Origin of the sequence: Streptoalloteichus tenebrarius, assembly GCF_024171885.1 — a bacterium.
GTDB classification, from domain to species: domain Bacteria; phylum Actinomycetota; class Actinomycetes; order Mycobacteriales; family Pseudonocardiaceae; genus Streptoalloteichus; species Streptoalloteichus tenebrarius.
Genome location: NZ_JAMTCP010000004.1, coordinates 1 through 114747, shown reverse-complemented (window position 1 = coordinate 114747; position 114747 = coordinate 1). Strand labels below are relative to the sequence as shown.

The 114747-nt window shown below is 70.2% G+C and carries 102 protein-coding genes, 1 tRNA gene and 3 pseudogenes (1 of these 106 only partly in view); 39 read left to right on the top strand and 67 right to left on the bottom strand.

What is annotated here, in order from left to right; translation table 11 throughout:
* Together LX15_RS05785 and LX15_RS05780 are read right to left on the bottom strand one after the other, a co-directional pair.
* Window positions 1-430 carry the 5' portion of an undecaprenyl-diphosphate phosphatase gene (locus LX15_RS05785; protein WP_253668630.1) on the bottom strand. The gene continues 404 nt to the left of window position 1, outside the view, so 430 of the gene's 834 nt are visible here — the first part of the coding sequence; its start codon is at window positions 428-430; the stop codon falls past the left edge of the window.
* Between the two features lie 147 nt (window positions 431-577).
* The gene (locus LX15_RS05780; RefSeq protein WP_253668438.1) at window positions 578-1627 is read right to left on the bottom strand and encodes an LLM class F420-dependent oxidoreductase; all 1050 of its coding nucleotides are present in this window, start codon (window positions 1625-1627) and stop codon (window positions 578-580) included.
* Window positions 1628-1753: 126 nt separating this feature from the next.
* On the opposite strand from LX15_RS05780, the gene LX15_RS05775 reads away from it, so the two are divergent.
* The 7 genes from LX15_RS05775 to LX15_RS32230 all read left to right on the top strand — a co-directional run bounded on the left by LX15_RS05775 (window position 1754) and on the right by LX15_RS32230 (window position 6305).
* Complete coding sequence (locus LX15_RS05775) at window positions 1754-2731, top strand: aldo/keto reductase (protein ID WP_253668437.1); 978 nt, start codon at window positions 1754-1756, stop codon at window positions 2729-2731.
* A gap of 175 nt (window positions 2732-2906) precedes the next feature.
* Complete coding sequence (locus LX15_RS05770; protein WP_253668436.1) at window positions 2907-3773, top strand: LLM class flavin-dependent oxidoreductase; 867 nt, start codon at window positions 2907-2909, stop codon at window positions 3771-3773.
* 178 nt (window positions 3774-3951) lie between these two features.
* Window positions 3952-4959 carry a YncE family protein gene (locus tag LX15_RS05765; RefSeq protein ID WP_253668629.1) on the top strand — a complete coding sequence of 336 codons (1008 nt, stop codon included), beginning with the start codon at window positions 3952-3954 and terminating at the stop codon, window positions 4957-4959.
* The gene (locus LX15_RS05760) at window positions 4956-5171 is read left to right on the top strand and encodes a DUF5703 family protein (RefSeq protein ID WP_253668435.1); all 216 of its coding nucleotides are present in this window, start codon (window positions 4956-4958) and stop codon (window positions 5169-5171) included. Before LX15_RS05765 ends, LX15_RS05760 begins: the two co-directional genes overlap by 4 nt.
* 167 nt (window positions 5172-5338) lie before the next feature.
* Complete coding sequence (locus LX15_RS05755) at window positions 5339-5803, top strand: hypothetical protein (protein ID WP_253668434.1); 465 nt, start codon at window positions 5339-5341, stop codon at window positions 5801-5803.
* Between the two features lie 218 nt (window positions 5804-6021).
* Entirely contained in the window at window positions 6022-6186 is a 165-nt protein-coding gene (locus tag LX15_RS05750; protein ID WP_253668433.1) for a hypothetical protein, read from the top strand.
* Window positions 6183-6305 (top strand): hypothetical protein, encoded by a 123-nt coding sequence (locus LX15_RS32230; RefSeq protein WP_301304080.1) that lies wholly within the window; start codon window positions 6183-6185, stop codon window positions 6303-6305. Before LX15_RS05750 ends, LX15_RS32230 begins: the two co-directional genes overlap by 4 nt.
* 325 nt (window positions 6306-6630) lie before the next feature.
* Here LX15_RS32230 and LX15_RS05745 read toward each other — a convergent pair whose 3' ends face one another.
* Both LX15_RS05745 and LX15_RS05740 read right to left on the bottom strand, forming a co-directional pair.
* Window positions 6631-7407: an SDR family oxidoreductase gene (locus LX15_RS05745; RefSeq protein ID WP_253668432.1), complete on the bottom strand. Its 777-nt coding sequence runs from the start codon at window positions 7405-7407 to the stop codon at window positions 6631-6633.
* Between the two features lie 19 nt (window positions 7408-7426).
* A complete protein-coding gene (locus LX15_RS05740) occupies window positions 7427-8734 on the bottom strand; it encodes a M20/M25/M40 family metallo-hydrolase (RefSeq protein WP_253668628.1) in 1308 nt (435 codons plus the stop codon).
* Between the two features lie 150 nt (window positions 8735-8884).
* Between LX15_RS05740 and LX15_RS05735 the strand changes: the two genes are divergently transcribed.
* The 12 genes from LX15_RS05735 (at window position 8885) to LX15_RS05680 (ending at window position 18505) form a co-directional block, all read left to right on the top strand.
* Window positions 8885-8971, top strand: a tRNA-Leu gene (locus LX15_RS05735).
* 1260 nt (window positions 8972-10231) lie between these two features.
* Entirely contained in the window at window positions 10232-10759 is a 528-nt protein-coding gene (locus LX15_RS05730) for an ATP phosphoribosyltransferase regulatory subunit (protein ID WP_253668431.1), read from the top strand.
* Window positions 10760-10762: 3 nt separating this feature from the next.
* Window positions 10763-12052, top strand: coding sequence for a histidine--tRNA ligase (hisS, locus tag LX15_RS05725; protein WP_253668430.1), 1290 nt, complete (start codon window positions 10763-10765; stop codon window positions 12050-12052).
* 124 nt (window positions 12053-12176) lie between these two features.
* Window positions 12177-12563 (top strand): hypothetical protein, encoded by a 387-nt coding sequence (locus LX15_RS05720; protein ID WP_253668429.1) that lies wholly within the window; start codon window positions 12177-12179, stop codon window positions 12561-12563.
* A 56-nt stretch (window positions 12564-12619) separates the two neighbouring features.
* On the top strand, window positions 12620-13822 hold the full coding sequence (locus LX15_RS05715) for a helix-turn-helix domain-containing protein (protein ID WP_253668428.1): 1203 nt from the start codon (window positions 12620-12622) through the stop codon (window positions 13820-13822).
* Between the two features lie 346 nt (window positions 13823-14168).
* A complete protein-coding gene (locus LX15_RS05710) occupies window positions 14169-14726 on the top strand; it encodes a bifunctional DNA primase/polymerase (RefSeq protein ID WP_253668427.1) in 558 nt (185 codons plus the stop codon).
* Window positions 14727-15295: 569 nt separating this feature from the next.
* Window positions 15296-15559 (top strand): hypothetical protein, encoded by a 264-nt coding sequence (locus tag LX15_RS05705; protein WP_253668426.1) that lies wholly within the window; start codon window positions 15296-15298, stop codon window positions 15557-15559.
* A gap of 82 nt (window positions 15560-15641) precedes the next feature.
* A complete protein-coding gene (locus tag LX15_RS05700) occupies window positions 15642-16001 on the top strand; it encodes a hypothetical protein (protein WP_253668425.1) in 360 nt (119 codons plus the stop codon).
* A 666-nt stretch (window positions 16002-16667) separates the two neighbouring features.
* Window positions 16668-16955, top strand: coding sequence for an RNA polymerase-binding protein RbpA (locus tag LX15_RS32990; protein WP_253668424.1), 288 nt, complete (start codon window positions 16668-16670; stop codon window positions 16953-16955).
* Window positions 16936-17682: a hypothetical protein gene (locus LX15_RS05690; protein ID WP_253668423.1), complete on the top strand. Its 747-nt coding sequence runs from the start codon at window positions 16936-16938 to the stop codon at window positions 17680-17682. Before LX15_RS32990 ends, LX15_RS05690 begins: the two co-directional genes overlap by 20 nt.
* Entirely contained in the window at window positions 17669-17959 is a 291-nt protein-coding gene (locus LX15_RS05685) for a hypothetical protein (RefSeq protein WP_253668422.1), read from the top strand. The genes LX15_RS05690 and LX15_RS05685 overlap by 14 nt, the downstream gene beginning before the upstream one ends.
* A 348-nt stretch (window positions 17960-18307) precedes the next feature.
* Window positions 18308-18505 (top strand): hypothetical protein, encoded by a 198-nt coding sequence (locus LX15_RS05680; RefSeq protein WP_253668421.1) that lies wholly within the window; start codon window positions 18308-18310, stop codon window positions 18503-18505.
* Between the two features lie 647 nt (window positions 18506-19152).
* On the opposite strand, the gene LX15_RS05670 is transcribed toward LX15_RS05680, so the two are convergent.
* Window positions 19153-19884, bottom strand: coding sequence for an alpha/beta hydrolase (locus tag LX15_RS05670; RefSeq protein WP_253668420.1), 732 nt, complete (start codon window positions 19882-19884; stop codon window positions 19153-19155).
* Between the two features lie 213 nt (window positions 19885-20097).
* On the opposite strand from LX15_RS05670, the gene LX15_RS33470 reads away from it, so the two are divergent.
* Window positions 20098-20697 (top strand): relaxase domain-containing protein, encoded by a 600-nt coding sequence (locus tag LX15_RS33470; RefSeq protein WP_372502411.1) that lies wholly within the window; start codon window positions 20098-20100, stop codon window positions 20695-20697.
* On the opposite strand, the pseudogene LX15_RS33465 reads toward LX15_RS33470, so the two are convergent.
* Window positions 20676-21200: pseudogene (locus LX15_RS33465) on the bottom strand (FAD-dependent oxidoreductase); the annotation flags it as partial. The gene LX15_RS33470 and the pseudogene LX15_RS33465 overlap by 22 nt on opposite strands.
* Window positions 21201-22564: 1364 nt before the next feature.
* Here LX15_RS33465 and LX15_RS05660 point away from each other — a divergent pair.
* Complete coding sequence (locus LX15_RS05660) at window positions 22565-23434, top strand: class I SAM-dependent methyltransferase (RefSeq protein WP_253668418.1); 870 nt, start codon at window positions 22565-22567, stop codon at window positions 23432-23434.
* Here the strand turns inward: LX15_RS05660 and LX15_RS05655 are convergent.
* The 6 genes from LX15_RS05655 to LX15_RS05630 form a co-directional block, all read right to left on the bottom strand.
* Window positions 23418-24707, bottom strand: coding sequence for an MFS transporter (locus LX15_RS05655; protein ID WP_253668417.1), 1290 nt, complete (start codon window positions 24705-24707; stop codon window positions 23418-23420). The two genes, LX15_RS05660 and LX15_RS05655, sit on opposite strands and share 17 nt — an antisense overlap.
* A complete protein-coding gene (locus LX15_RS05650) occupies window positions 24707-25552 on the bottom strand; it encodes a M24 family metallopeptidase (protein ID WP_253668416.1) in 846 nt (281 codons plus the stop codon). The genes LX15_RS05655 and LX15_RS05650 overlap by 1 nt, the downstream gene beginning before the upstream one ends.
* A gap of 49 nt (window positions 25553-25601) precedes the next feature.
* On the bottom strand, window positions 25602-26294 hold the full coding sequence (locus tag LX15_RS05645; RefSeq protein WP_301304078.1) for an HAD family hydrolase: 693 nt from the start codon (window positions 26292-26294) through the stop codon (window positions 25602-25604).
* Window positions 26295-27013: 719 nt separating this feature from the next.
* Entirely contained in the window at window positions 27014-28165 is a 1152-nt protein-coding gene (locus tag LX15_RS05640) for a serine hydrolase domain-containing protein (protein WP_253668414.1), read from the bottom strand.
* Between the two features lie 101 nt (window positions 28166-28266).
* Window positions 28267-29496: a serine hydrolase domain-containing protein gene (locus tag LX15_RS05635; RefSeq protein ID WP_253668413.1), complete on the bottom strand. Its 1230-nt coding sequence runs from the start codon at window positions 29494-29496 to the stop codon at window positions 28267-28269.
* Window positions 29497-29607: 111 nt separating this feature from the next.
* On the bottom strand, window positions 29608-30270 hold the full coding sequence (locus tag LX15_RS05630; protein ID WP_253668412.1) for a DUF4097 family beta strand repeat-containing protein: 663 nt from the start codon (window positions 30268-30270) through the stop codon (window positions 29608-29610).
* Between the two features lie 226 nt (window positions 30271-30496).
* Here LX15_RS05630 and LX15_RS05625 point away from each other — a divergent pair, with 226 nt between their 5' ends.
* The 5 genes from LX15_RS05625 (at window position 30497) to htpG (ending at window position 35355) form a co-directional block, all read left to right on the top strand.
* The gene (locus tag LX15_RS05625) at window positions 30497-31264 is read left to right on the top strand and encodes a helix-turn-helix domain-containing protein (RefSeq protein WP_253668411.1); all 768 of its coding nucleotides are present in this window, start codon (window positions 30497-30499) and stop codon (window positions 31262-31264) included.
* A 152-nt stretch (window positions 31265-31416) separates the two neighbouring features.
* Complete coding sequence (locus LX15_RS05620) at window positions 31417-31872, top strand: hypothetical protein (protein ID WP_253668410.1); 456 nt, start codon at window positions 31417-31419, stop codon at window positions 31870-31872.
* A gap of 68 nt (window positions 31873-31940) precedes the next feature.
* Window positions 31941-32429, top strand: coding sequence for a glutathione peroxidase (locus LX15_RS05615; protein ID WP_253668409.1), 489 nt, complete (start codon window positions 31941-31943; stop codon window positions 32427-32429).
* 427 nt (window positions 32430-32856) lie between these two features.
* Complete coding sequence (locus LX15_RS05610; protein ID WP_253668408.1) at window positions 32857-33300, top strand: hypothetical protein; 444 nt, start codon at window positions 32857-32859, stop codon at window positions 33298-33300.
* A 177-nt stretch (window positions 33301-33477) separates the two neighbouring features.
* Window positions 33478-35355 (top strand): molecular chaperone HtpG, encoded by a 1878-nt coding sequence (gene htpG / locus LX15_RS05605; protein ID WP_308213412.1) that lies wholly within the window; start codon window positions 33478-33480, stop codon window positions 35353-35355.
* Window positions 35356-35460: 105 nt separating this feature from the next.
* On the opposite strand, the gene rdmE is transcribed toward htpG, so the two are convergent.
* The 10 genes from rdmE to LX15_RS05560 form a co-directional block, all read right to left on the bottom strand.
* The gene (gene rdmE / locus LX15_RS05600) at window positions 35461-37029 is read right to left on the bottom strand and encodes an aklavinone 12-hydroxylase RdmE (protein ID WP_253668407.1); all 1569 of its coding nucleotides are present in this window, start codon (window positions 37027-37029) and stop codon (window positions 35461-35463) included.
* A gap of 267 nt (window positions 37030-37296) precedes the next feature.
* Window positions 37297-38061, bottom strand: a complete 765-nt coding sequence (locus LX15_RS05595) for a sulfite exporter TauE/SafE family protein (protein ID WP_253668406.1) — start codon at window positions 38059-38061, stop codon at window positions 37297-37299.
* A gap of 499 nt (window positions 38062-38560) precedes the next feature.
* A complete protein-coding gene (locus LX15_RS05590; RefSeq protein ID WP_253668405.1) occupies window positions 38561-39193 on the bottom strand; it encodes a hypothetical protein in 633 nt (210 codons plus the stop codon).
* Between the two features lie 194 nt (window positions 39194-39387).
* Window positions 39388-39891: a hypothetical protein gene (locus LX15_RS05585; protein ID WP_253668404.1), complete on the bottom strand. Its 504-nt coding sequence runs from the start codon at window positions 39889-39891 to the stop codon at window positions 39388-39390.
* A gap of 7 nt (window positions 39892-39898) precedes the next feature.
* On the bottom strand, window positions 39899-41281 hold the full coding sequence (locus LX15_RS05580) for a hypothetical protein (RefSeq protein ID WP_253668403.1): 1383 nt from the start codon (window positions 41279-41281) through the stop codon (window positions 39899-39901).
* 775 nt (window positions 41282-42056) lie between these two features.
* The gene (locus tag LX15_RS33460; protein WP_372502340.1) at window positions 42057-42452 is read right to left on the bottom strand and encodes a DUF6928 family protein; all 396 of its coding nucleotides are present in this window, start codon (window positions 42450-42452) and stop codon (window positions 42057-42059) included.
* A gap of 151 nt (window positions 42453-42603) precedes the next feature.
* Entirely contained in the window at window positions 42604-43065 is a 462-nt protein-coding gene (locus LX15_RS05575) for a hypothetical protein (RefSeq protein WP_253668402.1), read from the bottom strand.
* Between the two features lie 410 nt (window positions 43066-43475).
* A complete protein-coding gene (locus LX15_RS05570; RefSeq protein WP_253668401.1) occupies window positions 43476-44162 on the bottom strand; it encodes an RHS repeat-associated core domain-containing protein in 687 nt (228 codons plus the stop codon).
* Complete coding sequence (locus LX15_RS05565; RefSeq protein ID WP_253668400.1) at window positions 44096-45199, bottom strand: alcohol dehydrogenase catalytic domain-containing protein; 1104 nt, start codon at window positions 45197-45199, stop codon at window positions 44096-44098. Before LX15_RS05565 ends, LX15_RS05570 begins: the two co-directional genes overlap by 67 nt.
* Before the next feature lie 364 nt (window positions 45200-45563).
* Complete coding sequence (locus tag LX15_RS05560) at window positions 45564-45758, bottom strand: hypothetical protein (protein WP_253668399.1); 195 nt, start codon at window positions 45756-45758, stop codon at window positions 45564-45566.
* Window positions 45759-46906: 1148 nt separating this feature from the next.
* Between LX15_RS05560 and LX15_RS05555 the strand changes: the two genes are divergently transcribed.
* Window positions 46907-47158, top strand: a complete 252-nt coding sequence (locus LX15_RS05555) for a hypothetical protein (protein ID WP_253668398.1) — start codon at window positions 46907-46909, stop codon at window positions 47156-47158.
* A gap of 7 nt (window positions 47159-47165) precedes the next feature.
* A complete protein-coding gene (locus LX15_RS05550) occupies window positions 47166-47609 on the top strand; it encodes an acyl-CoA-like ligand-binding transcription factor (protein ID WP_253668397.1) in 444 nt (147 codons plus the stop codon).
* 27 nt (window positions 47610-47636) lie between these two features.
* On the opposite strand, the gene LX15_RS05545 is transcribed toward LX15_RS05550, so the two are convergent.
* Together LX15_RS05545 and LX15_RS05540 are read right to left on the bottom strand one after the other, a co-directional pair.
* A complete protein-coding gene (locus LX15_RS05545; RefSeq protein ID WP_253668396.1) occupies window positions 47637-48161 on the bottom strand; it encodes a DnaJ family domain-containing protein in 525 nt (174 codons plus the stop codon).
* A gap of 158 nt (window positions 48162-48319) precedes the next feature.
* Window positions 48320-49219, bottom strand: a complete 900-nt coding sequence (locus LX15_RS05540) for a LysR family transcriptional regulator (RefSeq protein WP_253668395.1) — start codon at window positions 49217-49219, stop codon at window positions 48320-48322.
* A gap of 123 nt (window positions 49220-49342) precedes the next feature.
* On the opposite strand from LX15_RS05540, the gene LX15_RS05535 reads away from it, so the two are divergent.
* The 3 genes from LX15_RS05535 (at window position 49343) to LX15_RS05525 (ending at window position 53137) form a co-directional block, all read left to right on the top strand.
* On the top strand, window positions 49343-50296 hold the full coding sequence (locus LX15_RS05535) for a quinone oxidoreductase family protein (protein WP_253668394.1): 954 nt from the start codon (window positions 49343-49345) through the stop codon (window positions 50294-50296).
* 401 nt (window positions 50297-50697) lie between these two features.
* Window positions 50698-52383: a chitinase gene (locus LX15_RS05530; protein ID WP_253668393.1), complete on the top strand. Its 1686-nt coding sequence runs from the start codon at window positions 50698-50700 to the stop codon at window positions 52381-52383.
* A gap of 166 nt (window positions 52384-52549) precedes the next feature.
* On the top strand, window positions 52550-53137 hold the full coding sequence (locus LX15_RS05525) for an O-methyltransferase (RefSeq protein ID WP_253668392.1): 588 nt from the start codon (window positions 52550-52552) through the stop codon (window positions 53135-53137).
* 198 nt (window positions 53138-53335) lie between these two features.
* On the opposite strand, the gene LX15_RS05520 is transcribed toward LX15_RS05525, so the two are convergent.
* The 4 genes from LX15_RS05520 to LX15_RS05505 form a co-directional block, all read right to left on the bottom strand.
* Complete coding sequence (locus tag LX15_RS05520; RefSeq protein ID WP_253668391.1) at window positions 53336-55018, bottom strand: radical SAM/SPASM domain-containing protein; 1683 nt, start codon at window positions 55016-55018, stop codon at window positions 53336-53338.
* The gene (gene amrS, locus LX15_RS05515) at window positions 55015-56478 is read right to left on the bottom strand and encodes an AmmeMemoRadiSam system radical SAM enzyme (RefSeq protein WP_253668390.1); all 1464 of its coding nucleotides are present in this window, start codon (window positions 56476-56478) and stop codon (window positions 55015-55017) included. The genes LX15_RS05520 and amrS overlap by 4 nt, the downstream gene beginning before the upstream one ends.
* Window positions 56479-56774: 296 nt before the next feature.
* A complete protein-coding gene (locus LX15_RS05510; protein WP_253668389.1) occupies window positions 56775-57005 on the bottom strand; it encodes a hypothetical protein in 231 nt (76 codons plus the stop codon).
* 561 nt (window positions 57006-57566) lie between these two features.
* Window positions 57567-58325: an NYN domain-containing protein gene (locus LX15_RS05505; RefSeq protein ID WP_253668388.1), complete on the bottom strand. Its 759-nt coding sequence runs from the start codon at window positions 58323-58325 to the stop codon at window positions 57567-57569.
* A gap of 221 nt (window positions 58326-58546) precedes the next feature.
* Here LX15_RS05505 and LX15_RS05500 point away from each other — a divergent pair, with 221 nt between their 5' ends.
* Together LX15_RS05500 and LX15_RS32985 are read left to right on the top strand one after the other, a co-directional pair.
* Window positions 58547-60187, top strand: a complete 1641-nt coding sequence (locus LX15_RS05500) for an ABC-F family ATP-binding cassette domain-containing protein (RefSeq protein ID WP_253668387.1) — start codon at window positions 58547-58549, stop codon at window positions 60185-60187.
* 221 nt (window positions 60188-60408) lie between these two features.
* Entirely contained in the window at window positions 60409-60759 is a 351-nt protein-coding gene (locus LX15_RS32985) for an acyl carrier protein (protein WP_253668386.1), read from the top strand.
* A gap of 174 nt (window positions 60760-60933) precedes the next feature.
* Here the strand turns inward: LX15_RS32985 and LX15_RS05490 are convergent.
* The 7 genes and pseudogenes from LX15_RS05490 to LX15_RS32980 all read right to left on the bottom strand — a co-directional run.
* A pseudogene (locus tag LX15_RS05490) lies at window positions 60934-61125 on the bottom strand (transposase); the annotation flags it as partial.
* Window positions 61091-61318, bottom strand: coding sequence for a helix-turn-helix domain-containing protein (locus LX15_RS33455; RefSeq protein WP_372502335.1), 228 nt, complete (start codon window positions 61316-61318; stop codon window positions 61091-61093). The pseudogene LX15_RS05490 and the gene LX15_RS33455, both read right to left, overlap by 35 nt.
* Before the next feature lie 370 nt (window positions 61319-61688).
* Window positions 61689-61937, bottom strand: a pseudogene (locus LX15_RS05485) (MFS transporter); the annotation flags it as partial.
* 199 nt (window positions 61938-62136) lie between these two features.
* Window positions 62137-62805 carry a response regulator transcription factor gene (locus tag LX15_RS05480; RefSeq protein WP_253668385.1) on the bottom strand — a complete coding sequence of 223 codons (669 nt, stop codon included), beginning with the start codon at window positions 62803-62805 and terminating at the stop codon, window positions 62137-62139.
* Window positions 62806-62862: 57 nt separating this feature from the next.
* On the bottom strand, window positions 62863-63450 hold the full coding sequence (locus LX15_RS05475; protein ID WP_253668384.1) for a TIR domain-containing protein: 588 nt from the start codon (window positions 63448-63450) through the stop codon (window positions 62863-62865).
* A 48-nt stretch (window positions 63451-63498) separates the two neighbouring features.
* Complete coding sequence (locus LX15_RS05470) at window positions 63499-63909, bottom strand: nucleotide pyrophosphohydrolase (protein WP_253668383.1); 411 nt, start codon at window positions 63907-63909, stop codon at window positions 63499-63501.
* Window positions 63906-65231, bottom strand: a complete 1326-nt coding sequence (locus LX15_RS32980) for a GNAT family N-acetyltransferase (protein ID WP_253668382.1) — start codon at window positions 65229-65231, stop codon at window positions 63906-63908. Before LX15_RS32980 ends, LX15_RS05470 begins: the two co-directional genes overlap by 4 nt.
* 698 nt (window positions 65232-65929) lie before the next feature.
* Here LX15_RS32980 and LX15_RS05460 point away from each other — a divergent pair.
* On the top strand, window positions 65930-66373 hold the full coding sequence (locus LX15_RS05460) for a response regulator transcription factor (protein ID WP_253668381.1): 444 nt from the start codon (window positions 65930-65932) through the stop codon (window positions 66371-66373).
* Here the strand turns inward: LX15_RS05460 and LX15_RS05455 are convergent.
* From LX15_RS05455 to LX15_RS05360, 21 genes are all read right to left on the bottom strand, one after another.
* Window positions 66333-67841, bottom strand: a complete 1509-nt coding sequence (locus tag LX15_RS05455; RefSeq protein WP_253668380.1) for an AMP-binding protein — start codon at window positions 67839-67841, stop codon at window positions 66333-66335. The genes LX15_RS05460 and LX15_RS05455 overlap by 41 nt on opposite strands.
* Complete coding sequence (locus tag LX15_RS05450; RefSeq protein ID WP_253668379.1) at window positions 67841-68983, bottom strand: acyl-CoA dehydrogenase family protein; 1143 nt, start codon at window positions 68981-68983, stop codon at window positions 67841-67843. Before LX15_RS05450 ends, LX15_RS05455 begins: the two co-directional genes overlap by 1 nt.
* Window positions 68984-69042: 59 nt before the next feature.
* The gene (locus LX15_RS05445) at window positions 69043-70407 is read right to left on the bottom strand and encodes a UDP-glucose dehydrogenase family protein (protein WP_253668378.1); all 1365 of its coding nucleotides are present in this window, start codon (window positions 70405-70407) and stop codon (window positions 69043-69045) included.
* A gap of 16 nt (window positions 70408-70423) precedes the next feature.
* Entirely contained in the window at window positions 70424-71038 is a 615-nt protein-coding gene (locus tag LX15_RS05440; protein WP_253668377.1) for a class I SAM-dependent methyltransferase, read from the bottom strand.
* 37 nt (window positions 71039-71075) lie between these two features.
* Window positions 71076-72956 (bottom strand): hypothetical protein, encoded by a 1881-nt coding sequence (locus LX15_RS05435; protein WP_253668376.1) that lies wholly within the window; start codon window positions 72954-72956, stop codon window positions 71076-71078.
* A 39-nt stretch (window positions 72957-72995) separates the two neighbouring features.
* Window positions 72996-74204 (bottom strand): MFS transporter, encoded by a 1209-nt coding sequence (locus LX15_RS05430; RefSeq protein ID WP_253668375.1) that lies wholly within the window; start codon window positions 74202-74204, stop codon window positions 72996-72998.
* Between the two features lie 39 nt (window positions 74205-74243).
* Window positions 74244-75488, bottom strand: coding sequence for an ATP-grasp domain-containing protein (locus tag LX15_RS32975; protein WP_253668374.1), 1245 nt, complete (start codon window positions 75486-75488; stop codon window positions 74244-74246).
* Window positions 75485-76669, bottom strand: coding sequence for a DegT/DnrJ/EryC1/StrS family aminotransferase (locus tag LX15_RS05420; protein ID WP_253668373.1), 1185 nt, complete (start codon window positions 76667-76669; stop codon window positions 75485-75487). The genes LX15_RS32975 and LX15_RS05420 overlap by 4 nt, the downstream gene beginning before the upstream one ends.
* Window positions 76666-77820 carry an arginine 2,3-aminomutase gene (gene blsG, locus LX15_RS05415; protein ID WP_253668372.1) on the bottom strand — a complete coding sequence of 385 codons (1155 nt, stop codon included), beginning with the start codon at window positions 77818-77820 and terminating at the stop codon, window positions 76666-76668. The genes LX15_RS05420 and blsG overlap by 4 nt, the downstream gene beginning before the upstream one ends.
* Window positions 77821-77858: 38 nt before the next feature.
* Complete coding sequence (gene blsF, locus LX15_RS05410; protein ID WP_253668371.1) at window positions 77859-78827, bottom strand: CGA synthase-related protein; 969 nt, start codon at window positions 78825-78827, stop codon at window positions 77859-77861.
* A gap of 87 nt (window positions 78828-78914) precedes the next feature.
* Window positions 78915-79910: a cytosylglucuronate decarboxylase gene (gene blsE / locus LX15_RS05405; RefSeq protein ID WP_253668370.1), complete on the bottom strand. Its 996-nt coding sequence runs from the start codon at window positions 79908-79910 to the stop codon at window positions 78915-78917.
* Between the two features lie 17 nt (window positions 79911-79927).
* Window positions 79928-81274, bottom strand: a complete 1347-nt coding sequence (locus LX15_RS05400) for a hydroxymethylcytosylglucuronate/cytosylglucuronate synthase (RefSeq protein WP_253668369.1) — start codon at window positions 81272-81274, stop codon at window positions 79928-79930.
* A 382-nt stretch (window positions 81275-81656) separates the two neighbouring features.
* A complete protein-coding gene (locus tag LX15_RS05395) occupies window positions 81657-82727 on the bottom strand; it encodes a methyltransferase (RefSeq protein ID WP_253668368.1) in 1071 nt (356 codons plus the stop codon).
* A complete protein-coding gene (locus LX15_RS05390) occupies window positions 82724-83827 on the bottom strand; it encodes a SagB/ThcOx family dehydrogenase (RefSeq protein WP_253668367.1) in 1104 nt (367 codons plus the stop codon). Before LX15_RS05390 ends, LX15_RS05395 begins: the two co-directional genes overlap by 4 nt.
* The gene (locus LX15_RS05385) at window positions 83824-84906 is read right to left on the bottom strand and encodes an amidohydrolase family protein (protein WP_253668366.1); all 1083 of its coding nucleotides are present in this window, start codon (window positions 84904-84906) and stop codon (window positions 83824-83826) included. Before LX15_RS05385 ends, LX15_RS05390 begins: the two co-directional genes overlap by 4 nt.
* A gap of 234 nt (window positions 84907-85140) precedes the next feature.
* Window positions 85141-87264 (bottom strand): TOMM precursor leader peptide-binding protein, encoded by a 2124-nt coding sequence (locus LX15_RS05380; RefSeq protein ID WP_253668365.1) that lies wholly within the window; start codon window positions 87262-87264, stop codon window positions 85141-85143.
* 164 nt (window positions 87265-87428) lie between these two features.
* Window positions 87429-87551, bottom strand: coding sequence for a hypothetical protein (locus tag LX15_RS32205; protein WP_301304076.1), 123 nt, complete (start codon window positions 87549-87551; stop codon window positions 87429-87431).
* 528 nt (window positions 87552-88079) lie between these two features.
* Entirely contained in the window at window positions 88080-89129 is a 1050-nt protein-coding gene (locus LX15_RS05375) for a cytochrome P450 (RefSeq protein WP_253668364.1), read from the bottom strand.
* A 599-nt stretch (window positions 89130-89728) separates the two neighbouring features.
* Complete coding sequence (locus tag LX15_RS05370; RefSeq protein WP_253668363.1) at window positions 89729-90013, bottom strand: hypothetical protein; 285 nt, start codon at window positions 90011-90013, stop codon at window positions 89729-89731.
* Between the two features lie 197 nt (window positions 90014-90210).
* Window positions 90211-91263 carry a hypothetical protein gene (locus tag LX15_RS05365; RefSeq protein ID WP_253668362.1) on the bottom strand — a complete coding sequence of 351 codons (1053 nt, stop codon included), beginning with the start codon at window positions 91261-91263 and terminating at the stop codon, window positions 90211-90213.
* 48 nt (window positions 91264-91311) lie between these two features.
* Entirely contained in the window at window positions 91312-93645 is a 2334-nt protein-coding gene (locus LX15_RS05360; RefSeq protein ID WP_253668361.1) for an Orn/Lys/Arg family decarboxylase, read from the bottom strand.
* A gap of 682 nt (window positions 93646-94327) precedes the next feature.
* On the opposite strand from LX15_RS05360, the gene LX15_RS05355 reads away from it, so the two are divergent.
* A complete protein-coding gene (locus tag LX15_RS05355) occupies window positions 94328-95149 on the top strand; it encodes a pyridoxamine 5'-phosphate oxidase family protein (protein ID WP_253668360.1) in 822 nt (273 codons plus the stop codon).
* A gap of 85 nt (window positions 95150-95234) precedes the next feature.
* On the opposite strand, the gene LX15_RS05350 is transcribed toward LX15_RS05355, so the two are convergent.
* From LX15_RS05350 to mgtA, 8 genes are all read right to left on the bottom strand, one after another.
* Entirely contained in the window at window positions 95235-97061 is a 1827-nt protein-coding gene (locus tag LX15_RS05350; RefSeq protein WP_253668359.1) for a hypothetical protein, read from the bottom strand.
* Window positions 97062-97067: 6 nt separating this feature from the next.
* On the bottom strand, window positions 97068-99041 hold the full coding sequence (locus LX15_RS05345; RefSeq protein WP_253668358.1) for a hypothetical protein: 1974 nt from the start codon (window positions 99039-99041) through the stop codon (window positions 97068-97070).
* A gap of 87 nt (window positions 99042-99128) precedes the next feature.
* Window positions 99129-99914 carry a hypothetical protein gene (locus LX15_RS05340; protein WP_253668357.1) on the bottom strand — a complete coding sequence of 262 codons (786 nt, stop codon included), beginning with the start codon at window positions 99912-99914 and terminating at the stop codon, window positions 99129-99131.
* 80 nt (window positions 99915-99994) lie between these two features.
* On the bottom strand, window positions 99995-100777 hold the full coding sequence (locus LX15_RS05335) for a hypothetical protein (protein ID WP_253668356.1): 783 nt from the start codon (window positions 100775-100777) through the stop codon (window positions 99995-99997).
* A 677-nt stretch (window positions 100778-101454) separates the two neighbouring features.
* Window positions 101455-102768: an ABC transporter ATP-binding protein gene (locus LX15_RS05330; protein ID WP_253668355.1), complete on the bottom strand. Its 1314-nt coding sequence runs from the start codon at window positions 102766-102768 to the stop codon at window positions 101455-101457.
* Window positions 102769-102794: 26 nt separating this feature from the next.
* The gene (locus LX15_RS05325; protein ID WP_253668354.1) at window positions 102795-104537 is read right to left on the bottom strand and encodes an ABC transporter permease; all 1743 of its coding nucleotides are present in this window, start codon (window positions 104535-104537) and stop codon (window positions 102795-102797) included.
* 4 nt (window positions 104538-104541) lie between these two features.
* On the bottom strand, window positions 104542-105264 hold the full coding sequence (locus LX15_RS05320; protein WP_253668353.1) for an MgtC/SapB family protein: 723 nt from the start codon (window positions 105262-105264) through the stop codon (window positions 104542-104544).
* A gap of 48 nt (window positions 105265-105312) precedes the next feature.
* Entirely contained in the window at window positions 105313-107964 is a 2652-nt protein-coding gene (gene mgtA / locus LX15_RS05315; protein WP_253668352.1) for a magnesium-translocating P-type ATPase, read from the bottom strand.
* A gap of 302 nt (window positions 107965-108266) precedes the next feature.
* Between mgtA and LX15_RS05310 the strand changes: the two genes are divergently transcribed.
* The 3 genes from LX15_RS05310 (at window position 108267) to LX15_RS05300 (ending at window position 110118) form a co-directional block, all read left to right on the top strand.
* Entirely contained in the window at window positions 108267-108626 is a 360-nt protein-coding gene (locus LX15_RS05310; protein ID WP_253668351.1) for an ArsR/SmtB family transcription factor, read from the top strand.
* A gap of 65 nt (window positions 108627-108691) precedes the next feature.
* Window positions 108692-109660, top strand: a complete 969-nt coding sequence (locus LX15_RS05305; protein WP_253668350.1) for a VWA domain-containing protein — start codon at window positions 108692-108694, stop codon at window positions 109658-109660.
* A 128-nt stretch (window positions 109661-109788) separates the two neighbouring features.
* The gene (locus tag LX15_RS05300) at window positions 109789-110118 is read left to right on the top strand and encodes a putative quinol monooxygenase (RefSeq protein ID WP_253668349.1); all 330 of its coding nucleotides are present in this window, start codon (window positions 109789-109791) and stop codon (window positions 110116-110118) included.
* Between the two features lie 168 nt (window positions 110119-110286).
* On the opposite strand, the gene LX15_RS05295 is transcribed toward LX15_RS05300, so the two are convergent.
* Window positions 110287-110583 carry a hypothetical protein gene (locus tag LX15_RS05295; protein ID WP_253668348.1) on the bottom strand — a complete coding sequence of 99 codons (297 nt, stop codon included), beginning with the start codon at window positions 110581-110583 and terminating at the stop codon, window positions 110287-110289.
* Window positions 110584-110867: 284 nt separating this feature from the next.
* Entirely contained in the window at window positions 110868-111596 is a 729-nt protein-coding gene (locus LX15_RS05290) for a GbsR/MarR family transcriptional regulator (protein ID WP_253668347.1), read from the bottom strand.
* Between the two features lie 308 nt (window positions 111597-111904).
* On the opposite strand from LX15_RS05290, the gene LX15_RS05285 reads away from it, so the two are divergent.
* Complete coding sequence (locus LX15_RS05285) at window positions 111905-113047, top strand: serine hydrolase domain-containing protein (protein ID WP_253668346.1); 1143 nt, start codon at window positions 111905-111907, stop codon at window positions 113045-113047.
* A gap of 471 nt (window positions 113048-113518) precedes the next feature.
* Here the strand turns inward: LX15_RS05285 and LX15_RS05280 are convergent, their stop codons facing one another.
* Complete coding sequence (locus LX15_RS05280; protein ID WP_253668345.1) at window positions 113519-114415, bottom strand: SDR family oxidoreductase; 897 nt, start codon at window positions 114413-114415, stop codon at window positions 113519-113521.
* Window positions 114416-114747 lie beyond the last annotated feature (332 nt).

Here is a 114747-nt window from a genome sequence, read left to right as displayed (position 1 = left end):
CCACGGCGCGCCGCTGCGGCCCGAACCGCTCGGCCGCGGCCAGGAACAGGGCGAAGACGACCAGCGTGGTGGAGACCAGCCACAGGTTGCGCGCGCCGCTGCGGATCTCGTCCTTGAAGACCAGGCCGAGCAGGCCGATCGGCAGCGTGCCGATGATCACGTACCAGGCGACGCGGTAGTCGGCGCTCCGCCGCGCCTCGGCGTCGACGAAGCCGCGGAACCAGGTGGTCAGCAGCCGCCAGATGTCCCTGGCGAAGTAGATGAGCACGGCCAGCTCGGTGCCGAGCTGGGTCACGGCGGTGAACGACGCGCCGGCGTCGGAGTCGAAGAACAGCTCGGAGACGATGCGCAGGTGTCCGGAGGAGGAGATGGGGAGGAACTCGGTCAATCCCTGGACGAGTCCGAGGACCAGGGCCTGCAACCAGCTCACGCGTGAGCTCCTGAGGTTCGCGGGGAAGCGGCGCAGCGGGTGCGCCGCGGTGCCGCTGCGCATCTTGCAGCACCCCGGTTCACCCGAATGCGGCGACCCCGGCCGGGACACCCGGACGAGGGCCGCCGCGACGGTCCGTGAGGCGCCCTACTCGGCCAGGCCGGCCAGCTCCAGCGCCTCCCGCGCGGTGCGCAGGGCCGTGCGGCCCTGCTCCAGGTCCTGGAGCATCGGCGAGACGGTCAGGGTGGTCACGCCGGTGTCGGCGTAGGCGCGCATCCGCTCGGCGATGCGCTCCTTCGGGCCGAGCAGCGACGTGGCGTCGAGGAACTCCAGCGGCACGGCCGCCGCCGCGCCCTGGTAGTCCTTGGCCAGGAACCGGTCCTGCACCTCCTGGGCCTGCTCCCCGAAGCCCATGCGGGTGGCCAGCTCCTTGTAGAAGTTCTTGTCCCTGCTGCCCATGCCGCCGATGTAGAGCGCCGCGTACGGGCGGACGGTGTCGGCGCAGGTCCGCCAGTCCTCGCCGACCACGATCGGCACGGTGGGCACGATGTCGAACCCGGCCATGTCCCTGCCGGCCTTCTGGCGGCCGGCCCGGATGTGGGCCACCGACTCCTCGGCGTGCTCCGGCGAGTAGAAGATCGCCAGCCATCCGTCGGCGATCTCGCCGGTCAGCTCCAGGTTCTTCGGGCCGATCGCGGCGATGTAGACCGGGATGTGCTCGCGCACCGGGTGCACGGTCAGCTTGAGGGCCTTGCCGGGGCCGCCGGGCAGCGGCAGCGTCCAGTTGGCGCCCTCGTGCACCACCCGCTCCCGGGACAGCGCCTTGCGGATGATCTCGACGTACTCGCGGGTGCGGGCCAGGGGCTTGTCGAACTTCACCCCGTACCAGCCCTCGGAGACCTGCGGACCGGACACGCCGAGGCCCAGCCGGAACCGGCCGCCGGACAGGGTGTCCAGGGTCGCGGCGGTCATGGCGGTCATCGTCGGCGTGCGCGCCGGGATCTGGAAGATCGCCGAGCCCACGTCGATCCGCTCGGTGTGCGCCGCGATCCAGGACAGCACGGTGGGGCCGTCGGAGCCGTAGGCCTCCGCCACCCAGACCACGGAGTAGCCGAGCGCGTCGGCCTCCTTGGCCAGTTCGAGGTTCTCGGCGTCGTTGCCGGCGCCCCAGTAGCCCAGGTTCAACCCAAGTCGCACGAGCCAGACCCTACCGGCAGGTAACATGACGTGCCGCACCGGTGTCGCCCCGGTCACACTCCGGACCAGGCGTGTCGCCGTGCCACAGCACCCCCGCCCGCCGATCACCTTCTAGGCTCGCCGACCGTGGAACAGCGACAGCTCGGCCGCAGCGGCCTGCGCGTCTCCCGGCTCGCCCTGGGCACGATGACCTGGGGCAGGGACACCGACGCCGACGAGGCGGCGAACCAGCTCGTCGCGTTCGTCGAGGCCGGCGGCACCCTCGTGGACACCGCCGACGTCTACTGCGACGGCGACAGCGAGCGGATCCTCGGCGGACTGCTGGGCGAGGTCGTGCCCCGCGACGAGATCGTGGTGGCCACCAAGGCCGTGGCCCGCCGGCACGACGGCCCGTTCGGCGGTGGCGCCTCCCGGGGCGCCCTGCTCACCGCCCTGGACCACTCCCTGCGCCGCCTGGGCGTCGACCACGTCGACCTGTGGCAGCTCCACGCCTGGGACCCCAGCACCCCGCTGGAGGAGACCCTCGGCGCCGTCGACGCCGCCGTCACCAGCGGCAAGGTCCGCTACGTCGGCGTCTCCAACTACTCCGGCTGGCAGCTCGGCACCGCCGCCGCGCTGCAACGCGCCGTCCCCGGCCGCGCCCTCCTCATCTCCACCCAGGTCGAGTACTCGCTGCTGGAACGCGGCGTGGAACGGGAGATCGTGCCCGCGGCCGCCCACCACGGCATCGGCCTGCTGCCGTGGGCCCCGCTGGGCAGGGGCGTGCTCACCGGCAAGTACCGCTCCGGCACCCCCGCCGACTCGCGCGGCGCCTCCCCCCACTTCGCCGCCTACGTCGAACACCACCGCACCGACCGCGCCGCCCGCATCGTGCAGGCCGTGGCCACCGCCGCCGACGGGCTGGGCACCTCGCCGCTGGCCGTCGCGCTGGCCTGGGTCCGCGACCGCCCCGGCGTCGTCGCCCCTGTCGTCGGCGCCCGCGACACCGCGCAGCTCACCGGGTCGCTGGCCGCCGAGGACCTCACCCTGCCCTCGGAGATCAGAGCCGCGCTCGACGACGTCAGCGCCGTGGAGTTCGGCTATCCCGAGCGGCCCCTGCGGTAGCCGTCCGGCGGGCCCTCCACCGATCGGAGCCCATCCGCGCCGCCAAGTGGCAGCTCCGCGTCCCGGCTGTTACGAACGGGGTGCTCTCGATCACCACGCGGCGGCCGTGCCAGCCGTGCCCCGGGTCACCCGTGCCAGCGCCGTGCCACGCCGCTCCACCGCCGCCGGAGGCGAGATGGACATCGGAATCGGACTGCCCGCCACCATCCCCGGCGCCGACCCCACCCAGGTGCTGGAGGCCGCCCGCCGCGCCGAGCGGCTCGGCTTCGCCTCGGTCGGCGTCATCGACCGCGTCGCCTACGACAACCACGAACCACTGATCACCCTCGCCGCGGTCGCCGCCGTCACCGAACGCGTCCGCCTGGTCACCTCGATCCTGCTCGCGCCGCTCCGCGTCAACACGGTCCTGCTGGCCAAGCAGGCGGCCACCCTCGACCGGTTCGCCAAGGGCCGGCTGGTCCTGGGCATGGCCGTCGGTCTGCGCCAGGACGACTACCAGGTCTGCGGCATCCCCATGGGCGGCAGGGGCCGCCGCTTCGAGGCGATGCTCACCGAGATGAGGCGGGTCTGGTCCGGTGAGGTCAGGGGCGAGGCCGGCCCGGTCGGCCCCCGTCCGCCCCGCGGCGAGGTGACGATCATCATCGGGGGCGGGTCCGACACCGCCCACGCCCGCGCCGCCCGGTTCGGCGCCGGCTGGATCGCCTCCGGCAGCGCTCCCCCCGACCGGTTCGGCGAGTCGATCGCGCACCTCCGGCGGCTGTGGGCCGACGAGGGCCGCCAGGGCGAACCCCGGGTCCTCGCCCTGACCTACTTCGCCCTCGGACCCGACGCCAGCCAGGCGGCGGGCCGGTACCTGTCCCACTACTACGGCCACGCCGGCGTCACGCCCGAGACCGCGCAGCAGATGGCGTTGACCGGCGAGAGCGCCGTGCGGGAGGCCGTGGCCGCCTACCGCGACGCCGGCTGCGACGAGCTGCTGCTGTTCCCCTGCTCGGCGGACCCGGTCCAGGTCGATCTCCTCGCCCCGGTCACGCTGCGCTGACCCGACGTCGGTCGGCGCCGGCCCGGCCGCCTCTCCTTCCGACGGGGGTCGGCGCTGCACCAGCCGGGTCCCCGTGCGTGACCTCGCCACCCGCGTCGGGGATGCTGGAGGGACGTCCCTCGCCCGTGGGCGGCGGACGCGAGGTCAGCGGTGAGCACAGGAGGTCGTGTTGCGTCGAGTGGTCGCGGTCCTGGTCGCGGGGGCCGCCGTCCTGGCGGGGTGTTCCTCGGGCGACGGGCAGGCTGGTGAGGCACTCCAGGTCGCGCGGTCCCTGGTCGCCCCCACTCCGGCCGCCGCGCCCCCGGCGAAGGCCACGCCCGCCGGCACCGTGCACCCGCTGGCCCGGCAGGTCACCGCCATGACCGTCGACCAGGCCAGCCGCACGCTGGCCGTCGCGGTCCGCCAGCCCGACGAGCTGCTCCTGTTCGGGCTCGACGACCTCGCCGGCACGCCCCGCGCCGTCGCCCTGCCCGGCGCCGTCGACCAGCTCACCCCCACCGGGGCCGGGAGCGAGCTGTTCGCCCCCGTCCCGTCCGCCGACCAGCTCCTGCGGATCAAGCTGCCCGGCGGCGAGGTCGACCGCGTCCCGGTCAGCGGCCAGCCCACCGGCGCGGTCACCGTCGGCGACCGCACGGTGGTCACCACCCCGGGCACCAGGGGCGTCACGATCCTCAGGGGCGGCCACGAGGAGCGCCGCGTCGAGGGCCTCCAGGGCGCGGCCGTCCCGCTGCTCAGCGACTCCCGCGTCCTCGTCGTCGACCGGCTCCACACCTCGGTCACCCCGGTCGACCTCGACAAGGGCACCCTCGGCGCTGCCCTGCGCGCCGGCGACGGCGCCAGCAACGCCGTCGTCGACCGCTTCGGCCGGGCCTTCGTCGTCGACACCCGAGGCGGCGAGCTGATGGCCTTCACCGAGTCCCCCAACCAGCCGCTGCTGATGCGGCTGCGCTACCCCGTGCCCGGGGCCCCGTGGGGGATCGCCTACGACGGCAGGCGCGACCTGCTGTGGATCACCCTGACGGAGAAGAACGAACTGGTCGGCTACGACGTCTCCGGCGCGGAGCCCGTCGAACGTCACCGCGTCCCCACCGTCCACCAGCCCAACGCGGTCGCGGTGGACCAGGAGAGCGGACGGGTCCTGGTGGCGTCGGCCGACAGTGGAGGGGTACAGGTGGTGCAGCCATGAACGACGGGTCGGTGATCGACGGAGACTGGGAGTACCAGCCGCTGCGGCTCCCGCCGGGTGTGTCCCGACGGACCGCGGCGGTGCAGCTCGCCGTCCACGCGGAGTTCGCCGGGTGGGAGTTGTCCCGGGTGCTGCTCTACGCCGACGGCACCCGCAAGGTGTGGCTGCGGCGCCGTCGCACCGCCGCCGGCATCCCTGGCCTGTTCACATAGGACGTGTCGCCCGACTTCACAGAGGACGTGTCGCCCGACGGACGTTTCCCGGCGGGGACAGCGGGCACAGCCTGAGGGTCGGGGCCGCCTGGCCCCGACCCGGGTCCCCCTCCTGGCACGGCGTGCGCCGCCGGACGTGGGACGCGGACCTCCTCGTCGTCGGAGGGATGCCGATGCGTCCGCTGGTGCGCGGGTTGCTCGCGGGAGCCGCGGGAACGGTCGCGCTGAACGTCGTCACCTACCTGGACATGCTGGTGCGGGCCCGCTCCTCCAGTTCCGTTCCCGAGGAGGTCGCCGGGCGTCTGGCCGAGCAAGCTGGCATCGCGTTGGGTGACGAGCAACAGGCCGCCAACCGGCGCAGCGGCGCCGGAGCGCTGCTCGGCTACGTGACCGGGCTCGGCGTCGGCGCGGCCTACGGCCTGCTGCGCACTCGCTGTCGCGGTCTTCCCGTCTGGTTGGCCGGCCCGATCCTCGGGGCCACCGCGATGGCCAGCAGCGATGCCCCGTCCGTGGCCCTCGGGGTCACCGACCCGAAGTCGTGGGGCGTCCAGGGCTGGGTCTCCGACATCGTCCCGCACCTGGTCTACGGCGTGGTCACCGCGTCGACCTTCAACGCCCTCACCTCACGCTGACCGGGGACAGCCTCCGGCCGGGGCGTGTCCGCCGCAGGACGCGGCTGTCGCTGAGCCGGCTCCTGGGGCGGGTACGGGAGCGGCTTCGTGGTCGCCGCCCTCGCCGCAGTCGAGATCACTATGTAGGACGCGGTGCCCGCCCGTCGGGTGTGTCGCGGGACCGACCGTGGGCCGGTCCTGACCAGGTGTTGTCGTCGTGCGGGTCGTTCCGCTCGATAATGCGCCGCACCTCGGTCAGGGAAGGCTGGGAGTGCCCCAGCGCGGTCTCGTCCTCGGGACGGAAGAACTTCCGCTCGGCGTTCCAGGTCCGCCGCATGAGCCACTCGGCGTGGAAGTCGGCGGGGATCCAGTACTCGATGACGCCCTTCTCCAGGGAGGGATGACGCCCTTCTCCAGGGAGGTCAGCCTGTCGGTCGACTGCGCGCCCGACTGCTCGTCACCAGACGCGTCCGCCTTCGTGACGGGCACGGTGGCCGAGTGCCACGCCGTGGTGCGCAGGTAGCGGAACTGGCCGGGCTTCACCGCCTGGTCCTTGGCCTTGATGGCCGCGTCCGCCGCCCTGTTGCTTCTGGCAGGCGGGGAAAAGGTGCCGGTCTTGCGGGACGCGACGGCCCGCCAGGCCCGACGCGTTGGCCAATGGCTCGACGAGCACGGCGTGCGCGGGTTCGAGGACCGCGCCCCTGTTCAACGCCGAGGCGGTCGACTGCCTCCGGGCCGACCTCCCGCGCTGTCGGGTTCGGGAGCAGGTCCATGTTCGCCGCCGCATCGACGGCCCCGAGGGTCTCCCCCACCCCAAAGGGTGCTCGGGGTGGAGGAGACCAGTCCACTCAGCCCAGCACGACGTCCGGCGGACGCTCGCCGCTCGCCGGGCCGGGCAGGCCTCGGAACCGGTAGGGCGCGGGTTCCCGGCCGGGTTGGACGATCCACGCCGACCCTGGCTCCGCCTCGGCCAGCATCGCCGCGACCGCGTCGGCCACCTGCTCCGGGGTCAGCAACGGGAAGCCCGCGCCGGTGAGCTGCTCACGGGCGGGACCGAGCAACCGCGTGTCCGCGAACCCCGGGCACAGGGCGCACAGGCGGATGCCCTCCGCCGCCAGCGCGGCACCGGCCGCGCGCACGTAGCCCACGACCGCGTGCTTGGACAACGTGTACAACGGGTCGGCCGGCATGGGGGTCAGGCCCGCGAGCGAGGCGGTCACCACGATGGTGCCGCCGCCCCCGCGCCGCAACGCGGGAACGGCGGCACACGTGCCGTAGACGACGTGGTCGACGTTCACCCCGACCAGTCGGCGGTAGGCGGCCACGTCCAGCGAGGCGTCCACCCCGGTCTGGCCACCCCCGATCCCGGCGTTGAGGTGCGCCACGTCGAGCCGCCCGAACTCGGCCTCGACCCGGGCGACGGCGTCGGGCAACGTCGCGGGCTCGGTGACGTCGCCGGCCAGCGCCAGGCCGCCCACCTCGTCCGCCACCGCCCGCGCGGCCCCCTCGTCGAGGTCGAGGACCGCGACCCGGGCGCCGAGACCGGCCAGCCTCCGCGCCGACGCCGCCCCGATCCCCGACCCGCCTCCGGTGACCAAGGCCACCGTCCCGGACAGCTCGCCCATCCCGTCGCCCCTCCCAGGGTCAGCAGTGCCGCATGAACCGGTCCAACACCCGCGTGCCGAACTTCAGCGCGTCCACCGGCACCCGCTCGTCCACGCCGTGGAACAACGCCGAGAAGTCCAGGTCCGGCGGGAGCCGCAACGGGGCGAACCCGAAGCACCGGATGCCCAGCCGGTCGAACGCCTTGGCGTCCGTGCCGCCCGAGAGCATGTACGGCACCAGCTTCGCCTCCGGGTCCTCGGCCAGGATCGAGGCGTGCATGGTGTCCACCAGCGCGCCGTCGAACGTGGTCTCCACCGCCGGCAGGTTGGCCACCCACTCCCGCTCCACGTCGGGGCCCAGGATCTCGTCCAGCTCCCGCTCGAACGCCTCCTGCCGGCCCGGCAGCACCCGGCAGTCCACGACCGCCTCGGCGACCGACGGGATCACGTTGGCCTTGTAGCCGCCGGTCAGCATCGTCGGGTTCGCGGTGTCCCGCAGGGTGGCGCCGATGATGCGGGCCAGGCCGCCGAGCTTGGCCACCGCGCCGTCCAGGTCGTCCTCGGGGAACTCCAGGCCCGTCAGTTCCGTGATCGCGGCCAGGAACTCGCGCACCGAGTCGGTCAGCACCAGCGGGAACCGGTGCCGGCCCAGCCGGGCCACCGCCTCGGTCAGCTTCGTGACCGCGTTGTCCTCGTGCAGCATCGACCCGTGGCCGGCGCGGCCGCGCACGCGCAGCCGCAGCCACGCGATGCCCTTCTCCGCCGTCTCCACCAGGTAGGCCCGCACGCCGTCGCGGACCGTCACCGAGAAGCCGCCGACCTCGCCGATCGCCTCGGTGACGCCCTCGAACAGCTCCGGCCGGTTGTCCACCAGCCACTGCGACCCGACCAGGCCGCCGGCCTCCTCGTCGGCCAGGAACGCGAACACGATGTCGCGGGGCGGGGTGATGCCGTCCCGCTTCAGGCGGCGCGCCGTCGCCAGCGTCATCGCCACCATGTCCTTCATGTCGACCGCGCCGCGGCCCCACACGTAGCCGTCCTGCACCGCGCCCGAGAACGGGTGGACCGACCACTCCGAGGCGTCCGCCGGCACCACGTCGAGGTGGCCGTGCACCATCAGCGCGCCCCGGCTCGGGTCGGCGCCGGGCAGGCGCGCGAAGACGTTGCCCCGGCCCTTGGCCCCCGACTCCACGTACGTCGTCTCGAACCCGACCTCGGCCAGCTTCTCGGCGACGTACTCCGCGGCGGCCCGTTCACCCACCACCGTGTCCGCCTCGCCGGTGTTGGTGGTGTCGATCCGGATCAGGTCACTCGCCAGAGTGACGACCTCGTCCTCGGCCAGGGCCATGCCGGCGGGGACGGGAATGTCGCGGGGGTCGTTGTGCGTGCTCACCACGCCTTCCTACCACCGGCCCCTCGACCCTGGGGACCCGATTTGGGCGGGTCGCGAACGATCAGTTATTCTTGCCGGGCACGTGGCCGACGGGCCGCGCGCGACGTCCGAGTGGCGGAATGGCAGACGCGCTAGCTTGAGGTGCTAGTCCCCGTATAGGGGGTGGGGGTTCAAGTCCCCCCTCGGACACCAAAACGTGGCACATGTGCGCCGTAATGGTGTTCATGTGCCACATGATGCTTGGTCGCCCCAGACCCGGTCAAGCCGGTGACCTGCGGATTCACCAGGGCGAGCCGCAGGCGCGGCAGGAATGCTGCTCACGGAGAAGTCTGGGCGTTCATCCAGACTCCCGGTTGACCGAACCCACCCCCTCGCGCGCCTTCCACGGCAGGGTGAGCACTGATCACTGGGCATCAGCGGCCGAACGGTTGGCTCGGGAGCCTGTCCATCCCGCCCACCGTGACGTTGCTTTTCGTTGGTGTGGTCGCCCTGGCCCTGAACGTGTCTGAACCCCTCGTGGAGGGCCAGTTCGACAGTTTTCGGCGTCGGTCGGCCAGTCTCTGTCGGTAGGCGGGCACCGTGAGCAGGGGCTTGTCGGCGATGTACGCCGCGGCTTGGGCCAACGCCAGCGGCAGATGTCCCAGATCTGACGCCAACCCGCGCAGGTCTTCTGTGCCTGAGGGTGCGGCGGCGTGTTCGGGCAGTTTTGTGGCCAGGTAGGCGGTTCCGTCTCGCTGAACACCCCGAGCTCGACAGCCGCCGGTCCTGGCGGGCCAGGGCGGCCTCCCGACGCCGGGTGGTCACCACGACCTGCCCCGCCTGGCCGTGTTGGGAGATTGTCGGCGGCGTCCGACCAACGTATGCGCTGGTCTTGTCGGCGTGGAGGCAATGGGACGAAGGGGATGTCGGGCAGATGCCCTGATGGCCGGTTGGGCCAGGCAACGGACCACGCGGCCGAGTTCCGTGACGAGCTGGCTCCCGCGCGACAAAAGTTCACCCGATCGAGGAGGGCAGCGCTGCTGCCATCGGGTCCGAATGGACCAACGGCTCGTCCCGCCGTTGGCCTGCTGTGGCGTGATCCGCCGAGCCCGTCGTGAAGCTCGCCATTCCTCGTGGGCTCTGGTCGCGCGCGTAGATCCCCAGGTCACAGCCCAATTGTGAGGATAACTCGCGAACCGGGAAGATCGCTTTCTCGAAAGATCAGCTTTGTCCGCGCTTCCCGAAACGATGCAAGGCTGCGACGAATGGCCTAGTAAACGGCAGTCACCCTAGTCACGTGGGAATACGCCGTTCGTGTTCCCGGCCGGCGCACCTGACCGTCGTGAGAGGTGAAGGGTCCGAGGCGAGCTGGACGTCCTGGTCGAACAGCGCCTTCCGGCAGGTCGCTTCCGGGTGGGTTTCCGCAGGTCGCGACCCTGACTCGCGTCGCTGCGCTCGCTGTGAAGTACATCGATGCGGATCAGCGCGACTGAATGCCGATTTCCGCTCGTCGGTCCTATCACGCCGATCAGCGATGGCCCTATCGACCTGTGTGTGGTGCGGTCACACGAGTACTACAGCGGTGTGGCGTTCGAGGTCGACGTGGTCGCGGACGGGATGGCGTTCGTGGAGGTGGGCGGCGGCGGCCGTTACGACCGTCTGGTGGGCCACTTCGTTCCCGCAGGCGGCAGGCGGAGTGTTCCCGCGACCGGCTTCGCGTTCGGTGTCGAACGCCTGGTCCACCTGCTGGAGAGTCTTCATCTCCTGGGACCTGGCCGGTCGACCGTTACCTCGATCGGGCTACACCCCGGCTCCGCCGAGGTCCTGCTCGTCCCTGCGGCGAGCACGGGTGGGTACCTTGAGGCCGCCCGCGCTGCGGCGGAGCACCGCGCCGCCGGTCGCGCAGTCGACATCTACCTCGGCGCGCCGGAGAACTGGCGCGACTACGCCCTCGCGCGCGGCATTCGACAGACACAACCGCTGCTCGTCGTTGAGGACTGACAGGTGAAGATCGACAACAGCCCGCCCCGCGGCACCCGTGACCTGCTTCCCACCACTGTCGCCGTGCGCGACCATGTCCTCAGCGCGATCACTGAGGTGTATCACCGGTACGGCTACCAACGTATCGAGACCCCGGCCTTGGAGGACATCACCCGGCTGACCGGCGGCCAGGGCGGAGAGAACGAAAAGCTGATCTTCAAGGTGTTGCGGCGGGGACTCGGCGACCCCGTGGAGGCGGGCACGAGCCTGTCCGAGCTGGTCGACCTCGGTCTGCGGTTTGACCTGACCGTGCCGCTCACCCGCTTCTACGGCAACAACCACGCCGCCCTGCCGCTGCCGTTCCGTTCCTTCCAGATCGGCCCGGTCTGGCGGGCCGAGCGCCCGCAGAAGGGCCGTTACCGGCAGTTCTACCAGTGCGACATCGATCTGATCGGTGAGGCGAGCGTGCTGGCCGAGGTGGAGCTGATCGAGGCCACCACCGAGGCGCTGGCCACCGTTGGCCTGTCCGGCACCACGGTGCGACTGTCCGACCGGCGGTTCCTGTCCGCCCTGGCCCGGTCCGCAGGGATCCCCGAGGGCGCCTGGGACGGGTTCTTCATCGGCTTGGACAAGCTCGACAAGATCGGCTGGGACGGGGTCCGGACCGAGCTGGTGGAGCAGCGCGGGCTCCCCGCCTCCGCGGTCACCACCGCGTTGGAGAAGATCGCGGGTCTTCAGGGGCTGGACGCGACCAAGGTTGCCGACGCGATCGCCTCCACGGTGCCCACCCTGGACGAGGGGATCATCCAGGACCTGGCGACCACCACGGGTTGCCTCGACCAGATCGCCACCGCACGTGAGCTGCGGTGGGAGTTCGACCCCACTCTGGTGCGAGGAATGGGCTACTACACCGGGCAGATCTTCGAGATCTCCCACCCCAGTACCTCCTCCTCGGTAGCCGGTGGCGGGCGCTACGACCGGCTCATCGGCCGCTCGCTCGGCAAGGACGTGCCGGCCTGCGGCTTCTCCATCGGTTTCGAACGGATCGTCGACCTGCTGGAGCAGGCACCCCGGCGTGACGTCGTCGCCGTGCTGTACGAGGCTGAGGTGCCCGTCGCCGACGCCCTTGCGATGGCACGTGAGGTCCGCGCCGAGGGTCGGACGGTGACGGTGATCCGCCGCGCGGGCAAGTTCGGCGCCCAACTCAGGCGACTGGAAACCTGGGGCATCACCTCGTTCGTGCACCTGCGCGCCGACCGTGACCCCCACTCCCGGCCCGAGGAACGCCCCTTGGGCCAGCAACCCCAGACCTAGAACGAAGAGGGGAACGGTGCTGTCGCCATGCTCGCTGAGGCGTTCGCGCTCGTGAGTCCACACCTGGCCGACCGGCGCGAACGCGCACCTGGCCGAAGCTCGGCTGATCGCCGACCGACTGGACTTGGAAGTCGGTACCTGGGCTCGTCTGTGGTTCGGGCGCACGAACATCGGAATCTGGGAGACCAGCCTGGCCGTCGAGTTCGGCGACACAGGCCGAGCCACCGAGATCTCCCGAGGCGTGCGAACGGAGTTGATCCCCTCTCCCAGCCGCCAGGCCGAGCACTACTGCGATCTCGGCCGAGCCCTCCTTACCCAGAAGGCGCGCCGTGACGAAGGCTTGTCTCTTCTCCTGCGCGCCGAACACCTGGCGCCGCAGAGGGTACGGACGGACGTGTTCGTCCGCGAGGCCATCGCCGACCAGATACGAGTCGCCCGTCGCGACGCTGGCGGCCGCGAGCTGCGTGGCTTGGCCTACCGCATTGGTGTCGCGCCGGTCGGGACGCCGTGACGACGGCTTCTACTGTCGCAAACGCGCTTCCCCGTCCGTGACGAAAGTGGGTCGCTGTGGATGTCGAAGCCCAGATTGGCCGCCGGGTCCGGGAGATCCGCAGCTGGCGACGCATGACGCTCTCCGCGACGGCCGGCCTCGCCGGGATCTCGCCCGCCTACCTCAGCATGATCGAACGCGGCCTCCGGCCAGTGACGAAACGTAACGTGCTGGAAGGGCTGGCCTCGGCGTTGCGGGTCTCGCCGAGTGATCTCACCGGTAAGCCTTACGCTCCCACCGATCCCGTTTCCGACCAGGCTCACGCAGCGCTGAACGCTCTGGAAACGGTACTGACCGAGTGGTGGCCGGACGAGGTTCCGGACGGCGACGCCCGCCCCTGGCCCGTGTTGGAGGCTGAACTGCGAGCCGTCAACGAACAGCTGCGGCCTCGATCCGACTATGCCGGTATGGGTACGGTCCTTCCCGGTCTGATCCACGATCTACTGATCCATGCCGCCGATCCGAACCTTCGTCGTCACGCTCTCGTGGGCCTGGTCCACGCCTACCATGCTGCCGGGCGGGTCGTCTGGGCCCTGGGAGCTGTCCACCTTGCCCATGTCGCCGCCGAACGTGTGCACAGCAGTGCGCTGGCCTTGGGTGATCCGGAGTGGCTCGGGTTGGCCGCCTATACGCGTGCCCAGTACCTTTCCTCTCGGTCACGGCCTCGTCAGTACGCTCTGGCGCTTGTCGCCGCGGACATGCCCCATACCCGGTTGGAGACCCGTGGGATGGGCCACCTGGTCGCGGCGCTGGCCGCCGCAGCACAGAAGGACGCACAGACAGCGGCCATGCATCTGGACGAAGCCGACCGGATCGCGGACAAACTCGGGGTGGCGAACTCGGCGTGGGGCGGCGCGACCCTGAACTTCGGCAAGACCAACGTCGGAATCTGGCGGGTCTCCCTGGGAGTGGAGCTCGGCTTGGGCGCGAAGGTCGCCGAGATCGCGCGTGGGGTGGCTTGGCGAGAGATCCCCGTGTCCCGACAAGGCGCATACTGGATCGACCTTGGCCGTGGGCTGCTTCAGGAGAAGCGCACGCAGGCACAGGGCCTCCACGCGCTCCTGACAGCTGAGGAGCTAACCCCGCAGCAGGTGAGGAACAACGCCTTCGTTCGGGAGGCCGTGTCAACCCTGCTGTACCGCACACGCCGTGAGGCCGGTGATCGAGAGCTGCGTGGCTTGGCCTACCGAATGGGTGTAGCACCGATCGGGCGAACCTAGCTCGCTTTCACATGCTGTGAAAATTCGCATCCCTGGCGTTCTACCTTCTATCTCGTGAGTTGCCCCGATCACAGACGGAGCTGACTTCACAGAAGAAGCGGGAACGCCAGGGACTTCTTGTCTTTGGCTCCAGTTCCTGTTTCTCGTCAGGCGCAGCGGAGCGGCTGCTGTCCTATCCCGCAGGTATCGATCTTGCTTCACGCGCCTACGGGACGTGACACCGCGTTTGCATGCGGGCCTCTATTAAGGAGAGGACAAGAGGTAACGCCATGTCGGTGACATCACCCCTACGGAACGGAGTCCGGGTTACCTGGCTCCTGATGACCACATCATGGAGGGAGGCAAGGTGACCTCGCTTCACCCCATGCCCGGGCTGGCGTTGACCGAGGCACGTGACGCCGTCGTCGCCTACGCGTCCCACCGCTGGCCGATCGTGCCCGGCGACCCGACCTTCCTCCCGGTGGTGCGGCCCTGCGGAAGCTCACCCAGCCTGTCCGTCACGCAGGCGCTCGAAAGCTGGACACACGCCCCATATCCCATCCTGCTGCCCTGTGGGCAAGGGATCGACGCAGCCGAGATTCCCGCCGGCGACACCCACCGCGTCGTCCACGCTCTGCGGGAATCCGGCGCCCTGGGGCCGATCATCCTGACTCGCCACGGGTCCTGGCTTCTCCTGGTGTCGTCCGGCCCCCCGCTGCACCCGTCGCTCGGTGTTCGGGTGCTGGGCGCGGGGTCATGGGTGGTGCTGCCACCCACGAAGCAGTACGGGCACCCGTGTCGGTGGCGGGTCTCACCACAGGCGGTGGACTGGGCGATCCCGCCCCGAGACCTGTTGCAGGACGCGTTGTTCCGAGCCTGGCGCGCCCCGGTGCCAACGGAGCACCAGCGATCGCGCTCGTTGTGATCGCACTGAGCCTTTCGGCACCGGTGTCATTCGGAGTCCGGACTGTTGGTGGGCGGGTGGTGGGCATCCCGCCGACCGTGCCTGTCCTGCGACCTGACCCACCAGGCCCAACCGCACACGCCGTGACCCGGTCTTGACGTACCTGCTCGGCCTCGGCCGGGTGGACTGGCCACCTCGTCCAGTCCGCGACGGCGCCGCTCCTACTCGCACCTGTCCCAGGGCTGTCCACTGTGGAGTTTCTCGTGAACACTCCCGGATCGAAGCTCGATCTCGGCCCTGACCAGTCCATCCACACCTGGGCCCCTGCGCAGGCCGGCTCCACGCCTACCCCGGCACCACCCGCCCCGACAGCGTCGTCGTCATCACCCTCTGCCGCCTCACCGTCCTCATCACCACCCGCCACATACCCCTCTCCTGGCCCTTCTGCGAGGTCTGCCGAGGAGTGGTTGGCCTGATTCGCCAACGGCAGGCCGCCCTCCAAGCCCTTGAGACCACTTCCGCCGCCTACCGGCACCACCCTGCTCTGCCGAACCGGCTACGACCTCTAACCACCAGAAAGCCCCAGCCCCATGCTCACCACCAGCGAGTTCGGCGTCGCGCTCGCCGTCAGCATCGCCCTCACCGTACCCCTGCGGCTCCAGCACTGGAACCAGTGCTTGCGCGTGGTGTGCCTGGCCTGCGCCCGGGAGAACACCATCCCCGCACCACCACCCGGCGTCACCGTCGCCGACGACTCCCACTTCCAGCCCGGGCCACCCCTGCGGGAGCGCTACCGCCTCACCTGGTTCCTGATCCTGCTGCTCCTGCTCTCGGCCGGTCTCTGCCTCTCCTGACCCGTCCTTCCCCTGCCACAGGAAGCACCGATCCCTTATGCGATTCCGCAAGAAACGGTCCCTTGTGGACACCCGGCGGCTGATGCCGAACCTCCGAGTGCTCCATCTCGCCACCCCCGAGGAGGTGGCGGCGTGGGAGGCGCGCATGGCGCCGCTGCGGCGCCGCCGGGTCCGGGTTGTCCTCCCGGCTCCGCCCCTGGCGTTGTTGGCCCTACGAACTCCGGCAGCGCGAACACCGAGCCGAACGCGGCCAGGCCCGTCGCCGGTGGTGGAGGCGCAGCCGATGGGCTGGATGATCGGCCTGATCGTCGTCACCGCCGCCATCTGGGCCTGTGTGCTGCTGCCGCCCCTGCTCGACCGCGCCGGGCGGGTCTTCCGCCGGGTCCGCAGGGACCTCCGCCGCTGGAACCACGAACGCAAGAACCGCAGAAACCAGCCATGACCCCTACCCCGCGCCGTGCCGGCAGTACACGACGGACAGCTCGGCGCCGCGGCGAACGCCAATTCCCTGCCGGTCCGTGACTGCCCACCCGCCGGGCGGCGGCGTCGACGACGCCCCGCGGTACCTGCCTCGCGTCTCGCTGGGACCGCGCGGCGGGACGCGGTGACGAGGCCACTCCGCCGCCCGGCCCCCGAGCCGGTTGGTCCCTGCCCGAACCACACCCACCCCGACGTGGTGTCCCCCGTCGGGCAGGGGCCAACCACCCCCACATGGTTCACGAGACCCCTGCCGGGGTTGGTCGAGCGCTCGGGATTGGCCGCCGCTCGTTCCCCCTCCCAAAGCGGCGGCGACCCACGAAGCGTGCTCCCGGCCCCGTCAGGTCGGGACCCGCGCCTCCGAGTGGGCGGGTCCCGGGGGACGCGGCGCCGACGTCAGACGGCGCCGCGTCCCCACCACCACGTCCGTCCACACACCACAACCACCACGAAGGAGAACCCTCTGCCGCCTGTTTCGAACCTTCTGGCCTGTTGGCGCGTTCGATCTCGCTGTCCTGAAGGGAGGACGGACCATGCGACACCGTGCGATCTCCGGCCGCCGAGGCACCACCGCGTCCTATCAGTCCGGCGACGACACGGATCTCGCCCCACGCTGCACGATCACCTACCGGTGCCCGCACGGCCACCCGGTGCGACTCACCTCGCCCTCGGCGCCACTCCGCCCGAGGTGTGGGACTGCCCCCGCCACAGCGCCCGCAGCACGCGGGAGGACCTCCCCGACCCACCCCCGCCGCCGCCGGTGATCAGACCGCCGAAACGCCCCTGGCAGATGCTGCGCGAGCGCCGAACGATCCCCGAGCTGGAAGACCTGCTCGCCGAGCGGCTCGCCCTGCTCCAGGCCCAGCGCCGGGCACACCCCGACCCGATCAGGACTCCTCATGACGATCACACCCGCTGACCCCGCCGTCGGCGACGCCGCGATCCCGGTGGACGCGGCGCCCGCTGTGCCTGCCGCCCCACACACCGGGCTGCTCGTCCTGGCCGCCCCGGACTGCGCCCTGCGGGCACTGCCCGCCTGCCAGGACCTCGGAGGCTGGCCCGGACGCGGCCTGGTGCTGCTGCTGCTGCGCACCCGGCGTCTGCTGGCCGACGCCGATCACGTCCGGCAGGTCCCACTCGTCCACGCCGTCACCGCCGTGCCTGCCGGCCCGGTCACCATCGACGCGCGCCTCGCCCTGGCCTACGCCCACCGCCTCCGCCAGCACCGCACCACCCGCCGATCCTCAGGCTCCTACCTACTGGGCGGGGCCGCCGTCACCGGGGTCGAACCCCTCGTGCACGACACAGCCCGCCCACCCCAGATGACGCTGGTCCCCCACCTGGCCACCCTCACCTCACCACGCGGAACCCGGGAGGCCGTGGTGCGGGAGTGGATGTGGCGCCCCGCGGCCCAGCACCACCTCGGCGTGCCCACCCTGCCCGCCCCCGAGGCGCTCCGGCCCCTGCTCCCCGGGCTGCTGCGGCTGCGGCACGCCAGCCGCCACCGGCGGCTCCCGGCCACCGACGCCGGGAACGAACTGGCACAGATCCTCCACGACCGCGTCCTGACCAGCCGGGACATCTACCAGCACACCGCGCTGATCCGCCGCCTCCTCCTGCGAGGACACCGCGATGACGCCTCCTGACCAGACCTGGCTCATCACCCACGACCAGCACCACTCGGCGCCCACCGCTGGTCCGTGTCCTCGTCACGGCCTCGACGACCAAGTGCCAGGGGTGACGGTGACCGCGCTCCTCCAGCGCGCCGGCCTGGGTCGGCCGCTGTGTCCCCGACGGCACCACCGCGCGCTGCCGCGCCTCCCCTACTCCACGCGCGCGCGGATCGAGGCGACGGCGCGACGCCTACGCACCATCCACACCCAACAGTCCATTGTGGAGCAGCGCCCGAGGGTCGCCTCGTGACTCACGATCCACCCGGGCACGACAGTGTGACCGCCAACCACACCACCGCCGAGGACATCCAGATTCTCAGGCACACCCCATGAGCGAGCCGTCATCACACGGTGGGTGATGCGTAACAGCGCCGCGCTGGAACAGGCGGCCCACGCCCCCGCCCTCCCGGCGCCGACCAGTTGTCAGGGATGTGGTGCGACGGCCCGGTACCGACGCGCCAACGGCCGACCCGACGGCCGCCTTCTTCGCCGGGGTTTGTGCGTGGAGTGCCGCCGTCTCCCCCCAGCAGCCCACCCCCCAGCCCCACCCGATCCCCGCCGCCCTCACCCTCGCCGCCTGACACGAAGAGGCCATCCCGTGAACACGATCCGCCGCATCCGGTCTCTCGTCTCCAGATGGTTCGCGCCCACGCCCGACGCCGACACCGCCGAGTGCGTGTGCTGCCACACGGCGATGGACGAAACCCTTCCGCCCGACGTCCCGCAGGTGTGCTTCGACTGCTGGGTGTGCTGTAGCCCCCACGGGCACAACCCCGACGTCCAGACCACACACTGACCGCCACGAGATACCCGAGTACGCGCCGGTGGTCCCACAGCCCAGCCGTGGGACCACCGGCGTTCGCATGCCGCCCGCCGGTCGGGCCCGGGGTGCTACCAGCCGCACACCGACACGAGCATCCGGTGGTCACCCTGATCAAGGCGGCCAGGGCGCTCGCCTGCCGCGCCTGCTCCGCTAGCGCTCCGCCGGCTTGCCACCGACCACCTTCCGCACCCACCCCAGACGGCAGCAGGCCAACCCGAACGCAGTCCCGCTCCCGCCTTGTCGTGGTCGCCTGCCCCCCTTCTTCGGACAGCCGCCGCCCCCACCCCGCCAGCGCCCGACCGCCGAACCCGCTCGCAGCCCCGCACCGCCCCGCCCCCAGTCCCAGCCCACTTCCCCGGGCACCGCAACCCACGCCGCCCTCACCCTGGCCACGGCCCCACCCCTCCTGTCCTTTCCGGATGAAGTTGGCGGACAGGCTCGCCACCGACGTGCACTTCGACAACTAGGTCCGGTCCCTGAGCAGGGTGGATTGTTCGGACCAAGATGGCGGAATCGGCAACGCAGCCCGCACCGCCATCGAGGAGGGCCGGGGCCTGTCCTCGATGGCGGCGTCCTGGCCGACAGTTCCTATCGTCTGCTGCCGGCCTGACGGCCCGGCCTTACTTCAGGTGCCGGGCGAAGAACCGGCTCCCGGCGTCCCCCTCGAACTGCGGGACGCCGGTGTGCCCGCCCATATTGGCGTGCAGCGTCTTCTCCTTGGAGCCGAAGGCGTCGAACAGGTCCAGGGCCAGATGCCGGTCGTTTCCTTCGTCGTCCCACTGCAGCAGGACCTGCAGCGGAATGGTGACCTGCTGGGCCTCCTCGAACATGGCGCGGGGCACGAAACTCCCGGCGAACAGAAGGGCGGCCGAGATGCGCGGCTCGACCACCGCCAGCCGGATGCCGATGGCGATCACCCCTCCCTCGTACCCGACCGGGCCGCCGATCTCGGGAAGCGAAAGGAGGGCGTCCAGGGTGGCCCGCCATTCCGGGACCGCCTTGTCGACCAGCGGGAGGACGAGCCGGTCGACGATCTCGCCGTCGACCGGCTCGCCGGCCTCCAGCGCCCGGCGCAGGTCGGCGCGGGCCTGATCGGCTGCGGCGGAACGGGGCCGGTCACCGCCCCCGGGGAGCTCGATGGTGGCCGCGGCGAAGCCCTCCGCCGCGGAGTGCCGGGCCCGGGCCACCAGTCGGGGGTACATCTGGTGCAGTCCGCCGGGGTGGCCGAGCAGGATCAGCGGGGCCGGTGCGGATGCGGATGCGGGCGTCCACAGGATGCCGGGGATCTCGCCGAGGGTGAACCCGCGTTCGAGGACGCCGTCGTCGAGGCGCTGTTCGGAAGTGAATTGCACGGTCGTGCCTTTCGGGAGTGCTCGTGAACGGCGCTCCCGGACGACCTATCGCCCGACCGTGACCCCTGAGGGGAGCACCCATGTCGATACGTTCACGGGTACCACCTCCTCGGTCTCTCGCACGGCCGCCGAAAGACTAGCAGTGGCCGCCGTAGTCCGCCAACGGGTTTTGCGCAGGCTCCGTGGCCGGGCGCCACGGAGCCACTCGCCTCGATGCCAAGGCCGGGCTGGTTGTCGAAGGCCCGCCACCTACCTCCGAGCTTCCGCCACCAGTCCCGCCACACCCAGCTCGGGCGGCGGTTCCCGGAGTACGGGGTCGTCGGAGACCTTCGGCGCCGGGTCGGGCGGGCCCACGTCGCCCACAACCTGCGTAACGGCCGGGCGCCGAATGATCCGATTGACGAGACCGTGCGGGCGGGTATTCGCCGCGGCGTGCAGCGGGCGGTGTTCGTCGAGCAGCATGGTCGTGCCCCCAGCGATGACGCGGAGCTCCGGAAGTGGCTGGCCCAGGAGCGCGCCAAGACCAAGACCGCGGTGTCCGGGTACGAGTTGGTGTTCGCCCCGCCCAAGTCCGCCAGCGTGGTGTGGGCGGTGTCCGAACCCGAGACCGCCCAGCGGATCCTCGCCGCGCACCGGCGGGCGGTGGCGGACACGGTGCGGTGGATCGAGGCGAACGCCGCGTTCACCCGCTCCGGCAGCGAGGGCCAAGCCCAAGTCGATATCGACGGGATCTGTGGGGCAGCGTTCGTGCATTGGGAGTCCCGCACGGGCGACCCCCATCGGGTGACCATCCGGACGGACAGCCCCGGATAGGACTCGGCCAGCTCCGTGGCCAGTTCGACGCCGGTCGGCCCGCCGCCGCAGACCACCGCGGCGCCGCCGCGCCGCGCGAGGTCGCTCAGGCGCGCGGCCAGCCGGAGCGCCTCCTGAGGCCAGGACAGCACGGCGGCGTGCTCGGCCGCCCCGGGCACGGTGTTCACGTCGGTCACGCTGCCCAGCCCGTAGACGAGGGTGTCGTAGCCGATCTTCTCCTCCCCCACCCGGACCGTCCGAGCGTCCAGGTCGATCCCGGTGACCCGGCCGACCAGCAGGCGCGCCCCGGAGCCGGCGAGCAACGCCGCCAGCGGCAGGTCGGCCACGGTCTGTCCGGCCGCGACCTGGTGCAGTCGGATCCGTTCCACGAACCGGGGCTCGGCGTTGACCAGGGTCACGCTCGCACCCCGCGGGCAGATCCGGCGGGCCAGGCGTTGGGCGGCGACCAGTCCGGCATAGCCCGCCCCCAGCACCACGACTCGGTGTCCGTTCGCCTCACGCATCCTCTCCTCCTCGCCGTCACCCAGCAGACGGGACAGCGGGTGCGAACTGTGACATGCGGGTCACGTCGGTCAGTGTGTGGCGCGGACGGGTGCACGGCCCTCCCCTGACCCTTGGGCGGCCCATCGTCCACCCGGTCGATGCCGCCTGGTTGGCGCCGCCTGACGTGCGTACTCCTGGAGGCCGGCGGCGCGACGGACGCGGGCGGGCGGCCAGCCTGCCCTCCCGGTGAGGGGGCATGAGGACACGCTCGACGGGTGGCGGGTCGCCTGCTTCGTGGCGGCCGGGATGCTCCAGACCCGCTCCAGGTCCTCCCCGCACAGGCGGCGGCTGAGTCGATCCACTTGTTGCCGGTCGCGGCGTAATGTGTCACGTCGCCGATCGCCGCCCTGGTGGTCCCGGTGCCGGCCACCACACCTGCGGTCGAGACCACGTTGCGCGGGACGCCCGCCACCGCCCCGATCCAGGTGGCACCGAGGACCACCCCCAGCCCGTCCCCCGGCGGCGCTCATGGTGGCCAGGGCAGATGCCGGTGCCAACGGGGCGGGCGGCGGTGTCACTGGCGGACTCAGAAGTCCGCCCCCGTCCCTTCGAGGTGGTCGTGTGCGAACGCCGCGACCGGAAGTCGATGTCGCTGACCTTCTTGGTGGCGAGAGCATCGAGGGGCCGGCCACTCTCTCGGCCGCCCGGCGCAGCGCGGGAAGGTCTACCCCATCACCACATCGCCAGAACCCAACACCTGACGCCGGGGTTCGTTGCCGCGCCAGGCATGTCCCGAACGCGGTCAGGGTGTGGCCGGCGCGCGCGGAGACGATGCAGTCGTTGCAGCGCACGGCTCGCAGGTACAGGTCGGCGACGGCGTCTGGGTCCCCCAGGACCAGGCGAGCTTCGGCGGCTCGCGAGAGGTAGATGACGGCTCCCGCCGGCTAACTGGCGATGTCGAAGGTGTCCTTGGCGGTGGGGAGGTGGGTGGCAGCGCGGTGCATGCCTCCCAGATTCAGAGCACAGATCCAGAGCACAGTGCGCGCCCCGTCGACCGCCGCACGAAGGTGGTGGCTCCGCCCCCACTGTGTCAACGACGCCCTGAGTGCCCCATCGCGCCCGAGTCGACGGGCGGCCGATGCTGCGGCTTCTCACCAAATCCCCGACACACGGCACGGGAATCGTTCGCGAAATCGGCCTGTCGTCGAGATCTTTCATCTGTGCTCAGGTGACCCCTGCTGGGTGCTACCGTCACGCCGACCTTCGCCCACGACCCGAGAGGGAGCCGGACATGTCCATTGTTGACTTATGGAAGGGATACCAGGAGGGCGTTGCACACGGCGTTTTGTCGGAAACAGCGAGAACACCTGACGAATTGCTGTACGTGAGCTTGGTCGCGCTCGCCGCGCAGGACCGCGACGCGGCGTTGACGCACCTGCGGTCCGCTCTAGCGGCAGCACCGGAACGGCAGGTGCTCCGGGAATGTGCGCACTATTTGGAACGCGCGACCGGTGACGCCGACACCACTGATGTCTACATCTCGCCGGACGCCTTCTCCGCGTTCGCGAGGGGCGGCGGCAACGTCGGGCTCTACCAACGCACCCACGCGGCGCTGCGGGCGCGCTACGCGGCACTGCGGCCCACGTCGCTGCTGGATGTCGGCACTGGTGAGGGACTGGCTCTCCTGCCGGCGCTCCCGGACACGATCGGCCGGGTCGACGTGCTCGAACCGTCCGCGCCGCGACTCGACGTCGTCCGTTCCGAGCTGGCCCGTCGCGGCGTCCACCACCGCGCGATCAACACGACGATCGAGGATTTCGTCGCCGCCGGCGAGGCGGACCCGGACAACACCTGGGACCTTGTCCAGGAAACGTTCGCGATGCTCGCGGTTCCCGCGCCGGAACGCGTTCCCGCGCTGCGTTGGCTGCGGCCCCTGACAAAGCGGGTGATCCTCGTCGAGTTCGATGTTCCCCGCGTCGGGCACGCCCTGCACCCCGACTGGTTCGACTACGTCGTGACGCGCTACGAGGTCGGGCTGGCCGAATACCCCGGCGACCACAACCTGGTGCGTCAGGGATTCCTCGTCCCGGTGTTCCTCGGCACGCTCCGCCCGACTGAGGACCGGGTGCATTTCGAGCAGCCGGTGGAGGACTGGCTGCACGATCTGCGGGCCGCCGGCTTCGAGGCGGCGCGGGAGCCGGAGTTCCTCGCCGAGTACTGGTGGGGCGACGCGTTCCTCATCGAGGCACGGTAGCCGCGCTCGGCCCGACGACCGCGCGGCGGGCGAACACGGCGGCCACCACGGTGCACGCCACGCCCGCCGCGCAGCCCACCGCGGTGACGACGCCGTTGGCCGCCCATCCGCCGGTCCAGGTGAGGACCGCGGCGAACAGGGGCGGGCCGGCGAAGCTGCCGACGTTGCCGCCCTGCGCGAAGGCGCCGTGCGCGAGCGCGGCCATCCGGTCGCTGGCCACCACGGGAATGGTGGCGAACGTGGCACCCTGGACGAGCCCGTCGAACACGAACAGGACGATGCTCGCCGTGAGCACGACTGTCTCCCCGCCGAGGGCGGCGAACACCACCACGCCGGCGACCGCCTCGCACACGAAGGCGCCCACCAGGATCCGGAACGGGGAGACCCCGAACCGCAGCAGCGCGCCGCCGATCACCAGTGTGCTCACGATCGACAACACCGCGAGCAACGACATCCAGGGCCCGACGGCGGCGCCGTCCAACACCTCCTCGTCGACGAGGAGCTGGCGGACGTAGGTGAGGTAGGCGTTGAACAACAGGCAGTGCAGCACGAAGGCGCCGGTGGCGAACATGATCGGCAGGTGGCGGTAGAGGCGGCCGTGGTCGCGGACGAGGTCGCGGGCCAGGCGCGCCAGCCCCACCCCGGTGGGGGCGGGCTCCAACGTCTGCAACCGGGCCAGGCGGTTCAGCCGTGGCCAGAGCAGGGCCGCGGTCACGGCGAACAGGACCGCGTTGGCGTGGAACAGCGACGGCCAGCCCCAGCGCCCCAGCAGGCCCGGCGCGATCACGTCGGTCACGGCGAAGCCGACCGCGAAGAAGGCACCCCAGATCGTCATGACCAGCGGGCGGTCGGCCGGCCGGGCCACCACGCCCATCAGGCTGGGCGCGGCGACCACGATGACGAGGTGGGACAGCCCCTCCACCACCCGCAGCGCGAGGAAGCCGCCGGTGGAGTCGAACAGCGGGATGAGCGCCGAGGTGACCGCGCCACCCACCAGCGACACCAGCAGCAGCCGGCGCCGACCCCACGCGTCGACCAACGCGCCGGCGGCGACGCCGAGCACGATGCCCATCACGGCCACGAGCGACACGGCCAGGCCACCGCCCACCGTGGACAGCCCCAGCTCCGTCGAGATCAACGGCAGTGCCGCGGGGATCTTGGCGAAGTGCATGGCGGAGCCGATCCCCGCCAGGAAGAGCAACGCGACGGTGAACCAGTCGGTCCTGGTTCGTTCCTCGCCGTAGTTCTCCCCGCTCGCGACGCCCGCGTCCATCAGATGATCTCCACCTCTGCCAGGGGGTCCTCACACCGGTCGCAGACCGCCACGCCGTCTCTCATGCTGACCACGTAGTGCAGCATCACCTTCGGCAGCGACGCATCCGCCGAAGAGACCACCTGGGGCTCGATGGTGAACTGGTTGACCGAGTCCAGCCGCCAGTCGCCGTCCCGGCGGAGGAACTTCCGGCCGTGCCGCAGCCGGTCGACCTGCTCGGGGCGCAGCGTGAACCCCACGGGCACCACCGGGAGCCGAGGCAACGTGTGGCCGATGTTGTCGCCGTTCGGGTCGGTGTCGCTGTGCGTCGTGCCGGCCAGGCCCCGTTCCGCCAACAACCGCATCCCGACGCGGTGCAGCTCGCCGGCGGTCATGTTTCCGTCCGCGGCGGCGATGATGTCGCGGCAGACGGCGCGGGCCCGCCGGAAGTGTTCGATGATTCGCGGCTGCTCGCCCAGGTACACGGTGGTCGCGAAGTCGCCGGGGAGGCCGGTCATCCGGTGGACGTTGGAGGCGTAGCCCAGGATGACGCCGTCCGCCCAGTCGATGACCCGGCTCGACACGTAGCTCTCCCGGTCCCGGAAGGTCCTGAAGTGCACCCGGCTGGCGTCGGCGCCGCTGGCGAACAGCACGGCCATCCCGTTGGACGGCGGCGTGTACCACCCTTCCCAGGTCATCTCGCCGGACGCCGCGATCCGGCGGTGCCACTGGTCCCGGAAATCGATCTCGGTGACGTCGGTCTGCCCCCGCAGGGCGCGGAGCGTTTTCAGGAAGGCCTCGGCCACGATGGTGCGCCCCGGGTTGAGGTCGCTCTCCACTCTGACCCGTAAATCGCCTGTAGACATGGTGAACCCCCAGAAATGTTGTCCTGTCTCCCGGCGGTGTCGCGCCGGTTCAGTGGCGGGCCGCGAAGGCCGCCAGGGCCGCGAAGTAGGCGTCCCGGAGGGAGCCGCCGTGATAGGCAACCGCGCTGATGGCGACCAGCCGCTCGCTCGCGTTGACCGCCACGGTGAGATCGAGCTGCTCGAACAGCGGGATGTCGCTCCCGGAGTCGCCGAAGGCGACGGTCCTCTCCCACGCGAACCCGTGCCGTGCGCACAGATCGCGTGCGATCAGCGGCTTGGACTCCGGGGTGAGCACGTCCTCCGCGCGCACCACCGCGTCCACCGTCGCGGGGTACGGCGTGGCGACGACGTGGTCGAACCCGTACTCCAGGAAGTGGTTGGCGAAGAAGTCCTGGGACATCGTGATCAGGCAGGAGACTCCCCCGCCCCGGCGGATGTCCTGGAGGACCTCGGCGATCCCGTCGAGCTTGCGGCACGAGTCGAACGCGCGGCGCGCGGTCTCGGGGGCGACCTGCCCCCACATCTGGTGGACGGCGCGGGTGAACTCGACGGTGGAGACCTCACCCAGGGCGAACCGCTCCTCCAGCCGCCGCACCTGCTCGACGCTCCCCATCACCTCGGCGACCGCGAGCAGCCCCGTGGTGTCCGGCAGCAGGGTGCCGTCCATGTCGAAGATGAACAGGCGTTTCCGGTCGAATGCCGCTGTTTCCGTTGGAACGTGTGCGGAACTCCCCGCGGTCATCGCGGATGATGCTGGCAGCACAACTCCCCCTGGTCCCCCAGTTACCCATTTGGGACGAGCCGGACGGAGCGTGTCGAACCGAACACAACGAGACAAGCCGCTGTGACACCGGTCACAAAAAAGCTGTCAGAGTTCTCTCGAACTGCGCCTTCTGGCAGGTAGGGCGGGGCGGAAGGCGCTGGGCTGGATGACCCAGCGACTTGGGGAATCCCTCCAGGCAGCGATGGAGAAGGCGGCGTGGGCCTGACAGAACACCGGCCCCATCGACCGCCGCCGTCCAGCGCACATGAGGTGCCCAATCAGGGTGCCGGCCGTGTTGCCCGACGAAGACAGGACCGATCCTGTCCGACAAGCATGGCGAGACATCACGTCCTGGCAACGGGAACCAGCCCCCGCGACGTTTCACCAGGTCACGTCACCTACCCCAGAGAAGGACAGCCAAGCCCCGGCAGACGGCATCGAGGACAGGCTCCCCGACACTCTCATCACATGGTGGCGTCTGGGCACCGTCAGGGAGGATCCCGACAGATCAGGACAACTGCTTCCCCCGTACTTCGAACTTGTCCATCTTTTCGTCGACCTGCGTCCTGGGCCGTGGCACGGCCGCGTCCAACAGTGGAACATGGGAGGCAGCGGTCAGAACATGTCGGTGCCCGGCCACTCCACACAAGGGGGGCGGACATCGGCCCGCCCCTCCCTCGTGCTTCTTCCTGTTCGGGTCAGCTCGTCGGCTGGGCCGCGTCACCGCCCGATCCGGCCTGCCCGCAGCAGAAGACCTCCTGGACGAGCCTGCGCGTCGCCTTCTGGAACGCCTCGGCCAGGGACATCGCGGCGTCGTCCACGTAGTTCAGCGCGGCGGTCAGGGTCCTGCCGCCGTCCGGCGTGCTGTACATCAGCGCGGCGTGGCCGGAGATGCCGCCGTTGTGGGTGATGACGGTGCCACCGCAGCCGGTGTCCTGCACGAACACCCCCAGGCCGTAGCCGGACTTGGGATGTGGCCGGCACATCTCGGCCAGCAGCGGGGCGGGCAGGAGCCGGCCGCCCAGGAGCGCCGAGATGAACGTGTGGAGGTCCTGGGTGGTCGAGATCATGTCGCCGCCGGTGGAGATCCAGGAGGGGTTCTGGCGGGTGACGTCGACGGTCCTCTGCTGGCCGGCGTCCTCGTACCGGTAGTAGGCGTGGGCGTGCGGCTCGGCGATCTCCGGCGAGGCGTCCGGCACCACGGTGTCCGACAGCCCGAGCGGCTCCAGGACCAGCCGCCGCATCTCCTCGGCGAACGGGCGGCCGGTGGCCTTCTCGACCAGCAGCCTGGCGATGACGTAGTTGGTGTTGGAGTAACTCCAGTCCGTCCCCGGCTCGAACCGCGCCGGCTTGGACAACGCCAGCCGCACCAGCTCCTCCGGCCGGTGGGTGGTGAAGCGGTTGTCCACCCACTCCTTGCCCTGCCAGGCGATTCCGGGCACGACCGTGCCGTCGTCGTAGTACTCGCCGGTGAAGTTGAACACCCCGCTGGTGTGCTGGAGCAGCATCCGCGTCGTGATCCGCCGGTCCAGCCCGAACTCGGGCAGGTGGTCGTCGACCGGGCTGTCCAGCCCGATCCTGCCCTCGGCCACCAGTCGCAGCACCAGGGCCGCGGTGAACGTCTTGGTGTTGCTGCCGGCGCGGACCCGCCCGTTGGTCGGGGGCGCGTCGGTCCCGCCCAGCTCGCGCAGCCCGGCGCTGCCGACCCACTCGCCCCGCTCGTCGTGCACGCGGAGCTGCACCCCGACGAAACCGGAGTCGACGATCTCCTGGATGGCCTTCCGCAACTCCGGGCGGTCCTGCTCAACCTTGGGGACGAACTCGTTCTGGTCGGTCACGGAGGTAGACATGGTTGTGCTCCTGAGAAATGCGGTGGGAAGTCGTCGGGGGTTCGGCTGCCGGGTCTGGCGGCTGTCGTGAAGGGAGGGTGTGTCGGGGCGCGTGCCGGGCGTCAGTCGTCGATCGCCTGGTAGAGGGTGGTCCAGAAGTCGTGGATGAGCCGCGCCGAGTCGGGGGTGGTCATGCCGATCTGGGTGAGCAGGATTCCGACGAGCCGCTTGTCCGGGTCGGCGTAGGCCGTGGTGCCGGTTCCGCCGTCCCAGCCGAACTGGCCGATGGACGCGTAGTCACCGCGATAGGTGCGCACCGCCATCCCGAAGCCCCAACCGCCGTGCAGCCCTTGGCCGAACGACACGTGGACGTTGTTGCGGGCCATGGTGTCCCGGGCGGCCTGCTGCTCGGGCGTAAGGCGGTTGGTGGTCATCAGCTCGACGGCGGGCCGGGACAGGATTCGCTCGGTTCCGTGCGTGCCGTGGTTCAGCAGCATCCGGAAGTAGGCGAGGTAGTCGTCCACTGTGGAGACCAGACCCCCGCCGCCGGACGGGAACGCCGGAGGCTGGCTGTACTGCCCGCTCGCCGGCTCGTCCCACACGTGGAACTCCCCGGTCCGCGGGTCGGGCGCGTAGCTGGGCGGCAGCCGGTCGATCTTGCCGGCGGGCACGTGGAAACCGGTGTCCCCCATCCCCAGCGGGTCCAGGACGCGCTCACGCAGGAAGGTCTCGAACGGCTGGCCCGTGACCCGGGCGACGAGCACGCCGAGCACGTCGTGGCTGATGTGGTACTGCCAGCGCTCGCCCGGCTGGTGCGTCAGTGGGAGCGTGCCGAGGCGGCGCATCCACTCGTCCGGCTCGGGCGCCGGCTCCGCGCCCTGGGTGAACACGCCCGACCCGAAGACCGCGTTCATGATCGGGGAGCCCAGCGCCGTCAGGTCGACGCCGAGCCCGAACGTGGAGGACAGCAGGTCCCGCACGGTGATCGGCCGGCGCGCCGGCACGGTGTCCTCCAGTGGGCCGTCGAGCCGCCTCAGGACCCGCCGGTCGGCCAGTTCGGGCAGCCACGGCTCCACCGGGTCGTCCAGCCGCAGCCGGCACTCGTCCACCAGGGCCATCGCCGCCGCCATCGCGACCGGCTTGGACGTGGAGGCCATTCGGAAGATCGTGTCCCGGCGCATCGGCGTGCCCCCGTCGTGGCGCGTCGTCCCGATCGCCTCGACGTGCGTCTGGTCGCCTCGGCTGACCAGGGCGACGAGCCCGGGGATCTTCCCGGAGTCGACGTGCCGGGCGAGCGCGTCGCGCATCCTGCGCAGCCCCGACGGGGAGAAGCCGCTGTTGCCGTTGTCCATGACGAATCTCCAAGGTGTGCGGTGTTCGGTCTTCGGGTCCCGTCGCGGCGTTCGTGGCGTCGGCGAGCTGGGCCTGAAGCCGGTAGCGGGCTTGGTCGGGGCTGCTGTCGCTCAGAGGCTGCGGGCGGTGATGTCGCCGTAGGCGGTGGTCGCCTGGATGGTCAGGTCGGCGGCGCCGTCGTTCCTGAGGGCGTTGCTGATGCGGCCGTAGGAGGTGCCGGCGTCCAGGGAGGCCGAGACCCCGGCGGCGGCGCCGACCGACACGTCGCCGGCCTGGGTGCGCAGCACGACGGTGCCGCGCACGGCCTCGTCGATGCGGATGTCGCCCTTGCCGGTGCTGATCTGGGCGGGGCCGGTGAGGCGGCCGACCGTGACGTCGCCGGCGGCGGTGGTCAGGCGCAGGCTGGCGGCCTCGTCGAGCTTGACCTGGCCGTGCGCGCCCTCCACCACGACGTCACCGAGCCGTCCGACGCCCCGGAACTCGGCGCTGGCCACCTTCGCCTCGACGTGGGACCCGGTGGGCAGTTGGACGGTCACCTCAAGCGAGCCGGAGGGGCCGAGGATCTGGTTCTTCGCCGAGGCCACGATCCGCAGGACGCCGTCGGCGTACTCGACGGTCGTCTCCTCGGCCGCCTTCACGTCGCGGCGCTTACCGGCGTCCGAGGGCAGGACCTCGACCGCGGTGTCGGCCCGGTCGGCGGCGATGACCTGGACGCGCCCGGCGGGGATGTCCAGGACGGTGGTGATCGGGGTGGGGGTGGTGAACTTCCGCATCGTGTTCTCCCGGTGTCTCGCTTGTTTCTGGCACCGGAAACGCTACGTTGCGTTTCACGATCCGAACAACACGTCCGTTGCGAAGTTCCAGAGTTTACCCAGGCAGATGACGTAAGATTGTTGCAATGACCCTGTCGCCTAACGCAACAACACGGCCACGTTCGTTGCAATGAACTGAGAGTGAACGCTAGGCTGGCGCCCCGAGGGACCCACGGAGGAGATCGCGATGCCGGGAGGCAGGCTCACCCAGCAGGAACGTCAGCAGATCGCGCTGGGCCTGGCCGACGGGCTCGCCTACGCGGAGATCGCCCGACGCCTCGACCGCCCCACCTCGACGATCACGCGTGAGGTGATGCGCAACGGCGGCCCCACCGCCTACCGCGCCGACCTGGCCCACCTCGCCACCGAGCACCGCGCCCACCGGCGCCGCAGGCCCGTGTCCCCGGGGCCGGAGGCGCCGGCGCAGGCTCACGGGCGCGACGCCGAGGCCGTGCGCGAGTACGAGGAGACGTTCACCACCGTCCTCATCCAGTCCGGCATGCCGAAGATGATGGCCCGGGTGCTGGCCTGCCTCACCCTCACCGACGCGGGCAGCCTCACCGCGTCCGAGCTGGTCCAACGCCTCCGGGTGAGCCCGGCGTCGATCTCCAAGGCGATCGCGTACCTGGAGAGCCAGGACCTGGTCCGCCGGGAACGCGACGAGCACCGCCGCGACCGGTACGTCGTCGACAACGACGTCTGGTACCAGTCGGTGATGGCCAGCGCCCAGGCCAACGCCCAGTTGATCACGATCGCACGCCAGGGCGTCACCGTCCTCGGACCCGGAACCCCGGCCGCCACCCGCATGGAGAACATCGCCCGCTTCCTCGACTTCATCCGCGACAGCCTCATCCGCGCGGCCGAACAGGCCCGCGAGGTCCTGCACACCAAGCCCCAAGCGCCCTCGGCCGCCACCGACGTCGAGCCGGACCCGGACCGCGAACATCGAGGCTGAGGCTGGTGCGCTCGCAGGTCAGGTGAGCCGTGGATGCGCCCTACCCACAGACGATCACCACGGGCGAGCGCAGGTCCGCTCCGAAGGGTGGAAGGGCTCGGGGCGGCATCACGACAGAAACCCCCAACACCAACCTGGGGAACCGATCCGAGGTGGACGTCTGGCTGTTGACCACGCCCGGCGATGCCAGCGGCTGGGACGGCGTGACCCTGTCGTTGGACTCCTGCCACTGCTGGCGATCCCCCGGGCCCCAGGCTCAACCGTTCCGGCGACTCCACCGACTGCTCACCGAACCGTGGATCGCCATCGCCGACGAGACGGGCGCGGTGTTCGGCCGTGTCGAGGACGAACTGTCGTGGGAACAGATCCGGCCCGAGATCGCCGACCCCGACTCGGACGCCACCCCACCGCCGCCGGGCTCCTGGCCCGAGTGGCTGGGCTGGTTGACCCACCTCGACACCGGCCGCCACTCGCCGCTGCCGCCCCTCCCCACAGCGCTGGACGCCACCGTCCACCGAACCCCCGGCGGGGCAGCGGTGATCGCGTTGATGACCGACCTGGCCGCCGTGGACCCAGCCCGATTCGCTCACCTGCACCACCGATACTGACGCGCGATCACAACCGGCCCCGGACGTGACCAGAATCCGGTAGCAGCCACCCGACGCCAAGGAGTGACATGTCCGTCTTCGACGTCGAGATCGACGCCCTCACCGGCGGCCCCGCCCACCTCGCCCAGTACCGGGGCCGCGCGGTACTGATCGTCAACGTCGCGTCCCGATGCGGCCTGACCCCGCAGTACGCGGCCCTGGAGGACCTCCAGCGGCGCTACGCACCACGCGGCTTCACCGTCCTGGGCGTGCCCTGCAACCAGTTCATGGGCGAGGAACCCGGCACCCCCGAGGAGATCGCCACGTTCTGCTCCACCACCTACGGCGTCACCTTCCCGATGACGCAGAAGATCGACGTGCTTGGCGAGACCCGACACCCCCTCTACGCCGAGCTCGTCCACGCCACCGGAGCCGACGGCTACCACGGCGAGGTCCGCTGGAACTTCGAGAAGTTCCTCATCGCCCCCGACGGCACCGTCGCCGCACGCTTCGCACCCCAGACGGACCCGGACGCCGACGAGGTCACCACAGCCATCGAAGCCGTCCTGCCCCGCTGACACCCCCCACACCCGCCACCCGGACGCCCCACCCAGGCATGCCCGCATCCCCGACACACCCAAGCCCTGGGTGGTGCGCCCGGCCGCCGCCGTCGTCGCACGCTTCGAGGCGTGCCAGGCCCCACCCCAGCTCCCACGCCGTCCCGACCGGACGACTCAGGCGGAGACGTCCATGCACCAGGTACAGCCAGCCGACTTCCGCCGCAGCGTGGCCGTCACCCGGAGATGACGATCTCCGGGACGCGTTGTGCCGCATGTCCGTGGCGGGATCGCTCGCGCGCGGGGGCTCCGGCCGCACCCGCGCTGGTCGAAGAGCACGAGCTGGAACCGGTCAGGGTCAACCGCCCGCATGGACGTCGCATCCTGAGCCCGGCACACCGTGGACAATGAGCACGGGCTTGCCGTCGGGGTTCCCACACCGCTCCCCATGAAGAGCCCCCAGCCCGCCGTCATCAAGACCGCAGCGGAGGCATTCGTCCGGGAAGTGTCCCGGCGCGCGCAGGACACGCCACCCCGACTGCCCACGATCCAGCTCGAATCAATGACGATTGACAGCCTCGCCGAGGCGTATTCGGCCAAGAACAAGACCAGCCTCAACAACGCCTACGACGAACAGTCGACCACCCAGGCCCTGGCCGGGGACGTCACGGCCGGCGGGTCCCCGACGCCGGTCGCGGACCAGGTCCCCTGTTCGCGGCGCTGCCCGACCGGGGCACCGCCCCGAGCTTCCTGTTCCTCGCCCTCCAGCCCGACTAACCACCGCGACACGTCGGGCACGCGTCACGCCACCTCCCGTCGGCTCCGGTACAGAAGCATCTCCACCGCCTTCCGGCTCGTACGCAGGCGGGCGGCGGTCTCCGCCTGGCAGTAGCCGAAGGGCCACGTTGTATGCCGTCCACCCCCTCCCGCCCCTCGCCCCCGCCCGGGTGGGGCACCCCCACCAGGCCTCGCCGCCGCCCCGGCACGGCAGGGCGAGGCGGCGACGGAGCGCCGCGGATCGATACGATGCAGGGTCGTCTCGTGACCGAACCTGAGGGGACGGAGGCCCGTGGAAACACTGGAGTTCCAGTCGGAGGCGCGTCAGCTCCTGAAGCTGATGATCCACTCGATCTACTCGAACAAGGACACCTTCCTGCGCGAGCTGATCTCCAACGCCTCGGACGCGCTGGACAAGCTGCGGCTGGAGTCGTTCCGCGACAAGGAGCTGTCGGCCGACCTCTCCGACCTCCACATCGCCATCGAGATCGACAAGGAACACCGCACCCTCACCGTCCGCGACAACGGCATCGGGATGACCCGCGACCAGGTCGTCGACCTGATCGGCACGATCGCCAGGTCCGGCACCGCCGAGTTCCTGCGCAAGCTCCAGGACTCGCGGGACGCCGCCGCCTCCCGTGACCTGATCGGGCAGTTCGGCGTCGGCTTCTACTCGACCTTCATGGTCGCCGACCGGGTCACCCTCGTGACGCGCCACCCGAACTCGGCGGAGGGGGTGCGCTGGGAGTCCACCGGCGAGAGCACCTACACGATCGACTCGGCCCCGGACGCGCCGCAGGGCACCGCGGTCACCCTGCACCTCAAGCCCGCGGACGAGGAGGACCACCTCGCCGACTACACCTCGCACGCGAAGATCACCGAGATCGTCCAGCGGTACTCGGACTTCATCACCTGGCCGATCCGGCTGGTGCCCGAGGACGGCGGCGAGCCGACCACGATCAACTCCCGCAAGGCGCTGTGGGCCCGTCCCTCCAGCGAGGTGACGGAGGACGAGTACGTCGAGTTCTACCGGCACATCAGCCACGACTGGAACAAGCCGCTGGAGACGATCCGCGTCCAAGCCGAGGGCACGTTCGAGTACCAGGCGTTGCTGTTCCTGCCGTCGCAGGCGCCGCTGGACCTGTTCATGCGGGAGCGCAAGCGCGGCGTGCAGCTCTACGTCAAGCGCGTCTTCATCATGGACGACTGCGAGGCGCTCATGCCGGAGTACCTGCGGTTCGTCAAGGGCGTCGTCGACGCGCAGGACCTGTCGCTGAACGTCTCGCGGGAGATCCTCCAGCAGGACCGGCACATCCAGTTGATGCGTCGCCGCCTGGTCAAGAAGGTGCTGTCGACCGTCAAGACAATGATGACCGAGAAGCCCGACGCCTACGCGACGTTCTGGCGCGAGCTGGGCGCCGCGGTCAAGGAGGGCCTGCTCAGCGACCCAGACAACCGCGAGGCGATCCTGGGCATCTGCTCCTTCGCCTCCACGCACTCCCCCGAGACGCCGACGACGTTGGCGCAGTACGTGGAGCGGATGAAGGAGGACCAGCAGGTCATCTACTACATGACCGGCGACTCGCGGGCGACCGTGGAGCGGTCTCCGCACCTGGAGGCGTTGCGGGCCAAGGGCCTGGAGGTGCTCATCCTCACCGACCCGATCGACGAGATGTGGGTCGACGCCGTGCCCGAGTTCGAGGGCCGGCGGTTCCAGTCGGTGGCCAAGGGCCAGGTCGACCTGGAGTCCGAGGAGGAGAGGTCCGCGACCGCGGAGCGGGAGAAGGACTTCGCCGACCTGCTGGCCTGGATGACCACGACCCTCGCCGACCACGTGAAGCAGGTGCGGCTGTCCTCCCGCCTCACCACCTCCCCGGCCTGCGTCGTCGGCGACACGTACGACCTGACCCCGACGCTGGAGAAGATGTACCGCGCGATGGGCCAGGAACTGCCGAAGATCAAGCGGATCCTGGAGCTCAACCCCACGCACCCGCTGGTGACCGGCCTGCGCAAGGCGTTCGACGAGACGTCGGACGACACCGACCGGGCCGACCTCGCCGACACCGTCGAGCTGATCTACGGGATGGCCCTGCTGGCCGAGGGCGGCGAGCTGACCGACGCCTCGCGCTTCGTCAGGCTGATGTCCGACCGCTTGCAGCGCACCCTGTGAGCACCCGCTCCCCCGGTGACTGATCGGCCCGGTCGAGTCGAGGGTCCTCCACTCGACCGGGCCGTCGCTTTCCACGCGCGCGTCCGCGTGTCGGGGTGACGTCACCTACCTCGCCAGCACCATGGTGAGCGCCCCGAGCAGGGCCTGAGCGGGATCGCCCGACTGGTCAGCGGTTCGCCATGCGACGACGCCATCCGGCCGGACCAGGCTCACGCCCGACGCGCCGATCCCGTACCTGGCCAGGAACTCCCCGTCAGTGTCGCCCAGGTCCTGACCGATCACGTGCGTTCGCAAGGTCATGCCGAGACGCCCCACGACGTCCTCGGCCACGTCGCCCCAGAGCGCGCCCTCCGGCCCGGCCAGCAGCGTGAAACCATCGCCGAAAAGCTCCACAGTGGACACTTTCCCGCCGTCACCGCGCAGCCAGACATGCGGTGCGCGGAACCCGGGCCGGCCCGTGGGCCGGTAGGGGTCCTCGGTGTCCGCGGGATCGTCGTCCTCGATGAGCACCGCGGACGAGCGGTAGCGGAACCCGAGCGTAAGCTCGACCGCCCGCTGCCGGTCGGAAGCCTCCTCGGCCTCCTTGTCCTTGGTGTCCGTGGTCTCGGCGGTGTCCCTGGTGTCCTGCGCGGCCGAGTCGGCTCCTCGGCGGGACAGCAACCGCAGCGCCTCGGCGACGACCCGCTCGGCGATGGGCCGCCGCTCGGCGTCGTAGGTGTCCAGCAGGCCGGGCCCTGCCGTCGCATCGAGCACCGCGGTGAGCTTCCACGCCAGGTCGTAGGCGTCTCCGACCGCGGTGTTGCCCCCGAACCCGCCGCTGGGCGGGGTGACCTTCGCGGCGTCGCCGGCCAGGAGGACCCGCCCCACCCGGAACCGGTCCGCCACCGCGGCCGCCATCTCCCACGAACGCACGGCCCTGATCTCTGGTTCGAGGTCGGGCAGCTCGGTGGCCAGCCGGATCAGCTCCGTGCACCGCTCGGTGGTGAAGTCCGCCGGGGACTGCCCGCTCGCCGGGTCGTAGCCAACGCTGTACAGGTGGCGGTTGATGGCGCGGTCGATCGTGATGAACACACCGCTGGCGTGCTCGTTGTAGAGCACGTGCAGCGTCGCCTGGTCGGGTTCGACCAGGTCTCCGAGGTCGGCGTCGAAGATGATGCTGAGGTTGTGACCGAGGCTCCCCGAGCCGTGTCGTTCGACGCCGAGCGCCTCGCGCACGGCGCTGCGGTTGCCATCGGCGGCGACGAGGTAGTCCGCTCGCACCTGGGTTGTCCGTTCGTCACGGCGGCCGCGGAGCACGGCGGTCACACCGTCGTCATCCTCGTCGAAGGACACCAACTCGGTGTCGAAGCGCAGGTCGGCGCCGAGTTCCTCGGCGCGCTGGCGCAGTAACGGCTCCAACTTGTCCTGCCCTGCCGTGCCGACCCTGGCCGGCGACAGGACCTCCAGGCCCGACGGGACGGCGTGCGAGACCTCCTCGTGGAAGGCCGGCCCCCGGAGGCTCGCCGCGACCCGCACCCGGAACCGGGACTCGCTCGGTGTCTGGGTCGGAACGTCCTTGGCGATCCCACCGAACCCCAGCAGTTCCATCGTGCGCTGGTTCTGCCCCACCGCCCTGGGGAACAGTGAGGTCCCGGAGCGCCGCTCGACCACCAGCACGGACACTCGTTCGTCCATGGCCGCCACCCCCGTTGCTCGCCAGGTCCTCGTCAACGTAGTGCGGCAGCCGAGATCTTTACCTAGTTCTTTTCGGTCAACACTGAAGCCACGGCGACACCAGTTCTGACCTTTGTCCGTGTTGGTTCCCCATTTCCGGTTCGTCGTGGGGTGTCAGTCATCGAAGTCGACGGCGCCCGCCTTGCTGCCCTCCACGCCGACCGCGGCCCCGCTGCCGCGACACTGATCCCACGGGGACGAGCCGATCTGTTCCTGCGCGGCGCGGAGTTACCGAAGGAGGAGTTGGACGATGGCGGCGACGCCGATCACCACGATCACCCCGCGCAGCACGGCGGGGCTGAGGAGCCTGCCGATCTTCGCGCCCAGCAGCCCACCGAGCGTCGACCCGACGGCGAGCAGGGCGATCACCGGCCAGCTCACCGGCGCGACGACCGCGTACACCAGGCCCGCGACGACGTTCACCACGGCCGCGAGCACGTTCTTGATCCCGTTGAGGCGCTGCATGGAGTCGGTGAGCAGCATGCCCATGAGGGCCATCATCATGATGCCCTGTGCGGCGGTGAAATACCCACCGTAGACGCCGACGAGGAGGAGCAGGAACAGCAGCAGCGGGCCGCCGTGCCCCTCGACGTCCGGCTCCAGGTCGCGTCGCCGCGTCACGAACGCCGACACCCGGGGCTGGATCACCACGAGCACCAGTGCCAGCCCCACGAGCACCGGCACGACCATCCTGAACGTGTCGTGCGGTAGCGCGAGCAGGAGCACCGTGCCGCCGATCGCGCCGATCCCGGACGCCACCCCGTAGCGCACGAGCCGGGCGCGCTGTCCCTTCAGCTCGTGTCGGTACCCGATGGCGGCGCTGATGGTTCCCGGCGCGAGACCGACCGCGTTCGACGTCGTCGCCGTGACCGGGGAGAAGCCCAACGCCAGCAGCACGGGGAAGGTCACGAGCGTGCCGGAGCCGACCACCGCGTTGATCGTGCCCGCCCAGATCCCCGCCCCGAGCACGATCAACCCCTGCCACCATGTCATCGGGCAAGCATCCGTACCTCCTCGGAGCGTGTCGAGAAGGTTTGTCCTGGATCACCTTCCACCAGTGCGCCGGGACGGGCGCCGTCGACGCCGACGAGGCGCGGAGCCGGGCCTGGCGCGCGCCACGAGGCCGCGTCTGGTGTTCGTGAACATCGCCGGACCCTTCTCCGACACCTGCTACCGCTCACCCGCACCTGGTGCTGTCCGTCATCAAGATTGCGGACAGTCGAACCCTTCTGTGACGTGGAGACTTTCACTGGCCGCGAGGGCGTCGCGTAGTGCCAGCACCGCGGTATCGGACACCGCAGTGGCATCCTCGCCGACCCAGTACAGGTTCTCCCCGGTAACCGGTTCCGCCCTGATCGCACAGGGCTCCTCGTCGGGGACCGGCCGCGGCGCCAGGTAGGTCGCCCATCCGACATAAGGCTGGGTGTGGCCAGTGAACTGCTGGCGACCTGCGGATCATGTGCGGCTGGCACTGTTGTGCCGACTCGGACGGTCACCACCGCATCTCGTCCGGCACCAGCGCTTCGTTGGCCGCCGCGTCGAGCGTGATGGTCGAGGCTGGCGAGCCTCTTCCGACAAGACCGAGCATGGTGTGCAGCGCGGCCTCCCATTCCCCGATGCCGCCAGGGCGTATCGCCAGTTCCGGCCGGTCCTGCTCCCCGGTGGGAAGCTGGACGGTCACCTCGCCGACCTCGGCAAGGGCAGCGACCACCAGCGGCCGATCCGGTTCCCGGCCGGTGTCGAGGGGTGGCGATACGGGGTTGTCGTCCCGGTCGATCCGGGGGATCCACGCCGGACGCTCTTGCTGGCGTCGTTGGATTCTGGCCAGTTGGTCCAGCAGCTCGCCTTTCGTGGGGTAGGAGCGCAAGGAAGCGTCTGCGGCGGGCCGCACCAACTCTTCGAGAGCGGATTTGCTGAGCTGTTCGGGATGCTCTGGCACTTCGATGAACACCTCAGGGGCCACCAGTTGGGCCATTCGCGCCTCCACCGCCGCCGTGAACCTCGCCCGGAAGTCGCCCCGAGTCTCCTCGAACGCCTTCCTGGCTGGTTCCAGGTCGGCGTCGTCTCCAACCAGGGTCGACACCATCGACAGCAGGAGGTTGTTCCGGGTGAAGGAATTCGACATGACCAAGACGATAGCTGCCCGGCGATGTCCAACTCGTGTGCCATCCACGACGCATAAGCCAGCCCTGTTGGTGGCCTGACCCACCGCCGGACGACATGCCGCTGTTGGCGCAGAAGAACCCGCTGCTGCCCCAAACTCGAACCGTCGGAGGTCAGCGCGCGACACCCGCTCTCAGCACTGCCTACAGGTGGATGTCACCAACTTTCGCCGATATAGATCGGCTCGGTGCACGGGCCGCCCTGCCGGTTGTAGCATTTGTCGAGGTCGTACTCCCCAACCTCGCCCTGACCAGGCCGCGCTGTCGCCTCAACGTTCCACACATCCTGGATGACGTACGTCTCCTGCGTGTTGTTGGTGGGGAGAGTGAATGACACGTCGACGATGGTCCCGCTCTGCGGATAGTCGAGGAAGAACTCGGCCTCTCCTTCCCAACCGTCGTCACTCGTAACGTCCGCGCGGAACGTGACGCGTATGCTGCACTGGTCGGTGCCCGGTGTGATGAAGGCGTAACGAAGGAACACATCTTCCACGAACGGTTCTATGCCCAGGTCGACCGGATATTGGGGAAGGGCCTGGACACGCGCCGTCCAGCAGTCGCCGGCGCCGGGTGGGTCCTCTGGAAGAGACTGGTCGGCCTCGGCTGGACCGCCGGCGAGGAACAGCATGGCCGCCGCGCACAGGGTGACCGTGGCTCTCATCGGTGTCCTACCTTTCGTTCACGGGTTGGGGATCTGACGATTCGTGGGGCTGGCGGGTGGGAAGCTTCGGCGAGGCCGGCACGCGCGCCGTCGAGGAGGTGATGGCGTCGGAGGCCGCCCCCGAGATCTGGTCCCAGTAGGAGCGATCCCCTCTGACGGGGAGCAGCAGAACACGACTGCCGAAGCCGGTGCCGTCGCCGCCGTGAATATGGGCGACCAGGATGTTGGTTTCTCCGCCACGCGAGGAGCGCTGGTTGGCCTCGCACCAGTCTCCGTTGCGGCAGTTGGAGACGTAGTCGACCTTCCAGTTCCAGATGTCGTCTGGGAAAGGTGTGAGGTAGCCCTCCGGATAGGGTTTCTCGTGGATGATGGTCAGCAACATCCAGTCCTGGTACGGCAGGGTCTCGGGGCATTTCACGAACCCCTGGTACTCCCACGACGTCGGGCCGCCCTGATCGTAGCTGTGGAACTCGCAGACCGAAGGGATCGCGGCCTGGCACAGATTGGCTCCCTTCTGGAGGAAGGGATCGACCCAGCAGTCGTCCACGAACTTGTAGGGCACTCGGGGTGTCGGATCCTTCGGCAGATACAGGTCGGGGAGCAGGGGATCCGAGTGCGCCGCGTCGCCGGGCGGCGTGTAGTCGCCGTCCCGGCCGGCCACACAGCGTCGGGGGCCGCTGCCGTCAAGATCGTCACAGAGGATCTGCCATCCCATCGCCGCGACGGTGTTCATCGTCAGCCGGTTGAGGGTGACCTGCGGTTGGCACCCGTTCTCCGTGGCGGACCGCCAATAGAAACCGGACGCCTGCAACTTGTAGAAGACCGGACTGGCGGTGATCTGGGACCTGCCGGTGGGGTTGATCGTGGCGGTGATGTCCTGCGAGAAGGTGGTGGTCTTCTCGATCGACACCGAGTGGGTGAAGCTGAAGTTGACCTGGCCACCGATCTCCCACACGTTGCTGGCGGGAACGAGCTTGCCCGACAGTTGGACGTCGACCCCGAGGGTGTCGGTCACCGTGTTCGTCGTGGTCTCCCCCTTGGAGACCTGGAGCTGGGTCGGGATCTGGTCGCCCTTCTCGATGATGACCGGGGTCCCCCCGAGTTCGGTGTAGGGGGACACGTCAGGTTCACGCACCACGTACTGGACACCGTCACAGGGAATGCTCTGGACATTGGCGAATGCCCGGTCCAGGCTGCGCGGCTCATCCGTCGGCGCGGCATCCTGCGCCCATGCCGCGGTGGGCAGCGCCCCGACCAGCAACGCCGAGACTCCCACCACCCGCGCGATCCGATGAGGTCGTCGTCCGGTTCTCCCTGAAATCGGTGAGGACATCGTCGCCCTCCCATTCACGACAGCGCGGATATCCGGAATCCACGCGACTTGTTCCACCTGGGCACGATCAGCCGCGACGGCGACGCTCGGTGCCGAGGCGCGCGGCGAGTTCTCCCCCGCCTCCGCCCTCTCTGGTCACGCCAGGACCAACCCGGCTTCAGCCGGGCACCGGACGTCGCGCCGGCTGCGTCGAGGGACACACCTGCATCGCGGTATGCCGACCCGCGACCAGAAACACGAGGGAAGCGGACCCTTGCCGCGGGCGGACGCCAGCCATCCACCTCGCTGCCTACCCCCGGGCAGCAAGCCCAGTCACCCAACCCCCATCACACGGCCGCCAAACCCCCAAAAAGGGGGATTCAGCCACTTGATCGGCTGCGGCCGCCCGTGCCCTCAACCACACGCGTACAGGCCAGTCCGGGGGTAGCACCAAGTCACCTGATCCCGACCAAACCAGCCCAGTGATCAGGTCGTACGTCAAGACGAACCGCCACGACCGAGACGACCGCGATCACAGGACCTCGTACGGCCGAAGCTGGCGACTAGTGCGGTGCGCGCAAGATGTGTCGAAAGCGGCACCATCCGCAGTCAGACGTGACCGAGGCAAGCCGTCGATGGCTCACTCCCCCAGCTAATCCCCACCTGGCGCTCCGAATTGTGGCCTTCGGTCTGTCCCACGGCTCGCCGCCGTAGAGACATGCCTGGTAGTGGCCGGTGTACGCCCAACGGACCCGGGGGTCGCGCCGCGCAGCGTCCGCGCGAACATGGTGAGATCGTGGGGCGGGCCGGTGTCAGCGGCCACGGAGATCGTCAGTTTCGTCTCATGCGAGCCTCACCCGAGACCGAACCTCGTCGCAACCATGTACGCCAGGGGCGAGGCTGTCCTTCCCACCACGCCAGCGACCGGGCATCCGCCCCAGAGATTACCCCGACGCACATCTTCGGAAGAAGAAAGTAGAATCTTCTCGGAAATGTCACTGGGGCAATCATGGGCGAGGTCGCGAGACGTCACGATGTCAAGTTCCGGGAACCAACCCGCACAGACTATGCCCTCCTCTGGCCAGATAGCCTCGTCCAACGTCACTGACCCGAATGGTTCCAACGATCCACTCCGGCGAACACTTTCGGCCAGTAGTTGTGACTCCGCTTCTCCCGCCACGAGTACCTGCCCCAACGCGGTCTGCGGGTTAGTGCGCGCCAGCACAAGAAGTGCCGCCTTCGACCCCATGTGTCGCCACCCTATCTACAGACCACCTGAACCTTTCTAGCTCGGGGTGCCCTGACATCTGGTTTGAAGTCAGTGACGCGTTGCCCGTTTTGACGAGGGAGGACCAAGTGGGGCAACCCGAGATCGAAAATGAATTCCAGAAAGAACGCGCTCACGTCGCATAGTACCCGGGAGCGGCGACCAAAACAGATTCGAAAAGCACTGACAGTCCCTCGGGCGTGCTTCCACCCGAGTCTCCCGCCCGATTGAAACCCAGGGCGAGGTCCGGACAACACGGGTAGTAGGGATCGCTCTCGTCCACCACGATCCCCCGCCCACGCAGAGCTCGTAGGACATCGGAAGCCGGGAGGCCGAACACGTCCATACCTTCGAAAATGACCCGAACTTGTTCGCTCTCCGGCCTCCAGACTTCGATAGCGCTGACCGAGTCTCCCCCCTCAAAGAGGGCAAATATGTCGAAGGCCAGATCTTTGGCCTTCGCGCGGAGTCCCAGGAACTCTCCTTCCACGACCTCCGGCTCCGCCCAGTGCCTCATCGCTTGGCGTGCCTCAGCCTGATTCATCCCCAGCCTTACTGAAGACACCCCCACCGGAGGACTTAAGCGAATGTCCATCTCTCCTCCGCCCTATGCGAGCCTCCACCAGATCCTACCGCAGCAAGTCCGACAGCGAGACATATCCCTCTTCGTGACGTCTCCCCTCTCCCCAGAGAAGACAGTTACGCCAAGCCCCTCCTCGCGAGCTCCTGATACTCCTTGTTCCTCTTCAGACCGTCCAACATTTCCTCGATGTGCGCGTCATATTTGTCACCGAAGCGGGCGCGAATATCGTCAATATCCATCCGCATCGCCTCGTCAAAGCGCCCGTCATCAACGAGCTTCTTTTGCCTCGCTCGCCAAGACTTGGCAGCCTGGCTACTTCCGGTGCTACTCACCGCACGGTGGTCCGACTTATCCATCCTGATCGCGGGCCCCATGTGGGAACTGAGCGGACTGACAGCCTCGGCTGGAATATGGCTTATTTCTTAACCTTGGCCAGCCGGGGCTAACGAGCCGTACCATCCGCCAAGGCCACACCCGGACGCTCCCTGCTTCGAATTGCTGTTGTGCGTGAGGACATCTGAGGAGTCCCTCGCGGAGCTAGTGCTGACGTAGAAGGTGTGGAGGTCGTCGACGGTGAGGTTGTGGACGCGTTGGGTGGCGGTGCGTCCGTTCAACGGGTCGGTGGCCAACACCTGGTCGCCTGGCTTGACCTCGCTGATGCGCTTGTTGGTCCCATCCGCCATGCGGACCTGAGTGTCGGGCGTGAAGCTGTTGGAGAAGCAGCTCTGCGGATCACGTGAGCTGGAGGGCTTGGTGCTCATCGGGTCCGTGAGAGCAGTGGGCTGGTTGCCGACGTTGGCGTGGAGGTTGGTTCCGCCCGCGAAGCCAATGGGGTCCTCGCTGAGGAACCGTCGGAGAGCGGGGCTGTAGTAGCGGGCTCGGGAGAAGTACAGGCCGGTGCCGTCGTCCTCGCGGCCGGTGTAGCGGTAGGGGTTGCCGGCGTCGTTGCCGGAGATGTAGGTGCGACCGAAGGGTTCGTAGGTGTAGTTCGCGACCGTGCCGCTGTTGTCCGACAGACCTAACGTGCTGCCTAACGCGTCGGTCAGGTAGCGACGGGTGGTTCCACCCGACTCCCGGCTGACGAAGCTGTCGAGGCCGGTGAATGCCACGCACAGGTCGTCGTCCTCGCTTCAACGCGCGCCTGCGGGCAACGACACGATCGCGCCCCACAATCTCGGGCCCGCCCCGAAAGTCGGGGCAGCATGATGACCTTGCCGAACTTCCCCGGCCCGGCCAGACGGGCATAGGCCTCGGCGAACCGGTCGAGCGGGAACGCCGCGTCGACGGGCACCCGCAACCGCCCCTGCGCCAGCAGGGGCACCACAGACCTCCGCACGATGGCGGCGAGGACCGCCTTCTCAGCGTGTGAGCGCCCACGAATGGTGGTGCCGATCACCTGGGCACGGGCGAGCATGAGATCGAACATCCGCAGCGGCGCCGTGGTGCCGGCCTGCACCCCGACAACGAGGACCTTGCCCCGGCTGCGCAGCAAGGCGACCCGCTCCAGACAGTCCTCGCCGCCGACCAGCTCCACGATCACGTCGTACGGCGCGTGCGCGGCTTCCTGGTCGGGAGTCACGACGTCCACCCGGCCGTCCGGGACCAGCCCCGTCACGAGGTCGTGGAGTTCGGGCCGACGCACGCTGGCCACCACGTGCGCCCCGGACACCGCGGCGACCTGGACCATGGCCGTGCCCACCCCGCCGGCCGCACCGGTGATCAACACCCGATCACCAGCGCGGACCCCGACCTGGGTGACCAGGCCGTCCCAGGCGGTGCTGAACGCCTCGGGGAAACCGGCGGCCTCCTCCCACGACAGCCCCTCCGGCACCGCGAGGAGGAGATCAGCCGGAACCGTGATCCGCTCGGCATGGCCGCCCCCGCCGACCAACGCCATCACCCGGTCCCCCGGCGCGACCCCCACGACACCGGGCCCGACCTGCTCGACCTCACCAGCGACCTCCAGACCGGGCACGTCGGCCGGCCATCCCGGTGGCGCCGGGTAATCCCCCCGTGCCTGCTGCAAGTCAGCGGCGTTGAGGCCAGCGCCCCGCACCCGGACCACCACGGCCCCCGGTCCCGCGACCGGCTCTGGCCGCTGCTCCAACTGGAAGGCCCCCCGGGGATCGATCACGACGGCTCGCACGATCGCAAGGTGTGCCCTCAGTCGGTCCGGCCTCGGGTGACGGGGCCCACGCCGCCAGGTCGACGTTGGCCACACCACCGAGACGCCAGGCCCCGCGAACGTCGACGTACGCCTCGCGGTCAGCCGACTCAGACGGGAAGATGGCTTCTCGACATCTGCCCTCCGTGAGCTTGGTGGCCGACTGCCTGCTCCAGGGCCGCTGCCTGCCTCGTCACGCTGTCAGCGTGAACTTCGCGTCCATATCGGGAACCTGCCGCGGTCCTACGTGTGCGGGTGAAGTCCGGTAGCCAGGATCATTAGCTGATTCTTTTTGGTCAACACTGAAACCACGACCCACCAGCGCTGGTCTTCACCTGTCAGTGCGTCACTGTTGGCTTCCCGTCTCCGGCTCGTCGTCGTGCTGGCATCGCTCCGACCGAGCGGCCCTTCTCCTGGCGTGGGCACACAGCCATGTCGAGGCGAGGACCCCGCCGATCACAGGGACGACGGCCTTGACCAGCACGCCGCCGGCGAAGATGGCCAGCACGACGACCGTGCCGAGCACGAGTGTCATGGGCACGACACAGAGGACGACCGCGCGCAATGTGAAGGGCCAGCTCGACACCAGGCGCCAGAAGAGCGCGGGATACGTCGTCGGTTCGTGGTTTTCCTCCTTGCCGCGTCGAGGGTTTTGCGACCCGAACTGGCGCCGCTCTACGCTCACGGTTCGTTCCTCGTGTGAACACCTGCGGACAGGTGGGTGGACGGTGACGGCGAGGGACGCTGACGCGACCCTGCCATCCCTCAGGGGGCCGCTTCGCGTCAACCACTGCCTGGTGGTGGCAGCAACCCTCGGTTCGACGCAACGTTCGCGCAGCGCGTCGTTACATCAGACAACGACTTTCTACCCGCCTCGGGTGGCCGACTCCCGCCCCAGCCCGCTCGTTCGCGCCGAGTGTGGATCTTCGTGCGCCGAGCGGGTCGCTCAGGTTCAGCCCCACCCTCCCCACGATCACTCGATTGAGTGCGCTGGCGAATCCCTCAGAACGCGCTCATCACCCGAATCAGCGACAGAAAACTACGGATCCGACAGGCCACGCTCGTCAAGATCGCCATTTGGGTGATTCAGCTCAACGGGTCGGTCAGTACGGTCGAGCTGATCAGCGGAACGCCCCCCGGCCGCCCACACTGACGACCCTGGGGTCCACACGGGACAAGGCACGCAGGTTCCCAGGTCCTCGTCAGTCGTTCTTCGAGGACGTTCACCATGACGCCGGTGCCGACACGCCCCCGTCCGTCGTTCTCACCGACGGGGTGTCGACTGACCTGGCTCCCACCACACGCTGACACTGCCGAACACATGGAGCGAGCAGGATTCCGTGCGTGTGTCCGCTTTGGTCATGAGGCGGTGTCAGTCGCCAGGCAACCCGAACTGCATGACCGAGACAGAGCGGACGTCTCCGGCCCGGAGCGCCGCCTTCCCTTGTCACTGGTCCTGGATTCTCGTTCCTGGGAATGTCCCCGCGACGAGAAGGGATGGCCAGGGCGGCGGGCGAACGCGGTCGGCGGCGGTGGTCAACGGCCTCGGACGACCAGGGCCAGCGAGGAGCCCTCCCCGAACAGCGACACCCAGGAGGCGGCGGACGAGGACGGGGTGAACGTCGCCTTTCACCGAGCCGCGCCCCGCCGCTTCGACCTGGTCATCGGGGCCGACGGACTGCACTCGCCGTGCGCGCCCTGACCTTCGGGGCCGGACGGGACTTCGTCCGACACCAGGGGGTCTCCGTGGCCACCCTGCCCGTTGACGACCACACCGACGAGCAGGACGTGGTCATCCACAACGCGCCGGGCAGGGCGGTGTGCCTGCACCCGTCACGCGACGGGGCCATCGCCGCCTTCCTCTTCCGCGCCCCGCGGATCCCGGGCTTCGACCACCGCGACACCGGGCGACACCGGCAACTGCCTGGTCGAGCGCGGTGATCCAGTCGTGGCAGGTGAACTCCACCCGGTCGCGGCTGGCCTCGTACAGGGTCGAGGCGAGGTCGCCGCCCGAGGCCCAGCCGAGCGGCCCTCGGATCTGCTGCGGCGCGCGCTGCGCGAGGTCGGCCAGGACAGCGACGAGATCGTCAGCCGGCACGCCGCGCTGCGCCTCCGACTGATCCGGACCGTGCCGGCCGTGCGGGGACGTGCGCTCCAGTTGCTGATGGACGCGCAGCGGGAGATCGCACGGCACCTGCGCGCGGCGTTCCCCGACGAACTGGACCAGGTCAGCGCGTCCGCGTTGGTGGGGGCGTTCGTCGGGGCCGTCATCGGCGCGGTCCAGGCCCTGCTCGACGACCCCGACGTCCCCCTCGACAACCCCCAGCACCTGCACGACCGTCTACGAGACGCCACCGACGCCGCGCTGCGGTCCTGGGCGCAGCACCGGTGAGGAGCTTCTCGCTCCACGAGGGCGGGCTCAGTCGTCGTTCCGGTTCCGACGCGTGATCCGGTGCCACCACGAGCGACGACGCGGCGGGGGCGCCTCGTCTGTCGGTTGCCTCTCCACCGCAGGTTCGACCTCGGGTCGAGGAGTCCTCGCGGCGCGGTCGTCGTGCCACTGGCGAACGGCGGCCTCGACGTTCACGGGAGCCAGGGGAACCCGGGGGCCGGTGGGCGAGCGGAGCCAGGCCAGGATGCGTTCGTTCAGGTCACGGACCGTGTCACGCACGGCCTCCTCGGAGGAGAGGTCGCGCAGGGTCTCGGGAAGCCGCTCGACCTCCTTCCGCAGCCTCAGCGGGAGGGGCAGGAGCGGGTCGATGGGCAGTCCCTCCTGCCGCACCTTCTTCTTGACCCACCACAATTCGTCGTAGGGCTGGTTCGCGTCAGGAAGTGGTCGGCCGCTGCCGGGGAGGTTGTCCAGCTCGCCACGCTCGGTGGCTTCCCGGATCTGCCTCTCGACCCAGGACTCGAAGGACATTCCGGACGGTTTGCGCTCGGTCATGGCCTCTCCCCTCGTCCGGACCCACCGACCAGGAACGCGCGGCCCTGCCCCACCCACTTCCCACTGCCATCATCCACGCGCACGTCGCACAGCGAGTCAAGGAGCAGGCGAGGCCACGACTCCGCACCCTCGCCGCCCCGGACGCACCCAGTGGATGATCACGCTCCGCCCGCGTCCCCTGATCCAGCGGAGATCTCTCGCGACTGCGCGCGGAGTTCGGCGACCAGCTCCCGGAGGACCAGCGACCGGCCCATCTCCCTGGTCGTGACATAGCCGATCCGGCGCACGGGCGGGTCCTCCAGGGGCTGCACCGCGACGTTGGGCGGCGCGCCGGCGAGCGTCATCCGGGGCACCACCGCCGCGCCCATGCCGTGCGCGATCATGGACAGCACGACCGTGTCGTCCTGCACCCGCAGGTCGCTGGCGGACAGCCAGCTCTGGGCGGCGCACCAGCGACGCGTCTCGGGCGAGGTCGCCTCCTCCCAGTGGATCATCGGCAGGCTCCGGGGGTCGGGATGCCCCGCCGGGTAGGCCAGGACGTAGGGGTCGGCGAACAACTCCCGCGCGACCAGGCCGTCCTGCGCGGGGAACAGCGTCGCGACGCCCAGGTCGGCCCGACCGGACAGGACCTCGCCGGCGACGCCAGGGGCGTCCTCGCGGACCACGCTCACCTCGACCGAGACGCGGGGCCATCGCTGGCCGAACCGGGACAACACGCCGGGCAGCAGGTGGTAGGCGACCCCGCGCAGCGCGGCCAGCCGCACCGTCGCGCTCAGCTCCCCCGCCGAGGCGGCCCGTGTCTCCGCCCTCATCGTCTCCAGCAGGCGCAGGATCCGGCGGGCGTGCGACACGGCGGTGCTCCCGGCCGACGTCGGCTCCGCCCCCGTCCGTCCCCTCCGGAAGAGCACGGCGCCCAGCTTGCGCTCGATCCCCCGCATCGTGTGCGAGACGGCGGACTGGGTCAGCCCCAGCGAGGCGGCCGCGGCGGAGAAGCTCCCCTCGCGCGCCACGGCGACCAGCACCCGCATCTCACCAGCAGTGATGTCCCCAGCTCCCACGCCGCGACGTTACATGAACACCTCTCATGGAACGGCCGGCTTCCAGCGACGTCGACGGATGGTTCGCCGCCGGCCGGCTTCCTAGCGTGGCGGCATCGGCACCTGAAGACGGAGAGGGAGTCCATGCGAGCCGTGCAGTTCTCCACGTTCGGCGGTCCGGAGGTCCTGCGGGAGGTCCTCCTCCCCGACCCCGTTCCCGGCCGGGACGAGCACCTGGTCGACGTCGAGGCGTCCGGGGTGAACTTCGCCGACCTCAGGCAGGTCGCGGGCGAGTACGCCCGGCCGGACCGCCTGCCCCACGTGCCGGGCATGGAGGTGGTGGGGCGCACCGGCGACGGCCAGCGGGTCCTCGGCTACACCACGCGCGGTGGTTACGCGTCGAAGGTCGTCGTGGCGGCCAGGGACCTGGTCGCCGTGCCGGAGGGGGTGGGGGCGGCCGAAGCCCTCGCCGTGCTCGTGCAGGGGCTGTCGGCGTGGCACATGCTGCGGTCCCTGGCCCGCATCACGCGGGGTGAGTCCGTGGTCGTCCACGCGGCCGCGGGCGGTGTGGGCAGTCTGGCGGTCCAACTGGCCCGCCACTTCGGGGCGGGGCGCGTCATCGCCACCGCCTCCACCGCCGAGAAGCGCGACCTGGCGCTGACCCTGGGCGCGGACGTCGCCGTCGACGGCCAGGCCGAGGGCTACACCGAGCGCGTGCTGGCGGCGAACGGCGGTCGCGGTGTGGACATCGTGCTCGACGCGCAGGGAGGAAAGGTGCTGCACGCCGCCCTGGACGCTCTCGCGCCCTTCGGCCGCCTGATCTCCTACGGTTCGTCGTCCGGGGACACCCCGCCGCCGATCGACTCGTACCGACTGGTGGAGCGCAATGTCAGCATGGCGGGCTTCTGGCTCGCTCCCCTGCTGGCCCGCTCCGGCGCGGCGGGCGCGCCGCTGCGGGAACTCCTCGACCTGGTGGCCGCGGGGCGGCTCCGACCGCTCGTGGGCGGAGAGTACGACCTGGCGGACGCCGCCAAGGCCCATGAGGACCTGGCCTCCCGCCGCACGGTGGGGAAGCTCGTGCTTCGACCCGGCCAGTAGCGGCGGGACTCCCTGACCCGTCGACGCCTCACCTCTGCCCGTGACGGGTAGCTACGTCGGCGCACCGCGTGTCCATGGCGGGGTCGAACTCCAGCGCTCCTCACGACATCGGCTGTCTGTCCTTTTCGGACAGTGCCAGCGGCGTCCGGGGATCACCGACTGGCAGGGACCTTGAGTGGGGCCGTGGGTGCCCGCGCCGGCTCTGGCGCGGGCACCCACGGCCCGGAGGCACACACGACGGGAACCCGCGCCGCGAGCTGCCGAGGTCGGGAACCGGGGAGCCTCCCGGGTTCGCCGTCGTCCACGACGGTTGGGTGGTCTGGACAACCTGGGCGGTTGTGGTCTAGACAAGCAGCCACCACGCGGTCACCCCCTGCTCACCGCGTGGTCCGGAGGTTGTCATGCGACGCCTGTCCACCGTCCTGTCCGCGCTCGTCCTCGGCCTGGCCGGGGCGCTGCTCCCCACCGCCCCGGCGCTCGCCGCCGGGGAGTCCGCGGCGTTCGTGAAGGTCGCGGACTGGGGGTCCAACTGGGAGGGCAAGTACACGATCACCAACCAGGGGACCACCGCGATCTCCGGCTGGCGGGTCGAGTTCGACCTGCCGGCCGGCACCACCCTCGGCAGCTTCTGGGACGCGCTGCTCTCGTCGAGCGGCACCCACCACACGTTCACCAACCGCGAGTACAACGCCAGCATCCCGCCCGGCGCCAGCGTCAGCTTCGGCTTCCTGGCCAGCGGACCCGGTTCCCCGCAGAACTGCCGCCTCAACGGGGCCGACTGCGGTGGCGGCGGAACACCGGGACTGCCCGCGACCCCCGGCAACGTGCGGGTCACCGGCACCACCCCCGCGAGCGTCACGATCCGCTGGGACGCCGTCCAGGGCGCGACCGGCTACCGCGTGTACGAGGGAAGCGACCTCCGCACGACCGTCACCGACACCACGGCCACCTTCTCGGACCTGCCGGCCTGCACGAGCCGGACCTACACGGTGACGGCGTACAGCTCCGTCGGGGAGTCCGCCCGCAGCGCTCCCGTGACCGCGACGACCTCGGGCTGTCCCCAGACGGGCCTGCCCCGACACGCTCTCATCGGCTACCTGCACGCGAGCTTCGCCAACGGGTCCGGGTACCTGCGGATGGCCGACGTGCCGGACGCGTGGGACGTCATCAACCTCGCCTTCGGCGAGCCGACCTCGGTGACCTCTGGCGACATCAGGTTCACGCTGTGCCCGGTCTCGGAGTGCCCGACCGTCGAGTCCGAGGCCGAGTTCGTCGCGGCGATCCGCGCGAAACAGGCCAAGGGCAAGAAGGTGCTGATCTCCATCGGCGGGGCCAACGGCCAGGTCCAGCTCACCACCACGGCGGCACGCGACAAGTTCGTCCAGTCGGTGTCGGCCATCATCGACAAGTACGGGCTGGACGGTCTGGACATCGACTTCGAGGGCCACTCGCTGTACCTCAACCCCGGTGACACGGACTTCCGCAACCCGACGGCGCCGGTCATCGTGAACCTGATCTCGGCGCTGCGCACGTTGAAGTCCCGCTACGGCGACAGGTTCGTGCTCACCATGGCCCCGGAGACGTTCTTCGTGCAGGTGGGCTACCAGTTCTACGGCGGAGCCGGCGGCGGGGACAACCGCACCGGGTCCTACCTGCCCGTGATCCACGCGATGCGGGACGCGCTGACCGTGCTGCACGTGCAGGACTACAACTCCGGCCCCGTAATGGGACTGGACAACCAGTACCACACCATGGGAGGCGCGGACTTCCACATCGCGATGACCGACATGCTCAAGGCCGGTTTCCCGGTCGCCAGGACGGGCCATACGTTCCCCGGCCTGCGGGAGGACCAGATCGCCTTCGGCCTGCCGGCGGCGGTCAGCGCCGGCAACGGGCACACCGCTCCGGCGGCGGTGCACCAGGCGCTGAACTGCCTGGCACGCAACCAGAACTGCGGGAGCTACGCGCTGCGCGGTGGGGCTTCGCCCGCCATCCGCGGCCTGATGACGTGGTCGATCAACTGGGACCGCTACTACAGGTGGGAGTTCCAGAACAGCCACCGACCGTTCCTCAACGGACTGCCGTAGGCAACGGTGTGTCGGGCCCGCGTGCGCACCACGCGGGCCCGGCACACCACGGCTGGTGGCTCTCCCGCGTCCGGCGTGATCAACCCAACGACCCGTTGCTCCCAGCATCCCGCGGGTCAAGGATGTCGGGACCGGTCAATGTTGTCCGAACAACGAGGGAGACCCCATGGACGCAGCGTTGCGCGGGGTGGTGCGGGATCTGGCCGAGCAGGCCGCGAGACACGATGCCGGTGAGCCCGACCGGCTGCGGCGCTGGCGCGTCCTGGAGGTCGACGCCGGCCGGTTCCTGTGGTTCCTCGCCCAGGCCGTCGGCGCGCGCGACATCGTGGAGATCGGCACGTCCCGAGGGATGTCGACGCTGTGGCTGGGCGACGCGGCTCGGGCGACCGGCGGGCGCGTGACCAGCGTCGACGTCGACGCGGACGCCCAGCGCGCCGCGGCCGCCGACGTCGCCCGCGCCGGCCTCGCGGAGTACGTCGACTTCCGGCACGGCGACGGCGGGTCGATCCTGGCGTCCCTCCCCGACGAGAGCGTGGACCTGCTCTTCCTCGACGCCGAACGCACCGAGTACCCGAACTGGTGGCCCCACCCGTCGCGCGTGCTCCGGCCCGGCGGCGTGCTCATCGCCGACAACGCGCTGTCCCACGTGGACGAGATGGAACCACTGCGCGAGATCGTCGAGAACGACCCTGAGCTGGTCACGACCACTCTGGAGATCGGCAAGGGCGAACTGGTCGCGTTGAAGCGGCGGTGAAACGCCCGGCGCTGGACGACTCGCGCCATCACGGAACATCCAGCGCCATGTGATCGCGGCTCACGCCGGTCCTGGTGCCCGATCCTCCCCCGCCGAGGGCGAGGATCGGGCACCGGGGCAGTCAGCATTCACCGCCAACCTGATCAACAGCGACCGGCGGGTACTTGAACGGATACGGGTGGATGTTCCGCCGTGTGATCACCGTCGACCCCCGTCCTGGTTCCTCGCCGACGACACGGGCTCTGGGGCGGGTCGGGGCATGGGGAGGACGGGACGGAAGTGGTGGAGCCCCGCCAGGTGGACCCGTTCGGTCCCGACCCGGTGGTTCGGGACGACCGGCCGTCCACAGGAGACGAACAGGTCGTCGAACCGCCGTCGGTCCCGGTCGCGGTAGTCGGGCGACGAGCGCCCCACCATGCGCAGCACTTCCTCGGCGAGCAACAGTTGGTAACGGCAGGACTCGTCGTTGAGGACGCCGATGTCCCCGGTCGCCACGTGGTTCTCCTGTTTGCAGCCACCTCCGCAGAGGTAGCGGGCCCAGCAGCGGCCGCACACCGGATGGCTGTCGACGGACCGCCGCCAGTCGGCCACGGACCGCGTGAGCCCGGTCTCCCCCGTCCCCACGTCGAAGTCGGGCTCCCCCACCAACCGGTGGCACGGACTGATCGAGTGGTTCGGGGAGTGTGTGAAGTACGTGCGCCCGCCGGAGCAGAACGCGAGGGCGAGCCTCCCCTCCAGCACCATCTGCGCGGTCCGCTCGTACTCCAGCACTCCCTTGAACCGGTTCTCCGGGGTGAACAGGCTCGGGTAGGTCCGCAGGAACTCGCGGAACTGCTCGACCATGCCGTCCTGGAGGAAGAAGTTCACGTGGCGTTTCGCGGAGGACGCCGACGCGGCCGCGCCGCATCCACCGGTCCCCCAGGTCCCCTGGGTCGCCGGGGTTGCTGGGGTTGCCGGAGTAGCCAACTCGTCGGCCGGGGGTCGACGACCGATCTCGACGAACACCGGCCCGCCCGGCGACCGGCCGCCCGTCCCCGTGGGAGATCCGTCGTCGTCGACCGGGAAGACACCGGGATAGATCTGGAAGTAGTCGAAAACGTTGAGCTTCCACAACTCCCGCACGTTGTGCGACAGCGACGGCTCCCGCCGCGCCACGGTCATCCTGGCCACGAGGGTGATGTCCTCGCTCGCCGCGCGGACGGCGTGGACGTTGCGGATGACCCGGTCGTAGGAGCCCTGGCCGCCCTTGGCGGGGCGGTTGGCGTCCTGCGCCTCGCGGCACCCGTCGATGGAGACCGAGACGATGAAGCGGTGCCGGGCGAACAGGTCGAGCACGCCCTCGGGAAGCAGCGTGAGGTTCGTGGAGATCCGGTACACGAACCGGACGCCGTGCTCGGCGGCGAACCGCTCGGAGCCGTCGCAGACCGCGCGCAGGACCGGGAAGTTGGCCAGCGGCTCGCCGCCGAAGAACTCCAGGCGGACCGAGCGGCTGGGCGTGAGGTGGCGCTCGACGAAGGCGAAGATGTGGTCGACGCTGTCCGACCCCATGGCCTCGGTGATGCGGCCGTAGTCACCGCCGTCGGCGAAACAGTAGGTGCACGCCAGGTTGCAGACGTTGGTGAGGTTGACGTTGATGGCCAGGTCGGCGCCGTCCTCGGCGGTGCTGGCGCGCAGGACGTCCCGGTTGACCGACGAGACCAGGCCCCGGTCGACCAGGGTCCGCCACTCCGCGCGTTCGTCGTCGGTGAGGTGGTCCAGTCCGCGGCGGAGCCGGTCGCCCAGCTCCCGGTCGACCAGGAACGCGCGGTGGTCACCGGTGAGGAAGAACAGCCCCTCGTCCTCGTCGAGGTCGACGACCCGATAGTCGACGTCGTGTCTCATGGCGTCGTCCCCTCGCCCTGGAGCGCGGGTGAGGGGCGGCGGCCCGCCATCGAGCGGTAGCTGGGCAGCGGGGAGACGTCGTCGTTGAGCGTCCCGTCGGCGACCTCCACGGTCGGGAAGTGCGCGCGGTCGAAGACCTCGTGGAGGCTGCACCGCACGTCGTCGGGAACCGCGACCTCCACCCCCTGCTCGCCGGGCGTGGCCTTGGCGGCGATGAAGCGGTAGCTCTCGGCCGGGGACAGGGCCAACGCCGTCCAGGTCCCTTCGCTGTCCGAACCGGAGCGGCGCTGGTAGAGGGTGCGCGGCGCGTCGGCGTCGTTGCGGACCTGGATGTGCAGGGACCGCACGTCGCCGTGCCAGACGAAACTCGCGGTCCGCAGGCGCTCGCCGGCGGGGAGTTCGGCCAGGGAGGGCCGGGGCGGCCTGGGTGGGAGGAGGGTGAGGCCGGAGGGTTCGCCGCAGCCGGCGCACCGGCCGGCGCCGTCCACGCCGACGATCCGCGCGTTGAGCCCGTACCGGGTCACCTGCACGTGGCCGCAGTGGTGACAGGTGGTGGTCGTGGCCTCGGTGTCGTAGACGTTGCCCAGGTAGACGTGCTGGACGCCCATGTCCAGCGCCACGCGGCGGGCGTGGTGGAGCCGCTCCAGGGGCGTACGTCGGCTGTCGGTCATCTTGTAGTCGGGGTGGAACCGCACGAAGTGCAGCGGGACCCCGGGGTCGAGTTCCTCCCCCACGAACCGGGCCACGGCGCGCGCGGTGTCCTCGTCGTCGCTGAGGTCGGTGACCATCAGGGTCGAGATCTCGACGTGCCTGCCGGCGCGGTGGACCTGCCGCGCGCCGTCCAGAACGGGCTCCAGCCAGCCCTTGGTGAGCCTGCGGTAGTAGCGCGGGTCCATCGACTTGACCGAGATCGAGAAGATGTCGATCACCGGGAGGAGTTCCTCGACAGCCTCGGGCGAGATGAAGAACGCCGACTTGAACAGGTTGACCAGCCCGGCCTCCCTGCCCAGCGCCGCGGTCTCGGTGACGAACTCGTGCCAGACGACGGGGTCGTTGTAGGTCCAGGACAGCACGCGGATGCCGTGGCGCTTCGCGATGTCCACGACCTCGTCCGGCGTGTAGGTGACGACGTCGTCGTCCGAGACGAACCGCGCCTGCGACGTCTTCCAGTTGTGGCAGTAGTCGCAGTTGAGCATGCAGCCGATGTTGCCCATCGACAGGATGGGTTCGCCGGGGGCGTAGTGGAACACCGCCTCGGTCTCGATGGTCTCCTCGGTGGCGTGGACCGACCGGCCGTAGTTGAGGGTGACCAGGCGTCCGTCCTGGTTCGCCCTGACCATGCAGAACCCGTGTTGGCCCGGCCTGATCCGGCAGTTGCGGGGGCTGAGCCGGCAGCGCACGACGCCGTCGGGCAGTTCGTCGAACAGCCGCGCGGGATGGGGATCGTCCTTCCAGTTCACGTCAGCACGGTCTTCCCGCTCGGTCGTCCTGGGACGAGGGTGTCGTGGTGTGCGGCGTTCGGCGGTGCTGGTCGCGTCGGGGCTGGTCTCGGCGGTGCTGGTCTCGTCGGGGCTCCGAGCCGGGGCTCGGTGACTTCTGGTGAAAGATCGGTGGCGTGGGACGTCGAGCGTGGTCGGAGCACGTTCTCCCCTTCCCTTCGATGACGACCTCTGTCCTCAATGGACCGCATACAGGTCCGAAGTGGACGGACCTGCCGTTTCCCCGCGTGTGGTCGCCGCGAGGAGCGCGGCCGGAGTCAGGAGACGAGGACACCGGGGGCGGCCACCTCCAACCGGACGTTGTCGCGCAACCACGCGGCCTCCTCCGTTGGTGAGGATCGACTCCCAGGCGTCCGCGAGCTGGACCAGGCGCGTGACGCGGGAGACGTGGGCGCCGCCGTGACCACCGCCCAGCTCATGGCCCGCCAGGACCAGGCGAGGGGCACCGACGTCGTCCGGGAGTCGTCCTCCTCCGTGACGGGGTTCATGGCGCCGTCTCCTCTCGCGCGGCCGCCCCCAGCATCACTGGGGGACGGCCGGCGCGCGCATCGACGGTCGCTGGATGGGTGGACAGCGGTACAGATCGCCGGGCGACGTCGTCACCCCGTGGGGGCGCGGCGGTTCGCACGGTCGTCGGGCTCTGACAGAGCCAACGTCCGCTGGGTGAAAATCGTTGCCGTGTCCACTGAGGACGTAGTACTCCAGGGGCGCGGGGTCCTGGAGGGATACGAACCGGCCCTCCCCCGGCTCGGCGAAACGCCCTCTCCCCGCCCGGAAATGCTGGGGGGGGCGAAACGCTGACTGATCGTGGCGGCGAGCGCGTAGTCGACGAGATCCCGCGTGTGCGGCATGACGCTGTGCCGTCGACGGGCGAACCGGTTCATGCGCTCTGCTCACCTCGCCCGCGCGAACCCGTTGAGCGGTGATCCCCTCGCGGTCCACTCCCCCCACGGTCGACGCGATGCGGCCTGCTGACGGTACCTCCGCACAGCGAGGCCACGAGGTGCTGTGCCCCGAACGGGTCCGGCGACAGCGAGCCGGCGCGGTGGTCAGGGGCGCCGGTGCCGGACGTAGACGACGGGGGCCTTGCCGTCGCCGGGATGGCGGCGGTCCACCTCGAAGACGGTGGTCGCGGTGATGAGATCGCTGAGCTTGCCGTGACCGTAGTTGCGCGCGTCGAAGTCCGGGTGCTGGCTGATGAGAATGTGGCCGACGGTGGACAGATGCGCCCACCCGTCCTCGTCCGAGGCGGCGTGGACGGCCTGTTGCAGTCGCGTGATGAGCATGGCGTCGACCGGGAGTCGCGTCGGAAACGCGTCCGGCGGCCTCGTGGGCGTGACATCACCCTCGCCGGGAGGGTCGAGGGCGGGTGTGAGGTTCTCCGTGTAGATGAACTTGTCGCAGGCCGCCACGAAGGGATGAGGAGTCCTGCGTTCGCCGAACCCGTACACCGTCAGGCCTGACTCTCGCAGACGCGCGGCCAGGCGGGTGAAGTCGCTGTCGCTGGAGACGAGGCAGAACCCGTCGAACCTGCCGGTGTACAGCAGGTCCATCGCGTCGATGATCATCGCCGCGTCCGTGGCGTTCTTGCCGGTGGTGTAGGCGAACTGCTGGACGGGCTGGATCGACTGGGCGAGCAACTGGTCCTTCCACCCCTGGAGCCTGGTCCCGGTCCAGTCGCCGTAGGCGCGTTTGACGTGCGCGGTGCCGTACTTGGCGACCTCCGCCAACAGCGGCCCGGCACTGCTCGGCCGGGCGTTGTCCGCGTCGATCAGCAGGGCCAGCTTGGCGACGTTCCCCGAGATCATGTCGACGTTCTCCTCACCCCATGAGCCGCGACTGCCGCGGATGCCACGAACGGTCCCCAGTCTTCTCCCGAGGAACGCACTCGCCCATACCCAAGGAACCTTGCCCCGGAAAGCACCACTCCTGCGGCCGCTCCCGCGATCACCGGCACGTCCGCGCCGGCAGGCCTGCCGCCGCCAGTCGTGCGCCTAACCCCTTCGGTGAGCACGGCTAGTGTGGGGCCATGGGCTTCCTGGAGGCGACGGCGCTCTCGTACGTGCTGCCGGACGGCCGGGTTCTGTTCCGCGACGTGTCCCTGCGGGTGTCCTCAGGGGATGTCGTCGCCCTCGTGGGTGACAACGGCGCCGGGAAGACCACACTGCTGCGAGTGTTGTCCGGGGAACTGTCCTCACCGGACGGCGGCATCCGCGTGCAGGGCGGCATGGCCGTCATGCCGCAGTTCATCGGCTCGGTGCGGGACGACCGCACGGTCCGGGACCTGCTGCTCGCCGTCGCGCCGGCGCGGGTGCGGGCCGCCGCCGAGGAGCTGGACCAGGCCGAACTGGCCCTGATGGACGACGACTCGGCCGAGACCCAGATGCGCTACGCCAACGCGCTGGCCGCGTGGGGCGAGGCGGGCGGGTACGACACCGAGGTGCTGTGGGACACCGTGACCATCGCGGCGCTGGCCCTGCCCTACGACCGGGCGCGCTTCCGGGGCGTGGCGACGCTGTCCGGCGGCGAGCAGAAACGGCTGGTGCTGGAGGCGTTGCTGCGCGGCCCCGAGCAGGTCCTGCTGCTCGACGAGCCCGACAACTACCTCGACGTGCCGGGCAAGCGCTGGCTGGAGGAGCAGCTCTCCCGCTCCGCCAAGGCGATCCTGATGGTCAGCCACGACCGCGAGCTGCTGGCGAACACGGCCACCCAGGTGGTCACGATCGAGGCCGGCAGCGCCTGGACCCACGGCGGGAGCTTCCGCACCTGGCACGAGGCGCGCCAGGCCCGGTGGGAACGGATCGCCGAGTTGCGCCGCCGGTGGAACGAGGAGCACGAGAAGCTCCGCGAACTGGTGCGCACACTCCGCCAGCAGGCGACGCTCAGCGACGACATGGCCTCCCGCTACCGGGCCGCGCAGACCCGGCTGCGCAAGTTCGAGGAGGCCGGCCCGCCCCCGGCGCCGCCCCGCGAGCAACGCGTGCGCCCCCGGCTGCGGGGCGGGCGCACCGGCGTGCGGGTGGTCACCTGCCAGGACCTGCGGCTGACGGGCCTGACCCAGCCGTTCGACCTGGAGCTGTTCCTCGACGACCGCGTCGCGGTGCTCGGGGCGAACGGGTCGGGCAAGAGCCACTTCCTGCGGCTGCTGGCCGAGTCCGGGAACGACGACCAGGTCAGCACGGTCCGGCACGAGGGGGTGTGCCGGCTGGGGGCGCGCGTGGTCCCCGGCCTGTTCGCGCAGACCCATCACCACCCCGAATGGGTGGGGCGGACCCTGGTCGACATCCTCTGGCACGGCGAGGAGGGGCGCGCCGGGCTGGACCGCGGCGCGGCGATGGCGGCGCTCAGCAGGTACGGGCTGGCGGCCGCCGGCGACCAGCGGTTCGAGTCGCTCTCCGGCGGCCAGCAGGCGCGGTTCCAGATCCTGCTCCTCGAACTCTCCGGCGCCACCCTGCTCCTGCTCGACGAGCCCACCGACAACCTCGACCTGGTGTCGGCGGAGGCGCTCCAGGACGCACTCCAGACCTACACGGGAACCGTCGTCGCGGTGACCCACGACCGCTGGTTCGCCCGCTCCTTCGACCGGTACCTCCTCTTCCGCTCCGACGGTCGGGTCGTGGAGACCGAGGAACCCGTGTGGGACGAGCCCAAGCCGCAACGCACCCGCTGACACCGCGGCCCAGGCGGGTTCGACGTCGCCGGCACGGTCGGGTGTCGGTCGAAAGTACGGACGTGCGGTTCGGCCCCAGGGAGGAGGGCGGACGCGGTGGCGGCCGGGTAGCCTCGGCCGTGCTTCCTCGCCCTGCCCAGGAGCGGACGCCTCCTGGCCGGTGGACATCGACACTCCCCTCCCGCACACCTCGGGAGGGTCGACGGCTGCTAGGTGGCACAGTGACCCAGCACGAGACAGTCCAGCACGAGGCCCCTGTCGTCGAGGACGTTCTGGCGGCGCTGCGGGAGTACGTGCTGCGCCACATCCTCCAGAACGACACCAACGACACCGACGGCACCGGCGGCGCTGACGGCGCCGAGGACGCCGTGGAGATCGACGGGCACACGCCCCTCCTCGAATGGGGCATCCTGAACTCCCTCAGCACCGCCGAGCTGGTCGGCCACATCAGGTCGCGGTTCGACGTCCTCGTGCCGCCGGAGAAGGTCACCGGGGCGAACTTCCGGAACCTGAACGCCGTCGCCGCGCTGGTGGTCGAGCTGCACGGCACGCACCGAGCAAGGCCTTCGTGAGGTCACCGCTTTCGCGTCGGGGTGCGCGCACGCGGTACTCGCGATCTTCGAGGCGGATCGTGGGCGGCGATGTCCGCCGCAGGCTCCGCCTCCTCGCATCCCTTGGCCAAAGGCCCCCAGATCCAGGACGGATCCGAGGGGTCGTCGCAACACAAGTTGATCAACTGGCTGCGGTCAGGAGCTTGGCGAGCCGCTCGGCTGGGTTTCCCAGCCGAGCGTTTTGCGTGCGCGGCTGTTGAGTTCGGCGGCGACGGCGTCGAGGTCCTGGCGGCTGTGGCGGGCCAGGTCCGTGCCTTTGGGGAAGTACTGGCGCAGCAGGCCGTTGGTGTTCTCAATGCTGCCGCGCTGCCAGGGGCTGGCCGGGTCGCGGCTTCAGACCAGCACCGGGCGCGTGGTGCCCGTTACGCCACTTCTTCCCGGTTCGCAGGTTGATCCCCACGATCCGGCACGCCTCCCGGCTGCTGTAGCCCTGCCGTATGAGCTCGACATATGCGGCCCGCTCCCGGACCAGCTTCCTCCTGCCCTGCGTCCGCCGGTCGGCCCGAACCTCGAAATCCATCGCACGCCTTGAGCTGGGGTGTTGCGACGACCTCTAGAACCCAAGCAGCACATTCTCTGAGCAGCCGCTCACTCCGCGAGAGCGGATGAGTTCTCCGTTGCGTGACACCGCGCGTTGTCGATGTTCCCCCAACGCTTTCCGGCGGCCCCGGCCGGCGGACGGGTTGGCGCGGGTTGATCCGCATGCTGGACGCGGCCCTCCGGCACGGCTGTCGTCGAGGGACCGAGCGGTCACGGCCGGTCGGCGAACTCGTCGAGCGCCTTCCCCGAGTGCGCGTCCGAAGGCTGCGTCGCCGGTGTGCCCGGCGTCCTCGATCATGACCAGACGTGCGTTCGGCCAGCGCTGTGCGAGTTCCCCGACTGGCCACGGTGAACAGCGCCACCATCCACAGCAGCAGCCGCTTGCGCGGCATGCGGGTGCCCAGGACGGTCAGCAGCGGGGCTCCGACGACGATGCCCAGGGCGAAACCCGACACCAACAGCCCGGCGGTGGGCAGGGAGACACCGAAGTCGGCGGCCACCTCGGGCAGCAGCCCGGCGACGACGACCTCCGTCGTGCCGACGGCGAAGGCGCCCAGGGCGAGGGCGATCAGGGCGCGACCAGATGTGCGTGCGGCCAGCGCTGTGCGAGTTCCCAGACTGGCTGGACGGGACAGCCCAGGTCCTGGCGGCCATCGATCAGGACGCCGGGAATGCCGGCGTGCCTTCCCGCGTCGCGCGGTGGGAGTAGGCACCGGGAATTGCCGTCCCTCCGGTCGCCAGCGCTGATCCGTCCACTGTGGACGTTGTACTCCGGCGGGCGCTCGTGTCGGCTCCCGGTCAGTCAGACGGCGACCACTGCTCCGGAACCATGCACCGCTCATAGGCCAACGCGGCGAGTTCCGCGCGGTTCCTCCTGCCAACCTTGCGCAGGATGCGCTGCACGTGGGTCTTCACCGTGCTCTCGCTGAGCGCCATGCGGTACGCGATCTCGTCGTTGCTTCGGCCTTCGGCGATCATCCGCAGGACGTCCAGCTCCCGGTCGGTGAGCCGACGCGGGCCGGTCATCGCGGCGCGGTCGGCGTCCCACCGGAAGCGGGGACGGCGGGCCGGGGCGCGCGGGCTGACCGAGCAGCCCGCCCGCAACACCACCACCGCCGCCGCCAGATCCCGGGGGCTGGCCGTCGGATACAGCAGTCCGCTGGCCCCGGCCGCCGCGAGCTGGCCGGCCAGGTCCGGGTCGGAGGTCGACAGCAGGCACAACACCGGGGGTGGGTCGGGCAGCCGCCGCACGGCGCGGACCAGCGCGGCGACGGCGACGCCCGACGCCGCCGCGTTGACCACGACCACGTCGACGCGCCCCCGCGCACAGCAGCGGATCACCTCGGGGAGAGACGTGGCCTCCGCTGTCAGGCGTGTCGTCGGGGACTGGGCGATGGCCGCGCGCAGACCGTGCGACGTCACCGTGTCGTCGCCCACCACCAGCACGTCGACCGGTGTCACTCGCATGTCCTGTCCCTGACGATGTGCCGTCGACGCCGTCCGGTCCTCAGTCGCGTCCCCCGGTCATGCCGGGATCTCCCCCAACGGGATCTCGGGATGCGCGGATTCGGAGGTCTCGTCGTCCCGGGCGACGTACCCCAGCGGGGCGTCCAGCCGGGCGCCGGGCCACAGCGGTGGAGCCCACGTCCGGGCCTCCGTCGCGAGGCGGAGCGCGGCGGCGGCCATCTCCTCGATCGCCTCGTCGTCGAGCCCGTCCGCCAGCCGCACCGTCTCGACCCGGGTCACCGAGCCCAGTCCCTGGAGCATCGGGGTGAGCCGGGCGCCCGTGTCCACCGCGAGGACGATCGGCTTGCGCAGCACCGAGGCCCACCCGAGTTCGACGGCGACACCGGCGGAGACGGGGTCCCCCGCGTAGGCGCACACGGCGTCGCAGGCGATCACGCCCCTGAGGTCGCTGGGCACGCACTGGTCAGGGGGAAGCCCGTCGGCTCCCCACCCCTCGTTGTGGTGGGCGTTGAACACGGCCGCACCGCCCGCCAACAGCCGTTCCCGCAGGCGGCCCAGCCGTCGACGCCAGGGGTCGACCACCCTGTCCCCTGCCAGGAACTGCACGAACGGCGCCGCGAGGAAGACGCGGACTGGATCGGTCATGGCCACCTCCGGTGCGAGGGTGTCGGGAGCCGGCGCGGTGCGGGGCGGTCACGTCCCGTCGCGGTGCGGGAGGCGACCGAGGCCGTTCCGCTGGTCGGCGTCCACGAGTTCGGTGTACTTCGCGCCGCTGCCGCGCGCCCTCGCCACCGGGTAGCGCCGCTCGTTGATCGCCAGCTTCTCGCGGGCCACGGCCAGCAGGTCGATGTCGGCGTTGCGGGCCAGGCGCAGCAGGTAGTTCAGGACGTCGGCCAGCTCGTGGCCGAACTTCCGCCGGAACTCCGGGTCCTCCCGCACCCGCCGCCCGGCGTCCTCGGCGCCGAGCCACTGGAGGAGGGCGAGCAGTTCGCCGCACTCGCCGCCCAACGCCATCGCCAGGTCCTTCGGGTTCTCCAGCACGTCCCAGTCCCGGGCGGCGACGAAGGCGAACAACTCGTCGGCGTAGCTCCGCAGGTCACTCATCGCGTTTCTCCCCTGGTCGACGCGCCGGCGTCCTCGACGCAGCGGCTCCACTGCACCATGCACTGGTCGTCGCGGTAGGCGCCCGGCAGCAACGCGTCGACACTCCAGCCGTGCGCCTGGAGCACGCGGGTGACCGTCGGGTCGGGTGGTTGGTGGGAGTACATCCGCCCGCCGTCCGGGCAGACCCGCCCCGGCAGCCGGGTGAGGAGTTCGGACAGCGCGGCGGGGTCGGTGGCGCACAGCGGGACGACCTTGATCGAACCGCCCTTCTTCGGGCCGGTCGCGGCGACGCCGCGCAGCCGCCCGTCCCGGTCCACGACCACGTGGATGTCCCTGTACTTCTGGTTCAGGTCCCGCGTGTGGCGTCTCCGGTACGCCCTCACCAGGGCGTCCACCCAGTCCTGCCCCAGTCCCACGCAGACCGGCTCGAACGCCGCGAGCACGAGTTCGGACATCGCGGGGACGTCGGCGTCGACGAGGTCGCGGACGGTCAACCCGTCCCGTTCCGGCGCCGGCTCGGGTGAGTTCAGCACCTTGTACAACATGAACTCGCGGACACCGGGCTTGTACTGCTCGTACGCCGAGCCGGCGACGACGAAGCCGTTGAGCCGCATGAACCGCAGGGTGGCGGGGTTGGTCTCCGACACGGTGCAGTAGAGCTGGCGGGCACCGGCGGCGCGGGCGAAGTCCTCGGCCTTGGCCAGCAGCGCGTAGCCGCCGAGCAGGCGTCCCCGGTACGAGGGGCTGACCAGCAGTGGGCTGATCTTCACGGTCCGCTGGCGCTTGCACACCAGGTGGACGACGCCGTAACACGTCCGCGCGTCGGCCAGGACGAACATCCGCTGCTGGAGGGAGAAGTGGCCGTCCTGGTCGACGCCGCCCGCCAGGTGGGCGTCCAGGACGCGGTCCGCGTGGGCGACGTGGTCGCCGGAGTAGTGGTCGGGCAGCGACTCCGCGAAGAGCGCGCGCACGAACTGCCGGTCCTCCTCGGTCACCGGGCGCACCCACGCGTCGGCGCCGTTCGTGTCGACGCCGTTCGTGTCGGCGCCGTTCGTGTCGGCGCCGTTCGTGTCGGCGCCGTTCGTGTCGGCGCCGTTCGTGTCGGCGCCGTTCGTGTCGGCGCCGTTCGTGTCGGTGCCGTTCGTGTCGACGCCGTCAGGGGCGTCGCGGTGCTGGTGGTGGTCGTGATGAGCACTCTGAACGCGACCGTCGCCGTCGTCGCCGTCATCGCGGTGGTCGCGGTGGTCGCGGGTGATCCGGTCGATCACCAGCCCGCCGGCCCTGGATCCCTCGGCCGGACTCGCGGCCGTTCCGTCCCGCACGACGTCACGACAGGGGTTGTCTTCGCCAGGCAAGATCGCTGCCACGTGCCCTCCAGAATCTCACGCGGTGCCCCGGCCGTGTCACCGGCAGAGAGAACGCCGCCCGCACGAGCCGCGGGAAACGGGTGGGGAAGAGGCCGCGACGCGTGGGGCGAATGCTGGTCTGACGGGGATCGACTTCCGGTCGCGCGGGAATCAATTTACCCAACATCACGGTGCCCGTCACCCGTATCACTAATACGGATTACGTCGATTGATCCATTTCCCGGTGCGCGCATGATTGACGACCGTGTCGCGTGACGTCCATATCCCCATTCCGGGCACGGGCGCGCGACGCGGTTGAGGACCCTCACCCCAGGTGATACGAGTTGTTCCGCGACGCGGCGGCCCCGGCGGTGATCAGGGCCCGCTCGGGCGGCGGCCAGCGCGTCGGTCGCGGCACACGTGCTGGGAGACGGGAATTGGCCACCACCGGGATGCGGATGAGGGTGTCGCCCGTGGGCTCAGGGAGCCCGTTCTGGTCGAGGACCCTCGCGAGTCTTCGCGCCTGTCCGGAGATCGAGCTGGTGGGCGAACAGGTAGGCGGGCGGCCCGATCCCGAACCGGATGTCGTCCTGGTGGAACGAATCGACGACGCGGTCCGCACCGCTCTCCGGATCACGTCTCACCCGAACGGGGAATTCGATCACGGCCCGAGAGTGCTCGTGTTCGATGACGGGAGCGGAGCCACCGGCCACCCCCGGGTTCGGGGCGTGCTGCCCAGGGACTGCACGGTGGTGGAGATCGTCGCCGCCATCCGCGTCGTGGCGGCCGGCTACTGGTTGACCAGCGCGCGGGGAGGGGATCAACCCGCCCACGGGCGGAACGAGTCCGCCGCCGAGCCCCGCGTGGACCCGGCCGTGCTCGACAACCTCAGCGACCGCGAACTCGACGTGCTCCTCCTGATCGCGCGGGGCTGCGACAACGGCACGATCTCCCAGGAGCTGTTCCTGAGCGGCAGCACCGTCAAGTCCCACGTCCGGCGGCTGTTCGCCAAGCTCGGCATCCGACGCCGGTCCCAGGCCGTCGGCTTCGCCTACGAGGCCGGCCTGGTCGAACCGCTCACCCCAGCTCCCCCCGCTCGATCCGTTTCGCCAGGCTAGGCCGGTCGTACTTGCCGTTGGCCGTCCTCGGCAGCTCGCCGACCACGTGCACCGCGTCCGGCAGCATGTACGGCGGCAGCCGCCGCGCGCCGCGCCGCTTCACCTCCAACAGGGTGGGCGCCTTCGCCCCGGGGCGGACCACGCAGACGGCGTGCAGGCGGGCGGCCAGCCCCTGGCCGGTGGTCACGACGACGGCCTCGGCCACCGCGTCGAGTTCGACCAGCGCCGACTCGACCTCGGCCACGTCGACCCGGTGCCCCCGGACCTTCACCATGTGGTCGCGGCGGCCGACGTACTCCAGCTCCCCCCGGTCGTTGCGCCGCACGAGGTCGCCGGTCGCGTACGGGCCGACCTGCGGCGCCTCTCCCCAGTAGCCCAGCATCACGGTCGGCCCCGAGACGACCAGCTCGCCGACGGACCCGTCCGACGTCGGCTCCAGCGTCAGGGCGTCCCCGCACGCGGCGTGCCCGATCGGGATCACCCGGTCCGGGATGCTGTCCAGCGCGCCGATCTCGTAGGAGCTGCACACGTTGGTCTCGGTCGGCCCGTACCAGTTGAACAGCCGCACGGCGGGCCAGGCCGCCCGCAGCCGGCGGACGTGCTCGACCGAGACGGGCTCGCCGGCGACGACGCAGCACCGCAGCGTCGGCGCGGGACCGTCCAGCAGCCCGCCCCTGGTGATCATCAATGCCACCACGGAGGGCACCGAGTACCAGATCGTCAGCTCCCGGTCCCGGATCAGCCGCACGAGCTGCTCGGGCGCGTAGGCGGCCTCGCTGCTGATCAGGTGGACCGAGGCGCCGGCGTGGAACGCGGCGTAGAGGTCGAACACCGACAGGTCGAAGTTGAACTCGGCGTGGTTGGCGAGCCGGTCCGTCGGCTCGACGGCCAGTTCCGCGCACGCCCATCGGACGAACGCGAGGGCGTTGGCGTGGCTCAGGCACACACCCTTCGGCTCGCCGGTCGATCCGGACGTGTACAGCACGGAGGCGGGGTCGTCCGGTGATCCCTGGTGCGGTGGTGGCGGCAGGAGCCCGGCCGCTCCCTCGGCGAGGGCCGTCAGCTCGCGCCACCGCGCGGCACCGTCGCCGTGCTCGGCGTCGTTCTCGTCGCCGTGCTCGTTCTCGTCCTGGCTCAGGCGATCCATGCCGGTCGCGTCCGTGACGCGCAGAGCGGGCGCGCACCCGGCGGCCACGCGCTCGACCCGCGCGGGCGGGTTGGCCGCCGACACCGGGACGTAGATCGCGCCGACGCGCAGGCAGCCCTGCATGAGCGCGACCGTCGCCACGCTCTTGGCCGTCCAGATCACCACCCGGTCGCCGGCGCGCACCCCGGCGTGGACCAGGGCCGCCGCGTACCGGTCGGCCAGCTCGTCCAGCTCACGGTAGGTGAGCGCGTCGGTGACGTCCTGGACCGCGAGCGCGTCCGGCGTCCGCCGGGCGGCGGCCACGACCAGTTCGTGCAACATCACAGGCCCAGCTCCTTCGCGACGAGGGTCTTCTGGATCTCGGAGGTCCCGGAGAACAGCAGGCTCGGCACGCTGTCGCGCAGTGCCTTCTCGATGCCGGCCCCGACCAGGAAGCCCTCCGCCCCGAACAGCCGCACGGCGTCCAGCGCGTTGGCCACGGCCGCCTCGGCGACCGCCAGTTTCGCCAGCGCCACGGCGAGGCCCGCGCTCGCGCCCCTGTCGATCTCCCAACACGCGCGGTACAGCAGCAGCCGCGCGGACTCCGCCCGCAGCTTCATGTCCACGACCCGGTGCGACACCGCCTGGAAGTCCGCCAACGCGCGGCCGAACTGCCGACGGGTGCGGACCCGGTCGCACACCTCGTCCAACACCCGGTCGATCAGACCCAGGTACCCGGCGAACAGGCAGGTGCGTTCCCACCGCATCGAGTGCTGGAAGACCGCCGCCCCGCCACCGGGCTCACCGAGCACGTTCTCCTGGGGGACGAAGCACTCGTGGAACGTCACCGGTCCGGCGGGCACCTCGTCGAGCCCCATCTTGGGGAACGGCTCGCCGAGCACCACGCCAGGGGAACGGGCGTCGACCAGGAACGCCGTCTGCCCCAGGTACCCGAGCCCGGGGTCGGTGGTCGCGTAGGTGACCAACACGTCGGCGACCGGGCCGTTGCTGACGAAACTCTTCGTGCCGTCGAGCACGTAGCCGCCCGGCGTCTCGCGCGCCCGGGTGGCCAGTCGGCTGACGTCGGACCCGGCGGCCTCCTCGGTCATGGCGTTGCCCGCGACCAGCTCACCCGAGCACATCCCCGGGAGGTAGCGTTCCCTGACCCGCGCGGAGCCGAACCGGGCCGTCGGCACCGCGCACGCGAAGAGATGCGCGCCCGCCGCGAACACCAGACCGGTGCTGACGCACGCCCGGCCGAACGCCTCGAAGCAACGCGCGGTCTCCAACGCCCCCAGGCCCTGGCCGCCGTACTCGGCCGGCAGCGGGAGACCGAGCAGCCCGATGTCCGCCACGGCCCGCCACTGCCGCCGGTCGTAGAACCCGGATCCACCCCGGAACCCGTCGTCGGCGCACATCTTCCCGACGGCGTCCAGGATCTCGTGGTAGCGCCCGTCCTCCTCGTCCGTCCACGCGAAGTCCATCGCATCCTCCCAAGTGGACATCCCTTGTGGACATCCCCAGTGGACACATCCGCGGTCGCTCAGCCGACACCGAGGTCGACCCCCGGGTCGACACCGCGACCAACCCGGCGAAACCCCTCACCGACCGGGCGGCCGGTGTTCCCCCGCACCGCGCGTCCGGTCCCCAGCCAGACCAGGCCGGCCCGCGCGAGCGACTCGGGGTCGAGGTGGTTCCTCGGGTCGACCACGGTCCTCCCGGTCATCACCCGCACCACCAGCGCCCAGTCGATGGCGCGGAACTGCGGCCACTCGGTGAGGACCACCAGTGCCTCCGCCTGCTTGGCGGCCAGATACGGGTCGTCCACCACCACGACGCCGGCCAGCTCGGGCGAGACCACCGGGTCGTGCGCGACCACCTCGGCCCCCTCCTCGCACAGCAGCCGGACCACCTCCACCGCCGGCGAGTCCCGGAGGTCGGAGGTGCCCGCCTTGAACGTCAACCCCAACACCCCGACCCGGACGCCGGCCAGGCTGCCCCCGACGGCGGCGCGGACCTTGGCGACGACCCTCCCCCGGTGCCGCTGGTTCGCCTCGACGGCGGCCCGCAGCAACCCGAACTCGACGCCGGCCAGCGCCGCCATCCGCACCATCGCCGCCGCGTCCTTCGGCAGGCACGACCCGCCCCAGCCGGGTCCCGGCCGGAGGAACCCGGGGCCGATCCGCCGGTCCAGCCCCATCCCCTCGGTCACCGCGGCCAGGTCGGCGCCCAGTCGCTCGCACAGCTCGCCCAATGTGTTCACATAGGACAGTTTCATCGCGAGGAAGCAGTTCGCGGCGTACTTGACCATCTCCGCGCTCCGCGCGTCGGTGCGCACGACCGGCGCGTCCAGCGCGGCGTAGAGCGACGCGACCCGGTCGGCGGCGGCCGGGACGTCGGAGCCCACGACGATCCGGTCCGGCCTGAGGAAGTCCGCCACCGCGGTGCCCTCCCGCAGGAACTCGGGATTGGACACCACGGCCACGTCGTCCCGCCCCACCAGGGCGGCCAGCCGCGTGGCCGTGCCCACGGGGACGGTGGACTTGCACACCAGGACCGCCCTGGGCCGCAGGACGCGGCGCAGCTCGTGGACGACGGACTCCACCGCGGTGAGGTCGGCCGCGCCGTCCCGTCCGCTCGGGGTGGGGAGGCAGAGGAACAGCACCTCCGCCTCCCCCGCCGCCTCGGCCAGGTCGACGAGGAACCGCAGCCGCCCGGCCGCGAGGCCGTCGGCCACCAGGTCGGCCAGCCCCGGTTCGAGGACGTCCGTCCGCCCCCGGCGAAGCCGCTCGACCTTGGCCTCGTCCACGTCGGCGCACGTCACGTCGTGCCCGAGGGAGGCGAGACACGCGCCGGTGGTCAGCCCGACGTAGCCGGTGCCGACGACCGCGATCCGCTGGGGCAACACCGGAGCCGTCCTCGGCCTAGTCCTTGTGGAAGCACTGGATGAAGGCGTACCCGGAGCGCCCGTGGGTGTACTCGGTGTGCTCGTACGCCTCGTAGGTGTGCCGCTCCACCCGGATCGTGCGGAAGTGCGGGAGGTACTGCCACCGCAGCTCCGGTTTGGTGCTGAAGAACGGGATGAACACGCCGCCGGGGCGCAGCGCCCTGACGACCTCCGGCATCACCCGTCGCCAGACCTCCTCGTCCTGCCACACCTCCATGTCCAGCGCCGGGTCGAAGAACATGCCGTCGATGCTCTCGGTGGGCAGGTCATGCACCTTCTCGAAGAAGTCGCCCTGTTCGATGTGGAGGGTGGGCGGCAGCTCGGGGTGGCGCTCACGGAACAGGTCGATCACCTCGGGGAACAGCTCCAGGACGGTGTGGTGCTCGGTGGCGGGGTTGTTCGCGATGCGCAGGGCGGACAGTCCCAGACCGAGGCCGACCTCGTAGAAGCGGGACCCGTGCTGGCAGAGCAGGTCCGCGCTCGCCCACATCAGGTCCCGCTCCCACGCCTGCATGGCCTGCTCGCCCCCGATGGAGAGGGTCACCTCGTCCTCGGTCTCCACGAGCTTGATCTCCGGCTTGGCGATCGACATCGCTGTTCTCCTCGGGTCAGGGGCGACGGTCGCGCTCTCACGCGGGGACGACGCCGAAGTGTCGCCGTGTGGTGGTGATGGCGAGGTCCTGCACCACGTAGGCGGTGAAGTAGTACGCCTGGGGAGAGGTGTCCTCGACGAAGCGCAGGGTGAAGGGGACCTCCCGTTCCTCGTCGGGCGACAGGCGCACGCGCGTGGTCACCGGTTCCACGGCGCACGCCTCGCGGAGGTAGGTGGGCACGAACAGGCCGAGCTGGGCCGGGCCGCGCCGGCTCCCCCTGACACGGAGCGTGACCGTCAGCTCGCCGCCGCTGGGCGCCTCGTCGGCGGCGTCCGCCCACAGCTCGGGGGATTCCGGGACCTGGAACACGACGTCGCCGCACCGCATGCACACCACGCACGTGGTGTCGAGGACGTACGGGAGCAGCCCCCGCCGGAGGAAGCGTTGCGCCGGCCGGCCGCAGTGGCAGGTGACGGCCTCGGTCGCCTCGGCCGCCAGCCGGCTGCGGTCCCCGAAGTGCGCGGGGAAGTTCATGATCTCGTCCTCCGGGTTCCCCGCGACCTGCCGCGCGATCACGTGGTCGAGCGACTGGAGGTCGGCCTCCAGCGAGGCGCGGATCTCCTCGGGGTCCTGGTCGGCCGCGTGGGTCGGCCGGGCGACCCAGCCGTCCACCTTGCGGGCCAGCTTCACCAGGCGCGGCCGCAGCGCGTGCCGTGGCGGCAGGAGGTCGCCGGTGAGGAGCGCGGTCACCCGCCGGCCGACGGTCAGGACCAGCGGGTCCGGCGCGTGCTCGGCGGGCGCGGGCACGGGGGGCCGGTCGGGTTCGGGCATCCCGAAGCGCATGAACGCCGGGTAGGGGTGGGAGGCCGCGAGGCTGGCGTTGAGCACGTCGGTGGAGTCCGCGCCCTCCACCGCCGCCCTGGCCCACGCGACGTTCTCCGGGCGGTCGGAGTCGTGCACCGACACCGCGGACACCACGGTGCGCGCGGGACTGTCCAACGCGTTGAGCAGGAGCTGGTACCTCGGGTCGTAGAGGGCCAGGTCGGCGAGGGGGCCGCTGTTGCACGCGCTCAGGACGACCTCGACCGCCCGCACCTGCCGCAGCGGGACGAGCTTGTCCTCCGGCTTGTAGCAGGACAACCCGTAGCCGCACCGCGGCCTGAGCAGGTCGGGGGTGGGGGCGACGGCCGGGTTGAGGCCGCAGATGGTGAACAGGCCGAGGTTGATGCTGTCGTCCTTGCCGTGGCCCTGGAAGACCACGCGCCGCCAGGGCCGGTCGAGGATCTCCGCCTGGATGTCCCGCCGCTCGAAGTCACGGTCGTCGAAGACCAGCACCTCCCCGGTCCGGGGTGGACGGTCGGTGTCGGTGAAGACGCCCACCGAGGACACCGCCCTGTTCGGTGTGGCGAACTGCTTGGCGAGGTGCCAGCTCAACGAGGCCGCGTCGCGGCCGCTGAGGAACGACGGGCCGCCGGTGGGACAGCGGTAGCTGGCGAGCAGCAGGTCCCGCACCGGGTCGAGGCGGAGGTGGTCGTAGGTGCCCACCACCAGCAGCTCCCCGGCGTCCCGTCGGGGGATCTCCTGGTCGAGGTCCGCCAGGGTGCGCCAGGTCGTGGCCAGCGGCCGGACGAGCGCGACGAGCCCCGGCGGGAGCTGGTCCGCGCCGAGCAGCACGCCCGTGGTGAGCGGGTCGGGCCGCCGGAGGCCGACGTAGAGGTCGGTGGCGGCGGCGAGGCCGTCCCGCAGGTCGTGCCGCGACGCGACCAGCACGGGGACGGACGGGGATGTCCCCGCGAGGAAGTCCTCGACCGCGTCGGCGTACTCCTCCGCCGTGTCGAAGGGCCGGAACAACGGTTCGCCCGGCGTGGGGTCGGGGGGCGCCGCGGCCCGGCGGTGGCCGGCGACAGCGGAGTTCATGCGTGCTCCTCGTCGGTCTCGTGGTCGGTGTCGGGATGATCAGTCGGAGAACTCTTCCTGCGGCGCGCGGTGGGACAGCACCCCGCGCGCGGCGAAGCACAGCGCGGCGACGGCCAGGGCCACGGCGACGCCGAGGACGAAGACGCCCCTGGCCCCGGCCCGCTCGACGAGGAGCCCGCCGAGTTGCTGGCCGACCGCCTCGCCCACGACGGTGGCGGTCGAGGCCCAGGTGAACGCCTCGGTGAGGGTGTGGGGTTCGGCCAGCCCCCTGACGAGGGAGAGTTCGGTGGCCGCCACCAACGCGATGGGCAGGCCGCCGACGGCGAGGGCGAGGCCCAGTGTCAGCTCGGAGAAGGCCAGCACGGGCAGGGCGAGGCCGACGGCGTAGGCGAGGACCAGCCAGGGGAAGCGCTGGTGGTCCGGGCGCTCCGTGCCGAGGTTGCCCATGACCAGCACGCCGAGCGCGCTGCCGATGCCCCAGCAGGCGTAGACGAACCCGGTGTGGCCGCGCTCGCCGTGCTGGTCGACGAACGCGGGGATCGCCAGGGTCAGCAGGCCGATGGGCACCGCGTATCCGGCCATGAGGCCGAACAGGGTGAGCAGGCCGCGCTCGCAGAGGGGGCCGAGGCCCACGGCTCCCCCGCCGCTGGGCCGGACGGCGGCCAACGCGGGGGTCAGGGCGAACCCGCAGGCGGCGACGCCGCCGATCACGGTGATGGTGGTGAGGCCGAGCGAGGCGGACCCGGTGATCATCAGCGCCGCCAGCAGCAGCGGGGAACCGATGATCAGCAGTTCCGTCAGCAGGGCCTCCCACAGGTAGGCCGCCTCCCTGGCCCGCTCGTCGAGGGGGAGCCTGGCCCACAACGACCGGACCGAGGAGTTCGCCGGCGGGGGCAGCGAGCCAGACACCGCCGCCATCGCGAGCTGGCCGACCGTGCCCGGCTCGGTCCACCAGATGAACACGGCCATGCTCAGCGGGAACGCCACGCCCGTGACCAGCAGGACGGGCCGGTGCCCGTGCCGGTCGGCCTGCCGCCCCACCCACGGCCCCAGCACCGCCATCGCGAGGGTGTAGACGGCGGCGACGGTGCCGGCCTGGGCGTAGCTGCCGCCCTGCTCCCTGACGACCAGCACGATGGCCAGCGTCATCAGGTAGACCGGCAGCCGGGCCAGCACGCTCCAGAAGGCGGCGGGGGCGACCTTCGGGCGGGTGAGCAGGTGGGCGAAGCGGCGGAGAACGCCGACCATCAGTCGTTCCTTCCGGGGTCGTCCTTCCGGGGTCGCGCCCTACGGCGCCACGGCGGCGGGCGGGCCGACGGGCTCGATCTCGATCCGGTAGCGGTCCAGCACGTGACGCATGCGCCGCTCGACCTCCTCGGCGGTCTGGCCGGCCACGTGCACGTAGCCGGCGGAGTTGTGCGACATCCGTCGGGACGTCACCACGTCGCCCCGACCGTGCCGCACCACCGCCGCGATCACCCCGGGCATCGCGAGCAGTTCCTCCTCTCGTGTGATGTGGCGGACGCGGCCGGAGCCGGGCAGCGGGAGCAACAGGTCGCCGACGCAGCGCCGCCACCGGTAGGTCAGGTCGGGCCGGCGGCCGAGGTAGACGTCGAGGGTGGCGGCGAAGACGTCGAACCCGTAGGCGTGGCCGTGGTTGGCCGGGATCTCGCAGCCCGCCAGGCGCAGGCCGACCTCCCCGACGAGCACCCGGCCCCGGTCCACGAAGAACTCCATGTGCAGGTACCCGTGGTCCAGCCCCATGCCGGTCACGACGCGCTGGACGAGGTCCCTGAGGTCGACGTCGGGTCCCTCGCCGGAGCCGAGGCTGATGTTCGCGTTGATTGCTCCGTCCACAATGGACAGTGGGCGGGCCGGCATGGCGCTCGGCCAGACGTCGAGCACCTCCCCGCCGAGGACCAGCGCGCAGGCCTCCCACTCCTGTCCCCCGACGTGCTCCTCCACCATCCAGGACCGCGCCGGGGACAGGTCGAGCCGGGCGAGGTCCCGCTCGTCGCGCACCAGGAAGGTGTCGATGCAGGCGAAGGAGTCCACGGGCTTGACCACCACCGGCCAACCGTGCGAGCGCGCGAACTCCCGGACCTCCGCCGTGGTGGACACGGTGCGGTGGGCGGCGGTGGCCAACCCCAGCTCGCGGAAGCGGTCCTTCATCGCCGCCTTGTTCCGCACCCACCGCACCTGCCGCTCGGTCAGGTGCGGCAGGCCGGCGCGGCGGGCGAAGGCGTGCGCGATCTCCTGGGCCGGCTCGGACGGGTTGCAGAAGTACGTCGGCCGCAGACCGGTCCGCCGGGTCATGGCGTGGTAGCGCTCCACCTCCTCGGCCAGCGGGGCGTCGTCCCGCACCCAGAACGCCGGCAGGTGGGCGGTGGCGTCCAGGTAGTCCTCGGAGAAGAGCGCCCGCTGGGACGAGAACCGCAGGAGGACGAGGTCGACGTCGTCCCTGCGGATCACGTGGTGGCAGAACGACAGTGGCCAGCCGTCCACGAAGAGGAGAACCGGCCTCGCGCTCACAACTGCTCCAGCAGGGCGCGGGTGGCCTTGGCCGCGACGGCCTGCTCGTCGACGCTCAGCTCGGGGAACAGCGGCAGGCAGACGATCCGGCCGAGGCGTTCCCTGGTCGCGGCGAAACCGTCGCGGCTCAGGCCCGCCGTCTCCGGCGTGTCGGGCGCGAGGTTCCACGGGAACCCGTCCGCGTAGAGGGAGCGGCGCCCGGCGAGCACGGGGTGGGCGGGCAGGAAGTACTTGTCCAGCGTCCAGTTGGGGACGCCCTGCTCGGTCAGGGTGGCCACCGCGCGGTCCCTGAGTTCCCGACTGTCCAGCTCCAGCCGCACGCTGATCTTGGCCTCGCCGGCCGTCCTCGGCAGCGGGCGCATGTCCGACCGGCGCGGCAGCTCCTCCACCATGAGGTCGTAGTGCCGCTGGAGCCCGGCCAGCACCTCGTCGAGGTGCCGGAACTGCTGGAGCTGGATCGCGGCGACCTCCTCGCTGGTGACCAGGTTCTCGCCCCAGAACGCGTCGTCGTTCCACACCGGGTAGCGCCCCGGCTGCCGCGCGGACCCGTGGTCGTGGTAGCTGCGCATGAGCGCGTACACGGCCTCGTCGTTGGTGGTGGCGAGCCCGCCCTCGCCGGAGGTGAGCACCTTGTTGTGGTGGAAGCTGAACGTCCCGGCGAAGCCCTTGGTGCCGGCGTGTGTCCCGTCGGGGAAACGCGAGCCGAGCGCCTGGGCTGCGTCCTCGATGACGTAGGGGACGTGGGCGGGCACCTCGGCCAGGCCGCCCTCCATGTGGGCGACGATGACCCGCTGGGCGTCGGCGGGCAGCAGACTCACGTCGAGGGAGAGGTTCTCGTCGATGTCCACCGGGACCGGGACGAGACCGGTGGACAGGACCGCGCCCGCGACCGCGACGAAGGTCATGGCGGGGATGTGCACGACGTCGCCGACCCTGGGGCGGGTCACCACCAGCGCGAGGCGGAGGGCCTCGGTGCAGTTGTGCACGGCCAGGACGTGTTTCGCGCCGAGCCGTCGGGCGGCGTACTCCTCCAACCGGGTCGCGCAGCTCTCCGGCTGCCGCTGGTAACGGAAGAGCACCCGGTCCCGCACCGCGTCGCGGAGTTCGGTCATGTCGTCCCAATCGAGGAAGTTCGCTCCATAGGGGAGGAACCGCATCCCGAGGCGCTTGTCCAGACTCATCGCACGTCCTCCTCGGTCAGGGGGTACGCCTCGTCGAGCGCCATCGTCTGCCCCCGGTAGTTGCGGAGTTCGAGGCCGGCCTCGGTGACGGAGTAGGACGGCCGGGTCATCGGGATCTTGCCGAGCTTCGTCGTCAGCACGTACTGGGGAACACCGAAGCCCGTGATGTGGCCCTGGAGGCCCTCCATGATCTCCCAGCCCTTCTCCACCGAGGTCATGAAGTGGGAGACGCCGACGACGTTGTCGCAGTGGTAGATGTAGTAGGGGCGCACCCGGATGCGCAGCAGTTCCGTCATGAGCGACCGCATCGTGGCCACGCTGTCGTTGATGCCCTTGAGCAGGACGGTCTGGTTGCCCACGGGCACGCCGTGGCGCAGCAGCCGGTCGACCGCCGCCGCCGCATCGGGCGTGATCTCCCGGGGGTGGTTGAAGTGGGTGTTGAGCCAGACCGGGTGATGACGCGAGAGCATCTCGCAGAACTCGGTGGTCACGCGCTGGGGCAGCAGGACAGGGAAGCGGGTGCCGATCCGGATGATCTCCACGCTGGGGATCGCCCGCAGCGCGGCGATGATCTGCTCCAGCTTGTCGTCCCGGTAGGACAGTGGGTCGCCGCCGGTGAGCAGGACGTCGCGGATCTCCGGGTGCTCCGCGATGTAGCGCAGGTCCTCCTCGTAGGAGCCGCCCTCGTCGTCGCGGAAGTAGGTGCCGCTCACGTCGGTGGTGTGGAACTTGCGGGTGCAGTGCCGGCAGTAGACCGGACACGCCTCCGTCACCAGCATGATCACGCGGTCCGGGTACTTGTGGACGACGCGGTTGGTCTTGCGGTAGATCATGTCGCCGACCGGGTCGACCTCGGCGTCGGGGGACTCCACCAGCTCGCCGGGGCCGGGCAGGGCCTGTTGCCTGACCGGGCAGGTCGGGTCGTCCGGGTCCATCAGCGAGGCGTAGTAGGGCGTGACGCTCCACCGGTACTTCCCGGCGCACTCCCGGATCGCCCGTTCCTCGTCGGGCGTGACCCTGATCCACTCGCGCAGCTTGGGGAGGGTCGTGATGCGGTGTCGCATGTGCCACCGCCAGTCCGCCCACTGCTCGTCGGTCACGTTCCCCTGTGGACTGATCGTGCCCACCGGCACGGAAACCTCGTTCGACATCCTTCGCTCCATTCGGAGGGCGTCGTCGCGCGCTCGTCTCACACGGGTGCGAACGTGATCTGTCTGACCTGCCGCGCGACGCGTGGGGCACCACGCAGGTCGTCGGAGGCGAGCGCCGCGCTGTCGGTCGTCACGGCCACCGCGTCCGGTGTCGGCGCGCGCGCCAGGTCCTCGGCCGTGACCGGGACCGGTGTCCGCCAGGGGGGCACCAGCGCATCGACGAGCTTCTGCTGACGTGCGGTCGCGGGTGGGAGGAGGACCAGCGGTGTGCGCCGCGCCCAGGCGAGGGTCGCGGCCGTGAGGGTCGGAGTGGCGAGGAACCAGCTCGCCTTCGCGTGCGCGTCGTCCACGTCGACCTCCTCCACGGAACGCACCCGGGTCCCGTCGAGGCCGTCCCCCAGGCCGTCCCCAAGGCCGTCCCCCAGGCCGTCTCCGGGGCCGTCCACGAGGACGTCCCCGAGGGCTTCGTTCACCGCGTCGAGGTGCTGGTCACCCACCACGACGAACTCTCCCGGCCACCGTCGCCGCCAGATGTCCACCACGGGCCGGAGAACCTCGCTGGCGTAATGACGAGCCTCGGCCGCCGAGCAGCCGGCGAGGGAGAACACGGCGAGCGTGCCGGCGCGCTCCCTCGCCAGGCGCGGCCGGACCGGGGCCATCGTGCCGACCCCCGTCACCCCGTCCCACAGCGAGGGGAGCCAGGCCGGCCGGTGGCGGCACCGAATGGCCACTGTGGACGGCCAGGTATCCGGGTCGACGACGGAGGAGCAGAGGAACACCACCGGAACCTGTCGTGCGGCGAGCCTCTCAGCCACCGAGACGTCGTCGCACACCAGCGCCGCGTCGGGTGACTCGCCCTCGGCAAGGGCGCCGTGATCCTCGCCCCCGACCACGACGTCCACGTCGGTGAGGTGTGCGGCCACCCGTCGGGCCGCGGTCACCGAGTCCACGTCTGCCCGTCGGGCCGCGACGAGCACCCTACGACGGACGGCACACCCGGTCCTCATGTCGTTCTCCTGTCCAGGCCGCTCAGCACTGCCGCTCAACAGTGCCGCTCAGTAGGGCCGCTCAGTAGGGCCGCTCAGTAGGGCCGCTCAGTAGTGCCAGTCCGGAACGACGCCGAGGCGGGCCACGTCGTCGCTGTACCCGGCGGCGGTGGTGGAACACCCGCCGCACATCAGGGGTCCCTGTCGCCGGAAGAAGTCGACGTGTTCCCGGAAGGCCGGGCCGTCCAGGACGATCTCGCCGCCCTCCCTGATCGGCGCGCCGCCCAGCTCCTCCCCCACCCGGTGCGGCAGGCAGCTACACCCGAAGGCACGACCGTTCTTGCCGTCGAGGTAGATGACGTCGTCCACGACGTGACACAGCGGGCGGCTCGCTCGCGGGGTCTGCGAGTGGCGGAAGTACCGGTCCTGCTCCTCCGGGGTGTCGCCATAGAACCGTTTGCCCAGCGGCACGAGGACCTCGTCCGGGTCGGCGGTGTAGATCGGCTCGCAGACCGCGCGTACGTGGTCGGGGTCGGGGTAGGTGATTGTCCGGGCGAGCTTCAGCGCGGACAGCTCCCACTGCCGCACACCGGCCTCCGTCAACACCTTCTGCAACTCGGGCATCTCGGTGTAGTTGTGCGGCCCCACCACGGTGTTGACGCGCGGGAGCACCCCGAGGTCACGAGCACGGCGCAGGCCGGCCAGCCCGTTGGCGAACAGGCCCGGCAACCGCCGGTAGACGTCGTGGGTCTCGGCCGACGCGCCGTCGAGGCTGACGATGACCTGCGCGAGGCCGGCCTCGGCGAGGTCCTCGATCATCCGGGGCAGCATCATCCCGTTGGTGATCAGCGACATGCGCATGCCGTGCTCGGCGCCGAGCCGGACCAGTGCCAGGACGTCCTGGTGCATCAGGGGTTCGCCGCCGGTGAACCGGACGTACCTGACGCCGGACGCCACGGCCTGGGGAAGCAGTTCGGCGAAGTCCTCGACGGTGAAGCGGTAGGTGTCCCGGGACAACGCGAACTCGCACATGAAGCAGTCCGCGTTGCAGGCTTCCAGGATCCGCACGAACAGGTAGCGGTCGCGTCGTGGCGGTCGGCTCATCGAGGCACCCTTCTCGCTCAGGAGCGCGCAGGGGAGGACCGGGAAGACGAGGCGAGGGCGAGCACCGCGTCGGCGACCTGGTCCGCGCCGCGCACCCCGATCCGTCGGGCGAGACCCGTCCAGTCGGCGTCGAGGCGCACGGCGTCCACCGCGGCGCGCACCTGGGCGCGGAGTGCGCGGCGCACCGGCTCGGGCGCCTCGCTGGCCCTGTCGATCCTCCCGTAGATCACGGGGAGCGCGGTCGCCTCGCCTCCGATCCGGCTGGCCAGCAGGCGGTCCTCGTCGAGGACCTCCTCCGGCCAGCGGACCCTGGTGGCGGCGGAGCACGCCGCCGCGTACTGACGCCCGTTGAGGACCTGGCTGACGTTCTGCGGGGGCAGGCAGACCACCGGTGTCCCCCGGCTGCTCGCCTCCAGGAGGGTGGTCAGGCCCGGTGACGCCACGAGGAGGTCGCACCGGTCGAGTTCGGCGAGGAACTCGGTGTGGCCGAGCGGGTGGGCGGAGACGGCGAGCGCGGGGCCGGTGTCCGGCCCACCGGTGAGTTCCCGTGTGAGGTCGGGTGGGAGGTTCCCGGCCACGTGGACCTCGCGGACGCCGGCGTCCGCCAGGGCGGCCAGCGCGGGCGGCAGCACGAGCCTCGGGTACCGGGTCCAGTCCGCGAGCCGGGGAGCGCGGAGGCCGCCGAGGCTCACCAGCGCACGCCGGAGGCCCGTGACGCGCCGGGGCGGGGAGAGCGAGGACGGTGGGCGGACCACCGCCTCCACCCAGCGGAGGTTGTGGATGGCGTCCAGCACGGGGCGGCAGTCCGGAGGGAGTTCGACGCACCGTTGCGCGCAGTAGACGGTGGCCTCCACCGGGAGGAGGGGGAGGTCTCCCTCGGTCCACAGGAAGGGGAGGCTGTCGACGAAGACGGTGGGCAGGCCCAGCGCCTCGAAGGTCCGGGCGACGGGGTCCAACACGACCAGGCCGGCGTCGGCCCGTTCCCGGCGCAGGATCGCGGCGACGGCGTCCTGGTCGATCCCACCGTGCTGGCCGGGCTGACTGTGCTGGCTGCGCTCGCTGTGCTGGCCGTGCTCGTCGTGCCTGCTGTGCTGATCGGCCCGGCCGTGCTGATCGGGCCGGCCGTGCTGACCGTCGGGAAGGGGTTGGCCGTTGGCTGGAACATCGTGGACTGGGACGTCGTGCCAGGCCGCCACGTCCAGCCCCGACAGCAGTGGTCGGCCGAGCGCGGAGCCGATGCCGACCACGCGGGGTGGCACCGCGGCGCGGCGACGGATCGCGTCGAGCACCGCGCTCAACTTCCCCGCGCTCCCCCAGCCGAACTCGATACCGGCGACCACGATCGTGGGACGTTCGGGACTCATGCCACGTCCCGGGGTCTGCCAGGAAACGACATCCCCGCGAGCAGAACCAACAAGCAGCCCCTCATCCTGCCTCCACCGGGGTTCACGAGAATCGCTCGCACAGCGGCCGGGAGTGTCGGGGAACCGTCCGGGCAGATGCTATCAACGGCGCGACGCGGCCGCGCCGGCGTTCCACGTCCTCACTTCGAGTGAAAGCCAGGGATCACGACGGCTCATGGAGCGCGCGACACGAGTGACGTCACCATGTCCACACAGCACTGAACAAGGAAAGGTAGAAGATCACGAGGTCCCCGCTCCGAGCCGAGATCGGCTTCGTGAAACCTCTTTCGACTGTCCACAGTGGAGAGAGCGATGACCGTGGCTGGGGTGGTGCGGGTTCTGCTCAGTCTTCGGGCGAGGGTGACGCTTCGAGGATGTGGTAATCACTGGATTCGAGAGGCGTCACGCGGTCGAGAGTCCATCCGGCACGAGTCAGGATCGTTCGGTACTCGTTCTCGGTGCGGAGGCGACCACCGGTGAGGACGAGCCCGAGCAGGTCCTCCGCGGCCTGTCTCGCCGAGGGAAGGGGTGTCTCCACGCAGACGGGTTCGACGAGCAGGAGCCGGCCACCGGACCGGAGGTCGCGACGGCAGTTGCGCAGGATCGTCGTCGCGGTCTCGTCACCCCAGTCGCGGATGACGTTCCGCGTCACGTAGAGGTCTCCGCCCGATGGCACCGAGCTGAGGAAGTCGCAGGTGGTGAGCGTGCACCGAGCCTCGACGCCGGCGTCGCGCACGGTGTCCCGCGTCGTCTCGGCCTCGGCGCGCAGGTCCGCCAGGACACCATGAAGATGACGATGTCGAGCGAGGATCTCGGTGAGGAAGACGCCGTCACCGCCGCCCACGTCAACCACGGTGCGGACGCGGGAGAAGTCATAGATGTCGGCGACCTGGCGTCCGAACTCGCGCGCCTGCCTGGCGAAACCCTGGTTGAACACGGCTTCCAGGGCGGGGTGGCGACACAGGTGGGTGTAGAAGTCGCAGCCGAAGATCCGGTCGAAGGCGGGTTTGCCGTCCCGTATCGCGTCCTCCAGTCCGTTCCAGGCCTGCCACACGGACTCGTCAGCGAAGAGCAACACCTCGCCCTGGACGCTCCCGGGGACGTCGGGTCGAAGGAGCGCGCCGCTGTCGGTGAGGGCGACGTGGCCATCGCCAGTTCGCCTGGTCAGGCCGAAGATTCCGAGAGCGCGCAACAACCGCGCGAGTGTGGCGGGCTGTGCCCCGCTCCTTTCCGCCAGTTCCTCGACGCTCATCGCATGGTCGCCCAGGATCTCGGGGATGCGGAGGCGCACGGCGACGTGCACCGCCTTCGACCCGACATGCCCGAACAGCAGTTGGAACACATGCTGCTGGTGGTCAGCGACATCATCGCGGGCGGCGTCTTCTGCCCGGGGCTCGGTGTGGGGACTGTTCACGCCTGCTCCTTCGTCCTGTCGAGCGGAAGAACCTGGGGGCTCGTGGGTTCGTCGGGATCGGGGATGCCCAGGGCGAAGTTGCCCACGTGGATCAGGTCGTTCGCGTGCGGGCGCAGGAACGACGGGGAGATCGGCGACTCCAGGACGGCGGTCGCGCACGGCGCGAGGCCGAGGTCGGTCGCCACCAGGTACATGGTCTGGAGCAGACACCCGACGTCGCAGTAGATCGTGTAGAGCGCGCTGGCCCGGTACTTGCACCGGGTGCGACGGAAGCACGAGGCCAGGTAGAGACTGACCTGGGGCGGGCGGTCGACGAGCGTGGCGACGGTGATGAGCTTCCGCTGGAGTTCGGCCAACTCCCCGCTCCACGCCGCGAGCCGCTCCAGGCGGTGGTCGAAGGGGTCGTAGTGGTAGGCGCCCGGCGCGAGTCCGCTGACGTCCCGTGCGACGACGTAAAGCTCGATGCTGTGGCGGGCGCCGCCGGAGGGGCTGGGTCGGCGGGTGATCTGGATGCGTTCCGGCGCCAGCCGGGCGCGGACCCGGGCCGCCCGGTGGAGGAACGTGGCGAGCTGCTGTCTGCTCAGCGGCCGGTCGAGATAGTCACGGATGCTGCGGCGGGCGCGCAACACCTCGGGGAGCGGGCCGCCGGCCTCCTCCTCCCTGGTGTCCTCGCCGAGGGAGATGACCTCCGAGGCTTCGGGGTGGGTGAGGCGGGCGGGCGGGATGTCCTTGAGCCGGACCGACGTGAGCGGGCCGCCGCGCCGGGCCACCTGGGTGTGCAGCGCCAGCTCACACGCCGTCCACGTGCCCGCGGGGTCCTCCGGCTCCCCTGTGTCCTCGGTGTTCCTCTGGTCCTCGGTGCCGTTGGTGACGTGGACGAGGCCGGCGGCGGCCATCCGGTCAAGCAGCTCCGCGGCCCGGGTGGCCGAGCCGTTGGCCAGGGCGGAGGCGGGCAGGGGGCGCGCCAGCCGGCCGAGCAACTCCATCACGGCCGGTGTCACGGCGAAGGTGCGCCCGTCTCGGGCGTCCGTCACCGCCAGCCGGCCGTCAGCGGCCCATTCCGGGTACAGCCAGGGATTGCGCTGATACTTCGTCGTCATCGCGCCTCCTGGGACACGCTCTCGGACACACCGGCGCCATTCGGGACGAACACGCAACCACGCAGCAGGGTGGCGAGAACCGGGGCGACAGGGCCGGGCTCCCCCGCGAGGAACGACCGGACCGAGGGCAGGGACAGGAACATGAGGGGGTCGTCGCCTGAGGCCGGCCACGCCGGCGGTCTGACGCACGTCGACCAGAAGACCAGCGCGGGATCGATCCCGGCACGGACGAGGAGACACATCTCCTCCCACAGCCCCTGCCCCGGCAGCACTCCCGGGTTCGGGGTGTCGCTCCCGACCACAAGCGTGACCCCGGAGTCGGCGAGGCGCAGGAGCGTCTCGTGCATCCGGGGCTCGGCCGCCCGCGCCCACGCGATCTCCTGCTCGCTCCAGGGCCGGGCGGTCGTGGGCATGCGTCGCCAGAACGCCGCCAGGTTCCCTGGCACGCCGGGAAATGCCCATGCGCTGGCGGCGTGTTCGATCAGCTTGCGCTGGACCACGAGAGTGGGGCACAACCGGGTTCCCGGCGGAAGATTGGGCCATCGCGCGTCGGGATCGCGGTGCGCCCACCGGTGGTTCAGCACGTGGGTGCCGCGTTTCGAGCCGTCACCGTCGGGGACCAGGCACGCGAGGTGTTCGAGTTCGTCGACGCCGGCGCGGATCGCCGCCTCGGCTCCCCCTGGCGCCGGGTGGAGAGCGACCCGGAGGCCGCGGCGGTGGGCCTCGCGCACCATGAAGCCGAACAGCTCCTGGGGGAAAGCCGCGTAGAGCTTGATCCACCGCGCACCTCGGGTCACCGCGTCGTCCAACAGTCCGGGCAACTCCTCGGCGGAGTCCCACCGGGCCGCCAGGCTCAGGCGAGGCGGCCCGGGGCGGTCGAAGAACGGCCCTCCGAGTTCGATCTCGGGCAGTGGGTCCGCGCAATCCGCCGGGCGGGGCAGGGGCTCTCCCGCTCCCAGTCGTGATCCCAGATCCCGGACGCGGGCGACACCGAAGGCGATGAGAGCGGCGAAATCCATGCCGGAGTAGGGATGCACGTGCGCGTCCCGCAGCGCGGGAGCCACCACCGCGTCATCCATGCTGACGACAGCCGGAGGATCCGGCGTCGCCTCTCGCACGCGTTCGATCGTCCACTTTCCGTTCTGACGCACAGTGACCACGTGAGGGCCGCGCTGGATCCCGTGCCGTGTCAGGACACCAGTGACCCGGATGTGGTGTGGACCCTGTGAACGGCACAGCTCGTGCCTGACGCTGGGGTGAGCGGTGCCAGCGTCCCGTCCCTCGTGTTCGTGTGACACTGCGGTAGCCGCCTCTCAGGCCAGGGGGACGGGATGCGGGTTCAGCTCGTCCTCGGTCAAGGGCGTGTTCCGCGCTCCCATGGCCACCGGCGCCTGATAGAGCCGGGGGCCGCCGAGACGGCGGAACCGCAGGGTGAAGCTGATCGGCTGGAGGCCGGGGACCACGCTGCGCACGCTCCGCACCCCGCACTCCGCGACGTCGACCGACGTGATGTCGGTGGCGATCGCCTCGTAGCCGTGGAGGGCGAGCTGGTTGACGACGCGCTCCACGTCGTCACGCCCGTGGCGCAGGACCGTGTCGGGGACCGGCCGGACCGGACCTTCGCGCAGGAAGTCGAGGTGCTGGTGCCGGTCCGCGCGGCAGTAGAACGTCGCGCAGTCCATGATGTCCTTGGCCTGGAGCGGGTCGTCGAGGATGCCCATCTTGTCGATCGCGACCGGGACCTGCGAGAGCGACAGCTCCAGCTCGGCCGCCGCGCCCAGCAGGGCCGTCTCGAAGTCCAGCGCCGCCCTGCTCGACTGCACCGCGAGGAAGGGGTGGTCGGGCGTGCGGTGACGCGCGGACAACAGCACCGAGGGAATGCCGAGATCGGTGGTGATGTCCTTGGCGAGGAGGTCCACGCCCCTGGCCAGGATGGCGTCGACCGCGGCGCGCGCCCGGCCGGGCGGCAGGGAGTCGAGATCCAGGGTGGGCAGGGTGAGCCGGTTGAGCCAGAAGATCATGAAGGCGTCGCGTTCGACGGCCTCCAGCAAACCCCCGAGCAGCGCCTGTCGTGCCGTGCTGCCGGCGGCCAGGCCGGTGGAGATGGGATGCATGAGGCGTTCTTCGCGCCGGGGCGGACGATAGGGCACGTAGACCGCGCAGGCGGGGAGATAGCGTTGTTCCCGGGTGCGCAGGGAGACGGCGGGGACCCAGTCGAGGGGCTCGTCCGGGTCGTACGGGCTCAGCTCTCCGGCACACGCCTCGTACTCGCGTTCCGAGCCGAGGGGCAGCGTGCGGGGGTCGACGGCGGCCGGTCCCAGCTCGGCCAGCGTCGCCCGGACCAACCTCGCCGGGTCATAGACGCCCGCCGGGTAACGCTCCAACACCTCACCCAGAGCACACACCCGAGCAAGAGTGGGATCATGCTTGGCCGCCGCGCCCTTGGTGGACGCGGCCAGCGGGGAGAAGCGACGCGTGGCCGTGCCACCGACGGTCACCCCCAGCCAGCAGGAACCCCCGGCGCCGCCGTCCCACCCCCGAGGCAGGCGGATGAGGCGCACCTCGCCCACGATCCCGGTGAGCGGGTCCACCCCGCGAGACATCCGCCGCCAACACTCCTCCGTCGCGGGCTCGGGTTCCTCCGCGAACAGGTCCTCTCCTGGCGTGGCGACCCGGCCAGCGCATCCCGGGCACAAGGGCAGGTGGAGCAGGGGGTGGACGGTCCGCGTGAGGGAGTCGAGGTCGAGTTCCCACAACTCGCCAGGACCGCCCGCCTCGCCAGGAGGAGTCTCCCGCAGCGCGAGGATGACGTGGTGTGCCACCAGCGACGCGGCTGCCGTGGTCGTGGGCCAGCGGTCGTCGGAACAGCCGCCGACCAGGGAGTCGAGGGGCAGGTGGGCGATGTCCTGGGCGGGCAGGTTCGCCCGCATGCGGAGGGCCACGCAGAGCGGGCACGCCGTCGTGGGTGGCCGGAGGACGGCCAGGTACAGGCGGGTGACGGTGGAGAGGTACGCGACGACCGGGACCTGGTGGCGGGCCGCGACGTCGGCCCAGCGCCGCATCTCGTCGTCGGGCGTGGACAGGGAGAGCGCGATGACGCCCGCGGGGGACTCGTGGTCGTCCGCAACGCCGAGGCCGGCCTTTCGCACGGCGGAGCGCACCAGGTCTCCCACCGGGCCGTCGGGGGTGACGACCACGGCCGTCGGCGTAGGTGGAACGTCCTGATAGGACGGATGCTGGTGGAGCGCGTTCGCGCTGTTGACCAGGAGTCCCCGTCGCGCCAGGTCCTGCTGTGCCGTCTCGGGGAGCGCCTGCCATCCGGACGGCGGTTCCGTCTCGGGTTCCTGTTCCGCGAGCCGAAGACGGAACGTGCCGTCTCCGCTGCACACGTAGACATACGCGCCCGCCCGCGTGATGCGAACGTCCGCCCGGGGCATCAGACCTGACCGAACTGGAGGCACGCCACTCTCCCTCATACCGGGTGGGTCAAGTTCTCAGGTTCGTGTGGTTCGCTGGGGAGGGATCCGCGGGCCAGTGCGGTACTGGCCCGCGGATCCGTCAGCCCTCGCCCGTCCACGTCGGAGACGTGACGGGCGAGGGTTCACTTGTCATCGCCGTCCTCGTCGTCGACCACGAAACAGCAGCAGGAACAGGCGGGTGCCGGCTCGGCGGTCTCAGAAACCATCCGCTCGAACTCGAACTCCGCCTCCCTCGTGGTGTCCATGGTGATCTCCTTTCCTTCCCTGGCCGAAGGCCAAGAACGCGGTTACAGGAGGATGCGGCCGGCAGCAACGGCACGAGCCACGTCCGCACGCGTCACTCGGCCTCGTCGTCGACCACGAAACAGCAGCTACAACTGACAGGCGCGGGCTCGGCGGTCTCAGGAACCATCCGCTCGAACTCGAACTCCATCTCCCTCATGGCGTCCATGGCGATCTCCTTTCCTTCCCTGGCCGAAGGCCAGAAGCCCGAATACCGGAGGGTGAGGCCCGGGAACGACGGCCCGAGCCACGCCCCCCGGGTCACTCCTCCTCGTCGTCGACCACGAAACAGGTGCTGGAACAGACAGGTGCCGGCTCGGCGGTCTCAGGAACCATCCGCTCGAACTCGAACTCCATCTCCCTCGTGGTGTCCATAGTGATCTCCTTTCCTTCCCTGACCGAAGGCCAGAAACGTGGTTGCGGGAGGTCGGGGCCGGCGAACCGAAGGTGAAGACCGGAAAGAGCGTGTGGCGCTGCCAGTCATCGGGCGGTCATCGTGGACCGTGGGTAACGCGCGTGACGGGCAGCCCCGCGAGGCCCCTGGCGAAGAACCCCTCCAACCACGCCAGGCCATCCCGGTCAACCCGGTGAGCCAGCCCCGCCAGGGACCGCATCGCGGTCGTCACCCCGACGCGGAGCACGAGCCTCGCCAGCGGGGCGCCCGGGCAGAAGTGGCGACCGTGGCCGAAGGTCAGGTGTTCGGTCGCGTGTTCCTGTCCTCGCGTCGCGTGCCGGCCGTCCTGGTTCGCGGTCACGATCGAGCCGCAGACCAGCTCTCCTCGGCGCACCCTCGCCCCGCCGAGGCTGACGTCCTCCGTGGCGAGGCGGGGGTGGGTGTTCTGGGGGACGGGCGCGAGCCGCAGGACCTCCTCGACGGTGGCCGCCGCGACCTGAGGAGCGCGATTCCGGAGTCGCGTCTCCGCGGGTCCCAGGAGCAGGACCAGGAGGGTGGCGCCGAGCTGCGCCGCCGTCTTGACGTGCCCGGTGACGTGCAGCGAGGCCACCAGCATCCGCAGGTCGTCCTGGCCCAGCTCGCCCTGGTCACACCGAGCGACCAGTTCGGAGACGAGATCGGGTCCCGGCCGCTCGCGCCTCAGCGTGATGGCCGCGTCGACCAGGGCCGCCTGGCGGGCGCGGGAGGTAGCGGCATCGTCGACGGTCCACTCACGTGTGCCGAGGTAGTCCTCGGTCCAGCGGGCGTTGTCGGGGAGCAGGTGGGTGGGGAACCCCGTCACCCACGAGGTGACCGTCATGGCGAGTGGCAGGCAGTACTCCCGGTACAGGTCAACCGACTCCCGGTTCTGGATGGCCGACAACAGGTTCTCAGCGCACGACCGCGCCCGGGGTGCGAGTCGGTGAACCTGGCGCGCCGCCAACGCGGGCGCGATCAGCCGCCGCAGGAACGCGTGGTGGTTGCCGTCCTCCCCGGAGAGCAGGTCGAGGGTGCCGGACCAGGCGCCGTACCGCCCCGGCTGCGTGCGGACGAACCGGGGGTCGCGCAACATCGCCGCGACGTGGTCGTGCCGGGTGAGCAGCCACATCGTCCTCCCCTGCGACCGCCTCCTGACCGGCTCGCACGCGTCTGACGCCCCGAGCCCCTCGAAAGGCGGGGAGGCTGTCTCCGTGGGGAACAACGAGCGGATACTTCGGTCCAGGAGCATGGCCTCTCCCTCGCGCACGCGACCACCCCCATGTCCGACGAGGGCATGACCCGCAACCGGGTCACAGCGGTGAGTGGTGAGGTACTGCCTTGTGAGGTGCTGCCACCGTCTCCGGCCAGCGTGGAACACTCCGTCCGGAGTGGACGATGTCGACCACGACCGGCGGCATCCCGTTCACCAGGAACAGGGGACTGTCCCGACCACCTCCGTCTGCCGAACCCCTCTCTCCGGTGGAGGCCCGGTGGTCACCCGGCCATGTGGTCACGGGCCGTTCCGGACACGGCCCGGAACTCCTCACGGGAAACCTCCCGCTCCTCACCCCACCGTTCTTCCCCCTGCTGGGGTCCCCGACTCACCCGTACGCGAGAAACCACGCCACCGAGTGACGGCGAGACCCCACTCACGCGCACCACGTGGGACGCCAGTGCGCCGTGCTGGTGTCCACCTCCGGTGGTAACGCCGAGCCCCAGGATCAGCCCTCAGTGCTCGTGCGAGCCGGGCTGTGTGTCGACACGAGATGTGGGGGACGCCGCGTCGACGCGTGCTCGCAACAGCCCGATGGATCGTTCGTCCGCGAGCCACTCGCCATTCTCGTGCTGGCTGAGCAGAATCGTCAGGCCTTCGCGCACGCTGTCTTCCAGTTGACTGAAGGCGGTGTTGAACGCCTCAATGTCCTCGGGGTCGGCCAGCAGCGTGACCAGTTGCAGGAGCTGACCGCTGTTGTCCGGTGGGATGCGGAGAAGCTGAGGCGCGGCCCGAATCATCCCGCACACGAGAACTCTCGCCGGAAACCTCTGCGGGGGTGAGTCCCGCCCCCGTGCACAGGCAGTAACCCGTCGGCCATTTCGTCACCTGTCCCCCACATCCGGCCCGAGAATCATCGCGTTGTCACGACGCGCTCAGGAGGTGGGGTTGGCCCGGTGTCGTGGGGAGCGACGGCGCGCCGGTGGTTGATCGAGGGTCATGCCTCGCTCGACCGGGCGGCGAGGGAAGGCCGGTGGCCGAGCTGGGGCAGCTTGTCGATGGTGACCAGGCCGGCGGGGGCCTCCAGCACGTCGGGGATGCGGTTGACCAGGGTCGCGCACGTCGTGACCGCGGTGGGCAGGTCGGCGTTGAGCATCTGGAGTCGCACGTTGGTGCCGTCGGCGCGTTTCCCGGACAGCACCCACTTGTTGAAGTCCGACTCGCCGGGGACGTACACCTTGCCGCAGGAGCTGATGCGCAGGGTGATGCCTTCCTTGGTCTTCATCGTGTCGGTGTCGGTATAGCCGAGCAACTGCCCTGGCTCGACGTACTTGCCCAGTGCCTTGCAGTACACCCGGCTCGTCGCGAGATCGGGCTGGGTGTCGGTGCTGATGGCGCCCGTCGGGGTCAGGCGCGCGGTGGCCGCGAGGGCGTACAGCGAGATCGCACCGAAGGTTGGCTTGCGCTTGGTGCTCTTCTTCCACGCCTCGAACTCTTCCTTGGTCCTGCCGACGAGCTGCTGCTCAGCCAACGTCTTCCCGAAGTCGTCGACGTTCCACGACAGCGCGCCCGACACCTGACTCACCTTGTGGCCGGTGGCCATCAGAACGCCGACGAGGTTGACCCAGTAGCCGTCCTGGTGCCCGGTGCCGGTCACGGTGACGCCGTGGGCGCTGGCGAGTTCGTGGAGCTTCCTGCTCAGGGTCGCCGCCGTCACCCACGGGTACAGCATCTCCTCGGCGAGGGTGACGACGTCGGCCTTCGCCTTCACCACCTTCTCGAAGATCCCGTACAGCGTGTCGTCCAGGTAGCTGCTGATCGTGACCACCGCGATGTCCGCGCGGGCCTTGGCGAGGGTCTCGTCCGCCCTGTCGCTCACGATGACACCGATCCTGCCGGCGCCCGCGAGTTCTCCGAGGTCCTTGCCGACGGTCTTCGACCCGGTCCTGGCGATCGCCGCGACCGGCCGCACTCCCCGGTCGCACAGCATCTTGGTGATGGCCAGGCCGGTGCTTCCGGGACCGTAGATCACTATCCGCGGATCGGGCATCTGTCCTCCGAGTCGTCTCGTGGCGGCCCCTGTCGGAAATGACGCTGTTCACTTCTCGGCGCAGGTGAGCCGATACGTGCCGTCGGTGTCGGGATGGATGCCGTGCGTCTCGCTCTCGAAACCGGGGAACTTCCGGTCGAACGCCTCCATGGCGCTGAGGTAGGAACGCAGCGGCGCGCTGGCAGGTCCGACCTTCTCCCCCGGCATGAGCACGGGGATACCCGGCGGGTAGGTCGTCACCTGGGTGACCACCACGTGATCCTCCCGCAGCTCGTCCAGCCGCACCAGGCCCGCCCTGCCCGTGATCAGCAGTTGGTAGGCCTCCCCCGGGGACATCACCTGGTCAATGCGCTTGGTGAAGGCCTCGTTGAGCAGTGTGAGGAACCCCGAGACCGCGAGGGCCTGGTGCATCTGCGCGCACAGCGCGGGCAGGGTCAGGTGGCCGTAGCGGTCCGGGTGAGCGCGCACGAGGTCGGGCAGCACGTCGACCAGGTCGGCGCCGGTGTCGTAGGCCCTCTTGAAGTCGGTCAGCGCGTCCAGCAGCGTGCCCCACTTGCCTTTGGTGATGCCCATGGAGAACAGGACCAGGAACGTGTAGGCGTCGGTCTTCTCCACCACGATGCCCCGCCTCCCCAGGTAGGCGGTGACGATCTTCGCGGGGATGCCGAAGCCCTTGTCCACCCTGCCCGTGGCGTCGACGCCGGGGCAGGTGATGCTGACCTTGACGGGGTCGAGCAGGCAGTAGTCCTTCTCCATCTTCTCGAAGCCGTGCCACGACGCGCCGGGGGCGAGGGTCCAGCAGCTCGGCGTGGTCACCAGCAACTCCAGCCGGGCCTTGTCGAACGGCACCGGCTTCTTGGTCTTGGGGTCAATGACCTCGGGCGGCTGCCACGCTCCGAAGAACCAGGGCGGCCGTTCCCCCGAGGCCTGGAAACGACGGCCGAGCCGGATGATCGCCTGGCGGAACCGGACCGCCTCGGTGATCGCCTCCGTGGTCAGCCACCGCCCGCCGGAGCCGCTCATCATGCCCGCGGCGACGTCGTTCGAGGCGATCAGGGGGTAGAGCGGGGACGTGCTGGCGTGCAGCATGAACGTCTCGTTGAACCGGTGACGGTCGAACTCGTGGTCGGGCGAGCACCTCACGTGGATCATCGCGCTCTGGGAGAGCGCGGCCAGCAGCTTGTGCGTGGAGTGGTTGGTGAAGACGGTGGGACGTTGCGCGTGGGTCGGCATGGTCTGCTCGTCGATGGCCATCCCGTAGCGACGCTCGTAGAGGGGATTGAACCTGGCGTAGGCGAACCACGCCTCGTCGAAGTGCAGGTTCCGGACGGACGTGCCCAGCAGCTCGGCCACTCGCACGGCGTCGTAACACAGGCCGTCGTAGGTGGAGTTGGTGATTCCCGCGTAGACCATCGTGCCCGCCTCGCCCGCGTCGCCTCCGTCGGTGATGGGGTTCGCCGCGACCTGCTCGCGAATCGACTCCGCGGTGAGCCGCTCCGGCGGGATCGGCCCGGTCAACCCGTAGCCGTTGCGGACGGGCCGAAGGTACGTCGGTCGCGCGCCGGACAGGATGATGCCGTGGTTGATCGCCTTGTGGCAGTTGCGGTCCACCAGCACGGCCGCCTGCTGGGGGACGCAGGCCTGGATCACGATGCGGTCGCCGCTCGACGTTCCGTTCAACACGAAGTAGGTGTGGTCGGCCCCGAAGACCTTGGCGGCGTGGCGCTCGGCGTCCCCGATCGGTCCGGTGTGCTCGAAGAGCGAACCGAGTTCGCCGACGGAGGAGGACAGGTCGGTGCGGAAGAGGCGCTCGCCGTAGTAGTCGTGGAAGGCCCGGCCCACCGGCGACTTGAGGAAGGCGACGCCTCCGGCGTGCGCGGGGGTGTGCCAGGAGTACTTGTGGGCGTCCTCGAAGTGGCGGAGCGCGCGGAAGAACGGAGGCAGCATGTCCTCCAGGTAGTGGCGTGCCGCGGTGTCGACACGGCCGGCGACGAAGCCGGGTGTGTCCTCCAGCAGCCAGATCCAGCCGTTGACGATCTCGGCGATCCACAGTGGAAGGTCGTCCTGACCGCTGTCCCGGGCGACGAGGAACACCGGGAGCTTCGGGGAGAACCGGTCCATCAGCGCGCGGAGCACCGCCTCGGCCGGTCGACCGGACTCCCCCTTTCCGTCGCTCCCGCCGGGGAGTTCCCAACTGATCAGGGCGGCGGCCAGGTCGGCCCGGGCGGTGATGACCGCCGTGGCGTCGACCGCGGAGTCCGCCGTCGTCACCCGGTGTCCCTTCGCCCGCAGCAGCGTGGTGAGTTCGTCGAGCCGCTCGGTCGCCGCGGCGCCCTTGGTCGTGCCAGGGTCCAGTGCCATGAGCAGCGTGTTGCCCGTCATCGGGGAGCCAACCTCTCGTCGTCAGGCGACCGGTGTCGCTACGGAGAAGCCCCCGGGGAACCTAGCGCCGAGCGATGTTCCGGGCACCTCGTGGATTCCGCCGTCTTCGTGAGGCGTCCACTGGGACGAGTGACCCGGCCAGGCGTGACGGGCACCGGCGTTTCGCACGTGTGGGTTTTCGCCTGTCGCGCCGCGCCTTCTCGCGCGTTGTTGGTCTGGTGGGGGCTGGGTTAGCCTCGACACCGGGGATCGAGGAACTGGATGCCGACAAAGTGACAACGATGTACGGCGTGTGGAGATCCGTGCCCCGTCGGGGTTGGTGGGTTTCCTCATTGGCGGGTTTCCTCACCCTCGATCCGGATGACGAAGGCGGCGGACCTGTCGGACGACCTGTCCGATCACCTGCCCCACGACTGTCCACAGTGCACTGATCGCTTCGGGTGGTACCACGGTGGCACCATGGCGTCGGGTTCCGGCCACTCCGCTCGACCGTCGGTGACACCGCCACGGCCCTCGCTCCGGTGGTGGAAGGCGTCGTCCTGCTCGTCCTGCTCGCGCCAGGACGTGACGCGGGCCGTGCGGGAACGACCACGGAGTCAACAAGCCCAGTGCTCGGCTCTCACTCCCGCAATCCGTGATCCGACCGCACAGGCCTCTCGCCCCCCAACTCCCAGGAGGAACGATGACCACCGCGGAACCGCCCGCAGCCGGTTGTGGCGACCCGTACAAGCGCCACCCGCTGACCACCCCCACCCCGAACTACTCAGCACATCTCGTCAAGCACAGGAAGGCTCTGGCACTCTCGATCCTGGACGAAGGCTTCTACTGCCACATCGGCTACTTCGATCCCGAGGCGAATGCCGTCAGGGTCGTGCCACGCCAGTACGGGCGCTCCGGCGACAGCCTGTACATCCACGGGCCCGGCCCCGCACCTGGCTCACACCTGGGCGACGAGCACACGTCGCGCCTGTACCGGCTCATCGCCCAGAACAGGGTGAGTGACGTGTGCGTGACCGTGAGCCTCGTGGACGGGCTGGCCCTGGCGCGATCGGCGGCCCACGCCGCCCTCTCCTACCGCTCCGTGGTGATCTACGGCAAGGCCTGCGTCGTGCTGGACAACAGTGAGGACGGCGAGAAGGCCGAGGCGTTGGAGACGATCGCGAACCACATCGCCCCGGGATACGCGGACGACTCGCGCAAGGCCGACGCCGCGGAACGCAAGGCGGTCGGGATCATCCGGATCGACTTCCGACACGTGTCCTCGAAGGTGCGCACGGGTGGACCCGCACGGGACGGCAAGGACCCGCAGGAGTTCTGGGCGGGCGTGGTGCCCATCCGACCGGTCTACGGGCCACCGATCAGCTCGAAGGACGTGCCAAGCACCGTCCGCGTCCCCGGATACGTCAGGCGCCTGACCGGCATCAGGGGCGCCAACGACCTGGACGTCGCGCCGCCTCGACACGGCGAGGGCGAGGAACGACCCGACGGCGCGCCCCTCTTCTGAGCCGCGCGCTCAGCAACCGCGCCACGGCGCCAGATGAAGGAGATGGCCCGCCGAACCAGTCGTCCCCTGACTTCCAGCAGGAGTTTCACGGATCAGGAACGAGCACGGGGAGAGCGCCGTTTCCCCTCGTGTGGATCCACGGTCCGACACGGGTCGCGCCTCGTGTTCGCAACGTCGCTCGGTACCGGAAGCAGGGCACGAAGTCCCGCTCGGCGGGGAAGAGTATCCATCGACGGGGTGTGTCCTGGTCGCTGGCTGTCCAGCGGAACGTGGCGGTCGGCTTCTTCAGCGGCGTGCCGCTGGGGTCGGTGACCTCCATCGTGAGGTCGACCGTCTCCGACTCGTCCAACGTCCTGTCGAGGTAGATCGGCACCACGTCGAGGTGGCGCGCCATCATGGTCGAGACGTCGATGGCGATCGTGTCGAAGAGCGTGCCGTGGGGCTCAGGGTCGACCTCGATGTGGTTCACCTCGTTGTGCACGACGCAGAAGCGGTCAGTCACGGTCGTGGAGTCGACCAGATGGATGCTGCGTCGCACGAACGTCCTGTCGGACTCCCATCCGGCAGGCGGGTTGTCGACCTCGCCGGGGTGCTTCTGCCTCACCTCGTAGACCCACACCCCGGCCTTGTCCCCTGAGCCCGAGCGGGGGAACGTCCGTCCCTGCCAGTCCAGCACGCCGTTCTCGTTCGGGTAGCCGCACTGGACGGCGACGTACTCCACTGCGGGGTTGTCCCAGGCGATCACCGGCCGGAAGACCCGGCGAAGACAGTGTGACCAGTCGCTGAGATACGTCGTGACCACGTACTTCCGTTCGAAGTCCGGGTCCTTGCGCATCTCGGCGAAGGCGGACTCGAACGAGGTGGAAAGCGTGAAGTGACTACTGTAGGTGTACGGCCGGGAGGTCACGTGGTCGATGCTTGGTTGCTGCGGCATGGTCGACACCACCTTCCAGGTCCGCCCCCACGGTGTGGCGGGCCCGTCCGCGTCCGAGGTGAGCGCGGCGGGCCTGGGGACGGTCGGATCGAGCACCGCCTGCCGAGCGAGCTTGGCGAAGCGCGCGACCAAAGCGTCGGAGTGGTCGCGGAGGTAGGTGGCCGCCTCCTCCTTGTCCGGGACCGAGCCGTCAAGCGTGAACTCGACGGTGAGTCTTTTCCTCTGGGTGAGTCTTGTGAGACAGCGGCGCAGCTCCGCGATGGTGAGCCGCCCATCGGCTCCCACCATCTCGACGAGTTCTTCCGAGACGTCGCGCCACTGTCCCTTGATCCGCAGTTCACGGACCGGAGCGGTGAACTCCACTCCCACGGTCCTGTTCACCACGATCGAAGAGGAGCCCTCGCGCACCGCCCTGTACAGGACCTGGGTGAGATGGTGCCCGAACAGGGCGCGGTAGGAGCGACCGGTGGTCGCCGAGATCGACCCGGTGTCCGCTCCCTGGAGCTGCCAGAACCACGGATCTTCCCGCAGGGTGTTGGGCCCTCGGGGAAACACGTTCGACAGTGTGGTGTGTGAGAACTGGAACGTCATGGGGCTGAAGACGGCGCCAGCACCCTTGAGAATCCCCCAGTAGGGCGGCTTCTTGTGCCCCACGAACTCCCGGTAGAGCTGCTGTTGCGCGGCCTCGACCGCCTTGGGCGGCAGTGTGCCGGCGAGGGTGAAGGTGAGCAGCCCCCCATCCACTTGTCCGGACTCCGGGTCCTCGCCGGCGAAGCGGGAGAAGCGGAAGGCGAAGTCCCCAGTCTCGGGGTCATCCCCGCGTTCGAGGTACAGGTCGTCGGGCATCCAGTAGAACTCGCTGTCCTGCCTTTCCGGGTTGCCCAGGTCCGGATAGAACCGGAGCCGGTACCCGTCCGCCTCGTAGGTCTTCGACCCCGCGATCTCGGTCGGGCCGAGTCCCTGTCCAGTGCGGGCCATGCGGGCTCACTCCTCGGGCGTGGAGTCGTCCGGCGTGCCACGCTCCTTCTTCTCCGGCACCACGACGAAGAACGCGCCGGAGCCGCTGGTGCCGATCCACGGTCCCTCCCAACTCGTCTTGCGTTCGGTGATCTTCACCTTGTACCGGAAGTAGGGGTTGTCGGTGGGGCAGACGAGCCAGAAGCGGTCCTTGCCCTGGTCCTTGAACCGCCACAGGAAGCGGCTCTGGGGCTTGTCCGGCAGCGGCTTCCCGTCCCTGTCGGCGAGTTCGAAGACAGCCTCCAGCGTCTCCTGCTCCGACAGCTCCCGATCCAGGAAGATCGGGCCAACTGCCAGGATCTTCCTGGTCTCGGCCCGCACCTCGACGGTCTCCAGGTCAATGGGGCTGCCATGCTGCCCGGGATCGAGGTCCAGGGTCGGCTGTTCCAACTGGACCCTGCGGTAGGCGTCGTAGGGGTCGGGCTCGGCGAAGTGGACCTGCCGCTTCACGAACGTCCTGTCCGGCTCCCACTGGGGAGGCGGGTTCTCGACGTCCTCCTTCCGCTTCTGGTACACGCGGTAGGTCCAGTTGGTCAACTTCTCGTTCGGCTTCGGCGCGAGGAACTGGTGCCCCTCCCACATCAACGCGCCCTTCTCGTCCGGATAGCCGATCTGGACCGAGAGGAACTCGACGGCGCCCATCGTCCAGGCCGCGATCGGGACGCACTGCCGCGCGAGCTTCTGCGGCCAGTCGTCGAGGTAGACCACCGGGAAGTACTTCTTCTCGCCGGCGCCGTCCGTGCCCATGTCCTGGAGCATCCCCTCCAAGGTGGTGGAGATCGTGTGGTCCTGGCTGTAGGCGAACAGGTTCGTCTCCTCGTACTTCAGGTCGAGGTCGGTCTCGGTTCTGCGCCACTTCAGCGCGAACGACACGCCCCACGGGCTCGCGAAGAGCGACGACGAGGAGGACGCCTCCGCCGCTCCCTCCTGCGGCGTCTGCGGCTCGAAGATCACCTTCTGTGCCTGCTCCATGAACTTGGTGAGCACGAGGTCGGTGCGCTTCCGCAGGGCCTCCTCCACCTCGGGGCCGCCGGGGAAGGTGCTGTCCACCACCAACGTCACCTTGACGTCGCCGTCCGTGACGAGTTTGTCGAGATGTGCCTTGAGATCGACGTGGTGCCAGGGGCCCTTGTGATCGACGGCGGCGGAGAAGGAGTTGTAGATCCGCCGCCAGTTCCCGGTGATCTTGAGGGAGATCTTGGGCGTCCACACCTTGAGCTTCATGGACGACATCGCGTAGAGAGGGGCGCTCGACCCTTCCTTGAACGCCTTGTACAGGATGTTCGCCGGGTACTTGCCGAGCAACGCCGCGAAGGCGTGCTCCGCCGCCGGATCGATGGACCCCGGTCCGCCACCCTGGAGAACCCAGTACCACGGGCCGATGTCACCGGAGCGCCGCGGCGACGACCTGCGAAGCTTGTCGCCCTTGGTCGGTGGTGGTGCCCCCATCAGTTTGACCTTCAACGTCCCGTCCCTCTGCTTCACCAGGATCGGAAAGCCCCGCGCCGTGGGGCCGACGTTGGACAGGCTCACCGTGTTGGACAGCACGATCACCGGAGCGAACCTGGGTGTGCGTCCCTTGTTGTTCCAGTAGGCGTTGGAGGTATCCGTGTTCGCGGCGGCGACCTTCTTCTGCGCCTCCTCCATCTCCTTGTTGGGGATCTTCGCCGTCACGGTGAGGTTGAGCAGACCACCCACCGCCTCCTTCTCCGGCTCCCCGGCGGCCCCGCCGGCGAAGCGCAGGAGCTGGAACAGGTAGTCCCCCGTGTCCCCCTCCCTGCGGGCGATCCGCATCGCGCTGGGCACCCAGTAGTAGACAGGCGCCTCTCCGTCGCTCACCAGCGCCCGGTTGTTGGCGTCCGGCAGGAAAAGAACGCTGTACCGACCAACGGTCACGGTTTGTTGCCCGCCGGCCATGGTGGGTCCGATCGGCATTGCCATGAGAGACCTCCGGTAGCACGTCACACGACGACGGGACGGCGTGTCGCGGGCCGAAGTCAGGACCTCGCGATCGCGATGTCAGTCCGCTCACTTCACCTTCTGGCCCTGGGGGACCCAGAGGTAGCCGCAGAAACTCGTGTAGGGACCCCGGTCGCACGTCTCGGGATTGTCGATGACCTTCCCCTTCTCGTCGGTGTTGCGCGCCTTCGTCTTGCCGGCCTTGTGCCCCCAGAAGTCATTGGAGTGGTACCCGTACCAGTGGAAGTCCTTGCCAGGCCAGATCACCAGGGCCACCTTGCGCGCCTTGTCCACACAGTCCTTGCGCAGCCCGTCGCACACAGCGGCCTCCCTGACGTTGTCACAGTCGAAGCTCGTGTACTGCTGGCCGCAGAGACGGCCCGGCTGGGCGAACGTGTCCGACGCGTGGTTGGCGGCGTAGTTGTAGCAGTTGTTCTTCTCGATCCTGGACTTGTCGTTCCAGTAGTTGGGGTCGAAGGGCGGCGCGGAGGGCTTGCACGGAATCTTCTCCTCCTCGGTCAGAGCATTGACCACGTGCTCTCTGACCTCCTCGTCCACCTCGGCGCTGGTTCCCAACAACCACCGCGCCGTCTCCACTCGCTCCGTCCACGTCCACCCCTTTGTCTGCTTGCCGACTGGTCGCACCCGACCGAGAAGCCCGAACCGCGACGGCAGGGGGAACGTCTCACCCGGCGACAGTGAGACCACGAACTGCCGGAACCCGAGCTGGTCCAGCTCCAGGGGCGGGGAGAGATCGCGGCCCTTCAACCGATCCGCGAGCTGTCGCGCCTGCTCGGAGGACAGCTCCCACCGGGGATTGGGTCGACCCGAGAAAACATCCAGCTCAACGTACATCAGCAGTCCCCAATTCCTTCTGTAGGAGGAGCCGCGGTGCCACATCCTGAAGCAACGCGTTTCCCGAGGTCGTCAACGCCCTACTCCACCCGCTGGCCCGGAGGAACCCAGAGGTAGCCACAGAAATCCGTGTAGGGACCGCGGTTGCACTTCTGGGGATCGTGTATCACGAGCTTGTCCCGGTCCTCGTTGGTCGCCTGCGTCTGCCCCGGCTTGTGCCCCCAGAACCCTTCCGAGTGGTGCCCGTACCAGTGGAAGTCCTGGCCGGGCCAGATCACGAGCGCGACCTGTCGGGACTTGTTCACGCACGACGCCTTCAGGCCATCGCGCACCGCCGCTTCCGCGACGTCCTGGCACTCCATCTTGGTGAACACCTGGCCGCTCCGCCGGCCCGGCTGGGCGAAGGTGTCCGAGGCATGGTTGGCGGCGTAGTTGTAGCAGTTGTTCTTCTTGATCCGGGATGGGTCGTTCCAGTAACCCGGGTTGTAGGCAGGAGGGTTCGTGACACACCCCCTAACCTGGTCTTCGGTCAACGCGTCGACGACGTGCTCACGGACGTCATCCGTGACGTCTCTCGCCGATTCCAGGAGCCAACGCGCCACCTCGACCCGCTGCCCCTGGCTCCATCCCGCGCCCTGCTTCGGGGTCCGCCGAGGAAGGACGGCCAGGGCGAACCTGGTCGGGATTCCCTCGTACCTCTCCCCCGGCGACAACGAGACGATGAACTGCCGGAAGCCCAGCCGGCCCTGGTCGTCGGGGGCGGGCAGGTCAAAGCCGACGAGACGGTCCGCGAGTCGGCGGGACTCCTGCGGGGAGAGTTCCCAACGGGGGTTCGGTCGGCCGGAGAAGACATCCAGTTCCACGAACATCGTCACCTCGCCGCTGAGTGGTGGGTCAACCCCGGGCCAGTCCCACTATTCCGGCCAGGTCACGGAGCTGTGAGATCGAGAACACGTTTGTGTCCCCCGAGAGCAAGAGACCCCCGACGTGAGTGACCCCGCGAGGAAACCTTGTGGTACGGCTCGTCTCCGCCGTCACCACTGTGAGGGCGGAGACGCGCCCACACGAGCGGGCAATGCTCAGGAGTCGTCACGTTCTCCCCAACGGCCAGCCATGACACTCCTGGCTGGGAATCCGAAGTGGAGCACGGGAACCAAACCCTCAAATCCTGGCGATTTCCCCAGCAAGTGAGCCATGGCATGGCACGGCCCCATAGTCACGCACTGAGGTCCTTGCGGTCGTCAGGGTCCCGTTCGGCAGCGCGATCAACTTGTTGAGGGAGGCCGTACACACCGGTCCTGCCACCGTGTCGGTGGCGCCGGAGATGACCTGACCCGAGCATGGGGATGTGCGCGCCCATGCGTCGAGGTGTGCTCTGCCGTCAACCGTATGCACCGGAGTGGTATCCAGATGACGTACTGGAGTCGGAGCCCTGGAACGGCGAGGGTGTGCGCTTCAACCGCTCGGTTGTGTCGCTGGTCCGGAGGGTGCAGAACCCCGGGCGGGCAGGTCCCGCTCCACAGCCGTGGCGTGTCTTTGCTTATGGGGCAACGGAAGGCTGGATGTCGGCGGCGGGGTCGACGGTGATGCGGTCGGTGTCGGTGTCATAGTCGAACAGTTCGGCGTAGCGCCCCCAGTCGATGGCGATGTCCAGTTGCCGCTGCGCGTCCTCGACCGCGAAGCCGCGGCGGAGGAGGTCGAGGAAGAAGCCGGCGCGGAGGCTGCCGCGACCGCTGGCCCCCAACGCGTTGCAGATGGTGCGCACCAGCGGCGCGCGGTGGCGGGCCTGCTCGGCGAAGACCTGCTTGCTGCGCTGGATGTCGGCGGTGGTGAACTCCTTGCCCGTCGGGGTCACCGCGAGGTCACCCCCCTCGACGAGCAGGAAGTCGAGCATGGTCGCGGCGTCCACGAGCGGCAGCAGATCGTCGATCTCGAAGGTGAGGTCGGCGGCGATCTCCGGGAGGTCGGCGCGGCCGCCCTTGGCGTGGACGATCTCGACGAGTCCCGCGAGGCCGCCGACGGAGGCGGCGGGCAGCGGCCGGGCGACGGGCGTGGCCTCGGTGGGCTCGGGCTCGACCGCGCCGGGTTCGCGTCCGGTGAGCAGGTCGTAGAGCCGGTCCACCAGGCCGGCGAAGGCGGCGGACTTCCGGTCGCGGGGCCGGGCGAGGTCGACGGGGACCTCGGCGCGGATGTGGCCGGGGTTGGCGCCGAGCACGACGACGCGGTCGGCGAGCAGCACGGCCTCCTCGATGTTGTGGGTGACCACGCAGATCGCCTTGGTGGGGAAGTCCTCCCGCTGCCACAGGCTCATGAGTTCGGTGCGGAGGTTCTCGGCGGTGAGCACGTCGAGGGCGGAGAACGGCTCGTCCATCAGCAGCAGGTCGGGTTCGAGCACCAGCGCGCGGGCGAAGCCGACCCGCTGGCGCATGCCGCCGGAGAGTTCCTTAGGGTAGGCGGACTCGAACCCGTCCAGGCCGATCAGGTCGATCGCGTTCAGGGCGCGTTCCCGGCGCTGGGCCGGCGGGACGCCGCGCGCGGCGAGCCCGAGTTCGACGTTGTCCTGCACGGTGAGCCACGGCATGAGCGCGAAGGTCTGGAAGACCATCGCGGTGCCGGGATTGGCGCCGACGAGCTCCTGTCCCCGGTAGCGGACGGTGCCGCGGGTGGGGCTGATGAGCCCGGCGATCGTGCGCAGCAGGGTGGACTTGCCCGAGCCGGAACGCCCCAGCAACGCCACGATCTCGCCGGCGCGGAGCTGGAGGCTGACGTCGTCCAGGACGCGCAGCTCGTCGCCGGCGGCGCCGGTGAAGCTCTTGCTGACCTTGTCGACGTGGACCAGCACTTCGTGCGACATGGGAACTCCGGGTGGAAGTCGTGGGATCAGGTGAGGGAGAAGCGGCGTTCGGCCAGGACGTGGAGGCGACGCCAGAACAGGCGGTTGAGCCCGACGACGTAGAGGCTCATCACGGCGACGCCGATGAGGATGTGCGGGGCGTCGCCGGTGGTGGTGGCCTCGGAGATGTAGGCGCCCAGGCCGGTGGCGGTGAGCGTGGTGCCGTGGTAGCTGACGATCTCGGCGACGATGGAGGCGTTCCAGGCGCCGCCGGCGGCGGTGATCCCGCCGGTGACGAAGCTGGGGAAGATCGCGGGGAGGATCAGCCGGCGCCACCGCAGGGACCGGGGCAACCGGAGGTTGGCGGCGGCCTCGCGCAGGTCGTTGGGGATGGCGGAGGCCCCGGCGATGACGTTGAACAGGATGTACCACTGCGCCCCGAGCGCCATCAGCAGGATCCCACCCCAGTCCAGGGTGATCCCGGTGGCGACGAGGACGGCGGTGATGATCGGGAACAGGAAGTTCGCCGGGAAGCTGGCCAGCACCTGGACCACCGGTTGGGCGAGGCGGGAGACCCTGGGGTTGAGCCCGATCCACACGCCGACGGGCACCCAGACGACGGTCGCGACCGCGACGAGTGCGACGACCCGGCCGAAGGTGACCAGGCCGAGCAGCAGCGCGTGTCCGACCTCGGCGAAACCGGTGGTGTCGGCGATGAAACCGGTCATCCGCGCCACGCCGTAGGCGACGGCGGCGAGCACGGTCACGGTGAAGGCGATGTCGGCGACGCGGCGGCGCGCCGGGGAGACGCGCAGGGGGCGGTCGGCCAGCCCGAACACCGCCATCACGCGGTCGGTCGGGAAGACCAGCCCGCCGAGCGCCCGGCCCAGGAGGGCCGGAACGCGGGAGCGGCGGAGCAGGTCGAGCACGACGCTGCGCGGCGCGTGGGCGGCTTCGGACTCCTCGACGCGGAACCGTTCGGCCCACGCGGTCAGCGGGCGCCAGAACAGCACGTTGACGCCAACCACCATGACGATCATGACCGCGATGGCGAGCAGGACCTTGTCGAGTTCGCCGTCGTCGCTGGCGGCGGCGACGTAGGCGCCGACGCCGGGCAGGGCGAACTGGTGGTTGTTGACGCTCAGCGCCTCGGAGGCGGTGAGGAAGAACCAGCCCCCGCCGAAGCTCATCATCCCGTTCCAGACCAGCGAGATCATGCCGCTGGGCACGTCGACCCGCCAGAACCGCTGCCACCGCGACAGCCGCAGCAGCCGGGACGCCTCGTCGAGGTCGCGCGGCTGGGAGGACAGGGAGTGGTAGAAGGCGAAGGTCATGTTCCACGCCTGGGAGGTGAAGATCGCGAAGATCGACGCGGCCTCCAGGCCGAGCTCGGACCCCGGGAACAGGGCGATGAACCCGGTGATCGTCACGGACAGGAACCCGAGGATGGGCACCGACTGGAGGATGTCCAGCAGCGGGATCAGCACCTTCTCGGCGCGCCGGGACCGGGCGGCGGCGGTGGCGTAGACGAAGGTGAACGCCACCGACAGGGCGAGCGCGGCGAACATGCGCAGCAGCGAGCGCCCCGCGTAGTAGGGCAGTTCGGCGGGATCGGTGGACACCGCCGACGGCGCGGTGGCCTCGTCCCAGGGCACGGCGGCACCGTGGGCGAGGTGCACGACCAGCCACAGCAGCGCGGCGGCGCCGAGGAACACGGTCACGTCCGCGGCGACGGTGCGGGCGGGTTGGGCGAGCACGCCCCGGGTGGGGAAGGTGCGCGGCAGCGACATGGGTTCACCTGTCCTCGTCGTCGCGGACACGGGTGGGGGTGTGGACCTGCCAGCGGACGCTGGTCACCGACGGTTCCAGGGACAGTCGGCTCACCGCGGACTCCATCTGTTTGTCGTCGCGGTGTTCGGCGCTCAGGGCGGCCCGCACCTCCACCAGGCCGCCGGTGTCGGTGTTGGCGCTCTCCACCGAGCACAGGGCGAAGTCGGTGCGGGACAACGCCTGCACGAGCAGGGACCGCACGTGGGCCTCGGCGTCGTCCCTGGTCACCGCGAGGAAGGTGTAGGTGGTGGGGGTCTCGCCGCCGGTGTCGGGGCGGCGGTCCATGGTGCGACCCAGGGGGCGCAGGACGAGGTGGACGGCGACCACGACCAGGGCGCCGGCGAGGGCTTCGAGGGTGAGCCCCGCGCCGGCGAGTGCGCCGACGGCGGCCGAGCACCACAGGGTGGCGGCGGTGTTCAGCCCGCGCACGGTCAGTCCTTCGCGGAGGATGACCCCGCCGCCGAGGAACCCGATGCCGGAGACGATCTGCGCGGCGACGCGGGTGGGGTCGGCGGTGTCCCCGGTGAAGCCGTGCGCGGACAGCAGCACGAACAGTGCGGCGCCGGCGGCGACGAGGGCGTTGGTGCGGAGGCCCGCCATGCGCGCCCGGTACTGTCGTTCGACCCCGATCAGCGCGCCGAGCCCCACTCCGGTTGCCAGGCGCAGCAACATCTCCGCAGTCGTCATCGTGCGGTTGCCTTTCTTGGTGGTGTGCCGCGGGTGCTGGATGTCCTGTTACAGCCACGACTGCTGGCGTCGTGCGTATCGGGTCTTGACCCAGTGGGCGGCCAGGCCGTAGGCGAGCAGGCACGCGACCAGCCACAGCAGGTAGCCGGCGGGCAGAGGTCGCATGCGCAGCGCGTCCGCCAGGGGCGAGATCGGCAGCAGCGATCCCAGGACCGCCACCGCGGCGGCGGCGACCAGCACGGGCCTGGTGGGGTGGGCGCCGCGCCAGGGCAGGGTGCGGGTGCGCAGCACGAGCACGATGAGCACCTGGGACAGCAGGCCGTGGACGAACCAGCCGGTCTGGAACAGCGCCGGGTGCGTGCCCGCGTCGAAGACCCACACCAGGGCGGCGAAGGTGGTCAGGTCGACCAGTGAGCTCAGGGGGCCGAAGACCAGCATGAACCGGGCCAGCCCCGAGGCGTCCCAGCGGCGGGGGCGGCGCAGGTAGTCGTCGTCGACCCGGTCCCACGGCAGGGCCAGTTGGGCGGTGTCGTAGAGCAGGTTCTGCGCCATGAGCTGGATGGGCAGCATGGGCAGGAACGGCAGGAACGCGCTGGCCGCCAGCACGGTGAGCACGTTGCCGAAGTTCGAGCTGGCGGTGATCTTGACGTACTTCATGGTGTTGCCGAGCGTGCGGCGGCCCTCGACGACCCCGCGCGCCACCACCGACAGGTCCGACTCCCGCAGGATCAGGTCGGCCGCCTGCTTGGCCGCGTCCGTGGCGGTGTCGGGGGCGATGCCGACGTCGGCGGTCCGCAGGACGGGCACGTCGTTGACGCCGTCGCCGAGGAACCCCACGGCGTGTCCGCGTCCGCGCAGCGCGGCGACGACGCGGGCCTTGTGCGCCGGGGTCAGCCTGGCGAACACGGTGGTGCGTTCGACCAGGGCGCCGAGCGCGGTGTCGTCGAGGGTGTCGAGCTGGCCGCCGAGCACGACCTCGCCGACGTCGACACCGGCCTGCTCCGCGACCTGGGCGGCGACGTGCTGGTTGTCGCCGGTGAGGATCTTCACCGCCACCCCGTGGCCGGTCAGGGTGCGCACGGCCTCGGCGGCGGAGGCGCGGACCGGGTCGACGAACCCGACGAACCCGACCAGCACCAGGTTGGCCTCGTCCTTCTCGCCGTAGCGGTCGGGTCGCGCCGGACCGGTCCTGGTCGCCACGGCGAGCACCCGCATGCCGTGGTCGGCGTGGGCGCGGACCAGGTCGGCGGCGTCCCGACGGGTGGCGCGGTCCAGCTCCACGACCTCGCCGTTGCGGCGGGCGTAGGCGCACCGGGGCAGGATCTCGTCCGGGTCACCCTTCGTGATCAGGATGTGTTCGCCGGGGTGGCGTCGCACGACGACGGTGGCGCGGCGGCGGGTGTGGTCGAACCCGATCTCGTCGACCTTGGTGAACAGGGCGTCGGCGAGCAGGGCGGCGCCGTCGTCGGCGAGCTGGTCGGCGATGGCCTCGTCCAGCCGGTTGGGCGGGCTGTCCTGGTGGTGCACGGCCAGGTAGGCGTGGTCGGCGGCCTCGCCGTCGATCTGGCCGAGGGCGTCGACGCTGTGGGCGTAGACGATCCGGTCCTCGGTCAGGGTGCCGGTCTTGTCCACGCACAGCACGTCCATCGCGCCCAGGTCCTGGATCGCGTTCAACCGGGTCACGATGACCTGCCGGCGGGCCAACTGGTGGGCGCCGCGCGCCAGGTTGGTCGTCACGATCACCGGCAGCATCTCGGGGGTCAACCCGACGGCGACGGCCGTCGCGAACATGGTCGCCTGCGCCCAGTCGCCGGTGACCGTGCCGTTGACCACCACCACGATCGGCACCATCACCAGCATGAACCGGATCAGCGTCCACCCGACCGACCGCACCCCGTGGTCGAAGCTGGACTCCGGCCGCCCGCCGGTGCTGGCCTTCGCGAGCGCGCCGACGTGGGTGTTGGCGCCTGTCGCCAGCACCACCGCCGTGCCACGGCCGGCGACCACGGCGGTGCCGGCGAACCCCAGCGACGGCGACTCGACCAGGCTCGGACCCGCCGCGCGGCGGCGCCGGCGCCCCGCCGGGGGCACGGAGGTGGGTGGCTGTTTGGCGACGGGCAGGGTCTCCCCCGACAGTGCGGACTGGTCCACGGCCAGGTCGGTGGCCGCCACGATCCGCACGTCGGCGGGCACCACGTCACCGGCGGTCAGCACCACCACGTCACCGGGCACCAGATCCTCCACCGGCACCTCGCGGTCCATCGCCGGCTGCCCGTCCTCGGCGCGGCGCCGCACGGTCACGGTCGTGCTCACCTGCGTGCGCAGCGCCCGCACGGCCCGGTCGGAGCGGGTGTGCTGCCAGAACCGCAGCGCGATCGACAGGGCCACCATCACCGCGACGGTCACCGCGCCCCGGGCGTCGCCGAGCACGACGAACACCACGCCCAGCGCGGCCAGCAACGCCACGAACGGGCTGCGCACGGCGACGCCCAGACGGGACGCGACCGTGGTCTCGACGGCGGGTGGCCTGTTGTCCCCGTGGTGGCGCAGGCGGTCAGCGGCATCGGCCTCGGTCAGGCCCTTCGGGGAACTCGCCAGCCGCTGGAACACGGTCAGCACCGGCGCGTTCGCCAGCTCGCGCAGCCGGTCGTCGAGGGTGGCCGAGTCAGCGTGGTCGTGCGGGGTCGAGGTGGTGTGCATCGGCGCGGTCCTTGTCGGTGTGGGCTTGTGCCGTGATCTGTGCCGTAGCTCAGGGCGACGAACACCCACGCGGACCGTCGGGACCTACCTCGGCCCTCCGAGGCGCGGCCGGACCTCCGCGTGGGGGCGGCTACTACTTCCCTCGCCGATCATCCGGCCCACCTCCTTCCACCACGCGTCCCTGGTTCACCCTTGTGGGCGAGTGCGGGTCCAGTAGACCGCAACCCAGCAAGACAGTCAAACAATTGTGCAAGTGTTTACAGTAGGTTGGTCCCATCATCACCACCCGAGAGGACGCCCCCGTGCCCACCGACCCCCCGCCGGAACCCGCCGCTCCCCTGCCGCCAGACCTGCTCCAGGACGCCGCGGCGACCTTCGGCATGCTCTCGGCCACCGTCCGGCTGCACATCATGTGGCTGCTGGCCGCCGGAGAACGCGACGTCGGCACCCTGGCCGACCAGGTGGGACAGTCGGTGGCCACGGTCAGCCACCACCTGGCCAAGCTCAGGCTCGCCGGACTGGTGCGAGCCCGCCGTGAAGGCAAGCGGCAGGTCTACCTCGTCGACGACCCGCACGTGGTCGAACTGGTGCGGCTCGCCGTACGCCACCACGACGCGCTTCGCTCCCCCTCCCGCGCGAGCCGACGCGCCCGGGGCGCATAACCGCCGCTGCGGCCGACCCGTGTCGGCTCACCGCCACACCACCGTTCCCGCAGTCCACTGACAGGATGCGCGTGCCCACCTTCACCACCCCGCACTGGTTCGGTCTGCTGGCCGTCGTCGCGCTGCTGGCCGTGGGTTACCTGCTCGCCCAACGCCACCGACGCCGACGCACCCTGCGCTTCACCAACCTGGCCCTGCTCGACCGGGTCGCCCCACGCCGGCAGCAGGCCACCCGGCACGTTCCCGCGGTGCTGTCGCTGTGCGCCCTGACACTGTTCGCGATCGGACTGGCCGGCCCGACCGCACAGGCGCGGGTTCCCCGCGACCGCGCCACGGTGATGCTGATCCTGGACGAGTCGCTGTCGATGGGCGCCACCGACGTCCAGCCCAGTCGTCTGGACGCGGTCAAGGCCGCCGCCACCGAGTTCGCGCACGGCCTGCCGCCGAGCGTCAACCTCGGCCTGGTCACCTTCGCCGGCACCGCCACCGTGCAGGTCATGCCCACCACCCTGCGCGAGCCCGTGCTCCGCGGCATCCAGCGGATGAAGCTGCGGGAGTCCACCGCCACCGGCGAGGCCCTGGCCGCCGCCCACGACGCCGCGCAGCAGATCAACCAACTGCTCACCGGAGCCGACGGCCCACCGCCGACGCGCATCGTGCTGCTGTCCGACGGCCGCAAGAACGTCGGCCGCGAGGTCGACGGCCCCGCCCAGGACTGCAAGAACGCGCACATCGACGTCGACACCATCTCCTTCGGCACCACCAATCCCGAGGTCACCGTCGACATCCAGGGCAGGCCGGTTCCGGTGCCGTCCGACCCGGACACCATGCGGCGCATCGCCGCCGTCTCCGGCGGGCACTGGTACGCCGCGCCCACCGCCGAGGCCCTGCGCCAGATCTACGGCGCCATCGGCAGCCAGGTCGGCTACGAAACCCGACAGGTGGACGCCAGCAAGCCCTGGATGATCCTCGGCACGGTGTTCTTCGTGGCCGGGGCCGCCACGGCCCTTCGGTTCAACCAACGCATTCCCTGACGAAAGTCTCAGCGACCCGTTCGCCCTCCGGGGGGCCACTGACGACACCACTCCCCCATCCCCTGTGACCCGCTTCTCAGGTTCACGACTTGAATCTCACATCAATGTCAGAACCTAGCCTCGACGCCATGACGACGACATCGACAGCACGAACTCCCGTCTCGCTCTACGGATTCCTCACGCCCAGGCCCGGGCATGCCGACGCGCTCAGGAAGCTCCTGATGGGCCTCGTCGAACCGTCCCGAGGCCACGAGGGCAGCCTTGAGTACCACCTCCACGAGCAGGAGGACGGCCGGTTCTTCCTGTACGAGGTCTGGCGATCCCAGGAGGACCTCGACCGGCACAACGCGACCGAACTGCTGCGCGACTTCATGAAGGAGCTGACCCGACACGTGGACGGGGCGCCGGAGGCGTACTCCGGCGTGATGAGGAGCGCCTATCCGTCCATTTCGGACTGATCGCGCCGGGGGTGCCTTCCCGTTCCGTGGCCCGCGTGGCCTGGCCTGTGGGTGTGGCCTCCCGCGCCGGACGGTCGACGTCCAGTCCCCACCGCAAGGTCAGGGCGGGGGCCGCCGCGATCGACACCAGGACCGCGGTGGCGAGCGCGTAGCGCCAGGGGTTGCACATCACGTGCCGTACCCACCGCGCCCATCGTGTTCCCTCGTCGGGTCCATGGCGCCGCCGAACACCATGACCATGGCCACCCGTCGGATGCCGCCCAGAGCCGTCAGCGGGATCAGCGCGGCGATCGACAGCGCGAGCAGTTCGGCTCGACGCAGGTCGGCGAGGGCGATCCCGTGCGTCTCCGCGTCGATCGAGGACAGGTTCACCGTCGACGCCGCGACCTGGCCGTGCGAGGCGTCGCGGGTCGTGTGGCGTAGCACGTGTTGTTGGAGGGAGATCCGCCGGTTCCGGGTGGCCATCGCCGTGGAGGCCGACGAGCGCGAGGGCGACCCGGCGGTCGGCGCGCGGTCGGGTGGGCGGGGTGAGGCCTGAAGCCGAACATGCCGCGCGTTTTCAAGGCGTCCAATGTGGATGTTTCCCTCGTACGATCACGACGCGGTCGTCAGCCTCGCCTTGACGCCACTCCGACAGCGATAGTCTCCGCCAGCGTCGAGCGGCGAACGCCGCCGACACGAATGTCCACACGCGAATGTCCGCAAGGGACACTGCCCTGCGCTGACGGGGACCGGTCAGAGCCACTGGTTCAAGGCTGCTGGTGGGTGTTGCGAGCGGCCAGGGTCTGCCGCCACTGCTCGACGGTTCTCCGCAGGGACTCGCTCACGAGGAGAAGCAGTTCGGCGGAGTCCTGGAAGCGGGCGCCCGCCGGGGTCTCCCGCCCCAGGACCTCGGCTCCGCGCCGTGATTCGGCCGCCAAAGCGGTGGTCATCCGCTGGGTCGCCAGCAGGGACCGGGCCCAGATCTCGTCGTCGAAGACATAGTGTTCGCGACGGACGCCGGGAGTTCTCCGCCTCCTGAGCAGCCCCTGCTGTTCGAGGAAGGTGACCGCGTTCGAGATCGACGCCGGGCTGACGCGGAGCCGCCGGACCAGGTCGGCGGCGGTGAGCGTGCCGGAGTCGGTGATGTACAGGCAGGCCAGCACGCCGGCCGCCACCCTGGGCATCCCCTGTTGAACCAGGAGGGCGGTGAAGGACGCCGCGAACTCCTCGACCGCCTGGGGGTCTCGCCCGTAGCCGATGTCGGCGACCGACGTCGCGGGAGACCGAGCCTGCCTACGCCGGCGCGCGCGTTGCCGCGTGGCCTCGTGCGCCTGTTCCGCCCGGTAGCCGTCGGGACCGCCGTTGCGGGTGACCTCCCGCATGATGGTGGAGGCGGGCCGTCCCAGCCGCCGGCCGATCTCCGCGTAGCCGAGCCCCTCAGCCAGCCCCGCGGCGATGTGCTGACGGTCCTCGTCGGTGAGCCTGCCCCCGGGCATCGATGCTCGTCCCCCTCTGTCCACACGCGCGGAGCGACGGCGCCCGCGCACTCCACGGCCAGTATGCGTTCACGCTCATCTCATTGCAATGCAGGGCGTGACATCTCATTGCGTTCATCGTCAATGTCATTGCAATGCATCCTCCATCATGCTTGTAGGAACGGGAGGTACGAACACTTCCAGCGTTGACCGATCAGTGAACGCAATGTAGCGTCATCGACGTTCAGCAATCTCTGAACACTGACGAGAGCCCGTCGGGGACTCCACACCACTTCCGCCGCCGGCGGATTTCGAAGGAGCGCACAACCATGTCCGTCACCCCCGCCGACCAGGACAAACCCACCACGCGGACCGCCGCGTCCGACGCTGTCACCGGGCAGGAACGCCCGGATCTCCAGGAGGCCATCCAGGCGTTCGTCGACTCCGGCTTCGCCGGAATCCAGATGCGCGTGCACGACGAGCGCGGCGAGTGGGTGGGCAGCGCCGGGGTGCGCAAGCTGGGTGAGACCGCGAAGCCGGCGGCGAACGGCCAGTTCTGGGTGGGCAGCACCACCAAGACCTTCGTCGCGACCCTGGTGTTGCAGTTGGTCGCCGAAGGCACGGTCGGCCTGGACACCTCGGTGGCCGACTACCTGCCAGAGTTCGGGCTGGACGAGCGGATCACCGTGCGGATGCTGTTGCAGCACACCAGCGGCCTGTACAACTACACCGGCGAACTCGACACCGACGGGACGTTCGTCCCGGGAATCCCCGCGATGGGCAAGGAGTGGGTGGACAACCGGTTCCACACCTACCAGCCGGAGGAGCTGGTGCGGTTCGCGTTGTCCAAGCCGGCGCGGTTCGAGCCAGGGGCGGACCAAAGCTACTCCAACACCAACTACACCCTCGCCGTGCTGCTGATCGAGAAGGTCACCAGCCGCTCGTACGCGGAGGAGATGTGGCGGCGAGTCCTGCGGCCGCTCGGGCTGCGGGACACCGTGGTGCCGGGCAGCTCGCCGGAGATCCCCGGGCCGCACGCGCACGGCTACTACCGCTACCAGGACGCGGGCGAGTGGAAGGTCGTCGACGTCTCCCGCCAGAACCTCTCCCTGTTGGTCGGCGCCGGTGACATGATCTCGTCGACGCGGGATCTCCACACGTTCTTCTCCGCGCTGCTGGGCGGCAGGCTCCTGCCGACCCCGCTGGTGGACGAGATGCGCACGCCGCACGGGAGCCTCGGCTACGGCCTGGGGATGTTCGTCCAGGACCTGGGTCCGGAGCACGACGTGACCATCGTCCACCACAACGGCGGCGCCCCGGGGGGCTACGGGGCGTTGATGATCAGCACGCCCGACGGCGGCACGACCCTCACCGCCGGTCTGACCACGGGCGACTCCACGATCGACCCCGCGCAGGAGTTCCCAAAGGCGCTGGACAGGCTCATCAAGGCGGTGTTCTGCGGCGAAGGCTGACCGGTCGGCTGACGTGGCCGGGTCGACTCCGCCCACGGTCTGAACGCAGGCGCGCGAGGCCGCGTTGTACCCCTTCCATCAGGCTCTTCCCGGCTCCGGTGTTGGTAGGGGATTCGTCTTCCGCGCGGTGGCGGGCTGCTGAGCTGTCTCGGCGGGCTCTCAGGCCTGCCGGTTCGTGTTCCGCTTCGTGTTCCTCGGTACTCGGTGAACTCGCCGGAGACGTACGGGCCGAGCAGGACGTGCGCCCGGCGAAGCACCTTGGTGCTGGAGGCAGACACCGCCCGAGACGTGGGGTCGACGAGGAAGTACTCCTTCTCCACACCGAGTGTGGTGGTGGACGGTCGTCACGGGCCATGGCCTTCCTCCCCCACCGTCGCCGTGGTCAAGGGATGGTCGGGCGCGGGGCAACGTCTGGTTCCGCTCGCCCCTCACGCCTTCCGCTCGCCCCCCTCACGCTCTCCGCTCGTCTCCTCACCCTCGTGGTGTCGGAATGAACCCGATGCGGCGCAGGTAGCCCAGGTACAGGTCGACGAGGTCGCTGTCGACGGGCGGGCAGGAGGGCGCGTCGGGGGCCAGCACGGAGGCGGGGTCGAGTTCGGCGGCGGTGGGCGGGCGCGGGCGCGGGCGCGGCCGGAGAATCGAGAGCAGGGCTGGGCCTTCGGCGGCGGGCGCGGACAGCAGCGGAACGTGGGGACTGAACGGGTGGTGGGGTTGTCCGGCCGTGAGGTCCGTGACGCGTTCGACCCATCGGGGGTAGGGCTCGGTCCGAAGTGGACAGACCTGCGCGGCATCCCGCTCGACCAGGAGCGGGAACGCGGCCGGTCGTGGATCGGCGACGCGATAGGTCGCGCCCACCGGGGGCAGAGTCAGGAGCCTGGTGATGGTCTCGGTGACGTGGTCGACCGGAACCAGGTTCAACGGCACGTCGACGTCGGGTGCGCTCCCGGTGTCGGCGATGACGCGGATGAGGGCGCACAGGAGACTGTTGGTGTTCCACGCCCCCGTCGCGCTGGCGCCGCTGATCTCACCGGGTCGGTAGATCGTCGCGGGTAGTCCCCGGTCGGCCGCCTGGGCGACGAGTCGTTCGGACACCCACTTGGTCTGCGCGTACCCGGTGACCAGCTCGGCCGGTTCCGGTGCTGTCGGGCGGCTGGCGGCGGTGGCGGGCAGCACGTCGGTGGTCGAGACGTAGTGCACGGCCAGGGGGCGGTCGTGCGCGGCCCACGTCAGCAGTTGACGGGTGGAGTCGACGTTGGCGAGGGTGAGGACCCGGTACGGGTAGAGGAAGTTGACCTGGGCTGCGGCGTCCAGGCGGCGGAGTTTCGCGCGGAACGCCCACCAACAACCACCACCAGGGGCCGGAGCCACCCCTTACCTCAGGTCAGCCCCCACCCGCCCTGGGGGGCGAGCCCCGCTCCAGCCTACCGACCACCACCCCACCACCGCACCAGCAACAACCGCACCTGTGGACAACTCAGGCACCTGTGGACAACCCCATCCCCCAACAGGATGATGCGCTTGACAACCCACCACAAACCAGCCCCACAACACCCCACCCCACCCGCCACAACCCCACAACCCCCACACCCACCAAAAACCGACCTCCCACACACACCCAGAACCAGAACCAGAACCAACACCAGGGCAGGGGCCGCCGCCGGGAACACCCACCAACACACAACACAACAAAAAAAAGGGGG

What these genes read in the sequence shown, in the direction of transcription:
- blsF (WP_253668371.1), bottom strand. Translation starts at nt 78,827, where the DNA reads ATGAGGACCGGGTGTGCCGTCCGTCGTAGGGTGCTCGTCGCGGCCCGA.
- LX15_RS05655 (WP_253668417.1), bottom strand. Translation starts at nt 24,707, where the DNA reads ATGGACGCGGGCGTCGCGAGCGGGGAGAACTACGGCGAGGAACGAACC.
- LX15_RS05730 (WP_253668431.1), top strand. Translation starts at nt 10,232, where the DNA reads ATGCGGATCAGCGCGACTGAATGCCGATTTCCGCTCGTCGGTCCTATC.
- LX15_RS05535 (WP_253668394.1), top strand. Translation starts at nt 49,343, where the DNA reads ATGCGAGCCGTGCAGTTCTCCACGTTCGGCGGTCCGGAGGTCCTGCGG.
- LX15_RS05640 (WP_253668414.1), bottom strand. Translation starts at nt 28,165, where the DNA reads ATGTCTACCTCCGTGACCGACCAGAACGAGTTCGTCCCCAAGGTTGAG.
- LX15_RS05755 (WP_253668434.1), top strand. Translation starts at nt 5,339, where the DNA reads ATGCCGATGCGTCCGCTGGTGCGCGGGTTGCTCGCGGGAGCCGCGGGA.
- LX15_RS05355 (WP_253668360.1), top strand. Translation starts at nt 94,328, where the DNA reads ATGACCACCGCGGAACCGCCCGCAGCCGGTTGTGGCGACCCGTACAAG.
- LX15_RS33455 (WP_372502335.1), bottom strand. Translation starts at nt 61,318, where the DNA reads ATGGATTTCGAGGTTCGGGCCGACCGGCGGACGCAGGGCAGGAGGAAG.
- LX15_RS05770 (WP_253668436.1), top strand. Translation starts at nt 2,907, where the DNA reads ATGGACATCGGAATCGGACTGCCCGCCACCATCCCCGGCGCCGACCCC.
- LX15_RS05470 (WP_253668383.1), bottom strand. Translation starts at nt 63,909, where the DNA reads ATGAGTGACCTGCGGAGCTACGCCGACGAGTTGTTCGCCTTCGTCGCC.
- LX15_RS05450 (WP_253668379.1), bottom strand. Translation starts at nt 68,983, where the DNA reads ATGGACTTCGCGTGGACGGACGAGGAGGACGGGCGCTACCACGAGATC.
- LX15_RS05700 (WP_253668425.1), top strand. Translation starts at nt 15,642, where the DNA reads ATGCCGAACCTCCGAGTGCTCCATCTCGCCACCCCCGAGGAGGTGGCG.
- LX15_RS05525 (WP_253668392.1), top strand. Translation starts at nt 52,550, where the DNA reads ATGGACGCAGCGTTGCGCGGGGTGGTGCGGGATCTGGCCGAGCAGGCC.
- LX15_RS05475 (WP_253668384.1), bottom strand. Translation starts at nt 63,450, where the DNA reads ATGACCGATCCAGTCCGCGTCTTCCTCGCGGCGCCGTTCGTGCAGTTC.
- LX15_RS05320 (WP_253668353.1), bottom strand. Translation starts at nt 105,264, where the DNA reads ATGACGACTGCGGAGATGTTGCTGCGCCTGGCAACCGGAGTGGGGCTC.
- LX15_RS05585 (WP_253668404.1), bottom strand. Translation starts at nt 39,891, where the DNA reads ATGAGAGCCACGGTCACCCTGTGCGCGGCGGCCATGCTGTTCCTCGCC.
- LX15_RS05430 (WP_253668375.1), bottom strand. Translation starts at nt 74,204, where the DNA reads ATGGTCGGCGTTCTCCGCCGCTTCGCCCACCTGCTCACCCGCCCGAAG.
- LX15_RS05520 (WP_253668391.1), bottom strand. Translation starts at nt 55,018, where the DNA reads ATGAGACACGACGTCGACTATCGGGTCGTCGACCTCGACGAGGACGAG.
- LX15_RS05545 (WP_253668396.1), bottom strand. Translation starts at nt 48,161, where the DNA reads ATGACCGAGCGCAAACCGTCCGGAATGTCCTTCGAGTCCTGGGTCGAG.
- LX15_RS32205 (WP_301304076.1), bottom strand. Translation starts at nt 87,551, where the DNA reads ATGGACACCACGAGGGAGGCGGAGTTCGAGTTCGAGCGGATGGTTTCT.
- LX15_RS05390 (WP_253668367.1), bottom strand. Translation starts at nt 83,827, where the DNA reads ATGACGACGAAGTATCAGCGCAATCCCTGGCTGTACCCGGAATGGGCC.
- LX15_RS05360 (WP_253668361.1), bottom strand. Translation starts at nt 93,645, where the DNA reads ATGACGGGCAACACGCTGCTCATGGCACTGGACCCTGGCACGACCAAG.
- LX15_RS05630 (WP_253668412.1), bottom strand. Translation starts at nt 30,270, where the DNA reads ATGCGGAAGTTCACCACCCCCACCCCGATCACCACCGTCCTGGACATC.
- LX15_RS05350 (WP_253668359.1), bottom strand. Translation starts at nt 97,061, where the DNA reads ATGGCCCGCACTGGACAGGGACTCGGCCCGACCGAGATCGCGGGGTCG.
- LX15_RS05505 (WP_253668388.1), bottom strand. Translation starts at nt 58,325, where the DNA reads ATGATCTCGGGGAACGTCGCCAAGCTGGCCCTGCTGATCGACGCGGAC.
- LX15_RS05625 (WP_253668411.1), top strand. Translation starts at nt 30,497, where the DNA reads ATGCCGGGAGGCAGGCTCACCCAGCAGGAACGTCAGCAGATCGCGCTG.
- LX15_RS05530 (WP_253668393.1), top strand. Translation starts at nt 50,698, where the DNA reads ATGCGACGCCTGTCCACCGTCCTGTCCGCGCTCGTCCTCGGCCTGGCC.
- LX15_RS05385 (WP_253668366.1), bottom strand. Translation starts at nt 84,906, where the DNA reads ATGGATGACGCGGTGGTGGCTCCCGCGCTGCGGGACGCGCACGTGCAT.
- LX15_RS05285 (WP_253668346.1), top strand. Translation starts at nt 111,905, where the DNA reads ATGTCCGTCACCCCCGCCGACCAGGACAAACCCACCACGCGGACCGCC.
- LX15_RS05400 (WP_253668369.1), bottom strand. Translation starts at nt 81,274, where the DNA reads ATGAGTCCCGAACGTCCCACGATCGTGGTCGCCGGTATCGAGTTCGGC.
- LX15_RS05595 (WP_253668406.1), bottom strand. Translation starts at nt 38,061, where the DNA reads ATGACATGGTGGCAGGGGTTGATCGTGCTCGGGGCGGGGATCTGGGCG.
- LX15_RS05370 (WP_253668363.1), bottom strand. Translation starts at nt 90,013, where the DNA reads ATGATTCGGGCCGCGCCTCAGCTTCTCCGCATCCCACCGGACAACAGC.
- LX15_RS05480 (WP_253668385.1), bottom strand. Translation starts at nt 62,805, where the DNA reads ATGCGAGTGACACCGGTCGACGTGCTGGTGGTGGGCGACGACACGGTG.
- LX15_RS05645 (WP_301304078.1), bottom strand. Translation starts at nt 26,294, where the DNA reads ATGACCGCGGGGAGTTCCGCACACGTTCCAACGGAAACAGCGGCATTC.
- LX15_RS05500 (WP_253668387.1), top strand. Translation starts at nt 58,547, where the DNA reads ATGGGCTTCCTGGAGGCGACGGCGCTCTCGTACGTGCTGCCGGACGGC.
- LX15_RS05610 (WP_253668408.1), top strand. Translation starts at nt 32,857, where the DNA reads ATGAAGAGCCCCCAGCCCGCCGTCATCAAGACCGCAGCGGAGGCATTC.
- LX15_RS05300 (WP_253668349.1), top strand. Translation starts at nt 109,789, where the DNA reads ATGACGACGACATCGACAGCACGAACTCCCGTCTCGCTCTACGGATTC.
- blsG (WP_253668372.1), bottom strand. Translation starts at nt 77,820, where the DNA reads ATGTCGAACGAGGTTTCCGTGCCGGTGGGCACGATCAGTCCACAGGGG.
- LX15_RS05510 (WP_253668389.1), bottom strand. Translation starts at nt 57,005, where the DNA reads ATGAACCCCGTCACGGAGGAGGACGACTCCCGGACGACGTCGGTGCCC.
- LX15_RS05705 (WP_253668426.1), top strand. Translation starts at nt 15,296, where the DNA reads ATGCTCACCACCAGCGAGTTCGGCGTCGCGCTCGCCGTCAGCATCGCC.
- LX15_RS05365 (WP_253668362.1), bottom strand. Translation starts at nt 91,263, where the DNA reads ATGCCCGATCCGCGGATAGTGATCTACGGTCCCGGAAGCACCGGCCTG.
- LX15_RS05685 (WP_253668422.1), top strand. Translation starts at nt 17,669, where the DNA reads ATGACGCCTCCTGACCAGACCTGGCTCATCACCCACGACCAGCACCAC.
- LX15_RS05650 (WP_253668416.1), bottom strand. Translation starts at nt 25,552, where the DNA reads ATGTCTACAGGCGATTTACGGGTCAGAGTGGAGAGCGACCTCAACCCG.
- LX15_RS05375 (WP_253668364.1), bottom strand. Translation starts at nt 89,129, where the DNA reads ATGTGGCTGCTCACCCGGCACGACCACGTCGCGGCGATGTTGCGCGAC.
- LX15_RS05455 (WP_253668380.1), bottom strand. Translation starts at nt 67,841, where the DNA reads ATGTTGCACGAACTGGTCGTGGCCGCCGCCCGGCGGACGCCGGACGCG.
- LX15_RS05740 (WP_253668628.1), bottom strand. Translation starts at nt 8,734, where the DNA reads ATGGCCCTGGCCGAGGACGAGGTCGTCACTCTGGCGAGTGACCTGATC.
- mgtA (WP_253668352.1), bottom strand. Translation starts at nt 107,964, where the DNA reads ATGCACACCACCTCGACCCCGCACGACCACGCTGACTCGGCCACCCTC.
- LX15_RS05760 (WP_253668435.1), top strand. Translation starts at nt 4,956, where the DNA reads ATGAACGACGGGTCGGTGATCGACGGAGACTGGGAGTACCAGCCGCTG.
- LX15_RS05690 (WP_253668423.1), top strand. Translation starts at nt 16,936, where the DNA reads ATGACGATCACACCCGCTGACCCCGCCGTCGGCGACGCCGCGATCCCG.
- LX15_RS05345 (WP_253668358.1), bottom strand. Translation starts at nt 99,041, where the DNA reads ATGGCAATGCCGATCGGACCCACCATGGCCGGCGGGCAACAAACCGTG.
- LX15_RS33460 (WP_372502340.1), bottom strand. Translation starts at nt 42,452, where the DNA reads ATGGGGTCGAAGGCGGCACTTCTTGTGCTGGCGCGCACTAACCCGCAG.
- LX15_RS32230 (WP_301304080.1), top strand. Translation starts at nt 6,183, where the DNA reads ATGACGCCCTTCTCCAGGGAGGTCAGCCTGTCGGTCGACTGCGCGCCC.
- LX15_RS05420 (WP_253668373.1), bottom strand. Translation starts at nt 76,669, where the DNA reads ATGAGTCTGGACAAGCGCCTCGGGATGCGGTTCCTCCCCTATGGAGCG.
- LX15_RS05750 (WP_253668433.1), top strand. Translation starts at nt 6,022, where the DNA reads ATGCGCCGCACCTCGGTCAGGGAAGGCTGGGAGTGCCCCAGCGCGGTC.
- LX15_RS05635 (WP_253668413.1), bottom strand. Translation starts at nt 29,496, where the DNA reads ATGGACAACGGCAACAGCGGCTTCTCCCCGTCGGGGCTGCGCAGGATG.
- blsE (WP_253668370.1), bottom strand. Translation starts at nt 79,910, where the DNA reads ATGAGCCGACCGCCACGACGCGACCGCTACCTGTTCGTGCGGATCCTG.
- LX15_RS05435 (WP_253668376.1), bottom strand. Translation starts at nt 72,956, where the DNA reads ATGAACTCCGCTGTCGCCGGCCACCGCCGGGCCGCGGCGCCCCCCGAC.
- LX15_RS05305 (WP_253668350.1), top strand. Translation starts at nt 108,692, where the DNA reads ATGCGCGTGCCCACCTTCACCACCCCGCACTGGTTCGGTCTGCTGGCC.
- rdmE (WP_253668407.1), bottom strand. Translation starts at nt 37,029, where the DNA reads ATGGACGAACGAGTGTCCGTGCTGGTGGTCGAGCGGCGCTCCGGGACC.
- LX15_RS05290 (WP_253668347.1), bottom strand. Translation starts at nt 111,596, where the DNA reads ATGCCCGGGGGCAGGCTCACCGACGAGGACCGTCAGCACATCGCCGCG.
- LX15_RS05340 (WP_253668357.1), bottom strand. Translation starts at nt 99,914, where the DNA reads ATGTACGTTGAGCTGGATGTTTTCTCGGGTCGACCCAATCCCCGGTGG.
- LX15_RS05330 (WP_253668355.1), bottom strand. Translation starts at nt 102,768, where the DNA reads ATGTCGCACGAAGTGCTGGTCCACGTCGACAAGGTCAGCAAGAGCTTC.
- LX15_RS05295 (WP_253668348.1), bottom strand. Translation starts at nt 110,583, where the DNA reads ATGGCCACCCGGAACCGGCGGATCTCCCTCCAACAACACGTGCTACGC.
- LX15_RS05380 (WP_253668365.1), bottom strand. Translation starts at nt 87,264, where the DNA reads ATGCCCCGGGCGGACGTTCGCATCACGCGGGCGGGCGCGTATGTCTAC.
- LX15_RS05745 (WP_253668432.1), bottom strand. Translation starts at nt 7,407, where the DNA reads ATGGGCGAGCTGTCCGGGACGGTGGCCTTGGTCACCGGAGGCGGGTCG.
- LX15_RS33470 (WP_372502411.1), top strand. Translation starts at nt 20,098, where the DNA reads ATGCCAAGGCCGGGCTGGTTGTCGAAGGCCCGCCACCTACCTCCGAGC.
- LX15_RS05325 (WP_253668354.1), bottom strand. Translation starts at nt 104,537, where the DNA reads ATGTCGCTGCCGCGCACCTTCCCCACCCGGGGCGTGCTCGCCCAACCC.
- LX15_RS05615 (WP_253668409.1), top strand. Translation starts at nt 31,941, where the DNA reads ATGTCCGTCTTCGACGTCGAGATCGACGCCCTCACCGGCGGCCCCGCC.
- LX15_RS05440 (WP_253668377.1), bottom strand. Translation starts at nt 71,038, where the DNA reads ATGTCGATCGCCAAGCCGGAGATCAAGCTCGTGGAGACCGAGGACGAG.
- LX15_RS05575 (WP_253668402.1), bottom strand. Translation starts at nt 43,065, where the DNA reads ATGGACATTCGCTTAAGTCCTCCGGTGGGGGTGTCTTCAGTAAGGCTG.
- LX15_RS05590 (WP_253668405.1), bottom strand. Translation starts at nt 39,193, where the DNA reads ATGTCGAATTCCTTCACCCGGAACAACCTCCTGCTGTCGATGGTGTCG.